Source organism: Thalassospiraceae bacterium LMO-SO8 (assembly GCA_031655335.1).
Classification (GTDB): Bacteria; Pseudomonadota; Alphaproteobacteria; order Rhodospirillales; family Casp-alpha2; genus UBA1479.
In genome coordinates, this window is sequence record CP134226.1 from 513984 (window position 1) to 628425 (window position 114442).

Below are 114442 nucleotides of genomic sequence, written 5' to 3' on the forward strand. Positions count from 1 at the left end.
AAGCATGGAAAAGAAGCCGGGCTTATGCAGATGACGCATAAGTTCGACGGGTTCGACGGAAACCAGGATCGGATCCTTGTGATCCCCGTAGATCACGGCCGGAACGCGGCCGGACCGGCGGGTTGCGCGGGCTGCCCCCTTGCCTGCCCGATCGCGGGGTTCCGCCGTCATGGTGGTGTTACCAGACATGGCATAACTCCGTATCAGTTTGAAAAGCCCCGGCCTCCAGGGGTGCCGGCGGCGAAATTCCCCCTCTCGAGGGCGCGCATACATAGCCCCAAGGGGTGCGGGGGTCAATACCGGCGGTAAACAGGCGGAAACGGGCCGTTCCCGGGGCGGACTCGGCCTAATAGGCGCCGCCCAGGACGAACCGCACGATCCCGGCGGCAACCTCCGCCTCCTGATCGATGAAGCCGTGCGGTGAGCGGCCCTTGCAGGCCTCGAGGCTGTCGCCGCCGCTTGATCCGGGTCCGCCGGTCACCGTCACCACCTGTTCGCGGCTGCCGTTGGTCTTGTCCGTGATGTCGGACGCCAGGTTCGGCGGCGTGCGGATGCAGGTATCGTCGGCGTGAACCACCACCAGAACCGGCATGCGGACATTCTCCAGCGGCACGGAAAACACCGAGTCCGCGACCCATGGCTTGGCCGCGCCGATCTTGCCCGAGGTCACCGGCGAGGTCATGACCACCCCGTCGGGCGCCTCCGGCCCGGTCAGGCGCGACGCCCCGTTGGCCGCCGAGATGCCGCCGCGGCTGGTGCCGACCAGCCATACGGGCAGGCTCGTGCGCCGGCGGACGTCGGCGATCACGCGGCCAATATCCTCGGCATGGGCGGGCGCGATGCGGAACCCGCCGAGCCCTTCGCCGCCGTGGTGGTCGCTGGGCGCATCCAGCAGCGCCGTCACCATGCCGCCGTCGTGAAACAGGGGGCGCGAGCGGATCAGGGAATTGCCCTTCAGTTTGCGTGGGCAGCCGTCGCCGTCGAGCTTGATGAAGCCGCTGCCGCCCGGCAGCAGAACCAGGGCCGCGCGCGCGCCTGTGGCGGGTCCGGCCAAGCTGTAGCGCAGTTCCGCGCCGTCGTGGCCGGCAAGCGAAACAACCTCGCCGCAGGTTTCCGCCCGCGCCGGGCCGGGCGCCGCCAATGAACAGATTGCAATGAAACTCAGAAACCCGAAACCGACACGCCGAAACCGCCGCATGGCCATGAGCCCTCCGATGAACCTGACGCGAATATAGCAAAATCCGCAATCTCTGGCGCGGGCGATTTCCGGCGAACGGGCGTCCTCAGACCCCCGTCATATGGGTATAGAAGATATAGACCCCGATGCTGATCAGAACAGCACCCCCCACGATCTCCGCCCGGCGGCCCAGCATGCGCCCGACGCGGGGACCGATCAGTAGGCCCAGGGTGCTCATGGCGAAGGACACGGCGCCGATCACCGCGACCGTGCGCCAGATGTCGACGGCGATGACCGACAGCGCCACCCCAACGGCGGCGGCGTCGATGCTGGTGCCGATCACCGTGGCGATGTTGCCCAGGATGCCGCGCTTGCCGCGCGGGGCGGGCGCCTCGTCCACGCCGTCTTCGTCGGCGCCGAACAGACCTTCATAAAGCATGTGCCCGCCGACCCCGCCCAGCAGGACCAGGGCGATCCAATGATCGGCCTCGGTCACGTAATCGGCGAAGCGAGCCGCCAGCAGGAATCCCAGCAGGGTCATCGCCGCCTCGCTGGCGCCGAACATCAGGCCCATGCGTGCGGCGGGGATGAAGGTGCGGAAGCGCCCGGACGCCCCCCGGCCCAGGGACACGGCGAAGGCGTCCGCCGACAGCCCGAAGGCGATGGTCATGACGGCAAGGAAAGACATGGTTTTCTCCAGGCTTACTGCGCCGTCCAGCCGCCATCGACGACCAGGGACGCCCCCGTCATCAGGCTGGACGCGTCGGAGGCCAGAAACACGATGGCACCCATCAGGTCCTCGACCTGCCCCAGGCGGCCCAGCGCGATCTTGGATTTCACGAAGGCGACGAAATCGGCGTCGGCCAGAAAGCCTTCGGTCATCGGCGTTTCGGTGAAGGTCGGGCAGATCGTGTTGACCCGGATTCCCTGCCCGCCCAGTTCCCAGGCCATGGCCTTGGTCGCCCCCTCGATGGCATGCTTGGTCGCGCAATAAATCGTGCGCTTGGGCCCGCCGACCAGACCCATCTGCGACGACACGTTGATGATGGAGCCGGGCAGGCCGGCCTCGACCAGCCCCTTCACCACCGCCTGGGCGACGAAGATGGCGGCCCGCACGTTCAGGTTCGTGACCGCGTCGTAATCTTCTTCCGTGACTTCCAGCAACTCCTGCGGGCGGTTGCCGCCGGCGTTGTTGAACAGAATCTGGAACGGCCCGCGGGCCGCGATCTCGGCCTGCATGCGGGCGGTGTCGGTGACGTCCAGGGTCAGGGCCTCGGCATCCTGACCACGGGCGCGGATCGCCTCGGCGGCGGCCTCGACCTCATTACCCGTGCGCGCGCAGAGCGTGACATGGGCCCCCGCCTCGGCCAAAGCGGCGGCGGCGGCCAGGCCGATGCCCCGGCCGGCGCCGGTCACCAGGGCCTTGCGGCCGTCCAAGCGAAACGAGGGAGTCTTCGGCAGATCCATGATCCGGTCGTCCTTACGTATTGAGTCTCTCAGGCGACGGGAACCGGCCTTAGTTGAACAGCGACGACACCGAGCTTTCCTCGGAAATCCGGCGCATGGCCTCGGCGATCAGGGGGGCCACCGTCAGCTGTTCGATGTTATGGGCGACGCGCACGGCCTCGGTCGCCATGATGCTGTCGGTGACGCACAGCCGGTCCATGGGCGACGACGACACCCGCGCCACGGCCCCGCCGGACAGAACCCCATGGGTGACATAGGCGGAAACCGCCTCGGCCCCCTCTTCCATCAGCGCCACGGCGGCGTTGCAGAGCGTGCCCGCGCTGTCGACGATGTCGTCGACCAGGATGCAGCGGCGGCCCTTGACGTCGCCGATGATGTTCATGACTTCGGACACACCCGCGCGTTCGCGGCGCTTGTCGATGATGGCAAGATCGCCGTCCAGGCGCTTGGCCAATGCCCGGGCGCGCACCACGCCGCCCACGTCCGGCGACACGATGACCAGATCGGCGCCGTTCTCGCGGTCTTGGATGTCCTTGGCCAGCACGGGCTCGGCATAGAGATTGTCCGTCGGGATGTCGAAGAAGCCCTGAATCTGGCCGGCGTGCAGGTCCATGGTCAGGACCCGGTCCGCACCCGCTTCGGTAATCAGGTTGGCGACCAGCTTGGCCGAGATCGGCGTGCGCGGGCCGGACTTGCGGTCCTGACGGGCATAACCGAAATAGGGAATGACGGCCGTGACCCGGCGGGCCGAGCCGCGGCGCAGCGCGTCCAGCGTGACCAGCAGTTCCATCAGGTTGTCGTTGGCGGGGAACGAGGTCGACTGGATGACGAAGACGTCCTCGCCGCGCACGTTCTCCTGAATCTCGACGAACACCTCCATATCGGAGAATCGCCGGATCGAGGCCTTGGTCAGCGGCAGATTGAGATAGGCGGAAATCGCCTCTGCAAGCGGCCGGTTGGAATTGCAGGCAATGATTTTCATGGCTGCGCACTTTCGTTTTGCGTCCGAAGGCGGAGCAAAACCACCCCTGGAAATGCCCGGCGCCGAGCGCCGGTAGGGCCTATTCCCCTGTTCGGCGCGCGGACTCTAACAACGCCGGCCCTGCCTGTAAACGATCTTTCATAACCATTTAATTTCAATTAGTTATCGCATTATCGCCGGGGTGGCGGGATGGCTTCGCCGGGGTCCCAGGGAAGAGTCTCTCCGCTTTGCGCGGGCGGGGGCACTGCATCGGCGGGTAATCGCCGGGCGAACGGGCGGGCCTTATCCCCAAGCACCCGTTGAATGCCCACGACCGCCCCCATGGCGACGTTAAGCGCCGTGTCCCCCCAATTGTCGTCGAGTGCGCCCGCCGAAACCGTGTTGTTCTGCTCGGCGCTGCCCAGCGCCTTGCCCTCCGTGGTTTCGACCGACCATACGATGCGGGCGTTCTGCTTGCCGTCCTTGGGCTCAGACATGACGACCAGGCCGCGCACCAGGAACCGTGCCTGGCGCGGGTCGTCGGTGACGTTCTGGTCGCGCGCGCGCAGCACGCGCTTCAAGGCCTCACCCAGCAGGCGGTTGCCGTTGCCGGGTGCGCCCGTGACCTCGGCGATCAGAAAGGAATTGGCGGCGTCCTGGTCATGGCTGCGCAGAGTCGGCGGCGTGAACGTGTCCTCGACGACCTTTTCGCCGGCCGCGTCCTCTGGGCCGAGCACGCTTTTTTCCTCTGCCGGCGGCGGCGGAACGTCCCCGGCGGCCATCCCGGCGCGGGAGGCCTCCAACTCTTCCTGGGCGGTCATCTCGGGGGGGACGCCCTTGGTGACGGGGGCGTCGGGCGGCACCAGATGGTCCTGCAACTTGGCGATCACCCGCTTGGGCCCGCCGGGCGTGGGCAGGTCGGGATTGTCGAGATTGTCCGGCACGCCCAGGCCACGGCCCTCGGCCAATGTGCGTTCGCGCTCTTCCCAACCGCCGATGACCTCGTGGATGCCGTCGACGGCGGCGGCGGCGATCAGCCGCGCGGTCGGCATCCATTGCGTATCGAAGGTGCCCGAGGGCACGGTGTTGTCCTGTTCCGCCTTGCCGACCTCCTTGCCGTCGGGGCGCGTCAGGCGCCAGGTGATGCGCACGCCCTGGCGGCCCTGGACCGACGGCGAAACCTCCATCAGCCCGGTCAGTACGTATTTCGCCTGCTCGCGGTATCGGGTCAGGCGCGTGCCGCGCGCCTTCAGGGCCTCGGCAATCGCGCGGGTCAGGGAAAAATCACCGTCGCCGGGCGCCCCTTCGACCGGCATCACGAAGATGCCCTTGTCGGGGGCCGGCTCCGCCTGGGCCGGGGCGATCCCGGCCAGGATGGCGGCGACCCGATGGGCGACGTCCTCGGCGACGCGGATGATGACCTCGGGCGTGCCGAATTCCCATTCTCCGCTTGTCGCGTCGACGGGTTGTTCCAAATCGGCCAGCAGCAGGCCGTCCTTGTTGGACAACTGCCAATGGATGGTGACGTAGGGAATGGCGTTGGGATTCTTGTCGTGGTGGGCGCGACCGTGAAGAATGTATTCGGAAGCGTCGAAGGGGGCGACCCCGGCGGGCAGGCCGTAGGGTTCGAACGAATCGACCGTGGTCCGCGCCAAAATCTTGGACATGATGGGCGCCGTGCCCTCGATCGGGTTGACCTGGATCCCCTGGGTGAAGGTGCCGTGGACGATGGCGTTGCCGACACTGTCCACCTCGCCCGGGGCGAAGACGCGCGGCACGGGCGCGCAGGCGGCCACGGCCAGCGCCGCCGCCGCAAGAACCCAGATTGCGAGTTGAACCGTTGCCCGCAAGGCCGTCCGTCCTTCGGCTTTCCGCGCCATCAGGCGATGGCGCCCCTAAACTATAACGCAGGTGACGAGAATCACCGCGAGCCCCACGAACGTCAAGACCGCCAGATATGGCATGGCCCCGGCCCTCAGTCCGCCGCCAGCGCGACCACGGCCAGTTCGCGCCCGTAGTCAGGCTCTCCCTGGTGGGTCGCGCGGCGGTAGCTGTAGAACCGGCCGGCGTCGACATAGGTGTCGAGACCCACGTCATGGGTGCTGGCCAGGTTCAGGGCCGCCAGCCGGTCCATGATGAAGCCCGCCAGATCGAACTGGTAATGGCCGGGCCGCCCGCCGCCGGCGAAGTACTTGTCGTGGTCGGCGTGACGGTCCGCGAAGGCGTCCTTCATGTCCTGGCCGACCTCGTACGATTCCTGACGGATGCAGGGACCGAGGGCGGCGTGGATGCCGGTCCGCTTGGCCCCCTCCGCCTCCATCCGGGCGACCGTGTTTTCCAGCACCCCGGACATCGCCCCCCGCCAGCCCGCATGGGCGGCGGCGACCACGCCCGACGTGCCGTCGGCGAACAGCACGGGCGCGCAATCGGCGGTCAGAATGCCGAGCGCCAGGCCCGGCCGGCGGCTGACCAGGGCGTCGGCCTTTTCCATGGCGGCGCGGTCACGGGGGGCATCGGCGGTCCACACATCCGGCGAATGCACCTGATGGACCAGGGCCAGATCATCCACCCCCAGACCCATCGCCGCCATGGCGCGGCATTTGTTTTCCCGCACGTGGCCGGGATCGTCCTTGGACCCCTGCCCGCAGTTCAGCCCGGCGTAAATGCCGCCTGAGACCCCGCCCCGGCGGGTGAAGAAGCCATGCGTAACCCCAGCCTGATCGGCCAGGTTGGGCGCGCGGACGATGTCGAGGGAATCGGTCATGGAGACTTTTACCTTGTTCGCACGGGCCAGTTCAAATCACGGATTCCGACACAGCCTATTCAAATCCGGGCGGCGCGGGCAGGCCCGGATGCTGCACAGCCAGGACCCGGAACAGGCGGCCCATCTGGCCGGCCCCGGTCAGGCGGGCGAGGGCCGCGTCGATCCCGTCCTTCTGGCGGGCATCGGCCTTGGCGGCCAATGCCTGCGCCCGCGCGCCGATGCCGAGTGCGGTCAGGAAATCGCCTTGCCCTTTGGGCCCGAAAGTCACGGCCCCTGCCTGGATGCAGGTCTGGGCCAGTTGCTGAAAATCCACATGGGCGGTCAGGTCCGCCTCGCCCGGATCGATCAATACATCCGCGTATTGATGATCCCTCACCGCCTGAAGGGTGTCGCCGGGGGCACTGCGGTCGTGGCCGTAATCGACGATCAGCGCCGCCCCGCCCTGCTCGGCCAGCCGCGCCGCCAAGGTGTGACCCTTGCGCAGGCCGACGGGGCAGATTTCGATCAGGCTGCCCTCGGGCGCTTGGTCCAGGGGCGGCGGGATCAGCGGGCTCGCCGCCTGGGCCCCCGACAGGACGAAGGCAAGTGCCGCCGCGTCCGCGTCCCAGGCGACCAGACGTTCGCGCCAGCCGTCGGGCCCGCGCAGGAATTGACGGATCGGCAGGGCGTCGAAAAATTCGTTGGCGATGACCAGGGCCGGGCCCGCCGGCACCTGGGAAAGGTCGTTCCACCATTGCGGCGTCACACCGGGATGGGCGGCGGCCAGGGTTTCCCGCTGCTTGTCACGCAACACCGGGCTGGTTTCGACCAAGTGTACCTGCACGGCCGCCCGGAAAGGTGCGACCGTCGCCACCGCGCGCAGCGCATCCGCCATCAAGGTGCCGCGCCCGGGGCCAAGTTCGACCAGATGCACGGTGCCGGGTGCGTCCATGGCCTGCCACTGCACGGCGGCCCACAGGCCGATCAGTTCGCCGAACATCTGGGAGATTTCCGGCGCCGTGGTGAAATCGCCGGCCACGCCTAAGGGGTCGCGGGTCATGTAATAGCCATGGGCCGGGTTGCCCAGGCATTCCTCCATGTAGCGGGCGACGGTCAGCGGCCCTTCCAGGGCGATGCGGCGGCGGAGATGCTCCAGCAGCCCCGTCATGCGCCCGCGTCGGCCGCCCGGTTGGCGCGCCAGATCAGCCACAGGCCGAAGGCGATCATGGGCAGGGACAAAAGCTGACCCATGGTCGCCCCCTGGAACAGGAAACCGAGGTAGGCATCCGGTTCGCGGAAAAATTCAGCAGTGATGCGCGCCGCGCCATAGCCGACGAAGAACACACCGGCGAGGAAGCCCGGCCGCGCCCGCAGGCCCGGCCGCCGCCACAGCACCGCCATCACCACGAACAGCACAAGACCTTCGAGCACCGCTTCGTAGATCTGGCTGGGGTGGCGCGCCATCGGACCGCCATGGGGGAACACCATGGCCCAGGGCACATCGGCCGCGCGGCCGAACAACTCGCCGTTGATGAAATTGGCGATGCGCCCGAAGAACAGGCCGATGGGCGCCGTACAGCCCAGCATGTCGGCGAAGGTGAACAGCGGGATGTCCCGCTTGCGGCAAAACAGGATGGTCGCGACGCAGACCCCCAGCAGGCCGCCATGGAACGACATGCCGCCCTGCCACACGGTCAGGATGTTCAGGGGATGCTCGAAATAGAATCCGGGCTTGTAGAACAGCACGTAGCCGAGCCGCCCGCCCAGGACCACGCCGATGGTCGCCCAGACCAGAAAATCGTCGACGGCGAGGCGGCTGACCACGGGTTCGCGGACCTTCGTGGTCTTGCCGTCCTCATCCAAAACCTGGATATCGCGCAGCGGCAGGTCGCCGGTCATGCGCAGCATGTAACGCCAGCCCAGGATCAGCCCGCAGATATAGGCCAGGGCGTACCAGCGGATGGCGAAGGGACCGATCTCAACGATGACCGGATCGATGGCCGGAAAAGCCAGAACGGGAAGAATAAGTGCGAAGGTCATGGCGTTCCGTCCGTCACAGATAAGGGTCGCCGGCGGCGAGGAAGTCCTGCACATAGCGGCGCACGCCGTCTTCCAGCGACGTTTGCGGATGGTCGTAGCCGGCGGCGCGGATGCGGTCCATGCGGGCCTCGGTGAAATACTGATACTTGTCGCGGATATCCTCGGGCGTTGGCACGAAATTGATCATCGGCTCCTTGCCCAAGGCCCGGTACACGGCGGCGGCCAGATCGGCGAAGCTGCGCGCCTTGCCCGATCCGCAGTTGAACAGGCCCGACGCCTCGGGATGGTCCAGCAGCCACAGCACCATGTCGACGCAGTCCCCGACCCAGACGAAATCGCGCAACTGTCCGCCGTCGGGGTAATCCGGGTTATGGGATTTGAACAGGGTGCAGGCCTCGTCCCGGGCCGCCTTCTCATAGACCTGCCGGGCGACGGACTGCATGCGGCCCTTGTGGTATTCGTTGGGCCCGAACACGTTGAAGAACTTGAGCCCGGCCCAGCCCGGCGGCCTGGGCGCGTCGTCCGCGATCTGTTCCGCGACCCAGATGTCGAACTGGTTCTTCGACCAGCCATACAGGTTGAGCGGCTTCAACGCCTTCAGCGCCTCGATCGCGCCGTCGTCATCGAAGCCTTGGGCGCCGTCGCCGTAGGTCGCCGCCGAGGACGCGTAGATATAAGGTACGCCCTGTGCCGCGCACCAATGCCACAGGCGCCGCGACAGGATGATGTTGTTCTTGATGATGCGGACCAGACGCGTTTCCGTGGTCGCCGAGATGGCGCCCATGTGGATGACACCGCGAATCCGGCCCGCGTTGGCGTCGAGGAATCGGGACAAGTCCTCGGGTGCGATCGTCTCCACCTGCCGACGCTTGGCGATGTTGCGGGCCTTTTCGTCCGAATCGACATGGTCGACCACCGCCACCGGGCCCAGGCCCCTGGCCTCCAGCCCGTGAACGATATTCGATCCGATGAACCCGGCGCCGCCGGTGACCACATACATGGGCTGCTTATAGGCCGGGCCGGACGCGGGAGCAACCGGGCCCGCGCTTGCGAAAGCCCCCCAACAGGGCCATATATCACCTATAAATTACGCGTCATGAGCCAAGGAGTTCCGCCATGCAGACGTCCAACCGAATCCTCGACGACCTGGCCAAGGTGGCCAACGGCGCCGTGGCGACGCTCGCCGGCGTGAAGGACGAGATGGAAGCCATGATCCGCCAGCAGGTCGAACGATTCCTGGCCGACGGCAACCTGGTTCCCCGCGACGAGTTCGACGCCATGGCCGAAGTCGCGAAGAACGCCCGCGCGGCGCAGGAAAAACTGGAAGCCCGAGTCGCCAAACTGGAGGCCCAATTGGCCGGCCAAGAAGCCGCCAAGCCGCGGACGGCCGCGAAAAAAACGGCGGCAAAGCCCACCCCGCGCAAGGCCCCGGCCGGCAAATCCAAGGCCTAAGCCAGCGCCCATATATGGAGTCGTTTCAGGACCTTGCGTCCGGCGGCTTTTGGGCGTGTTTGCGTCTAAGCCGTTCTGATTCCCGATTCTTCCACAAATATTCACAGAACCGCCCCAATCCTCCCTTGCACGGCTATCGCCCTTAAGGCAGGCTAGCTCTTGTATCCAAGGGGGCCACAGATACCATATTTCGGTAATCTCCGAGATGTTGTGGGCGATCCCTTTGGCGACATGCCTGGAGGCGCCCGCCCGGGCGCCGCCGGTCCAGCCACGAAGGAGCAGCGGCCATGCCTGCACTCGAATTCGCCGTAGATACCCAAAAACACAATCCCTTGGACCTGATCGAACAGATCGTGGAAGGGAACGACTGGACCTTCGACCGCCGAAGCGACCAGGAACTGGCCGTGCAAGTGCCGGGAACCTGGTGCGACTACAGCCTCTATTTCGCCTGGAACGACGAGATCGAGGCCATGCACTTCACCTGCGCCTTCGACATGCGCGTGCCCCAGGAGCGGCGCACGCCAGTCTACGAGCTTCTGGCCCGGGTCAACGAAAAGCTCTGGCTCGGCCATTTCGGCATGTGGGACGACGAAGGCCTGCCGATGTTCCGCCACGTCCTGCCCATGCGCGCGGCCAACGGCCCGACCATGAGCCAGATGGAGGACATCGTCGAAACGGCGCTGTACGAATGCGAACGTTTTTACCCCGCCTTCCAATACGTCATCTGGGGTGGCCGCACCGCCGACGACGCCGTGGCCGCCGCCATGGTGGACACGGTCGGCGAAGCCTGATCCCGCCCCGCAGGATCGAAGGAATCGCGCCATGACGGCCGCCCGTCCCTTATTGGTTGTCGGCGGCGGCAAGATGGGCGGCGCCCTGATGGCCGGCTGGATCGGCCGCGGCATCCCGGCGGCGGACATTTTCGTTGTCGAACCCAATCCCGACAACGCTTCGGCCCTGGCCCGCGATCACGGCGTCACCGTCGCCGCCACGGCGGACGACCTGCCCCCGGATTTCCTGCCTGAACTGGTGATGTTCGCCGTCAAGCCGCAGGTCATGGCCGACGTCGTCCCGGCCTACCTTCCGTTCGCCGGGCCGGCGACCGTGTTCCTGTCCATCGCCGCCGGCACGCCCATCGCCCTGTTCGAGGATTGCCTGGGCGAGGTCGCGGCGGTCGTCCGCGCCATGCCCAACACACCAGCCGCCGTGGGCCGGGGGGTCAGCGTCGCCTGCGCCAACGCCCGCGTCACCGATGCCCAACAGATGCTGTGTCATGACCTTCTGACCGCCGCCGGCAAGGTTCATTGGGTCGAGGACGAAGACCTGCTGCATGCGGTGACCGGCCTGTCCGGCAGCGGTCCGGCCTATGTCTTTCACCTGGTCGAATGCCTGGCCCGGGCGGGCCGCGCGGCGGGCCTGCCGGCGGACCTTGCGGATTCGCTGGCCCGGGCGACGGTCGAGGGGGCGGGCGAACTGCTGCACCGCGCCGCCACGGACACCCCGGAAATCCTGCGCCGCAACGTGACCAGCCCCGGCGGCACCACCGCGGCCGGGCTGACCGTTCTGATGGGCGGCGATCCCAACAAGGACGACCCCGCCAATGGCCCCCTGGGTGACCTGGTGACCGACTGCGTCGCCGCCGCCGCCAGGCGGTCCCGCGAACTGGCGGAATAGCCCCGGCGATCCGACTGGCATTTCCGCCGATCCTTCCTACATAATGAAAAGCGCAGGTAAGGAGGCCCCGCCATGGCCAAGCGGCCCCAAGGCACGACCCCAGGCAAGGCAAGCGGCAAAGACAAGGCGAAGACCGCCCCATCGGGCGATCCACGGAATGCCGTGATCGACGCCGCCATGGCCCGAATCGCGCAGGACGGCTGGCGGCGGCTCTCCCTGGCCGACGTGGCCGGCGACGCCGGGGTGCCGCTGGCCGATGTTTTGATCCCCTTTCCCACCAAGTACGACATCGTCAACGCGTTCCAGGACCGCATCGACGCACAGATGCTGGCCGCCGCGGACGACCATGCGGCGGCGGGCGACGCGGGCATCGGCATCCGCGACCGCCTGTTCGACCTGTTGATGGAACGATTCGACGCCCTGGCCCCCCACCGGGCCGCCATGGCCGAGATCGCCAAGGATTCGCTCTGCGATCCGGCGGCGCTGCGGTTCCTGCCGCGCATGGCGCGGACCATGACCCGGGTGCTCGCCGCCGCGGGCGTCGACGCCGCAGGCCCCTGCGGGCTACTGCGCGCCAAAGGTCTGGCCTTGGTCTATGCCGACGCCTTCCGGGTGTGGCTGGGCGACGACGGCGCCGATCAGGCAAAGACCATGGCGGCGCTCGACAAAGGGCTGCGCCGGGCCGAGACGGCGGTGCGATTTCTCGACCGGATCCGCCCGAAGCAGGGCCGCCACGAAGAAACGGCCGAAGCCCCCCAGGCCTAGGCCTTCCTTTTTTATTGCACTGCAATATAAGGCTTGACTTACATCCCCTATCGGTCGCATATATGCATCACTGTTGCAGTGCAGCAAAAATGCTGCATGTGCACGACGCATATTCCCTTTCGCGTTCCAATGGAGGACCGACCAAATGTACACCGATATGTTCAAGCTCGATAAAAATGGCTTCCCCGCCTGGGCTGCCGATTTCACCAAGATCTATGCCGACTTCGATCCCGCCAAAATGTCCGACCAGGTCATGAAGGCGATGAAGGGCGGCTCCATGGAAACCATCGACGTCAATGCCGTGATGGACATCCAGCGCAAGAACCTTGAAGCCCTGAACAAGGCCAGCCAGGCCGCCTTCGAAGGCGTTCAGGCCGCGGCCCAGAAGCAGGCCGAACTGTTCAAGGCCGCGTTCGATCAGGCCAGCACCGCCGCCGAATCCCTGGGTAAGGTTTCTTCCCCCCAGGATCTGGTGACCAAGGAACTGGACCTGTGCAAGGCCGCTTTTGAATCCTCTCTGGCCAACACGAAGAAGGTCACGGACGTCGTCACCAAAGCCAACGACGCCGCCGTTAAGGTGATCAACACCCGCATCGCCGAAGCCTTCGACGAAATGAAGGGTCAGATGAGCAAAGCCAAAGCCAAGTAATCGGCTTTTCCGACTTTCGAAGAAGGCCGCCCCAAGGGGCGGCCTTTTTTTTGTTGCCGCCCTTTTTTATTGCATGACGGGGCGGTCGCGATAAATTCCCGGGCCGAAGGAGACGCTCAATGTCTGAAAGCCCCTCCCCGCAGATCGCCTTCGACGATTTCCTGGCCGTGGATATCCGCGTCGGGACGATCGTCCGCGCCGAACCCTTTCCCGAAGCCCGCCGCCCCGCCATCAAGCTGTGGGTCGATTTCGGCCCGGACATCGGCGAGCGCAAGACCTCGGCCCAGATCACCCGCCACTACACGCCGGACAGCCTGGTCGGACGCCAAGTCGCGGGCGTCGTCAATTTTCCGTCAAAGCAGATCGGCAAGTTCATGTCGGAAGTGCTGGTCCTGGGGTTTCCCGACAAAGACGGCGAGGTCGTGCTGATTCACCCGGACCTCGATGTGCCCAACGGCGGGCGGCTTTTCTGATCTTCCCAGCCGCCCGTCAAATCCGGCGTTCCATCTCGTCCTTTTCCTGCGCGCGGGCGCGCGCCTCGATCGCCGCCACCCGGCGGGCATGGGCGATCGATTCCGCGACCATCAGGCGCAGTTTCTCGGGCTGGATCGGCTTGTGCATGACCTCGAATCCGCTGGCCGCCGCCTCGCGCAGGCGGTCCGGCCCCGTGTCGCCGGTCAGCAGGAACCCCGGCACGTCGCCGCCCCAGACATGGCGAATGGCCAGAATCGCGTCGGCCCCCGTATGGCCGAGCTTGAGCCGGTAATCGGCGACCACCAGTTCCGGTTTCTTGCGTTCCTGTTCCAGCTTGGCGATCGCCTCGACCGCCGATCCGGCGACCACGGCGTCATACCCCCAGCCGGTCAGCAGCAGTCCCAGCGCGTCGCGAATGTCGGCCTCGTCGTCAATGCCGACCACCACGGCCCCCGTCACATCGGGATGCTCATCCGCCGGCAGGGTCATTTCCGCGGGCGCATGTTCACCCGCCAACGGCAGGCTGACGGCAAATCGCGATCCCCGGCCCACCCATGACCGCACGTCCACAGGATGGTCGAGCAGATTGGACAAACGCTGCACGATGGCGAGCCCGAGCCCCAGCCCCTCGCGCCGGTCGCGCGCCGGATTGCCGACCTGGTGGAACTCCTCGAAGATCATGTCCAACTGGTCGTCGGGAATACCGACGCCCGTATCCCAGATTTCAACACGCACACCGTTCCCGGCACGCCGGCAGCCGACCAGAATCTTGCCGGTTTCCGTATGGCGCACGGCGTTGGTCAAGAGATTGCGCAGCAGGCGATCGAGCAGGCCCGGATCGCTGTCGACCAAAAGCGCGCAGGGAACCATGTTGAGCCGCAGGCCCTTTTCCTCGGCCAGCGGGCGGATTTCCGAACACAGGCGTTCCAGCACAGCACCCAGGTTGAAATCGCGCCGCTGCGGCACGAACAGCCCGGCGTCCAGTTTCGAGATGTCGAGCAATGAGCCGAGCAGGCGTTCCAGCGCGTCCGAACAGTCGCTGATGCGGTTGATGAGCTGCTTCGCCTTGTCGTCCAGATCCCGTTCCGACAGCACGTTGACGAACATGGCCAACGCCTGCAAAGGCTGACGCAGGTCATGGCTGGCGGCGGCCAGGAAGCGCGACTTGGCGGCGCTTGCCAGTTCGGCGGCGTCCTTGGCCTCGGCCAACAGTTCCTCGGCCTCTTTGGTCGCGGTGATGTCGCGGCCGACGCCCTGGATTTCCACCATGCGCCCGTCGTCGTCGAACACCGCGCGTTCGGTCCATTGCTGCCAACTGACCTTGCCGTCGCGCCCGACGACCCGGTGAAGATTCTCCTCGATCGGATTGTTCGGTCCGATTCGGCGGATGATGGCCTGGCGCAGGGCGGCTTCCCCGTCGCTCAGTTCCGAGCCGACGGGCCGTCCGATCAGCTGTTCGCGGGACACGCCGTAATATTGGCAATAGGCTTCGTTGACGAAGGTCCGGACACCGTCGGGGGTGCAGCGCCGGATCAATTCCGTCTGGTCCTCGACGATGGCGTGATAGCGCAGTTCGGAATCGCGCAACGCCTGTTCGGCCCGCTTGCGCTCGGTAATGTCCTGGGTCACCCCGAACAGCCGACGGGCGCGGCCGTGTTCGTCGAAATCGGCACTCAGATCCTCAAAGACGTAGCGCACCGTGCCGTCCGGGCGAAGAACCCGGTACTCGTGCCGGCAATTGGGCACGGGATTTTCATAGGCGGCGGCGATGCGAGGCCGGTCGTCGGGATGGATCATGTCCAGGAAGACCTTGCCCGTGGGCCCGGCGCGGCCGGGGCGCAAGCCCCAGATCCGCCACAAGACGGGCGAGCAGACGGTGCGGTTGTCGTCCGGGAAATGTTCCCAATAACCGACGCGGGCGGTGCGCGACGTCGCCTGCAACTTGCTTTCGGAATCGGCCAGCGCCTCTTCCCAGCGCTTGTCCTGGGTGATCTCCTTGGCGGCGCCGACCACGCGCACGACCTCGCCGCTGGTGCCCCGTTCCGGGCGCGAGTAGACGCGCAGCCAGCGCACCCGGCCGTCGGCGGACAGCAGGCGGAATTCGTCGGTCGAGGGAATCCCTAAGCGCAGGCGCTGGTCGCGGGATTCCAGGATCGGCACGTCGTCGGGATGGATCTGGGTCAGCCAGGCGAGGGGCGCGTCGCTTTGCCCGGACTGCCCGGCCAGGCCGTCGATCCCGCCGACCTGCCATTTCGAGGTCACCCGACCGTCGGGAGCGACGTCATAGGCATAGACGACGTCCGAGGTCAGTTCGGAAATGATACGGTAATGGGCGTCCGTTTCGGCATCGCGTTCGGCGGCGCTCATCGCGCGGCGGCGAGGGGGGACCGTCACTTGCGGCTCGGGAACCGCCACACCCGCCGGATCGCGTCGCCGGCGGCCCAACCGCAGCCCGACAAGGAACGCCGCCACCGCAACGGTCAGTCCGACCATGACCGCCGTCGGGCGGGTGATCGCCTCACCGGGGTCCGCCCATGCCGGCGGCGCCGCGATCAATGTCGCGACGGCCGCAGCCAATGCGCCGAACCGGCGGCGGGCGTTCAACGGATGATTTTTGTTTTCCCGGCCTCTGGTGGCATGGCCAGTCCGGGAACAGCGGGACCTCATGACGCCCTCCTTATCGGCGCAGTCAGTCCTGTTCCAGGCCCTGCGTCAATCCCAGCGATGCCGCCTTGATCACCGCCTGGGTCCGGTTGTTCGCATCGAGCACCTTCAAAAGTCCCGTGACATGCAGCTTGATGGTGCCTTCGGCGAGACCCAGGATGCGGGCAATCTCCTTGTTCGACTTGCCGCCGGCCATGAGGTTGAGCACGTCGCGTTGACGCGGCGTCAGGTGCAATCCGCCCAGGCCTTCGGCCTTGGCCCCACCGGGAGCCCAGTCGAGCAGCGTCGGCGGCAGGTAGATTTCCCCGGCGATCACCTTGCGCACGGCATTGACCACCACGGAACTGTCCAGGGTCTTGGGGATGTAGCCATGGGCGCCGCAGTCCATGGCCAGGCTCATTTCCTCGGACGTTTCGGCGGCGGAGACGACGACCACCGGGACACCGCCCAGCGAGCGGATCAACGCGTTAAGCCCCGCGAACCGTTCCATCCCCGGCATGCCCAGATCGACAAGGGCGAGGTCCAGGTCGTCGGTTTCGTTGGCCGTGCGCAGGGCTTCGGGATAGCTCGCGGCCTCGACGACCGTGATGTCGGGATCGATGATTTCCAACAGCGAGCCCAGCCCCTTGCGAAACAGGGCGTGGTCGTCGGCAATCAGAACTTTCGACGGAAGGGAATCAGCCACCTACACCCCCCAGGCACCAAGCCAAACCCTCCCAGGGCCGCGGTGCCTCGATTATCGGACCATTACTTGATCTAATCCCATTATAGATATCATGGACGGAATTGCCATGAAATCCGCCGGGGCCGTCCCGGCCCGGAATCCCTACAGGGGCAGGCGGATACGGCCGCGCAGGCCGCCGGCCGGCGATTCCGACAACAGAATTTCGCCGCCGTGGCTGCGCACCACGTCGCGGGCGATGGTCAGCCCCAATCCCACCCCGCCCGTTTCCGGGTTGCGGGAATCGTCGAGCCGGAAGAACGGCCGGAACACCTCGGCGCGTTTATCCTCGGGAATGCCGGGGCCGTCGTCGTCCACGGTGATCTCGATGGCATCGCCCCGGTGCCCCGCCCGCACCGACACATGCTGGCCATAGCGCGCCGCGTTCTCCACCAGATTGGTGACGCAGCGCTTGAAGGCGTTGGGGCGTAGCGGCAGATTCAACTGATCCTCCAGATGCAGATCGATGGGCCGGCCGCGGCGGCGGACCTGACCGACCACGTCTTCCAACAACATGCCCAGGTCCGTCGGCGACGGTTTTTCCGTGCCCTCGCCGCGGGCGAAGGCAAGATAGCCTTCCAGCATGTGTTCCATTTCCGAGACGTCGGCGGACAGATCGTCCACGCCGTCCACGTTCTTGAACATCGCCAATTGCAGTTTCATCCGCGTCAGCGGCGTGCGCAGGTCGTGTGACACGCCGGACAGCATGTCCGTGCGTTGGGTGATCTGGCGCTGGATGCGTTCGCGCATCGCCATGAAGGCCTGGGCCGCCTGACGGACCTCGGTCGCCCCCTCGGGCTTGAAGTTCGATACGTCCCGGCCCTTGCCGAAGTTGTCGGCCGCGCGGGCCAGCCTTCGGATCGGCTTCACCTGATTGCGCATGAAGATGGTGGCGACGCCGAACAGAATCAGCGACGTACCAATCATCCAGATGACAAAGACATAAACCGTGGTCGAGAACAGCCGCTTGCGCGTGGTGGTGATGCGCAGCACCCCGTCGGCAAGTTGTACGTCGATGCTCACGTTGCGATCCGAACTTTCCGAATCCAGGCGGTAGGGTTTGACCATGAAGCTCTGCATGGAGCGGTCGAGCACGTCTTCCAGGTCGTTGGCCGGCGGCACGGCCTTGTTGGACAGGATCGCGCCCGGCAGAAAGGTCACGAACATGTCCATGTTGCGGCCGGCCAGGGCGGCGGCGCGCTCGCGGCCTTCCTCGCTGGGGTCGTCGGTCACCAGTTGCACGATGGCGGCCACGTCGCCGGCGACACTGCGCGCCAGACGGTAGGACACCTTGTCCCAATGGGTTTCGTAAAAGATCAGGCCCGACACCACCTGCAACAGGATCAGCGGCGTGACGATGATCAGCAGGGCGCGGCCGAGCAGGCTTTTCGGCAGGGCGTTCTTGAGGGTCGTCTGAAGGGGCATGGCCGGATCTTCAATCAGGGCGCAGAACGTAGCCCTTGCCCCGCACGGTCTGCAAATAGCGGGGATCGCGGGGATCGGGCTCGATCTTACGGCGAAGACGGGTGACCTGTACATCGACGGCACGCCCGCCGCCGGCCGCCCCCGTGCGGGCGATCAGGTCATCGCGGGTCAGCACGTCGCCCGGGCGCGCGGCGAGCGCGCTCAGCAACCCGGCCTCCAGGTCGGTCAGGCGCACGGGGCGCCCACCCCGCAGCAACTCGCCCCGGTCCCGGCGGAACAGAAAGTCGCCGAGAAGAAGGTCGTCCCCCGGGGCCTGGGCCTGGGGCGCGCGCTTCATGACGTTGCGGATACGCAAAAGCAGTTCGCGCGGCTCGAACGGCTTGACCACATAATCGTCGGCGCCGCCCTCCAGGCCCGAGATGCGGTCTTCGGTCTCCGCCATGGCGGTCAGCATCAGGATAGGAATGGCCGACCGGGTGCGCAGGTCGCGCGCGAACTCCAGGCCCGTTTCCCCCGGCATCATCAGGTCCAGGATCACCGCGTCGAAATCGAAATGGCTGAGCCGGCTGCGCGCCTGGGCCGCATCGGCCGCCGTGACCACGACGAAGCCGTTCTCGGTCAGAAAGCGGCTCAGCAGGTCGCGCAGACGGCCATCGTCGTCAACGACAAGAAGATGCGGCAGGTCGGCATTCAAGGTATCACTCCCCCATGCCATGCGGTCGAGCGTTCAAGCAGCCACAGGGCCGGTGCAAATCCTATCATGATCGGGCCGGATGCGGCAGCCCGTCAGCCGTGGGCCGCGGCGCCTGGAGGGGGCACACGATGGCGGTCCGCCTCGTTGATCAGGCCGAACAGCACGCGGCGAAACCCTTCGACCGCGTCGGGGCCCGCGTCACGGTAGGCGCGCGCGATATGCGCCGACTGGCGGCGGGTCAGCAGTTGTTCCAGGTCGCGGCCCTTGGGCGTCAGATGCATGAGCCTCCGGCGGCGGTCGCCGTCGTCGGTTTCCTGCACGACGTAGCCTTCGTCGATCAGGGTCGACAGCACGCGGTTGAGGGACTGCTTGGTGATCTTCAGGATCGCCAGCAGCTCCGACACGCTGATGCCCGTGTTGGCGCCGATGAAATAGACCGCCCGGTGATGGGCGCGGCCCATGTCGTAATCGGCCAGGACGGCATCGGCCTCGCCCGTGAAGTCACGGTAGGCGAAGAACAGCAGTTCCATGGCGTGGCGCAGGTCGTCGTCGCGCGGCGCCAGGGGATCAACCTGCTGCTGGACCCAGGGGGCCTGTTCATCCATGACGGTTTCCTTCATCGGGGCCGCCGGAAAATCTGATCGAAGGCCCCGCAAAAATAAGTCAGTGTTATTGACTTATATGCCCGAGAATGATAATAAACGCAACATCGTTCTTGGGAAAAACGGACGGACGAAAGAATATTACAATGGCAGCTGCTACCTTCGACAACCGCGACGGTCTGATCTGGTTCAATGGTGAATGGGTCGATTGGCGGGACGCCCGCGTCCATGTCCTGACCCACGGCCTGCATTACGGCTCCTGCGTGTTCGAAGGCGAACGCATGTATTCGGGGCAAATCTTCAAGCTGCGCGAACATACGGAACGGCTGTTCTATTCGGCGCAGACGCTGGGTTTCAAAATTCCCTATACGGTGGAAGAGATTGATCAGGCCTGCATCGACGCCTGCACGAAAAACGGCATCGTCGACGGCTACATCCGCCCGGTCGCCTGGCGCGGATCGGAAATGATGGGCGTGTCGGCCCAGCAGAACCGCATCAACGTCGCCATCGCCGCCTGGGACTGGCCCAGCTACTTCTCGCCGGAACTACGCAAGAAGGGCATCAAGCTGGAAACCTCGACGTGGCGCCGCCCGGCGCCCGAATGCGCGCCGGTCCATGCCAAGGCCGCGGGCCTGTACATGATCTGCACCCTGTCCAAGCACACCGCGGAATCGCATGGCTGCCAGGACGCCCTGATGCTGGACTACCGCGGTCAGGTCGCCGAGGCCACGGGCGCCAACATCTTCATTTCCTTCGGCGACGGCAAGCTGCACACGCCGACGCCGGATTGCTTCCTTAACGGCATCACCCGCCAGACCGTCATCGCCCTGGCCAAGGCCCGGGGGATCGAGGTCATCGAACGGGCGATCTTCCCGGACGAGCTGAAAAAGGCGACGGAAATTTTCCTCACCGGCTCCGCCGCCGAGGTCACGCCCGTCGGCCAGATCGACGACCTGACCTTCACGCCGGGCCAGATCACTCATTGGCTGATCGAAGATTACGAAAAGGCCGTCGGCAAGAAGACGGAAAGCGCGGCGGCGGAATAGGCGATCGGGATGGCGGAAGACACGGCAAAGATGCCTTCCGATCATCCCCCTCGGCGGCGGCGCGGCATTGCCGTGCGCCGCGCCAAGCCGGGATCGCCCCCAGGGACCCTGATCGCCCATTCCGGCGCGGCGGAAACCCGCATCCGCATCCTGACCTATGGCCCCGACGGCTATCACGAGGACAGTCCGCAATCCGGCGCCGACATTCGCCTCGCCGGCGGGCAGTTTCCCGTTACCTGGATCCAGGTCTCCGGGCTTGCCGATGTCGGTGTGATTGAGCGGATCGGCGCCCACTTCGCCATCCACAGCCTGGCCCTGGAGGACATCGTCAACGTCCACCAGCGCCCGAAGATGGATACGTTCAAGGACCAGGTGTTCATCGTCTGCCGCGCCGTCACGGTGAACGGCAGTGAAGACACCGAACAGGTTTCCCTGATCCTGGGCGACGGTTATCTCATCAGCTTTCACGAGAACCATACGGACTGCCTCGACCCGCTGCGTGACCGCATTCGCGATGGCAAGGGCCGCATCCGCCAATCGGGCGCCGATTACTTGGCCTATGCCGTGGTCGACACGGTGATCGACGCCTACTTTCCCGTGCTGGAAACCGCCGGCGAGACCCTGGATGGACTTGAAGACCTTGTGGTTGCCCGGCCCGCCCCTTGGCAAATCCAAGACATCCACGACCTCAAGCGGCGCCTGCTCCACCTGCGCCGCTGCATCTGGCCCATGCGCGACATGACCAACGCGCTGATCCGCGATGAGGTTCCGTTGATCACCAAGGACACCCGCATCTACCTGCGCGACTGTTACGACCATCTCGTGCAGTTGATGGATATCGTCGAAACCGACCGGGAAACGGTCTCGTCCCTGCTCGAGGTCTATCTATCCAGCCTGAGCGCGCGCATGAACGAGATCATGAAGGTTTTGACGATCATCGCCACGATCTTCATTCCGCTGGGTTTCTTCGCCGGGCTGTGGGGCATGAATTTCGACACCAAGGCCTCCCCGTTCAACATGCCTGAACTGGGGTGGCGCTTCGGCTATCCGGCCGCCCTCGCCTTCATGGCCGCGATCGCCGGCGGCCTGATCTATTATTTCAAGCGCAAGGGATGGATCGGCGGCACGGCGCGGCCGAACCGACGGCCACGGCGTTAACCGGCGGCGGCAAAATCCCGGCGGTGCCACTCGATCTGCTCGCTGTAGTTGGCGCCGTAACGTCCGACGATCTCGTCATGCAGGGCCAGGGCCTCGGGACTGCATTCGCCGCCGGGCGGATCGATCAGATCGAAATTTCCCCAGCGGTCCTCACCGCGTACCAACATCGCCGCCATGCGCACCGACCCGGCCGTCCGGACATGGGCGGGGATATAGTTGAAGCCGAGGCCGATGCGCCGGTAATCCGCACCGTTGGGCGCCGAGGCATGCATGCACAACCCGTGATGGACGGAGAACGACCCCGCCTTCAGTTCCATGGCGACCTTGGCCGTCTCGTCGAAGGGTTCGACCACGGATTGCGTGCCCCGGTTGATGCTGACATCGACCTGGGCCGGGGCATGATGCAGAACGCGCGGCGCTTCCCCCCGCCAGGGAATGACGTTCATACAGCCGGCCTTGGAATCCGCGTCGGTCAGGGCCAGCCAGGCACAGACCTCTACCGACGGGTCCAGGCCGAAATAGGCGTTGTCCTGATGCCAGGCGGCGACATGGGGGGATCGGGGCTCCTTGATCCAGAAGGTCGACGTCCAGACCAAAATATCCGGCCCGATCAGGTCCTCGACCACGTCCAGTACGCGGGGGTCGCGGACCAGTTTGTTGAACCAGGGCAGATGGGCGAAGGGCATGGTCCGCCATTTACGTTCCGTCTCCGGCAGGGGGGCGCCCAGCCAGGCTTCGTAACGCGCCAGATCGTCGAGCGCCGCCGCCGTCTCGTCCGCCGACAACATGGGAACCGGAAACAGATAGCCGTCGCGGTGGAATCCCGCGACCTGGTCTTCACGCAGCGCCTTCAAGGAACGTCTCCCGGTTTTCTTACGGTCTTACGTTTATTAGGGAGATTGTATACAAAACCGGGGCCCGGTGAAAAGCCGCGCCTACAGCCCCGGGCCCTTGGGGGCGTCCAGGCTCTTGGACAGTTCGCCGGTGATATAGGCGAAGGCGTCATCGACCGTATCGACCACATGCAGAAGATCGACATCCTCGGCATTGATCGTGCCGTATTTCACCAGCGCATCCAGGTTCAGCACCTCGTCCCAGAAATTCCGGCCGTAAAGGACGACCGGCATGTACTTCTTGATCTTGCCGGTCTGGATCAGGGTCAGGGTCTCGAACAACTCGTCCATGGACCCGAAACCGCCGGGAAACACGATCAGCGCCTTGGCGAGATACATGAACCACAGCTTGCGCATGAAGAAGTAGTGGAATTCGAAGGACATCTCGCGGGTGATATAGGGGTTGGCATGCTGTTCGTGGGGCAGCGAAATGCCCAGCCCGATGTTGATGCCCCTGGCCTCCGAAGCACCCCGGTTGGCGGCCTCCATGATCCCCGGCCCGCCGCCGGAACACACGATGAAACGCTTGTGCGTGTCCTCCAGCCCCTTCGACCATTCGGTCAGGCGCCGGGCCAGTTCGCGGGCGTCCTCGTAATAACGCGACATCTCCAACGCCGTCTCGGCGCGGACGACGTCGCCGCCATGGTCGCGGGCGGCCCGCAGGCGGTGTTCGGCTTCGTCCCGGGGCAGAATGCGGGCCGAACCGAAAAACACCACCGTATCCGCCACGTCGAAGGCGCGGAACCGGGCCGCCGGTTCGACATATTCCGCCAGGATGCGCACGCCACGCGCGCTGGGCGACGTCAGGAAGCGTTCGTTGCGATAGGCCTTGGGCGGATGGTAGGGCTTTTCAGGGTCGAAATCGTCGCCGGTGCTCATGCTCCCGCCTCCGCCTTGGGCCGGGCCGCGGCCCCACCGGCCAGAGCCAGGGGCCACATGTCCTCCGCGACCTCGGTGCCGTCCGGAAACCGGCTTTCCCGCCAGGCCGGCACGCGGCCGAGAAATCGGGTGCCGACCGCCACGGCACAGTCGTAATCGGTCAGGGAATCGCCGACGAACAGCACACGGTCCGCCGCCACGCCGATACGCGCAAGTTCATCGCCCACGATGTCAGGCTTCACCCGGGGCGAGCCGAACACGGCTTGGAAGTATCCCTCCACGCCACGGCGCTGGGCGATGCGGCGCAATTCATCCTGCGGCGTGCCGGATACCACGTACAGCGGGCAATGCCCCGCCCAGGTATCCAAGGCCTCGACCGCCCCCGGCACGGCGTCGCAGGCGACCACGACATCCTCGACCATGTTGGAATAGGTCTGCGCAAGTTCGGCCAATCCGTCGTCATCCAAGGCGATGCCGAGAAATTCCCGGTGAAAGCGCTCCAGTTTGACCACCCGCGACACCCCTTCGTGGCGGATGTGTTCGGCGATCACCTTCTCGACCACGTCGCTGCCGAAGGGTTCGTACAGGCGGCGGAAGGCGTCAATCTTGACCTCGTTGGATTCGACCAGCACGCCGTCGAAATCGAAAAACACCGCATCGATGTTCCGGGGATCGACATCGGCGGCGGCGGCGGTGCCGGCCGTCACTCGGCCGCCTTCCCGGAGGACTGCGTCCAGCGCCGCGTCGCCGCATCGTCGGAATCGCGGGCGTCGACCCATTGGCCGCCGCCGGGCGTGCCCTCCAGCTTCCAGAACGGGGCCTTGGTCTTCAGGAAGTCGATCAGGAAATGGCAGGCCTCGAACGCCGCCTCGCGGTGGGCAGAGGCGGCGGCGACCAGGACGATCTGGTCGCCCGGCTCCAGCCGCCCGTAGCGGTGAATGATCAGGGTCGCGTCAAGCGGCCAGCGCGCCTGGGCCTCCGCCTCGATGCGCGCCAACTCCTTTTCCGTCATGCCGGGATAGTGTTCGAGGGTCATGGCGCCGATCGCCTCGCCGCCCGCCATGTCGCGCACCAGACCGACAAAGGAACACAGCCCGCCGATGCCGTGATTGCCGGCGGTCAGCGCCGCCAGTTCGGCGCCCAGATCGAAATCCTCTGTCTGCACCCGGATCATGGATGCTCCCTGCCTTGTCAGCCGCCCGTCACGGGCGGAAAGAACGCGACCTCGTCGCCCGCCGTTACGGGATGGTTCAGACTAACATATTCCTGGTTCACGGCGACACGCACGACCTTGCGGTCGGCGAAAGCCTCGGCACGGCCGCCGCCCTGGGCCTCCAGCCAGTCGATGAGCTGGGCCACGGTGGTGACCGTGGCCGGCGGCTGGACGTCTTCCTCGCCGACCCCGGCCTTTTCACGCAGCCAGGCGAAATACAGCAGTTTTACGGGCGCGGTCATTCAGGTCACCTCACGGAACGGCAGGAAATCCACGGTCGCACCCTCTTTCAGTTCGGTCAAATCTTCCGGCAGTTCGACCAGGCCGTCGGCATCGACCATGGAGGTCAGAATGCCCGCCCCGGACGAATGGCGCTTTTCCGCAACCGGCATGCCGCCGCCGTTCCGCACCAGCTTGGCCCGCGCCCATTCCCGGCGCCCGGCCTTTTTCTTGTAGGCGAACCCGGCCTTGACTTGAAAGCGGGGGGCGTCGGTGTCCGCCGCGCCGGACAGCATCATGATCAGGGGCCGGGCGATCAGCATGAAGGTGACCATGGCCGCGACCGGGTTGCCCGGCAGGCCGACGAAGGCCGTGTCGCCGACCTGACCCAATGCCACGGGCCGCCCCGGCTTGATCGCCAGGCGCCAGAAGTGGATCGAGCCCCGGCGTTCCACGGCAGCCTTCACGTGATCTTCCTCGCCGGCCGACACGCCGCCCGAGGTGATCAGCAGGTCATGCCCCGCCTCGGCCCCCGCCAGGGCCTTGGCGATGGCGTCGGGATTGTCGGGCAGGATGCCCAGATCGGTGACGGCGCAGCCGAGCCCGTCCAACAGGCTCATGACCGTGTAGCGGTTGGCGTCGAAGATGCAGCCTTCCGGCGCGCCGTCGGCGGGGTCGCGGACCTCGTCCCCGGTCGAAAACACCGCCGCGCGCAGCTTTTGCCGCACGGTCAGCTTGCCCCGCCCGACGGAGGCGGCCAGGCCGATTTCCTGGGCGCGCAGGATTTGTCCGGCGCGCAGGATCACGTCGCCCTGCTTCACGTCCTCGCCGGCGAACCTGCGGTTCGATCCCTTCTTAAGACCCTTGGGCAGGACCACGACGTCGCCCGCGGCCTCCGCGTCCTCGGCCATGAACACCGTGTCCGGCCCGCCGTCGGCCCCCGCCGGCATGGGGGCGCCGGTGAATATCTGATAGGCCTTGCCGCGTTCCGCCGGTCCGCCCAGGGGATGGCCGGCGGCGATGCGCCCGGCGACGGGCAGGCGCGTTTCAGCGTCCCGGTTCAGATCCGCGTGATAGACCGCATAACCGTCGACGGCGGAATTGTCGTGCGGCGGCACGTTACGGAGGGCGGTCACGTCTTCGGCCAAAATCCGGCCCAAGGCCTGACGCAGCGGAACTTCTTCCGTACCGACGACGCAGGCGACGCGCCCGGCCAGGATCGTGAGCGCATCGTCGACCGGCATCAGGCCGCCGTCGAAGGCGAAGCAATCGTCCTTAAGCTGCGCCATGGCTGACCTTGCCCGGCGACCCCTGGACGGCCGGGACCGTCAGGCCGCAATGGGCGATAATGAAATCGGCGACCGCCGTGACGTCGTTGAGGTCGAGAACCGGGCAGGTCACGCCCGCGACCGCCCCGTCCGAGGCGACCGCCACGATGGTATCGTCATCGGCGGCGATCAGGTCCTTGCCGACCTCGGCGCGGAACACCTCCATCTTGGCATGGCGGTGACGCTTGAAGCCCTCGATCAAAATCAGATCGACCGGCGCCATGCGCCGGATCAGGCTGTCCATGTCGGGCTCGCCCTCGTCGCGCAGTTCCCGTTGCAGGACCCAGCGCTTGCCCGAAGTCAGCATGACCTCGGTCGCGCCGGCGGCCCGGTGCTCGTAGGAATCCTTGCCCTTCTGGTCGATGTCGAAGTTATGGTGGGTGTGCTTCATGGTCGAAACCGCGAGCCCCCGCGACGTCAGTTCCGGGATCAGACGCACCAGCAGGGTCGTTTTACCACTGCCGCTCCATCCGACCAGGCCGAATACCTTCATGCCGCTTTTTCCCCTTGGATGTTTCCTGCCTGCCGGGCCGAACGCCACCGGAAGGCCGTTGATATTGGTTAGGATGGCACAAAATTCAACGGTTTTCAGCGCCTTGCGTGCCACCGGCAGCCGGCGGCGGGGAGCTGTCGGCGCGGCGGATATGGCGCAGACCGGCGATCAGATAGTCGAACCCGGTGACGAGCGTCAGCAGGGCGGCGATCCACAGGCCGTAAAGTCCCACCTGAGTCGTCGTGAGCGGCCCGAAAGCGGGCCCCGCCGGGCCAACGATGAGGAAACCCAGCGCCAGAATCTGCACCGTGGTCTTCCATTTGGCCAGGGTCGAGACGGGCAGGCCGACCCGCGCCGAGGCCAGGAATTCACGCAGGCCCGAGACCAATATCTCCCGGCACAGGATGACGGCGGCCGGCAGGATATGGATGCCGTTGAAACGGTCGACCCCGACCAGCGCCAGCAGCAGCGCCGAGATCAAAAGCTTGTCGGCGATAGGGTCGAGGAACCGGCCGAGCGACGACTGCATGTCCCAGGCGCGGGCCAGATAGCCATCGAAGAAATCGGTGATCGAGGCATAGCAATAGACGGAAAAGGCCAGCCAGTTGCCTAAGGGCGCCTCGATGAACAGCATCAGGCAGACCACCACCGGAATGGCGGCGATGCGCGACAAGGTCAACAGATTGGGCAATTGGGTCAGCAAGAACGTCTCCATCGCGAGGCGCTGAATTCCATGCGGCGCCACCGCCCCCGTGCCGGTCATTCCACCCAGTGCGGGCGGCAACCGGCGGTGCGCATTCAACCACATCAGTCGTCGGGATGAAACCAGTCATAGATTTTGCGCGCCATTGACTTGGAAATCCCGTCGACGGCGGCGATATCCTCGGGCCGTGCTTCCTCGACCGCCTTGGCATGGCCGAAATGGTGCAGCAGGGCGCGTTTGCGCTGGGCGCCAATGCCCGGCACCTCGTCGAGTTTCGAGGTATGGATCGCCTTGGCCCGGCGGCCGCGGTGGGCGCCGATGGCGAAGCGGTGGGCCTCGTCGCGCAGACGCTGCAGGAAATACAGCACCGGGTCCTGGGGTTTCAGCAGCAGTTCGCGCCCATCGGGCATGAAGATGTGTTCGCGCCCGGCGTTGCGGTCGGGCCCCTTGGCGATGGCGGCGAGCGCCACGTCCTCGATGCCCAGGTCCTGGAAAACCTCCATGGCGATGCCGAGCTGGCCCTTGCCCCCGTCGATCAGGATCAGGTCCGGCCATTGGCCCTCGGCGCGCTCGGGATCCTCCTTCAACGCCCGGGAAAACCGCCGGGTCAGGACCTCGCGCATCATCGCGTAATCGTCGCCGGGGGCGAAGCCCTGGCCTGTCTTGCCGTCGGCGTCCGCCACGTTGGCGGCCCCCTTGATGTTGAACTTGCGGTAGGCGCCCTTTTCGAACCCATCCGGGCCGGCGACGATCATGCCGCCCACGGCCTTGGTGCCGCCGACATGGCTGTTGTCGTAGACCTCGATGCGCTCAGGCGCGGCCTCCAGCCCCAGGACATCGGCCAGCCCCTCCAGCAACTTCCGCTGCGTCGCACTTTCCGACTGGCGGCGCGACAACGCCTCTTTCGCGTTGTTCCGCGCATGGTCGACCACCTTGCGCTTGTCACCGCGGGTCGGGACCGTGATCCGGACCCGCCGGTCGGCGCGCACGGAAAGCGCATCCTCGACCAAGGCCCGGTTGGGCAGGGCATGGCTGAGGATCACCGTCTTGGGCGGCTGGGCACGGGCATAGAACTGGCCCAGGAAGGCCTCCAGAACGTCGCCCATGTCGTCGTCGGGGCCATGGCTGGGGAAATAGGCCCGGTTGCCGAAGTTGGCCCCCGTGCGGAAGAAGAACACCTGCACGCAGGTCTGCCCGCTCTGGCGGTGGGCGGCGATCACGTCGGCGTCGCCGACGGTGCGGAGGTTGATGTCCTGATGGGCCTGAATGCGGGTCATGGCCTGGATGCGGTCGCGGTACTGGGCCGCCAACTCGAACTCCAACGCGTCCGACGCCGCCTGCATGCGTTTGGACAGGTTGGCCTGCACGGCCCGGGAGCCGCCGGTCAGGAAATCCCGCGCCTGGCCGACAAGGTCGGCGTAATCGTCCTTGGAAATGCGCCCGACGCAGGGCGCCGAACAGCGCTTGATCTGATACAGCAGGCAGGGCCGGGTGCGGCCGGAAAACACGTTGTCCGAGCACGAGCGCAGCAGAAACGCCCGCTGCAACACGTTAAGCGCGTCGTTGACCGCCCAAACGGAAGCGAACGGCCCGAAGTAATCGCCCGGCCGCGATTTCGCCCCCCGGTATTTCACCACTTGGGGATAATCGTGGTCGCCGGTGACCAGGATGTAGGGGAAGGACTTGTCGTCGCGCAAAAGGATGTTGTAGCGCGGCGCGTAGCGCTTGATCAGGTTCGATTCAAGCAGCAGAGCCTCGGCCTCGGTCGCCGTGGTCACGAACTCCATGTCCGTGGTCAGCGCGATCATGCGGCGGATGCGGGTCGGCTGGCGGTCCGGCGCCGTATAGGCCGCGACCCGCTTTTTCAGATCCTTGGCCTTGCCGACATAGAGAACGGCCCCGTCGCCGGCGATCATGCGGTAAACCCCGGGCGTGTTGGGCAGGGTCTTCAGATGGCGGGCGATGACCCCGGCCCCCCGGACGACCGAAGCCGCCGGCGTGTCCATGTCCGCCGTGCCGTCGTCGTGGTCCTGCTTGCCCGCCGTCACCGATGATCCCCGTTCGAAACGCCCATGAGGTGAGAAATCCGTGATGAATCAATACTATGCCGAAAGATATATCCGGCGGGCTAATTTCGCGACGGGCAACTATCCACGACTCTTGTGGATAAACCTGTTGAAAAACCCGTCCGCGCAGGCCCGGAGCCAGAAAATCCCGGGATTCCTCCGCTTTGCCTAATATTTGGGCATGACGCTAAGTAACTGAAACATAACACAAAATAACACCCGGATGCGGGCGTCTGAGGTGTTGAAAATTTCCGGAAACAGGCTGGACACAAATATGAAACGATGCGAGGGCCTGTGCACAACTCCCATGGGAGTCTGTCACAAAGCCGCGATTTCAAGCACTTAGGCGAAGGCTTTCAAATAGCTGTCAGGCCCGGGAGTTGAAGCGCTCGATTTCGACGCCGACGCTCTCCGCGTTTTCGAAAATGTCCAGCTTCTCGACACGCACCCGGGCCGAACGGACGCGGGGGTCTTCCAGGCACATGGCCGCGATATCCTCGGCCAGGGTCTCCACCAGATTGACGTGACCGCGCCCGACGATGCCCTTGATGCCGTCGGTGACCTCTTCATAGCAGACCACCTGGTTGATCTCGTCGGCGGGCGGCTGTTCCGTCTCGCGCACGGCCAGGTCGACGTTCAGGCGGATGCGCTGGGTCCCCGTTTTCTCGAAGGAATGAATGCCGACATTGGCCATCAGCACCAGATTGCGCACGAAGACATGGCGGATCAGCGACCGCGCGTCGGCGATCTTGGCCGTGTCCGAAACCTTGTATTGGTCGACGGTCATCCGTTCCCCGGTTGGCTTGGCCGGCCCGCCCTATTCGGGCGCGGGCGCATTGTCCCAGGCGGCCCCCATGTGCTGACCGCTGTCCAGGGCGATGATTTGGCCTGTAAAGGCCGGCGCGTCAAGGATGAAGCGCAGGGCGCGGCAAATATCCAGGGGATCGACGGGCCGCCCGAGCGGCGTCGCCCGCCATTGCGCCGCGAACTGATCGTCGGTCTGACGGGGGCTCGGCAGGGTCGGGCCGGGGCCGATGGCGTTGACCCGGACCTGCGGAGAAAGGGCCCGCGCCAGCATCTGGGTCAGGCCCCACAGCCCGTATTTGGACAGCGTATAGGAGGTGAAGTCGCCGCGCAGGTTCATGACCCGCTGGTCGACGATGTTGACCACGTTGCCCCCGGCCCCGTCCGGCAGGTGCCGGACGAAGGCCTGGGTCAGCACGAAGGGGGCGCGCAGGTTGATCTCCATATGGGCGTCCCAGCTTTCCCGGGTCACCGTGTCCGGCATGTCCAGTTCGAACAGGGAGGCATTGTTGACCAGCAGAGTCACGGGACCCAGGGCATCCGCCGCCGCGGGGATCAGGTTTTCCGTGGCGGCCTCGTCCGCGAGGTCGGCCTGAACCGCCGCCGCGCGTCCGCCCTTGGCCACGATCTCGGCGACAAGGGCCTCGGCCGCGGCGCGGGAGCCGTTGTAATGCACGGCGACGCGCCAACCGGCATCGGCCAGGTCCAGCGCCATGGCGCGGCCGATGCGCCGCGCCGCGCCGGTGATCAGGGCGGTTTCGGGGGCTTGGGCGGGATCGTTCCGGGTCATGGCCGCGTCAGAATATCATGCCGGCGACGGTTGTCGGCAGGCCCACGACCTGAGCCGCCAGATAACCGCCGTAAAGCACGAGAAGCGCCACGCCGCCCACCCGGGACACGCCGGTCCAGCCGATCATCGCCGGCACGATCAGGATCGCCGCCCCCAGCATGACCCACAAATCAAAGGCAAGCATCGACGACGGCACCGGCAGGGGGGCCGCCATCGAGACGACGCCCGCGATGCCCAGCATGTTGAACATGTTGGAGCCCACGACGTTGCCGATGGCCACGTCTGCATGGCCGCGCCGGGCGGCGACCACCGATGCCGCCAGTTCCGGCAGGGAGGTTCCGATGGCGATCAGGGTCAGGCCGATGACCTCCTCACCCAGCCCGAAGGAGCGCGCGATCGCCACGCCGCCGCCGACCATCAGATCGGCGCCGACGGCGATCCCGGCCAGACCGCCCAGGGTCGCCGCCCAGGCGATCCAGGATTTCTGGGGAACGGCGCCGATTTCCTCGACCTCGCCGACACGCTCGGCCGATGCCCGCGGATTGTTGATGTCACGCCAATAGGCGCTGCCCATGAATCCCAGGAAGATGATCAGCAGCAGAACCCCATGAGCCACGTCCAGCGTATCGCCCCAGCACAGCATGACGAACAGTGCCGTGCACAGAACCAGCAACGCGCCATCGCGGTAAAGCCGGTCGCCGCGCCGCGCCATGGGGGAAATCACCGCCGCCGCGCCGACGATCAAAAGCACGTTGGCGATGTTGGAGCCGACGATGTTGCCGGTGGCGATGCCTGCGTTGCCGGTCAGCGCCGCATCCAGCGAGACCACCAGTTCCGGCGCCGAGGTGCCCAGCGCCACGACGGTCATGCCGATCAACAGCGGCGACAGACCGAACAGGCGGGCCAGGCCCACGGCCCCTCGGATCATGACCTCGGCCGCACCCATCAGAATGACGAGCCCGCCCAGAAGTTCCATATACATCATCGGTTATTGGATCCAATTTCGCCGTCGAGATGGCCGAAGGCGGCCAGCAAATCATGGTAGAGGCCGCGCTTGAACGGCACCACCAGGGCCGGCAGATCGGCCAGGGGTGCCCAGCGCCATTGGGAAAACTCAGGTTTGTGATGGGTGTTCAAATCAAAATCTCCGTCCTCGCCCAGAAAGCGCAGCGCATACCATTTCTGGCGCTGGCCGCGGAATCGGCCCTTCCAGACCCGGTCACGAACATCGGCGGGCAGGTCGTAGGTCAGCCAGTCCGGCGTTTCCGCGATGATCTCCGCCTTGGCCGTGCCTGTTTCCTCTTCCAATTCGCGGAACACGGCATCGCGCGGGTCCTCGCCCTCGTCCAGACCGCCCTGAGGCAGTTGCCAGGGATAGTCCATCTGCTGGCCGGTGCGGCGGATGCGCTCGCCGAGCCAGACACGGCTGGCGTCGTTCAGCAACAGGACACCGACGCCAAGCCGATACGGGCGTGGATCGTCGTCAGGATCGGTCATGGGATGCGGTCACGGTTGAATATGGGCCCCAGGGCTTTCGGATTATTGGGTGATCTGACGGTCGGCGACGGCGCTGACGGGCACCAGACGTAATTTCGTCGGTGACTGGGCCGCCAACCAGTTCTTCAGCTCGCGGATGGTATGGGGATAGGGGTCGCCCATCCCCACGGCGACGGACTGGCTGCGCGCAAGGGCGCCCAGGCGCAGGAGCTTGGACGCGATCTCGTCCTCGGTCGGCGTGCGGTCGAGGTGGATATCGACCATCGCCTTGGGCAGGGCCATTTCGGTGGCGATCCGCGCCATGGCGCCGCTGCCGCTTTCGCCGGAATCGATGAACATAAGGCCGCGCGACTTGATCTCCTCGAACACGGGCTTGAGCTGCCCCTCGGCGACGCCGAACTTGGACCCGAAGCGCGCCAAAAATCCGACGTAGCCGGGCACCATGCCCATGAGCGTCCTGAGCGTCCGCATGTTTTCCTCGACCTGCTTGTTGGTGTTCAGCGCAAGCGGTCCGGCGTCCTCGAAGGGGAAATTGGCGCTTTCCATGGGCAGGCCCATGAACACCTCGTGCCCCGCCAGGCGCGCCCGGATGACCCAATCGCCGGGGTCGCGGGCATAGGGCGAGACCACCATGCTGACCTCGGGCGGCAGGGACTTGATGGCGGTGATCGACGCGGTCCGCGACAGGCCGATGCCGCGGATCAGAATCGCAATCTGGGGGATGCTGGCGTCCGCATCGGCGACCGGCCGGGCGTAGGCGTCCATGGGCCGAGTGCCGTTGCGCGCGACGATGGGCATGTCGCGGCCATCTGGGCCCTTTTCCACCAGGGCCAGATCCGGCACCCGGGCCAGGGCTTCGACGCCCTCGATCCAGGCGATCCCCTTGTAGGCCTCGGCGGTGGCGAAGGGGATGACGCGCCCGTGATCCGGGTCCTGGCCAACACCGCCAGGCGCCGTGGCGGCGGCCAAACCGCCCGTCCCTTCGTTTTGCAGGGCGACCTGCGACGCCGTAATGCCGCCGACCACCTGGTCCGCCGTCGATGTCGTGCCCGGCGCGGCCGCTCCCGTGGCGCCGGGGGCGGCGGATCCCTCGCCTGCCGGGGGTGCTGCGTTTTCACCCGGAGGCGTCAGGCCGCCTCCCGGTGTCTGGGCCGTCGGAATGGCGATGGAGCCATCGGGCCGCTGCCGCTCGGCGACGGGTTCCGGATCGGACGAGCCCAGCAGGAAATAGGCGGCACCGCCGAAGATGGAAGTCAGAAGAAGGCCGCCGGCCAGGGCCGAGATAATGAGAACCTTGCGCTGAGGGTCCATGCGCTCCCACGCACTTCCCTCTTCCTCATCGTCATCGTCGTCATCGCCATAGGCGTCGTCGTCTTCCTCGTCCTCGCCTTCGTCGAGATCGAATTCCTCTTCGTCGTCCTCATCGTCGTCGCCACGCTTTTTGCGTTTCAGCGACGGCATCTTGATCGACGGCAATTTGATCGACGGCAATTTCAACGGATCACCCGTTCACTCAAGGCCGGCTTGCGCCACGAAATGCTCCCCCGTGGATCAGACCGGCAGACGCGGTCGGCCGCCATGATGGGCATGGCTTGGCCGCCGCTTTTAAGTCCACCCCAATAAATCCAGGGTACTCAATTGGTTGACGAGGTCAACGCACCGGAGAACAGGGCCACGCCACGCAACAGGTCGATCGCCCGCAAAAGCTGGTAATCGACCGGCTCGGCCTTCTTTTCACCCTCTTTTTCCGCCGTTTTCCCGGCTTCCGGCTTGGCGTCCGGTGTTGCCTGGGGGGCGGCCTCCTTGGCGTCCTTTTCATGCTCGCCATTGTCGAGAGCACCCCGCAGGTTCTCCTCGCGGCGGCCGGGGCGGCTTTCGATCTCTTCGATTCGCGACGGCTTGACCTCGATATCCGGGTGGATGCCCTTGGCCTGGATGCTGTCGCCCGACGGCGTATAGTAGCGCGCCGTGGTCAGTCGCATGGCCCGATGTCCCTGCAACGGCACGATGGTCTGCACCGATCCCTTGCCGAACGACCGCGTGCCCATGAGCACGGCGCGGCGGTGATCCTGCAACGCGCCGGCGACGATTTCCGAGGCCGAGGCCGATCCGCCGTTGATCAGCACGACGACCGGCTTGCCTTCGGTCAGGTCGCCCTTGGTCGCGTTGAAGCGCTGCGTATCGTTGGGGTCGCGCGACCGGGTCGAGACGATCTCGCCCTTGTCCAGGAAGGTATCGGACACGGCGATCGCCTGATCCAGCAGGCCGCCCGGGTTGTTGCGCAGATCGAGGACGTATCCTTTGAGCTTGTCGCCGGAATCCTTCTTGATCTTCTCGATCGCCTTGTCCAGGCCCTGCTTGGTCTGTTCGCTGAACGAGGTGATGCGGATGTAGCCGATATCATCGCCTTCCAGGTGCGAGCGCACGGAGGTGATCTTGATGATCGCCCGGGTCAGGGTGACGTCGAAGGGTTCCTGCCCGGCACGGAAGATGGTCAGCTTGATGTCGCTGCCGACCTTGCCGCGCATCTTTTCGACCGCCTGCGACAGGGTCAGGCCCTGGATCGATTCACTGTCGAGATGGGTGATCAGGTCGCCCGGCTTGACCCCGGCGCGGGCCGCCGGCGTGTCGTCGATGGGCGAAATCACCTTCACCACGCCGTTTTCCATGGTCACCTGGATGCCCAGGCCGCCGAACTGGCCGCGTGTGTTGACCTGCATTTCCTTGAAGGTGCGGGCGTTCATGTAGCTGGAATGGGGGTCGAGGGACTGCAACATGCCGGTGATCGCCGCCTCGATCATCTGCTCGTCCGTGGGCTGATCCACGTATTGCGAGCGGATGCGTTCGAACACGTCGCCGAACAGGTTAAGCAGGCGGTAGGTCTCTTCCGAGTTCTTGGCGTCCGCCGCCGGGGCCGCCGCCGGCTCCTGTGCTACCGCCGGATGGCCGAAGAACGCCAATCCGCCCAGCACCGCCGCACCGGCCAAAGCCCGCATGCCCGCAACCTTCATCATTCTATGTGTCATCCGCTTACCTTGTCATTGCGTGACGCCAACCACGGCAAGGGATTGATCGGTTGTCCCTTGCGGCGCAGTTCGACGTAGAGAACGGGCCGATCGCCCCCATCGGCCCCCATCAGGCCCACGGGCTCACCAGTGGAAACATGCTGGCCCACGGTCATGTCGATGCGGGCCATTCCGGCCAGTAGGGTATGATATCCGTCGCCGTGATCGATAATCAATAATTGCCCATAACCTCTGAATTTTCCCGCGAACGCGATCTTTCCGTCATAGGTGGCGATAACCTGGGCACCGCCGCGGGCCGCGATGTCGATGCCTTTGCGCGAAAGCCCTGTCGGCAGGTTCTCGCCGTAACGGCCGATCAGGTCGCCGATAACGGGCAACGGCAACCGGCCACGACGACTTGTGATCGACACAGATGGCGAAACTGTGGCGGCGCGGGCCTGACGCTGGGCCTCGGCGCGCTCGCGGTCGGCCTGTTCCTTGGCGTTCGCGTTCGCCTTCGTCTTGGCCTCCGCCTCGGCGCGGGCAGCCGCCCGTTCATCGGCTTCCCGCTGTTCCTCCAGCCGGGCCATCAGGTCCCTCAGGTTTTCCGCCTTGGCGGCCAGGCGGGCGACACGTTCGGCCGCCCGGCGTTCCTCGGCCAGGGTTTTGTCCAGCAGGCGCCGCCGATCGGCCATCAACTGGCGGATTTCGGCGCGTTGACGGTCCAGATCCTGGGCCGCCGAATTGAGGTTCAGGCGCTCATCCGCGGTCTTTTCCCGGGTATCGGCCAGGGATTGCAGGTCCAGGCGGATGCGCGTCGCCCGGCGGTCGATTTCCGGCACCACGGCGCGCAGCAGGATCGCGCTGCGGACCAGGTCGTCGGGGCTGGACGGCATGGCCAGCAAGGCTTCGGGCGGGAACTGGACCATCTTCTGCAACGCCACCAGGACGCCGGCCAACTGCGAGCGATTGGCGCCCAACTGCGCCAATTTCTCCTTTTCCTGGCGCACCAGGTCGGCGATCTTGGCCTCCAGGGTGATGACGCGAAGTTCCCGGTCCTGCACGACCTTGGCCGCCGATACCAGGCGGTGTTGCAGGTTCTTGAGGTCGGTCTCCAACGCCTGGGCCTCGCCCTTCAGGCGTTCGCTTTCCGCCCGGCCCTTCCTGATTTCCTGCTGGACCTTGTCGAGGGATCCGGCCCCCGGCTTGTCGTCCGCCAGAACAGCGGGAGCCGGCATCAGGGCGGCCAGGGCCACCGTCAGCACTGTTCCAAAGAGTGACCGGCGGCGCCGGGCCAAGGGCCCCGCCTACTCCGCCGCCGCGCGGGCCGCGGCCGCGCTGCCGTCGATCAGCGACCGGCCGGTCATTTCCGCCGGCTGTTCCAGGCCCATCAGCTGCAACAGCGTCGGCGCCACATCGGCCAGCCGCCCGTCATGCAGGCCGTTGACCCAGTTGGGCGCGTTGACCAGCAAGGCCGGCACTAGGTTCAGGGTATGGGCCGTGTGAGGGCCGCGGTTCTTGGGATCGGCCATCTGCTCGCAATTGCCATGATCGGCGGTGACCAGCATGACGCCACCGGCGTCGATCACGGCTTTCTCCAGGCGGGTCAGCGCGGCGTCGATGGTTTCCGCCGCCTTCATGGCGGCCTCGAGAATGCCCGTATGGCCGACCATGTCGCCGTTGGCATAATTGACCACGATCAGGTCGAACCTGCCCTCGCCGATCACGCGGACCAGCTCGTCCGTCACCTTGGGCGCCGACATTTCGGGTTGCAGATCATAGGTCGCGACCTTGGGCGACGGCACCAGGATGCGCTCCTCGCCGTCGAACACGTCCTCGCGTCCGCCGTTCAGGAAGAAGGTCACATGGGCGTATTTTTCCGTCTCGGCGATGCGCAACTGGGACTTCCCGGCCTTGGACACGGCTTCCCCCAGGATGCCCGACAGGGTTTCCGAGGGGAACATGGCCGGCAGGAAGCCATTGAGATCACTGGAATATTCCACCATGCCCAGGCGCGCCGCGAAATCCACTGTCTTGGCCCGCGTGAACCCGTCGAACGCCGGGTCGACCAGGGCCGACAGAATCTCCCGCGCCCGGTCGGCGCGGAAATTGGCGCAGAGCAGACCGTCGCCGTCCGCCATCCCTGCGTAATCGCCGATCACGCAGGGCTCCATGAATTCATCGGTCTTGCCGACGTTGTAGGCCTCCTCGATCGCGCGCACGGGATCGTCGGCCGTATCCACGCCTTCGGCCCGGACCATGACGTCATAAGCCTTGGACACGCGGTCCCAACGCTTGTCCCGGTCCATGGCGAAATAACGCCCGGTCACCGTGCCCACGGTCACGCCGTCGCAAGCCTCCAGGTCGGTGAGGAACCGGCCCATGTAGCCCTTCGCCCCCTTGGGCTGGGTGTCGCGGCCGTCGAGGAAGGCATGGACGACGACGGGCACGTCCGCCTTGGCCACGGCCTTGGCCAGGGCAACCATATGGTCCTGGTGGCTGTGCACGCCGCCGGGGCTGAGCAGGCCGATCAGATGGCAGGCGCCGCCGGAGGATTTGAGCGTGTCGATGAAGGCGGCCAACGCCGGGTTTTCAGCCAGCGAGCCGTCGGCCACCGCCGCGTCGATGCGCGGCAGGTCCTGCATGACGACGCGCCCCGCGCCCAGGTTCATGTGCCCGACCTCGGAATTGCCCATCTGGCCCTGGGGCAGGCCGACTTCCTGGGCCGAGGCGTCGAGCCGCGCACGCGGGCATTCCGCGACAAGCCGGTCCCAGGTCGGCGTCTTCGCCAGGGAAATGGCGTTGTCGGGGGCCGCTTCGCGGTCGCCCCATCCGTCCAGAATGCACAGGACGACGGGTCGGGGGTGTTTGGTCGCTTCGGGCATGGCGCTCTTCTTAACGATAAACAGGCATTGGGGTGCTGAAATGGGGTGTTCTCGGCCTGCCGTCAACGGCGCCGATCCTCAGGCCGTCTTTTACCAGAGGATCGCGCCGGATGGTAGCCTTGGCGCGCGACGCCCCCCGCAACGAAACCGGCGCTCAGACTCGATGATAAGGGTGCCCGGTGAGGATCGCATGCCCCCGGTAAAGCTGTTCGGCGAGCAGCGCCGGGACCAATTGGTGCGGCCAGGTCTGGGCGCCCAGGGACATCACGAAATCGGCGCGTTTGCGCAGGTCGGCGGCCAGGCCGTCGGCGCCGCCGATCAGAAACACTAGGTCGCGCACGCCGCCGTCGCGCCAGGCGCCCAGGCGTTCGGCGAATTTCGGGCTGGTGTCGGACGTCCCGCGTTCGTCGAGGGCGACCAGGGTGGCGCCGTCGGGGCAGGCGGCCAGCAATAGTTCCGCCTCCCGCGCCTTCAGGGCGTCGCCGGAAAGCGGCTTTTTCTCCTCGACCAGCTTAAGGTCCAGCGGCCAGGGCAGACGGGCCTTGTACTGGTCGAACAGATCCTGTTCGGGGCCTTTCTTGCGGCGGCCCACGGCGATGATGGTGATGCGCATGGCGAGAGATTAGCGTGATTTGACGGCAGCGCGAACAAGACCGTCTGAAACAGCCCGGCACGGACTGCCGTCGGATATACGTCGTTCCCTAAGCCCCGCCGACGTTATGCCGGGGAACCGGGTCTTGGCGGCGCGCCTTTATATCAGGCCGGCGCCGCGGCGGCTTCCTGGACCGGCGCGCCGGACCACAGCTTTTCCAGGCCGTAGAACTGCCGCACTTCGGGACGGAACAGGTGCACGATGACATCGCCGGCGTCGATCAGGACCCAGTCGCACTGCGTCAGGCCCTCGACATTGATGCCCTTCAACCCGTTCTGTTTGAGTTTTTCCCGAAGGTGGTCGGCCATGGCGCCCACCTGGCGCTCGGATGTGCCGCTGGCAATGACCATGTGATCCGCGATATCGGTCTTGCCGTGAAGGTCGATGACGGAAAGGTCCAGTGCCTTGTCGTCATCCAGGGATGCGGTCACCAGCTTCAAGACGTCATCGCCGGTGAGTGGCATCGGTTTCGCTTTTGGTATGGCCTTTTTCCTTTTCGTTCGTTGCACGAACCGTCGGCAACCTTGCCGGCGGTCTTGATTAACCGCCTGGACGCCGGAACATGCCCCGCGCCCGGAGCGCCGTGGCCGAGGTCGCGTTCAACGGCGTATGAAGGAAGACCCACGCCGGAGGACGCATGTCGGCCAGCCGACCCGCCCGGGATTCCTTGATGCGTTCCCGGTGGAACCGGCGCGCTGCCCTGCCCGACAACGCCCCTAAAGAATAGGTAGGACGGTCGAAAACCGCAACGGGCACGGTTTGAAAGATTCGTGTCCAGCGGTTCCAGCGGGAAATCTGCGCCAGGTTGTCGGCCCCCATAAGCCAGACAAATCGGTGATTTGGGAATCGCCGGACCAGTCTGGCCAGGGTTTCCGCCGTATAGGTGGTGCCCAGGCCCTTTTCCACGTCCGTGACCCGGATGCGGGGGTGGTCGGCGACTTTTTTGGCACTTTCGATTCGCGCCTCGAACGGCGCCATGCCGGCCTGGGGCTTCAACGGGTTCTGCGGCGACACCAGCCACCACACCTCGTCGAGGCGCAACCGCTTCAGCGCCTGCAGGCTGATGTGCCGGTGGCCCTGGTGGGCGGGATTGAAGGACCCGCCCAGAATGCCGATGCGCCGAAGATGCCGTTTCAAGGGGTGCCCGCCTGGGGGTCAGGGGTGATGAGGGAACTACGGCCGGACCTGGCCGGTGCCGCGAACGATGTACTTGAAACTGGTCAGTTGTTCGACCCCGACCGGCCCGCGGGCGTGCAGCTTGCCGGTGGAAATGCCGATCTCCGCGCCCATGCCGAATTCACCGCCGTCGGCGAACTGGGTCGAGGCGTTGACCAGCACGATGGCGCTGTCGACCTCGTTGATGAACTTCTCAGCCGCCGCCGCGTCGCTGGTGATGATCGCGTCGGTGTGGTCGGAGCCATGGGCGCCGATGAAGCGGATGGCGTCGTCGATGTCGTCGACCAGTTTCACGGCGACGATGCTGTCCAGATATTCCGTGTCCCAGTCTTCATCCGTCGCGGGGATCACGCGGGCGTCCATCTTCTGCACGTCGGCGTCGCCGCGCACCTCGCAGCCGGCCTGAACCAGACCGTCCAGGATGCCGGGCAGAAGCTTGGCGGCCGCGTCGCGGTCGACCAGGATGTTTTCCGTCGCCCCGCAGATGCCCGTGCGGCGCATCTTGGCGTTGACCACCACGTCACGGGCCATGGCCGGGTCGGCGGCCTTGTTGACGTAGGAATGGCACAGCCCTTCAAGGTGCTGGAACAGGGGCACCTTGCTTTCCTGGATGACCCGCTCGATCAGGGACTTGCCGCCGCGCGGCACGATGACGTCGATGTAGTCGGTCATCCGCAGCATCTCGCCGACGGCGGCGCGGTCGCGGGTCGGCACGGTCTGGATCGCGTCTTCGGGCAGGTTTGCCGCCTTCAGGCCTTCGCGCAGGCTGTCCAGGATCGCCGCCGAGGAATGAAAGCTTTCCGAGCCGCCGCGCAGGATCGAGGCATTGCCGGCCTTGAGGCAGAGCCCGCCGGCGTCCGCCGTCACGTTCGGCCGGGATTCGTAAATGACGCCGATGACGCCCAGCGGCACGCGCCGGCGTTCGATATGCAGGCCGTTGGGGCGGTCCCATTCGGCGAGCGTCGTGCCCACGGGATCGTCGAGCTTGGCGATGTCCTCCAGCCCGCGGGCCATGGCCTCGACCCGGTCCTCGTTCAACAGCAGACGGTCGAGCAGGGCCTTGGTCAGCCCCTTGGCCTCGCCCCCCGCCATGTCCTTGGCGTTTTCCGACAGGATGTGGTTCTGGCGCCGGCGCAGGCTGGCGGCGGCTTGCGTTAGGGCCTTGTCCTTGGCGGCGCGCGGCGCCACGGCCAGCTTGGCCTGGGCGGCGCGGGCGCGGCGGCCGATCTCGGCCATCATCCGGGGAATGTCGTCGGTTTCGTTCGTCATCGTCCTCTCCTCACCGGCGGCGATATGGGGGCTGGCGGACATCAATCCAACACCAGATCGTCGCGGTGGATCATCTCGTCGCGGCCACGATAGCCCAGGATGGCCTCGATTTCCTTCGATTTTGCACCCACGATGCGGCGTGCGTCGGCGGCCGAATAGGCGATCAGCCCGCGCCCCAGCTGGTCGCCCGCCTGGGTTTTCACGGTCACCGCGTCGCCGCGCTCGAACCGGCCCTCGACCTTCACCACGCCGGCCGGCAGCAGGCTCTTGCCCTCGCTGAGCGCGCGCGCCGCGCCGTCGTCGACCACGACCGCGCCACCGGGCTTCAAGGAGCCGGAAATCCACTGCTTGCGCGCGGTCAACGGGTTGGCGTCGGGCAGGAACCAGGTCACCCGGCCACCGGCTTCCATATGGGCGAGCGGATGGTCGTCCAGGCCGTTGGCGATCACCATGCGGCAGCCGGCGGCCATCGCCATGCGCGCGGCGACCAGCTTGGTCACCATGCCGCCCGAACCGTCGTCGGTCATCTTGACCCCGGCCATGGCCTCGATCTCGGGCGTGATGCCGCCGGTCACCACGGGCACGTGGACGGCGTCGGGGTCCTGGTTCGGATCGCTTTCATAAAGCCCGTCCGACGACGACAGCAGCACCAGCGTGTCGGCGGAGACCATGGCGGCCACGCGGGCGGCCAGGCGGTCGTTGTCGCCGAAGCGGATTTCGTCCGTCGCCACGGTGTCGTTCTCGTTGATCAGGGGCACGGCGCCGAGGCGGATGATCTGGTCGATGGTGTTGCGGGCGTTGAGGTAACGGCGGCGGTTCTCGCTGTCGTCCAGGGTCAGCAGCACCTGCGCCACCGTCACGTCGTAGACGCCCAGGACTTCCTGATAGGCATGGGCAAGGCGCACCATGCCGGCGGCGGCGGCGGCCTGGCTTTCCTCCAGCTTCAGCTTGCCGCGCACGGGCAGGCCCAAATGGCGGCGGCCGATGGCGATGGCGCCGGAGGACACGATGACGACCTCCTGCCCGCGGTCGCGCAGCGTCATCAGGTCGGCACCGAGCGTTTCCAGCCAGGCGCGCTTGACGGTGCCGCGCTCCTTGTCGACCAGCAGGGCCGAGCCGATCTTGACGATGATCCGCTTGCCGTCCGCCAGGGCGGGAGTCCCGGTCATGGCCGCCAGGCCTCCTCCTCCGCCGGTCCCGCTTCGGCGGCTTTCTCGGCATCCTGCGCGCCGCCGATCTCGGCGACCAGGGCGCGCAGCACCTCAGGCACGCCCTTGCCGGACACGCCGGACACCAGCATCACGTCGGCCATCTTGCACTTGGCCGCCCGGGCCAGCTTCTTGCGCTGCGCCTTGATCTCGTCGTCGGTGAGGGCGTCGCATTTGTTGAGGGCGACGATTTCGGTCTTGTCGGCCAGACCGCCGCCGTAGGCCTTCATCTCATGGCGGACCTGCTTATAAGCCGCCGCCACGTCTTCCTGGGTGCCGTCGACCAGATGCAGCAGCACGCGGCAGCGCTCGACATGGCCGAGAAACCGCGTGCCCAGGCCCGCCCCCTCGCTGGCGCCCTCGATCAGGCCGGGGATATCGGCCAGCACGAAGGACCATTGGTCGACCATGACCACGCCCAGGTTGGGGTGCAGGGTGGTGAAAGGATAATCGGCGATCTTCGGCTTGGCCCGCGACGACGCCGCCAGGAAGGTCGACTTGCCCGCGTTGGGCAGGCCGACGAGGCCGGCGTCGGCGATCAGTTTCAGACGCAGCCAGATCCAGCGTTCCTCGCCGGGAAAGCCGGGAATGGTCTTGCGCGGAGCCTGGTTGGTCGAGGTCTTGAACCGCGCGTTGCCGAGCCCGCCGTCGCCGCCCTTCAGCAGCACGATGCGCTGGCCCACGCGGGTCATGTCGGCCAGAACGGTTTCCTTGTCGTCGTCCAGGATCTGCGTGCCGACGGGCACCTTGAGGGTGATGTCCTTGCCGCCGGCGCCCGTGCGGTTCTTGCCCATGCCGTGGTTGCCGCGCCCGGCCTTGAAATGCTGCTGGTAGCGGAAGTCGATCAGCGTGTTCAGGCCGTCGGCGCATTCGATGATGACGTCGCCGCCGCGCCCGCCGTCGCCGCCGTCGGGACCACCGAACTCAATGTACTTCTCGCGCCGGAACGACATGCAGCCGCTGCCGCCGTCGCCGCTTTTCACGAACACCTTCGCTTCGTCGAGGAATTTCATAGCGAGAATTTACACCTTACCGCGGACATGAAAAACGGGGGAATGGCTGGCCATTCCCCCGCGAATTTCAAGTCGCGAATGGCCGTTCAATCCGTCAGACCGACGGCTCCACCGAAATGTAGGTGCGGCCCTTGGCCTTGGTCGCGAACTTCACCCGGCCTTCGGACGTGGCGAAGATCGTGTGATCCTTGCCGATGCCGACGTTTTCGCCGGGGTGATACTTGGTGCCGCGCTGACGCACGATGATGTTGCCGGCCTCGACAGCCTGACCGCCGGACTTCTTCAAGCCCAGGCGGCGGCCTTCCGAATCGCGGCCGTTGCGCGAACTACCACCGGATTTCTTATGTGCCATCGGTGACTACTCCTTATTCCTCGCCCTTTTTGGGGGCGGCTTTCTTGGCGGGGGCCTTCTTGGCCGCGGGCTTTTTCGCGGCCGGTTTGGCGTCAGCCTTATCGGCGGCCGCCTTGGATTCCTGTTTCGCCGGCTTGGCGTCGGCGGCGGGTTCGGCGTCGGCCTTCTTCGGCGCCGCCTTCTTGGCCGCGGCCGGCTTGGTGCCGGTGGCGCTCACGTCGACGATGCGCAGCACCGTCTCGAACTGCCGATGGCCCTTGAGGCGGCGGTAGTTGTGGCGCCGCTTCTTCTTGAAGATCAGAACCTTGTCGCCCTTCTGCTGTTCCAGCACTTCGGCGAACACGGCGGCCTTCTCGACCACGGGGGTGCCGAACGTGGGGGCCTTGCCCTCTTCGCCCAGCATCATCACCTGGCCAACTTCAATCGTTTCACCCGGCTCGCCAAGCAGCTTTTCCACGATGATGACGTCACCCGACGTCACCCGATACTGCTTACCGCCGGTCTTGATAACCGCGTACATCGTTTCAGAACCCTATTAATTGTTGATCTTGTTTGGTTATTTCCATCTGCCGTCCCTTCTGGCGCGGCAGAAGGGACGGCAATATAGCCACGAAGACCCAGAAGTCAATCGATCATACACTCGCGACATGCAGTCGCGTCAAAAATCGCGGGGATCAAGCAAAAACTCTACATAATAAAAATTATGATAAATGAATAATTTATATCGAACCTCAGAGAGTTTCGTCAAAAAATTTGCAATGATGCGAGCAATCCCCTGTGTATTATAATTTTTTCGTTTATATTAAAATTTACCCTTATTCCATTATACTTAAAAATTTCCCTGTTTGTTTGAGTAGGCAAATTTCCAATTACGCCGTAATGGAAAAGTGCCTTACAGAGGTCAAAAAACTCAAGCTTGACAATTCCGTCGCTAACTACCAACAGATCATACTTAGCCTTGAACTCATGCGGCCTTATAACCTGCTTCCTCATTGAGGAAAAAATATCTAAAATTTCACCAAAATATGGTATCACGGAATACAACTCATCATTGAACTCCCCCCTGAGGTACTCAGAATAAATCTCTGTTGCTTTTTTTATTGATGCATTTGAAATTTTATTTTCACTTCGTTGAATAGATACAGAAGCACATGCACGCATGTAAGCGATCATATCTCGGGGGCGCATAAGCGTGCCACGCAATAGATGCTTAAAAACAGACCTTTTTTGCTTTCCAAAATTGCCATAACGAATTTCCTTACTTTGAAAAATTGCGTCAAATTCTGCGCTAAACCTTATAATCCCGGAGCTCGGTGGTGTGTGCGCCCTTGAAATTCGATGCGCCATTAGGTTTCTTAATGAAGATTCTGTCCAATCTAGAGTCATCGACAAATCAGACCATTTATTTTTATCATTATCTTTAAGCAAATCAAAAATATCTGTTCTAAGAAATGCTATAGGAAGAACCCTTGATTTCGCCACTTTAAAATCTGATCTCAAAGAATGTATCGCCTTAAATAGGCTAATAATTAAAGAAAAATAATTTTCATCTGTATTTGCATCAAGAACGCCCACAAAATCTTCATCTAGAGCATCAAACAAAATATAGTAAGAACATTCTCCTCCATGGTTTTTGATTATATCAATTAAAGAAGACACCCTCCTCTCCCACGGCTGACCATTTGGCACCACAATACTTTCCGTATGCACATCGCCACCGTTCCCCAATATAGAAAAACCTCCAGATTTACTGATCAATTGGGAAATCGAATGGGCTAGAGAATTTTCCATATCTAAATTGAATACTTGAGATAATTCTGTTGATACATGAGGCTGGACGTTTTTATTTTCACCGGCCATCATGGAGCAAACAGCACTTAAAATCACATATTTCCAAAGGGTAATGTACTGACTTGTTCCCCGATACCCCCCGTCCCGCAAGGCATAGAGGTCGTTGAAAGGAAAATGTTGAAAGCTCAATATTCGTGCAAATGTCTTTTCGTCTGTGGAATGCCTTAGGTGCTCAACGATAGCTGTTTTTCCCGTACCCTTTCGGCCCAAGACAAAGCATTTTGATGAATCCACAAGGGTTTGAAGGTCGCTAACCGAATAAAAATACCTGGAAGATTCTTCTTCTTTGGCCTCCAACTTCCAGTCCTTAATCTCATTTAAAACAGGATTTCGATTCACCATCCCACCCAATTCCCCTTTATTGCAACGAAAGCAAACTACCAATGATCAGCATAGCCTCGCGCGGCAGGCTTTTCTAATATATTATAGGTTGATTTTATCAAAATTTTCCCCTTAAGAGGCCAATAGGAAGTCCTTTTTATTGGGATATTGCCGCACGCTTGTTTAATCATATCAACCCAAAAAAAATATCCCCGCGACGAACCAGTGGACAGGGAAAAATTCGCGGCTATAAAGGGGCGTTCCCGGACCACATTTGGTTTCGACATATCGGGCGGCGTCTTGGCGGACGCCGCCGGGCTTCTGAAAAGACGCAACTTTTTAGGGCTTTAGGAGAGGTGCCGGAGTGGTCGAACGGGGCGGTCTCGAAAACCGTTGTGGGCGCAAGCCTACCGAGGGTTCGAATCCCTCCCTCTCCGCCATTTATATGTTCGCCTAAGTCCGCATGAACCCATAAAAATCAAATGAAACAAAATGTTACATAGGCATTGCGTTCGCGAATGTCTGTTGGCATTCGCCTATGTTCATGTTCTATATGTGGGTAGAAATGTAGGTAGAAAGCACCTCACACGATGCCCCGCCAGATCCACCGTCTCGATGCAATGACCGTAAAGCACCTAAAGGCACGCGGTCTGCACGCAGACGGTGGCGGGCTTTATCTCCAAATCAGCCGGTTTGACACAAAATCCTGGATCTTCCGTTTCACGCTGAACGGCAATGCTAGACAGATGGGTTTGGGTCCATTGCACACGGTGCCGCTATCAGAGGCGCGCCAGGCGGCCGAGGAATGCCGAAAACTGCTCCGAACCGGCACCGACCCGATTGATCATCGGAAAACCGAACGCGCCCGCCACGGGCTCGAAGTCGCAAAGGTGATGACCTTTAAAGAGTGCGCGACGGCATATCTGCGTTCTCACGGTGCCGCTTGGTCGAACATCAAACATTCGGCTCAGTGGAAAAGCACCCTTGAGGCGTACGTTTATCCCTCGTTCGGTGTCCTCCCGGTCCAAGACATCGATACCGGGCTCGTGCTGAAGGTCTTGGAGCCGATCTGGACTTCAAAGACAGAAACCGCCAGCCGCATACGCGGCCGAATAGAATCGATCTTGGATTGGGCGAAAGCGCGCGGATATCGCGAGGGCGAGAACCCTGCCCGCTGGCGAGGACACCTGGACAAGCTGCTGCCAGCAAAAAACAAGATCAGCAAAGTCACTCATCATGCCGCATTACCGTACACCGAGATCGGAGCGTTCGTATCCGAGCTCAAAAATCACGATGCCATTTCCGCACGGGGTCTTGAGTTCCTGATTTTGACCGCAGCCCGGACGGGTGAGGTTATCGGGGCAACATGGGACGAGATCGATTTTGCTCACAAAGTTTGGACGATCCCGGAAGAACGCATGAAAGCAGGCAATGAACACCGCGTGCCCATTTCCGAGCGCAGCATCAAAATCCTAATTGAGATGCAGGAGACCAAAGTCTCTGATTTCATTTTTCCGGGTGCCAAGAAGAACAAACCGCTCTCGAACATGGCATTCCTGCAATTAATGAAGCGGATGGGGCGCGGTGACCTCACGGCACATGGATTCCGCTCCACATTCCGGGACTGGACTGCCGAGCGAACCAACTACCCTCGGGAAGTCGCTGAGATGGCCCTCGCCCACACCGTTAGCGACAAGGTTGAGGCGGCTTATCGCCGCGGCGACATGTTCGATAAGCGACGCCGGCTGATGGACGAATGGGCAAGCTTCTGCCGAAATTCGTCTACGGACAGCTATGGGAAAGTCACACCTATTCGGGAGAACCTAAAATGAGGCCGGAAGAACGCCAGATTAGGTTTTGCCGCTATCCCGCGATTGATCAACATCTTCCGTCCATTCTGGCCTGCTTTAATGGCTTAAGTTTTTTTAAATTCGCCAGAAGAGGGTTCTATCAACGCCTCGGATTTATTTACGACGGTCACGTTTATTTTCATGAGCTGGTTTCTGGAAGTGGGCCGGACGGGATGAAATATCCTTCCGTCAAGAAGGCGAAAGCCTTCATTGAGGCAACACGTAACCAGTTATCAAAGAGGATCGCATGGATTGACGATAATCACAGATACGTTGGCGAGGTAACGTTCCCGGAGACCGGAAAAACGATCAGAAGTACGTTTCCTTTGCCGCCGCCAAACCTCGTTGAATTACGCAAGAAACTTGTTGAGGCAAAAGCGGCAGCTGATGCGGCCGAGCCTTCCATCACGGGCAGGATAAAAACCGGCCCTAATCCCGACGTTATTCAACGCCTAGTCGATCAGCTGCAATCACTCTATGAGGATTTCGCAGAGACAAAAGCTACGGCTTTATCGGTTGGATCAGATGGGCATCCATCCCCAACCGAATTCCAACGGTTTGTGAGAAGTTGCTTCGTCGCGTTCGGCGCCTACATTCCGGACACACTAGAAGAGACGGTCCATAAGAAGCTCGATCGCTCCAAATCTAAATTTCTGGAGTGACAGGGCTTAAATAGGCGGCAAATCACACCTATTCCCGCCTCCTGACATTCCGTCAATGTTCGTCAAAATCCGTCGTTGCGCACTGACGCGCCAGCCGGAGAACAATTATGACGAACCAAAATCACCCAACCACAATCTCGCCCCGAGTTAATTGGCGGGTTAGCGATTTTTGCGCCGCCCATGGCATCTGCCGCACCACCTTTTACGAGGCAGTAAAACGCGGCGAGATCAAGACGTTCAAAGTCGGCCGCCGGACATTAATTGCCGACACCGAGGCCCGTGCATGGCAGGCCAATCAGGAAGAAGACGGGGAGTAATCCAAACAATGTGCATTTTGAAGGTGCTGAATGCCTCGCTCGACCCTCTCAACAAGCGTGGCTTTTCCTCTTCGCGACGACATGAAACAGCACAACAATGAGCATCCAGTGGATTAACTATGTGCTCGACCATTCGGAATCGAAGGGTTCAGCGCGTTTGGTGCTTATTATTATTGCTGAACACGCAAACATATTCGGGATCGCATGGCCCTCAATCAACCGTATCGCAGAGAAAGCAAACATCGACCGCACCAACGTGATTCGACATATCAAAAATCTCAAAAAATTAGGCGAACTTACTGTTGTCGGCAGAGACAGGAGCGGCACCAACAAATTCCAATTACTCCTAGGCCAATCTCCCACCCGTCCAGATCATATTTCACCATCACATGGTGACAAAAACACGCCGGTATCGGAATGCGAAATCGCAAACCCACTAGGTGCGATTTCGCATCAACAGAAGTGCGGAACCGCACCCCAAACCTTCAATGAACCCCCATTAGAACCATTAAGCATAGTCGACAATGGGGTGCCGGCTGAAACGCCATCCGAACCGGAAATCGCCTTTATGTCGTGGAACTCCATGGCAAAACGAGCAGGGCTTTCGACCATTAAGTTAGTCGAAAAAACTCGTACTAAAAAAGCTGAGGAGCTTCTGAAGAAGATCGGCGGTTTGGACCAATGGAACCTTGCTCTCAACATGGTTGAAACAAATTCGTTTTTGTGCGGCGCTGGGGAAAAGGGCTGGAAGATCACAATTGATAAAATGCTCGATCAACACTTCTTTGCCTGCTTGATTGAAGGTGGATACGACCGATTTTCCCCCAACAGACCAGACCAGAGCCAATATACGCCCCGACGCGTGTCAATGACCGAAGCGGCGCTTCGAGTTGCAAAACGAGGTTCCGCCTCTAAAAACGTCACACATGGTCGCCCTGAATATGATTTTGCAGAAGCATTTTTCAGGAAACTCGCAGAATGAAAAATGAATACTCTAACCGAATGGACCGGGCATCGTGAAACGATGCGCCGCACAGACGCGCCAAGGCCTCCCCTGCAAGCGAAAGGCGGTCTTTGGCAAGAGTAGATGCTTAAATCACGGAGGCCTCTCCACGGGCCCGAAAACTGATGAGGGTCGCCTTCGTATTTCCGAAGCACAAAAACGGAGGTGGGCGGAGTACAGGAAAGCCCAGAATCTCTAGCCTATGCGCGCACGCATGCGCGCGACGCGCGCATGCGTGTCATGGGGTATTACTCTCGCTTGCCACTTAATGAAGATTAATTTCAGTTTGGGACTTTAAAGCACTAACTGGGTATCCAAGTCTGATCCGACATAGTAGCAACGACAGCGCCCGGCTAACCCACCCGGAATCGCGGCAGGCTTTAGACGAAATTGTTCCCATCATTACGTTTGCTGCGAGCATGTTATTTGAGAATAAAATAACGCGGCATGAGTGTTTCTCCAGTCCTGAGGCGAGAAAAGGCAAACAGGGGGAAAACGGAATGAAAATTTCGAAGCCAGTCAATAATACACAGATAGAATTCAACAAGCTTTGTGATTTGGGTGGGGGGCCTGGTGGGGGGCCGGCACGAACGCGAGTGCAAGAACTTCTGCATGACAGCGGCAAAAAACTGAACGCGCTGGCCAAACGTGACATCGATGAAAGTCTGACCGAGTTCTCTGACCGGAACCCTTGGCACGTCTGTTATGCGGTCGGCATTTGCTGGGGACACCTCGCACACTACGACTTGGCCTTTGTTGAAGCTGCGGTAAACCTCCTGGAGAGCTGGAACGACGATGATTTAAAGATCGCACGCGATTTCCATTTAGAACGGGGGCCCGACCCGATTGAACAATCGCTGGCCGGGGGAAACACGTTGTTCGAGGTGGTCACGATGCCGGGCCAGTTACCCGAAAGCTTGGAGAGATACCGTAGAGCGCAAGACCGTTGGCTCGGCCGCATTATCTCCAAGGATCGGCCCAAGTACATCGGTAGCTGGAATGCTACGGCCATGTTTATGGTTGCTTTGTTCTCTAATCCCAAACTAGCCGACGAGATGATCGAGACGGTAGTCATGCTACCGCCAGGTGGACCGATATACAACGCCCTAAAAATTCTGTACGGCGCTCATTTTCTAAGCAGGGCTCCTGCGGGCAGTGCGTTGGACGATGGAGATTTCGAGTCAGGGGCAATCTACGAAAACAATGCGCTATTTCTTGACGTGCTCAAAGGGCACAGCGGATGGAACCTTCTCGACGTGCACAGCGGATTATACATGCTGGGAACAAGATTCCCGGCTTCAGCCACTTGGTTTTGAAGGCTCGGCCCTAATCGTACTCTTAGTTGTCACTTTCGGGGTGGCTGGCCAAAAGCCTGTGGCGCGGGAACCGGGATTTGCTCGCGCGCAGCGCGCGTCTTGGGGTCTTACTACGCCGTTGCTAAAACGCGGCAGGGGTCTCTAGATACTCAGCCAATGGATTAACACGGATATTTGCCAGTCACAGATTAATTCAGCCAGCAGTTTTCTATCGCAATCCATCAATTTATCAGCTTACCAAATGCCATCACTAACCCGCCCGCGATGTTCGGCAACCTCCCTAAGAGGGTGAAGTTGGGCAATATCTGCACATGCAAGATGGGGTCACAGCGTGACCGGGAGACGCGCAGTGTTTTTTCGACTAGATGCGAATGACTGATATGGGCAAGGAGAGATAGATAACACGAGGACCAAACCGCATCCCGCGGCTCATTTCCACAACCCTTGGATGTTCCTGATTTTTACCGTACCGTCTCAATCAACTAGTCGACATGGCGTGCCCTGACAAATGATTAGTAATTTTGAGTTTCTCGATTATTTGGATGTAGAACTTGCAAACCTTGGCAAGCTCGCAGAAAGCTATTTCCAGGATGATCCAAGCACGAGTTTGATCAAGCTTCGGCAATTTAGCGAGCGGCTCACTAAACGGCACGCGGCCCAGATGGGCATTGAGATTCAGGACATCGATACACAGGCCGATCTGCTTCGCAAAATGAAGTACGAACGTGCTGCACCAGATCGCGTCTTGGATGTTCTGCATCACGTCAGAAAGCTCGGAAATGCTGCCGTACATGAAGGCCGCGGTGATCATCGTGAAGCCTTGGCATGCCTCAAGATGGCGGTTCAGCTCGGCGTTTGGCATGTACGGGCTACGACCGCCCAGCGAAAATTTTCACCCGGTCCTTTCTTGCCACCCAAAGCCCCAGATACTTCTGGAGCCGACCTGCAGGCCGAACTTGAGAGGCTCAGAGCTGAGCGTAACGACGCGCTTACAGCGGTTCAAAAGGCCGAGGAGGAAAGACAAATAGCTCTCCTCGCCGCGGAGACAGCAGAGGAGCGCCATAGGCGGGAAATCGAAGAACGACAAACTTGGGAAGCACTCGCGCAAGATGCGGATCGACAACTCCAAGAGCTTTCCGAACAGGCCAGCCACCAGTCATCGGCGGAGCGCATTGCGTTCGCCCAAGCAGTCGAGGAGGCGGCTGGGGCCGTTGTCCTCGACGAGCAATCCACACGTGCCTTGATCGATCAGCAGCTTCGGGATCGGGGCTGGGAAGCGGACACCAGCAAAATTAAGTCTAGCATGGGAGTTCGGCCCGTGAAGGGGCGTAACTTGGCAATTGCCGAATGGCCGACAAAGTCAGGCCCAGCAGATTACGCACTTTTTGTTGGAGAAAAATGCGTGGGTATCGTGGAGGCCAAAAGGTATCAAAAAAATATTTCTGCCGCCATTGATCAAGCCGAGCGTTATTCCAAGGGATTTGAATGGGAGCAGAATAAGACGGCGTGGGACAATGAATATTTTGTGCCGTTTGTTTTCGCCACAAATGGCAGGCCATATTTAAAACAAGTGGAAACAGAAAGCGGCATTTGGTTCCGTGATGTTCGCTTGGCCAATAATCTCCGCCGCGCACTCATGGGATGGTTCACCCCTGATGAATTGGTTTCCCTATCAGAGGTCGAGAAAGAGAAGGCCCAGACTGCGCTCGAGACCCGAAGCTTCGACTTTGGCTTTCAGCTTCGGCCCTATCAAAAGGAAGCGATCCAAGCAGTCGAGAAAACTCTTGTTACCGAAAAGCGGGAAATGCTCATCGCGATGGCAACCGGCACCGGCAAGACAAAGCTCGCCATCGCGATGCTGTACCGGCTGCTCTCTACTAAACGGTTCCGTCGAATTTGCTTCGTCGTTGATCGCTCGGCACTCGGAACACAGACCAGTGACGAATTCATGAGCACGGCGATTGAGGGGCCAAAGACCTTTGGCCAGATCTTTGGGATCAAGGGCCTTACGGATATCAAACCGGACTCCGAAACCCGTGTCCATATATGCACAATCCAAGGGTTGGTGAAGCGAGTTCTGTATAACTCTGATCCTGCAGACGTCCCGCCCATTGGGCAGTACGACCTAATGGTAATCGATGAGTGTCACAGAGGATACTTGCTGGACCGTGAGATGTCCGATGCGGAGCTAAGCTTTCGGGGCCAGGAGGACTATATTTCCAAGTACCGTAGGGTCCTGGAACACTTCGACGCGGTCAAGATCGGCCTGACCGCGACGCCCGCGCTGCACACAGCACAGATCTTTGGGGATCCAATCTACACCTACTCTTATCGAGAGGCCGTAGTTGACGGTTGGCTAATCGACCACGAACCTCCAATCCGATTTCAAACGGCACTCAGCAAAGCTGGGATCGTCTTTGAAGCCGGCGAGGACGTAGAGGTGATGGACACCAAAACCGGCGAGATCGAGAACGTGATTGCGCCCGATGAACTAGAGTTCCAGGTCGAGTCGTTTAACCGAAAGGTCATCACTCAACCCTTCAACCAAGTTGTAGCCGAAGAGCTAGCCAGACACATCGACCCCAGCCTGGAGGGTAAGACACTAGTTTTTGCTGCCACGGATACTCACGCAGATATTGTCGTTCACGAACTGAAAAAAGCATTCGCCGCGCAGTATGGTTCAATCGAGGATGCCGCTATCCGGAAGATCACTGGCAGCGTCGATAACGTTGGCAAACTAATCCGGTCTTTTCGCAACGATGCCTTTCCACAGATCGCTGTCACGGTGGACTTGCTGACGACTGGCATTGACGTGCCGAAAATCACCAACTTGGTCTTCATTCGGCGCGTAAACAGCCGAATTCTTTACGAGCAAATGCTCGGACGAGCCACCCGCCGCTGCGATGAAATCGGCAAAGAGGTGTTCCGCATTTTCGATGCAGTAGACCTCTATGCTTCTCTTCAAAGCCTCACGCAGATGAAACCTGTTGCCAGCGATCCGAAGCTAACTTTCGAGCAATTATTCGACGAATTTGCGAACGTTACAGAAGCGGATCAGCGCGCGCTTGTGCGCGATCAAATTCTAACCAAATTGCACCGCAGATTACGCAAGTTGCCCAGCAAGGTGGCGGATGCAGTCCAAGACCTCACTGGCGAAACCGTTGAGGAGCTGCGCGATCGCCTTAAGAACCATACCCCCGAGCAAGCTGTAGCCTTTGCCAAGAAATTCGGCGAGCTGGGAAAAATTCTGGATTGGAACCCCGACGGATCTGGCCCAAACCTGATTCCGATTTCTCCCCACCATGACAGCATGCACGCCGTCACAACCGGCTATGGCAACTATGAGAAGCCTGAGGATTTTCTCGACACGTTCACTTCCTTCATAAAGAACAATCAAAATCGGATTGCCGCACTTTCGGTCGTGGTCCAACGCCCACGTGAACTGACGCGAGCGCAGTTGCGGAGCCTGCGGCTAGAACTTGATAAGATGGGCTTCTCTGAGACCAACCTGCGCCGCGCTTGGAACGATGCCTCTAACGAAGACATAGCGGCCTCCATCATTGGCTTCATCCGTCAGGCTGCGTTGGGCGACCCTTTGATCCCCTTTGAGACCCGTGTCGAAACTGCCACCAAATCCATCTTGGCCAAAGCCAAATGGACAGAGCCGCAGAAGACCTGGCTCCGCCGCATCGCCGAGCAGATCACTAAGGAAATCGTGGTAGACCGCAATAGTATCGATCAAGGTACATTCGCGGCTCAGGGGGGTTTTAACCGCCTGAACCGAGTGTTTAATGGTCAACTCGAGACCATTCTCAGTGATTTCAACGAAGAACTCTGGAAAGCGAGCGCATGAACCCGAATACCGCCGATATCGTCGCCAAGCTTTGGCGCGAATGCAAAACGCTCCAATCCGCTGGCGTGTCCTATTCGAACTACGTCAACGAACTAACGTTCCTGCTTTTTTTGAAAATGCTTGAAGAAACCAAGCAGGAAGGTCGCCTGCCCAATGGACATTCGTGGCGGAAGCTGGCCAACACCGAGGGCGGCGACCAGTTACAATATTACAAAGAGATGCTGCTGGAGTTAGGCAACCCTGAGAAAACTAACGACCCAGTGACGTTGGCGATTTTCACCGATGCCATGACGCATCTGCGCCTCCCCAAAGACCTCAAGACGCTGACGACGAACATAGACAAGCTCGACTGGTTTACGGCGCGCGAAGATGGGTTGGGTGATCTTTACGAAGGCTTGTTAGAAAAAACCACTTCGGCCACCAAGTCCAAGGCTGGGCAGTACTTCACACCAAGAGCACTGATTGACTGCATTATCCGCCTCGTTAAACCCCAACCGGGAGAGGTTATTCAAGACCCGGCCGCGGGCACTGGTGGATTTCTGATCGCTGCGGATCGCTACATAAAGGATGCAACCGACGATTTGTTCAAGCTGTCGGAGGCAAAAGCACATTTCCAGCGCCGCCAGGCATTTGTCGGTCACGAATGGGTACCAGATACTCACCGCTTATGTGTGATGAACATGCTACTCCACGGGATCGAAAGCCTCGTTGGATGCGAAGACAGTTGCGCCCCCCAGGGAGAGGCCATTGGCAAGGCCGAGGTAATCCTCACGAACCCGCCTTTTAATAAAATGTCGGGGAATGTGAACCGCCCCGATTTCACAATAACGGCGGGCGAGCGCGTGGGGCCAATGCCCTTCCTCGAACACGCTGTTCGTAACCTGAAGAAGGGCGGGCGCTGCGCCATTGTCATGCCTGACAATATTCTGTTCGGCGAAGGTACGGGAACCGAACTTCGTCGCTTTCTAATGGTGAATTGCAATTTACACACCATCCTGCGCCTACCCACGGGCATCTTCTATGCCCAAGGGGTCAAAACGAATGTGCTGTTCTTCTCTCGAGTGACGAACAAGGTTTACCCTGATGATCATAAGGAACAAGCGACGGAAGCTGTCTGGTTCTACGATCTGCGCACCAACATGCCGTCATTTGGCAAGACTAACGCTCTGAACGTAGAACACTTTTCAGACTTTGAGGCTGCCTTTGGTTCAGATCCCTTGGGCGGTTCTGAGCGAGTGGATACGGGCGAGTCCGGCCGCTGGCGCTGTTTGACGCGCGACCAGATTGCCGCGCGAGGCGATAACCTAGACTGGACATGGCTGCGCGATGAAAGCGGTGACCCTGAAGATGAAATGACCGAGCCCGACGAGCTCGCGGCTGCGATCATGGGCCATCTTCGCGCCGCACTCGATGAGATTGAGGCGTTGAGTGAAGAGCTGGAAGACACTCCTCAACCGGAGGCAATTAGATGAGCGGGCTTCCGAAGGGATGGGTAGAGGCCTCTATTCTAGATACAGTTGCGGATTACGAGACAACTGACCCCCGAAGAACGCCCGACCAGTCGTTCCTCTATGTCGACATCGGGGCGATAGATAATTCAGTTCAGAAAATTACTGCTCCAAAGGAGTTTCTTGGGCGAGAGGCACCGTCTCGAGCACGTCGGGTCATAAAGACCAACGATGTCTTGTTCTCGACAGTCCGCACCTATTTAAAAAACGTCGCTCAAGTTCCAGAAGAACTCGACAATCAGCTAACGTCGACAGGCATAAGCGTTCTACGTGCGAACGATGCGATTGAACCAGGTTATCTCTTCCGGTGGGTCGGCTCACCGGGTTTCATTGACGAAATCTCACAAGCACAAGACGGCACGATGTACCCTGCTGTAAGGGATGATGACGTTTTGAATGGCCCGATTTCTCTTCCTCCACTCCCCGAGCAATTGAGGATCGTTAAGAAGCTCGAAACCCTCAGCGGCTACACTACCAACGCCCGCGCCCACCTGACCGCCATCGCAAGACTGACTGAGCGGTATAAGAACGCGGCTCTAGATGCTCGGCTTCCATCTCCGAACACGACCTTAGACAGCCGCTTGGTCTCGACTTTCTACGGGCCGCGCTTCTCAAAAGAAGCCTACGTGCAAGTAGGTGGCGTACCAACAATTCGTACAACTGATTTTTCAGACGATGGCACGGCGACGACTGATCTAGCCCCCCGAGTCGAAGTCAGCGACAAAGACCTAGAGAAATGGAAACTGCATGGCGGCGACATTCTCGTCACCAGAACAGGCTCAATCGGGAAGTGCGCATTGTTCGAGGATGACGATGCCGTTGCGCTACCAAGCGCTTACCTGATCAGAGTGCGTGTGGACACTTCGGTATTATTACCTCGTTTTGCATTCTTATATTTTGTGTCTCCTAGCGGACAAAAGCATTTAGGCGTCTCTACGCAAGCTGTTGCTCAACCAAACATCAACGCTGCCGCCATTCGTTCGTTACCAATTGCAATTGTACCCATCGACCAGCAACGTGAGATTATCCGCCGGATCGAAACCGACTTCGCCAAAATTGACCGCCTCGTTACAGAGTCCGAGAAGGCCCTGAAACTCACCGACAGACTGGATCAACGAATCCTCGCGAAGGCTTTCTCGGGCGAACTCGTCCCCCAAGACCCCAACGATGAACCAGCAAGCGAGCTTCTTGCACGCATTCGCGAAGCTCGCGCAGACGCGCCTAGAAAGTCGCGTCAGAGACGGACGAAAGTAGATCCCATGAAGACAAATCCCAAAGAGCTCTTGTTGGCTGACAGCGCAGAATGGCCCAAGAACGGCCTGCCTTTCGAAGAGATTGCCAAACGGGTCATTTTGCCCCATGACGATTTACGCGATGCTCTGTTTGATCTTTTGGGCGGAGCAAAGCCAAAGCTGGAGCAAGTATTCAACAAGGACGAGGCTCGCATGCGCCTTCGAAGGGTCACGCAATGAGACTCCGGGCCCTCAAGATCGAGAAGTCTGCGGCTGGGGGCGGTCTATTTGACGGTGCAAAAATCTGGTTCGGCCGGGAAATGGACGGCAAAACGAATGAACCGCTTGCGCCTTTGTGCCTCATTGGCCCGAACGGATCGGGCAAATCTCAGTTTTTGCAGCTGATCGCCGAGATATTTCAAGCAGCCTGGCACGCACACGCGCCAAACGAGGAACGGAAAAGCGCGAACGCAGAAGTCCTTTTCGACCTGACATACATGATTTCTCCCGATGGAAAAGATAACGCAGAGACGGTCCGACTTGTAAGGACACTTAAGGGAAAAAAACCAGGCCCAATTGAGCTCCACCTCGGCGAAGATGAAGTGATCAAGTCCTCCTCTAAAAAATTTGGGCAATACCTACCATCGATCGTGATCGGCTACACCTCCGGCGATAATGAAACGCTTAGTTTACCATTCCTCGCTAGCCGAAGCGGATATGCCGACGATGTCGCTCGCGCAGCTCTGAGTGATAGTGGCGAGAGCGCCGTACCAGACAACCGACTGATGCTGATCGACTACGGAACCAACCTCGAAGTTCTGTTTTCGAACCTAATACTTGGTTCGGAGCATGTTCGAGGCGAGCTACTTCGCCATGCGCGACTGGGAGACCTCGCGTCATGCCGATGCGTTGTGCGCCTGGCGCATTCGGCTGTTCCCAAGGCACCCAAAACGCGCGCGGCCAAGTCGAAACGAAAAGGCATACAACTGACTGAAGAGCTCGAAGCCATCATCGACCGGCTAAAACGCACGGCCACATGTTGGCACATTGACGAAAAGTCGGAGACCTACACGTTTGATTTCTTCATTACCAAAGCAACCCGCGACGCGTTTTCCCATTTTTGGGACGGAGCTTTTTCGCTTTACAGATCGTTGCACAAGCTTGCCCTACTGAACGATCTCGCGATCCCACGCGCGGCACGCCACCGGCTGGAAAAGGCGGTCAAGGAAAGGCGGTTTGCATCGAGACTGCCGGAGCCACAGCAAGAAGACATGGTTTTCGGGTTCGAAGAAGTGCGGTTTTGGCCGGAGGGCAATCGTGCAGAAGCAGTCGACTACGTTTCACTTTCAGACGGAGAGCACCAACAGGCCTTGATCCTCGGCACGTATGCCATGGTCACGGATACAAACGCCATTTTTCTGCTCGATGAGCCGGAGTCACATTTCAATCCAAAATGGCGCGTGAAGTTCGTCCGGCGTTTGATGGATATGACGGGCAATCGTGGCAACCAAGAAGTCTTGCTGACGACGCATGCCCCGTTTGTTCCATCGGACATGCCACGCGAGCAGGTCATGATTTTTTCGCGGAACGAACAGACCGGTAAAGTCGAAGTGGCAGAACCAAAGATAGAGACGTTTGGAACCGCTTTCGATCGCATTCTCGAAATGTGTTTCGACATTCGCCCCCCAAATTCGCAGATCGCAGAGGAAGAGATCGAGCGATTGTTAAAGTCAAAAAATTTGGAGGAGGTAGAAGCAGGCTTCAAAGAGCTGGGCCCATCTACAGGCAAGGCTCTCCTTGCCGACCATCTGCGCAAACTGAAGAACCAGCCTGTCTAATGCTATTTTCATACCCAGCTAATGCGTTGGCATCGAACTGGCTGAACTCAACAGTCATTGATGTATTGATCGCTGGGATGGATGCTATTGATGCTGGAGGCGCGCCCGTAGAATGGCCGACGTGCTTGCCAAATGCACGACGAACAGTTCTCAGGCGGCGAACCGGCCTAAGACGAAAACTTGAAGAGTTCTGGGAGTTATACGCAGAGCTCAATGATCAAGAAAAAGCGACTGTGCGTGAGGCAATTGCGCGCCAGACGGATCTACCAGGCATTTATTCGAACCATACCCCTTGTCCATCCTTGTCAGGCTTGCCATTGAACATCCGCCCGAAGGTTCGAAAACTATTTGATTACTTATACGATCAGTTGGGTGAAATCAAAGAAGGCGAGGAGTGCCTTAGAGACATTCAGTACAGGGCCATATACCTCAGCGGAATTAGAATATGCCCGTTTTGCGGTCTCAATTACTTCAGAGCGCCGAACGCGCCCCGACATGCGCTCGACCATTTGTTGGACAAGCCTCGGTATCCCTTCTCAGCAGCCGACCTTCGCAATCTTCCCCCGACCTGCCATGAATGCAATTCAACCTACAAACACACCACAGACATTATTCACAAAGCCGATGGATCAAGACGACGATGCTCAGACCCATACTCTGGTCCTGTATTCTCGATAAGCTTGGCAGCCAGTGAGTTCTTTTCAGGCAACGAGATTGGCGGCTGGAGACTGCCCCGCTGGGAAGTCGAACTTGTCGGCCCAGGTAACGAACAAGCCGAGACTTGGGATACCGTGTATCAAATAAAAACGCGATACTGCCGTGATATATTGGACGCGGATTTTCTCTCGTGGATCCAACATTTTTCAAATTGGTACAGTCGTAAATTCGGAAAGGGGACATCATCGGCACAGGTTGCTGATCGCCTGCCGCGGTATATTGATTCAGTCATTCAAGACGGTTTCGCAGATCGCGCTTTTTTAAAAGCCGAAGCATTTCGATTTGTGCACGAATCTTGTGATGCCCCAGGCCTAGGTGAAGACGTTCGCGAGTGGCTATGGAACTTCGTAGAGTATGCCACTTAGGCCATAGGCTAATGGAATTATCAGGATCATGCGCAACTCGACGAGCTTCGCCCCACGGATTTGCCTTTTTGACGCCGACACGACTTTCTTTCCAAATCGGGTCAACTACCTAATTTAGAACGTGGGTAGAAACGTAGGTATTATCTCAAATTATAATTATTCCCTTTATTATCAAAGGTAAATGGCGGACTCCCTCTCCGCCATTATGTCTCTGAATTTCGAAAATAGCCGGTCAGACGCCGGGCCTTTGGCGGCCCGGGCGGCGTTGGCCGCTTATGGGTTCGCGGTTTCGTCCACGGGCAGCGGTTGCGGGCCCCGGACGGCGCGCCAGAACGGAATGACGTTGGCGTTGTAGTCCTTGTCGCCCCGCCCCTTCAGTTCCTCATGCAACCGGCGCAGGTTGTGATAGGGCACGCCCGGATAGATGTGATGGGCGGTGTGGAAGCGCAGGCCGAGCGGCTGCAGAAGCGCCGCCAGGGGGGCCTCCACCGTGAAGCTGTCGAGCACATGGTCCCGTTTGTCGGTTTGCGCGACATGCCCGATCATGCGGTGTTCAAAGGGAATCCGCATGGTCCCCGCCATCCAGCCGCCGACCAGGATGGCGTAATAGATCGGCAGCCATTGCAGCGCCGTCAGACAAAACACAGCGAAAATGACAAGCGAGTAGCGGCTCAGCCAGGTGATTTCCTTGCGGTAGCGTTCCTCGACATCGCTGCCCATGGTGAAGCCGTGCCGCCGGAGCACGCGTTCCAACCCTTCTTCCGCGTTCGCCCCCAGGCTGGCCGTCGTCGCCAGGAACAGGTTCAGGAACGGCATCAGGAACGGCGCGATGAACACGACGAAGATCATCAGGGCGTGATTGGTGCGCAGCGGCAGATACTGCGGGTCGTCCTTGGTCCCGAACACGCCCAGGGAATGATGAGTCAGGTGCGGCTTATAAAACCGCGATGCGGGCAGCAGGATGACGGCGCCGACCGTCAGGTTCCACAGCAGGGCAAAGCGTCTCATCTTCCTGTCCCCCTGGCGGTGGGTGATCTCGTGCGCGAAGCAGGCGCCCCGATACAGGGACAAACTGCCGAGAATCATGGGCAGGACACGCATCCAGCCGTCCGTTTCGAGGGCCCAAATGAAACAGGCCGCGAACACCGCGAAGGACGCCAGGAAATCCGCGTAATAGATCGCCATATCGGCATCGTAGTAGGATTTGTCGATCATGCCGGGCCCCGCCTATCCTAGCCCTTCGTTGAATAAATGATGGGGCATCGGAATGCAATCGGCCCCCCGCCGCCCCTCGCGTCCGATTTCGTCCTTCACAACTCCTTGATATCCAACTTTAATGCACGCCACCATTGGGGGCAGGAGGGGGAATTATGAAGAAGACGATCCGCGACATCGCGCATGCCATACAGCGTGCCCAACCCGAGGCAAGTTTCACGGTCCGCTTTTGGGACGGAGAGACGATCGAAATCGGCGACTCCCCGGCATTCGTGCTGTGGTTCAAGGAAAAGCGGGCACTTTCCCGCACGCTTGCCGACGCCTTCATGGGCTTTGGCGAATCCTACATGGCCGGCGACATCGAGGTTGAAGGCGACCTGCAGGAGCTTTTTCGGCTCAGCTGGTCCGTCGACTTCGCCAACAATCCCATATCGCTGGGCCTGAAGGTGCGCATGGCCGTGGCCTATATCCTGAACCAGAACACATTCACCCGCGCACGCAAGAACATTTCCCACCATTACGACATCGGCAACGAGTTCTACGAACTCCTGCTGGGCCCGACCATGGCCTATACCTGCGCCTACTACCACACGCCGGAAGACACCATCGACCAGGCGCAAATCAACAAATTCGACCACATCTGCCGCAAGGTGATGCTCGCCCCCGGCGACCACATCGCCGACCTGGGCTGCGGCTGGGGCGGTCTTTTGATCCACGCCGCCAAGCACTACGGCGTGACCGGAGTCGGCGTTTCCTTGTCACGAGAACAGGTCGATTTCGCCAATCGACGGATCGCCGCAGCGGGCCTGACGGACAAGGTGGAGGTCCAATTCCGCGACTACCGGGAGATCGAAGGGACCTACGACAAGCTGGTCACGGTGGGGATGATGGAGCATGTGGGCTGGCGCTTCATCCCGGGTTGTTTCAAGAAGATCAGCGAGGTCCTCAAGCCCGGCGGCCTGGGCTTGGTCCATACCATCGGCAACGACACGCCCCACCATAACGACCCTTGGACCGAAAAATACCTGTTCCCCGGTTCGCGGGTCCCGACCTTGACCCAGCTTGTCGAGAACGCGGCACAGGCCGGCATGAACGTGATCGACGTGGAGAACCTTCGCCTGCACTATCCGCCGACGATCAACGCCTGGCTCGATTCCTTCAATCGGAACGAGGATCGCATCCGCGAGATGTTCGATGAGACCTTCGTGCGCATGTACCGACTGTATATGGCCGTATCCGCCGTTTCGTTCACGCACGGCGACAATCGACTGTTCCACGTCGTGTTCACGAACGGCCTGGCCAACGACCTGCCCCTGACCCGCGGACACCTCTACCGCGACTGATGACATCTGGATTCCGGGAATGAGCGATGACCGCCGCCATATCGTGGTGATCTACACCGATGCCGGCGGCGGTCACCGGATGACCGCGTTCGCGTCCAAGGAAATTCTGGAGGCGACCGGGCTTTACCGGGTGACGCTGATCAACCCCTACAAGGAACTGATGCCGCATCTGGATCTTTTGTTGCGCCTTTCCGGCCGCCGATCCGAGGACATCTACAACGAAACGATCCTGCGCGACGGGCGCACGGGCCTGTACTGTCTGTTGTACTACGTCATGGTGCTGATCAATTTCCGCCTGTCGGCGCGCGAAGGGCGGCGGACCTTCGCGGACTATTTCGAACGCCAGCGCCCCGACATGGTGATCAGCGTGCTGCCCATGCTGAACCGGGCGATCTTCGACGGGCTTCAGGACTATCGGATGCGGGGCGGCGGGCGGGAAACGGCGCGCGGCGTCGTGCTCATCACCGACTGGGCGGAAATGGGCCGCCACGTCTGGTTTCCCAGGGGCCGGGACTACGACGCCATCTGCGGGACCGAGGAGGCCCACCGCCGCGCGGCGTCCGACGCCGTCCCTGCCGGACGCGTCCACCGAACCCAGGGCTTGCTGTTGAAGCCTGCGTTCCTCGCCGGCCCCGCGGCGGACAAGGCCGCCGCCCGCGCCGCCCTCGGCCTGGCGCCGGACCGGCCGGTCGTCTGCGTGCTCTACGGCGGCGGCGGCAGTTGGCGCATGCGCGACCTGGCGCTGTCGATGAAAGACACGCCGCCGAACGGACAGGTGGTCTTCATGTGCGGGCATAACGACGCGCTGGCGGAGGAACTGCGGGCCGTCGACTGGCCCTTCCCGGCGCGGGTGGTCGGCTTCACCGACGACGTGGCGGGCTATCTCGGCATGGCCGACGTGTTCGTGGGCAAGCCGGGGCCGGGCAGCGTCAGCGAGGCCCTGGCCTGCGGGCTGTCGCTGCTTGTCGACCGAACCATGGCCCTGCCGCAGGAAAAGCCGGTGCTGCGATGGCTCAAGAAATCGGGCGCGGGCCGGGCCTTCACCAGCCTGGCGGAATTTCACCAGGCGCTGGCCGACCTGTTGGGCCGCCACCGCACAGGGGGGCCGCCGGCCCACCCCAACACGGCGGCCGCCGAATTGCCCGCGATCATCGCCGGTATCCTGGACCGCGACAACGGACGCCACGGGGAATAGCCGGCATGCTGACGTTTCTTCTGAACGTCTGGGACCGCTATCTAAGCCCTCATTCCCGGATGAAACGCCTGCCCGCGCGGATCCTCGCGCACCTCGAACCGAACAGCGACATCCTGGACGTCGGGTCCTATGACGGCGCCCTGGCGGAACGGCTTGTTCTGGGCGATCCGACGATTTCCCTGACCGCGGTCGACGTCGTTGTCGCGCCCACCCCCCGCATGCCGGTCCTCCGCTACGACGGGCATCGCCTGCCCTTCGCGGACGATGCGTTCGATATCGTCACCTTGATCGACGTTCTTCACCACGACGACCACCCGGAAGCGGTTCTTGGGGAAGCCGCCCGGGTCGCCCGGCGCAAGGTGGTGATCAAGGATCACTATTGGAACACCCGGTTGGAGCGGTGGATTCTCCGCCTATCGGATTTTCTCGGGAACCGGCACCGCGGGATAAACCTGCCCAACCATTATCTGAAACCCGCGGAATGGGACGCGTTGTTCGACACGGCCGGTCTCCGGGTCATCAAGCAGGAAACCTTCCGCTACGGTTTTCTCGATCGGTGCAATCAGGTGATTTTCGTGGCCGGGCGGCGCTAGCGGCGTCTCAGGACGCCGGCAGCGGGGACAGGCGCCGGCCGCCCAGATAGAGCAACACCACCGCCGGCATCAGCAGGACATGATAGGTGCCGTAAAGCCCCAGGCCGAAGAAGCCCGGGCTGCCCAGCGGGATCAGGGCGGAAGCCCCGAGCGTGCCCAAAACCCCCAGACACATGGCGACGGAGCCCTTGCCGCCGCGCAACCCGAACAGGCTGAGAATCAGCAGCAGAAGCATCACCACCGTATAAAACCCGACGACGGCCAGGAAATTGTCGGAGGTGGCCACCGTCCACAGCGTCGCCGCCAGCCCGGCGGCCCCGGCCGCCAGCACCACCGTCCGCCAGCGGGACGGCAAAAACTGGGCCACCGCCGCCATCAGCATGGTGAAGCTGGCCAGCGCGATGGCCGCGCGCGTGGCGATGGCCATGGCGGGGTGCCCAGGATGGTCCACCGCCTCGAAGAACCCGTGATCGATGGCGCCGAGCATGGTCGCCGTGCCGGTCAGAAACAGCGTGACGGCCCAGTACCAGGCCGGAGAATGAACCGAGATGTCAGGCCGGAACAACAACCCGGCCAGGAGAAACGTCTCGCAGGCGAGAATCACGTCGGTCAGGGCGGTGATGGCAAGGCTGCTGAGCATGGGCGGTGTCTCGATGCTGGTTTGGCGGAACGGACCGGTCGACTGTATAAACAAGACGATGATGTTCTAGTACTTAAACCTGTCGTCGCAAGGGAGAACTGGCATTTGGACGTCCTGCACGGCACGCATCCTGGCCCCGCGACACTGGTGCGGCCGTCACGCCTGCTCGTCATCCTGAACCACTCCCTCGGTCAACGGCGGGAGCGGCGGTTTCGCCATGTGCTGGCGGGATTGCGGCACGCCGGATGCAGGGTCGATGTCCAAACCACCTTCGCCCCTGGCGAAGCCAGCCGGCTCGTCCGGGCCGCCGACAAGTCGGCGTTCGACGCCATCGCCGTGGCCGGCGGCGACGGCACCGTGAACGACGCCGTCAACGGTGTCACGCCCACGTCACCGGCGCTCGGTCTCATCCCGATCGGCACGGCCAACGTCCTGGCCCGGGAACTCGGCCTGGGCACGGGGCCAGAGGCCATCGTCGATTGCCTGACCCGGGGGCGTTTCCTGGCGGTCCGCCCGGGCGTCGCCAACGGCCGGCGGTTCTTGATGATGGCCAGCGCCGGATTCGACGCCCAGGTCGTGGACGGCCTGAACCAGGATCTGAAGCGGCGCATCGGCAAGGCGGCCTATGTGGTGGAGGCCGCCCGCAGGATCGTCCGCTATGCATGTCCGCCGCTGGCCCTTCGGATCGATGGCCGGCCGGTCACGGCGGCAACCATCGTGGCCTGCCGCGGTCGCCACTACGGCGGCGGATTCGTGCTGGCACCTGGCGCGGAGCTGACGACGCCCCGCTTCCAGGTTGCCCTGTTCCGCCGCCCCGGACGCCTGGCGACGGTCGGCTACTCTCTCGCCCTGCCGCTTGGACTGCTGACCCGGCTGAACTTGATCGACCACGTGGCCGCGGACCGTATCGATATCGCGGGCCCATCCGGCAATCCGGTGCAAGGCGATGGCGACATCATTGCCCGTCTGCCGGTCACGTTGACCATCGCCGACGACCCCGTGTTCCTGATCGCGCCGGCGGCCTGACATCCGGTCACAGCATTTCGTCAAGGGTCCGGCAGGCGGTCATCCAGTCGAATTCCCGGCGCGCCTTCTCCGGCGTTTCCGGCAAGACCGCAAGGGCACGGCGCAAAGCCGCCACCGCGCCGTCCGCGTCGGAATAAAAATGGACGTTCGGATAATCCCGAAACGGGTCGTTGGCGGCACATTCCGGTAGGACCACGTGACGGCCCGCGACCAGGGCCTCCATCGTCGTGCTGCACAGAACCTCGCTGAGTGACGGGTTGAAGAACACACGGTAGTTCGCCATGTCGCACCATGGGCTGGTGCTGGAACCAAGAAAGCGGACCGGCGCCCCGCGATCCGCCGCCCGCCGCTCAATGGCCGCCCGGTCGGGCCCCTCGCCCAGCACGTCGATCTCCAGGTTCATGCGTTTGGCGGTTTCGATGATCGCCGCCAGCCCCTTGTTCCAGACCAGGCGGCCCAGAAAGAAAACGCCCCGATTGCCGGCCTCGACCGGCGCGACCCGGGCGTAGTCGGAGACCACGCCGGTTACACGGGCCACCCTCATGGGGTGGCCAAGGCCGTTCAGCGCGACCGCCTGCGACAGCGGAACGATGAAGTCCGTATGGGCGCGCATCAGCCGGGCGTGGCGCCATTCGACGAATCGGGCGGCCAAATCGCAGCCGGGGAAGTCAGCGGCGCGGATATAATGCCCGTAATTGGTCATGACGACGCCGACCACCCGTTCCGCCGCAAGGCGCCGGCGCGGGCGGCTCGTCGGAAACCAATGAAGGTGTTCGGGTTCCTGCAATACGTAGGCACGGGCATCCGGCACGGCGGCGTAGACATCCGCCAACGCCACGATGCTGGCGAGCGGACCCGCGTAGTAGCCGCGGTAGAATCGCACCTCCGGCAACGGCGGCGCGCCCAGGCGTTCCGCTTCCTCAACCAGCCAACGGGCCTGATCGCCCGGCGTGTCGAACAGGACCCGATTCCACAACCGGCGCTGCGAACCCGCCCCCAGCCAGGGCACCACCAGGACCGTTCGTCGGCCCAGGGCCGCCAACCCACAGGCATGCCAAAGCGAAAAGAACGCGGGCCCCGTCCGCCACGGCAACGCCGCCGTGGAAATGACGGCGACGTCGATTTCGGCGGCATCGTCCGGGCGGATTGTTTCGTGTCGCGGCGGCATGGCAGGATGGTCCTTGTTCCGGCGGCCGTTGCCGCCACGAAACTCTAGAAACTTACGGATTCAATGTCCAAAATGAAGCAGAGGGAATAATGGCGGACCAGACTGTCAATCAGACTGCGGAGACATCCGCCCGGCCGCCGGCGAACGCAGCACAGCAGGCGAAGAGCCTGCGGATGTTGGCGCCGGACACCCGCGAGGCCATGTTCTCCATTGCCAAGCGTATCTCCTTCAAGGCGGGTGAGTTGATCTTTCCCGAAGGTGCGCTGACCAATGAATTCTATATCATCGAAGAAGGCCACGTGGTCGGCTTCCGCGCCCAGAGCCATGACGGCGGCGAAGGCGAATGGTCCGTGGTCCGCCTAGGTCCGGGCGAGATCTTGGGCGAAATGTCGTTCCTCGACGGCGGGCCGCGCCAGATCAGCGTCCGCGCGGACAGCGACTGCACGCTTCTCAGCTTCCATCCCTTCGATTTACTGGAATTGGATAACGGCGACCATTTCTACGACAACCTGCGCGCCAGCATCAGCGTCGCCGTCGTCGAGCGCATGCGGATCAGCACGGAAAAGCAGATCGCGACGCTCAAACATCAGATCGAAGCCATCAAGACACAACAGCAGTTCGGCCAGTTCTTCGTCTACACCGTCGCCCTGATGGCGATCGGCATGATCGTCAACAACGTGATCGCCAACCAGATTCTCAAGGTCGACATCTATACGGCGCAATTCGCCTGGCAATACCTCGCCGTCCTTCTGGTGCCCAGCTATGTCGTCGTCCGGTTGATGAAAATTCCGTTCCGGCAATTGGGGCTGACGACGCAGGGGTTGCGCAAGTCGTTGACCGAAGGCGCCGCGATCTCCGCCGTGATCATCGCCCTGACGGTGTCGGTGGTCGTGGCGTCGCGCGTCGTCGATTCCATACCGCCCATCGAGCTCAAGTTCGATCCCGTGGGCTCGGTCGCCTATCTGCTGCATTCGTTCCTACAGGAACTGATCGGCCGCGGCCTGATGCAGTCGTCGTTCCAGCGGTTCCTCATGGATGAGAAGGGGATTCGCTCGGTGCTTTTAAGCGGTACGCTGTTCGGCGTGTTCCATATCCATTTCGGTCTGCCGGCCGTCGGTCTGACCATGCTCAGCTGTTTTGTCTTCGGGTTGTTCTATCTGCGTCATCAGAACCTCGCCGGTGTGACGCTGCTGCATTACGCCATCGGCGCCTGCGCCTTTATCACCGGCATTCTTTAGGCCTGCCGCCGACACGATTGCGAAGACTTCGCCGCGCTGATCCAGGCCCAGGCATGGGCAATCTGCGTCGCCAGGTCGCCGAAGCGGGGTGACCATTCAAGCTCGTGGAGCGCCTGCCGGATGTCGGCGACCAGTTCCGGCGGGTCGCCGGGGCGCGGGGCACGGAAGACGGTGGGGATGGACCGCCCGGTGACCTGTTCGGCGGTCCGGATCACCGTGCGCACGCTGTCGCCACGGCCGCTGCCCAGATTGTAGACCGCGGCCGACGTCGCGCCGGACAGCCGCCCGAGCGCCAGGACATGGGCGTCCGCCAGGTCCGAGACATGAACGTAGTCGCGGATGCAGGTGCCGTCGGGTGTCGGGTGCCGATCCCCGAAGATCTCGACCTCGGACCGGAGACCGAGGGCGGTTTCCAGGCAGACCGGGATCAAATGGGTCTCCGGTTCGTGCCTTTCGCCAAGTTCGCCGTCCGGGTCGGCCCCGGCCGCGTTGAAATACCGCAGGGAGACGGACCCGATGCCATGCGCCGCGTGGTCACGAACAAGTTGCTCGCAGATAGCCTTCGAGTGACCGTAGGGCGAGGTCGGCAGCAGCGGCGCCGTCTCGGCGACCGGCATGGCGGCGGGGCGTCCGTAGGTCGCGCCGCTTGAGGACAGGACCATGCGGCGGACCCCCGTCTCGCGCATGACCGCCAAAAGCGTCAACGTCGCGCCGACGTTGTTGTCATAGTATTTGGCCGGATTCGCGACCGACTCGCTCACGGAAAGATGGGCGGCGAGATGAATGACCGCGACCGGACGCCGCGCCAGCATCACCGCCTTCAGACGCGCCGTATCGGCAAGGTCGCCCACGTCCAAGGGGCCCCAGCGAACACTGTCCCGGTGGCCCTGCGACAGGTTGTCGTAGGCGACGGGCACATAGCCGGCATTGTTCAGCGCTTTGCACACATGCGCGCCGATGAACCCGGCGCCGCCGGTGACGAGAACGCTTTCCCGCATCAAGCCGCCCCCGCCGCTTGCCGAGGTAAAAAATCCATCGTGTTCAACGTCCAGACCCCCGCGGTTATTTTTCTCTCCGTCCCTTGCCCCGAAAACGGTTGAGCAGTGTCGAATGCCTGCAACCTCTTATAGGCGACATCCGCCGACTGGTCAGGCGTTTTCGGGCGGGGTGATTCCGGTCGCCGCCCCGGCGGACAGACGCTCCAGGAACATCAGGCCGTATTCCTCCAGCTTCTTCGGGCCGACGCCGTTGATGTCGGCCATCTGCTCCAGGGTTTGCGGCCGGCTCAGGCACATTTCGCGCAGCGTCGCATCGGAAAACACCACATAGGCCGGCACGCCGCGCGCCTTGGCCAGTTCCTGGCGCAGCTTCTTCAGATTGGCGAGCAGACCGGCGAGTTCCGCCGGCAGGTCGGGCACGGCCCCGCGCCCGCTGCGGGTGCGCGCCGCGGCGGCCTTGCCGGGGACGGGCTCGCGGATCAGGAACTCGCCATCCCCCTTCACCACCGCCTCGGCCCGTTCGGTCAGCTTCAGGCTGCCGTAGCCGTCGATGTCGACCGCGAGATACCCCCCGGCCAGGGCCTGGCGGATGAGGCTCTGCCAATAATCCTTGGCGTGGGCCGCGCCGACGCCGTAGGTCGGCAATTGATCATGGCCGCGGTCCTTGATCTTCTGGGTCGCCGCACCCCGCAGAATATCGATGAGATGCGCCGCCCCGAAGGCCTGGCCCGTGCGCAGCGCCGCCGAAAACAGCATTTGCGCCTGGGTCGTGCCGTCGACCAGTTTCGGCGGGTCGAGGCAGATGTCGCAGTTGCCGCAAGGTTCCGTCGCCTCGTCGAAATAGGACAGCAGGGTCACCCGCCGGCAGGTCGTCGCCTCGCAATAGGCGAGCAGCGCATCCAGGCGCTTGTGTTCGCGCCGCCGGTGGCCGTCGTCCTCGCCGTCCTGGTCGATGAACTGGCGGCGCATGCGGATGTCGTCGAGGCCGTAGATCAGCTTCACGTCCGCCGCCGCCCCGTCGCGCCCGGCGCGGCCGATTTCCTGGTAATAGGCTTCCATGCTGCCCGGCAGGTTGAGGTGAAAGACATAGCGGATGTCAGGCTTGTCGATGCCCATGCCGAAGGCGATGGTGGCGACCATGACCACGCCGTCCTCGGCCATGAAGGCTTCCTGGTTGTCGCGGCGGACCTCCGCCGACAGGCCCGCGTGATAGGGCAGCGCCCGGTGGCCGTTGCCGTTCAGGAACTCGCTGACCTCTTCCGTCAGGCGGCGGGACAGGCAATAAACGATGCCCGATTGCCCCGCCCGCGCGGCGATGAAATCCAAAAGCTGACGCCGCCAATCGGCCTTCGGCTCGACCGCCAGGTGCAGGTTGGGCCGGTCGAAGCCGTGGACGACGATCTCGCCCCGGCCGGCGAACAGCTTGGCCGCGATGTCGCGGCGGGTCGCCTCGTCCGCCGTGGCGGTGAAGGCCGAAAACACGGCATCGGGAAAGGCGTCCTTGAGGTGCGACAGGGCCTCGTATTCCGGGCGGAAGTTCATGCCCCATTTGGAAATGCAATGGGCTTCGTCGACCACGAACATGTCGGGGCCGATCTTTTGCAGGGCCTGGATCATGCGATCCGTCATCAGCCGTTCCGGCGACAGGTAAAGCAGCTTGCAGGCCCCGCCCTGCACCCGTTTCCAATCGGCCACGTTGGCCTCGCGCTCGCGCCCGGAATGGATGCAGGCGGCATCGACGCCGAGTGCTCGAAGGGCCGCGACCTGATCGTCCATGAGGGCGACCAGGGGCGAGACGACGACGGTCAGGCCGCCGAACACCAGGGCCGGAATCTGATAGCACAGCGACTTGCCCGCCCCCGTGGGCATGACCACCAGTGCGTTCCGCCGCGCCAACAGGCCGGCGACGATCTCCGCCTGCCCCGGGCGGAACGCCTGCAATCCGAACACGGCATGCAGCAGGTCTTCGGCCTGGGCCTGGTGAGGGGTGGTGTCCATGGTCATGTGGGTCAGGCTGTTCCGTAAAATGTCCGCACGCGGCCTGTTACCCGGGCCGCCACCCCGGGATAACGCCCCGGGCGGGGGAAGTCAGGTGTTTTTCCCGGGTGGACGCTATTGGTTGCGGATTTTTCGGGAAACCGGCTCGCCGAACCGGCACCAGCCGCAATGGCCGACACTACTTTCCGCTCAAAAATAGGAATAAATACTAGACGTTGATCACAAGCCGCGCCATGGTCGAGGCGCACTTTCGAAAGAAGTATGGCCCGCCATCAGATGCAAAATGAGCGCGGCCATGGAACAGCTTTACTTTCATTGAAGTGGTATAAATAGAATATGGTATAAGTTATTAAGCTATTAGGACACTGCAACATGGCAGCCCGAGGCGTCCACTTCGCGATATCGACCGAGCAGCGCGCGGGTCTGGAGTCCCAGGCTGACGACCAGGAACGGATATATTTCGTGCAGGATAAAATCGAAGGCCCCTGGGACAGGGACCACCTGCAAGAAACCGACAAGGCCTGGGACGCCATTCACCGGTGTTTAAGCGAGTGGCCGGCGGATACACCCTACTTCTATCCCGTGGCGGCCGAACACGGAACCTATGCCCTTCCCGAAGACCATGGCTCGTATCCGTTGAAGCTTGCCGTGCTTGGCGGCAAGCGGCTCCAGGAAAGCGAGTACGACTACTTCATTCGCCTGATCGAGCCTCACGAGGTCTCCGACTTGGTTCCGGCACTCAAAGAGATCGACAAGTCAGCACTCCGAGCACGTTACTTCAAGCACTGTAAGGGTGCCTGGCCAGAATATGGGGAGGATGATTTCGGATACACATGGGAATACTTCGAAATGTTGCGTGACTTTTTTGAACGGATGAGTGGGAACGGCCGTGCCGTGATTTTCACCGCAGATCAATAAGTCCTGCCACGCCTAGGGACAGAACAGACCGCACCCGGATTAGCTGAAGACCAAACGCCCTACACTGGCGAATCAGAAAGAGAGCGTCTCCAACAACTGACAAGCCGCATTGTGCGCGACAGGACATTCCGGCAGATCGTACTGCGCGCCTACGATGCGCGCTGCGCGATCACAGGTTTCAAGTTCATCAACGGTGGGGGACGAGCCGAGGTCGACGCGGCGCACATTCGGCCAGTGCAGTATGACGGCCCCGACATCATCAACAATGGAATCGCCCTGTCAGGCACCGCGCATTGGATGTTTGATCGTGGGTTGATCAGCCTAACGGATGACTTAAAAATCCTTATTTCCCGACAGGTCAACGATATCGACAGTGTGAAGTCCTTCATTAACAAAACAGGTCAAGCCACTCCGCCGCTACGGCCCACAGACAGACCGCATCCTCGCTTTCTTAGCTGGCACCGCGAAAAGTGCTTTAAGGCCTGAGTCATAATTTAAGGTCGCCTAGCCCCCGATCTCATTCCCCGATATATCGTTCACATATTTCTATTTGTCCCATCATCCCCGGCATGATCGACTGGCGTCCCCGCCCACCTCAGATCACGCGAGCCCGCCATGCCCCCCATGCCCACCACCGACAACCCCATCGGCCATGACGTCGACCAGGAAGCGCGCGACGTCATGGACGCGCTCGACGGCGGCGGGATCGCGATCATTCCGCTGAACGTCGCCTATGCCATCCTGGGCCGCACGGAGGGGGCGCTGCGCCGCATTTTCGAGGTCAAGCGGCGCAGTTTCGAGAAGCCCTCGGGCCTGTTCGGCTGCGCGGCCGCGTCGGCTGACCTGCACGTGCTGGACGCCGAGGCCCAGGCCATCCGCACCGCCCTGATCGAAGACGCCGACCTGCCGTTTTCCATCGTCGCGGACTACCGGCGGGATCATCCGCTGCTGGCGGGGGTCGAGCCGTTCGTGCTGGAAACCTCGACCAAGGGGCCGACCATGGACATGCTGCTGAACGCGGGGCCGCTGCACAACGCGCTCGCCGAGTTGAGCCATGTGCGGGGCACGCCCGTGTTCGGGTCCAGCGCCAACCAGTCCCTGTCCGGGTCCAAATACACGGTCGCCGAGATCGAGCCCGAGGTGGTGGCCGCCGCCGACATCGTGATCGACCACGGGCGCTGCCGCGACGCCAACGACCGGGGCCTGTCGTCGACCATCATCGACTTCCGCGACTACACGGTGGTCCGCGCCGGCTGCCGGTTCGACGAGATCGCGGCGTTCCTGGCCGAGCGTTTCGGGCGGCGCATCACCGCCTGACGGCGGCTACCCCTGCCCGCCGCGCCAATCGATGCGGTAGAGGTCGAAGCGCCGGTCCCGCAGGTTCTGCACCGTGCCGGAATGGCGCGCCGTCCTCAGGTTATCCAGGCGCAGGTCGGCGAAGGCGACCATTTCCACGTTCGGCGTCGTGTCGGCGGCGATGCCGTCGCGCGCGAAGGACACGTCGCAGGGGGTCAGGATGCAGCTTTGCGCGTACTGGATGTCCATGTTGTCGACGTTGGGCAGGTTGCCCACGTTGCCGGCCAGGACAACGTACATCTGGTTTTCCACGGCCCGCGCCTGCCCGCAATAGCGCACGCGCATGTAGCTTTGCCGCTCATCCGTGCAGAACGGCACGAACAAAATCTGTGCCCCCTGGTCGACCAGATGGCGGGACAGTTCGGGAAATTCGCAGTCGTAGCAGATGTTGACGCCGATCGGCCCGCAGTCGGTCATGATGGTCGAGACCTCCGTGCCGCCCTGGATATGCCACCAGTAGCGTTCGTTGGGCGTCGGGTGGATCTTGTCCTGACGGTGGATGGCGCCGTCGCGCAGGCAGACGTAACAGGTGTTCCGGATGTCGCCGTTTTCTTCCCGCGAGGGGTGCGAGCCGCCGATGATGTTGATGTTGTAGCTGACGGCGAGGCCGCTCAGAAGTTCCTTCAGCGGCTCCGTATAGCGGGTCAGATGAGCGATCGCCTCCGACGCGGGGATCTGTTCGTTTTCGATGGACAGCAGTTGCAGGGTGAACAGTTCGGGAAACACCACGAAGTCGGATTTGTAGTCGGCGACGACGTCGACGAAATATTCCACCTGGGCGGCGAATTCCTCGAACGACTTGAGCCGCCGCTGCTGATACTGCACCAGACTGACGCGGACGGTGTCGACGGAACGGTTGCTTGGGCGCGACGATATCGGTTCGGGCGCGATGTATTTTGGATCGCGCCATACCAGATGCGCCGCATGGCCGCCCGATTCCGCGTCCGACGGCAGGTAGTCCTCGAGCACGCCGACAATTTCAAAACCGTTGCGCAGCTGGAACCCGAGCACGGAATCGCGCAGGTTCTTGGCCGCCACCGCATCGACATAGGCGCGGGGAGAGCCGATCTTCTTGGACCGCCGGGCGTATCCCGGGATGCGTCCGCCGAACACGATGCCCTTCAGGTGCAGTTCCGTGGCCAGCGCCTTGCGCGCCGCATACAGCCGCTGGCCGATGCGCAGGCCGCGGAAGTCGGGGTCGACGAAGACCTCCATGCCGTACAGCCAGTCGCCGGCCGGATCGTGACGCGAGGCGAAGCCGTTGCCGGTGATCTGCCACCAGGTATGGTGGGCGAAGGCGATCTCCTCGGCGATGCGGAAGGTGGCGCAATAGCCGACGACCTCATCCTCGTAGGTGGCGACGAACTGGCCTTGCGGGAAGTTGTTGATCTGCCCGCGCAGCTGGTCCGCCGAATAGGCGGCCATGGTGGGATAGACCTTTTTGTACAGCTTCAAGATCGCCGGCACGTCGCCTTCTCGTGCATGACGCACGACAAGTTTCGCCTTGGCTTCGTTGCTCGCGGTTTTGGTCGGCATGTTGGTTCCTATGTTTTCATCATTGCGCCCGGGCCGCGGAATGCGGCGGGCGGTCGTCTAGGCGGCGCCGGCCGCCTCGGAAACGCAGGCATCGAAATCGCCCGTCACCCGGCCGCGCCGGAGCGGCAGGCAGGCGTCGGGGAAATCCTGGCGGAACACGCCGCCCAGGTCCCGCACCCGGCCGATGAAACGTTCCAGATGCGCCATGGCGCCTGTCGGCAGGTCGTGAACGACGATCAGCGCGTGGTCGAGGGACGTCAATTGCGCCATCGCCGTCTCGACCCATCCGTCCGGGTCGGCCCAGTCACGGGGAATGGCGTTCCACAGCACGCAGGTATAGCGGCCTTCGATCAGGTAGTCCGCGACGGGTCGGCTGAGGAGGTGCGGGCCGAGCGCCCCGCCGCCGCCGAACGGGCGGAACAGTTTGTCGGCATGGGCAAGATCGCCGATCAGGGCCTGGGTGCGGCCGATCTCGGCCTCGGGCACGTCCCCGCCCGGCAGGTTCCCCAAAGGGGTTTCGTGGCTATAGGTATGGTTGGCGATCCAATGCCCTTCGGCCGCGGCCCGTTGGGCCAGCTTGCGCCGGGCCGGATCGGCGATCTTGTGACCGAGAACGAAGAAACTGGCCGGGACTTCGGCCCGCGCCAGCACGTCGAGCACGCCCGGCGTCACGTCGGGTTCGGGCCCGTTGTCGAAGGTCAGGGTTACGTCGCGCATGGCCCCAGCCTAGCGGAACGCGGGGCCGGAGGGAACGGCGGCGACGGGGGAATCAGGCGGATTTCTTGACGAATTCGGTCAAAATGACGATCTGCTGGCCGTTGACCCGGCCTTCGATCTGCGCCGCGTTGTCGCGCACCAGGGAAATGCCGCGCACGGCGGTACCGCGCTTGGCCGTGAAGTTGGCCCCCTTGACGGTCAGGTCCTTGATCAGGGTCACCGTATCGCCGGCCGCCAGCACCGCGCCGTGACAGTCGCGGTGCACGACTCCGTCGTCTGCCGCCCCGGCATCCGCGCCCGATTGCGCCCAGGCCAGGGTGTCGTCGTCCAGGTAAAGCTGGTCGAGAAGCTCCGCCGCCCAGGCCTCGGCCTTGAACCGGCTCAGGATCCGCCAGGCCATGACCTGCACCGCCGGGACCGGGGTCCACATGCTGTCGGCCAGACACCGCCAATGACCGGCATCCATGGCCGCCGGGTCGCCGACCTGGGCCCGGCATGTCGCGCAGAGCAGCACGCAATCGTCCGCCGCGCCCGTGGACGCGGGCGGCACTTCGTACACCGCCAGATCATCGGTGGCGGCGCAAAGCTCGCAGGCGCCGCCGCTGCGGCCGTGGAGGTCGGTTTCCGTGGTCATGTCGTTTTCCCGCAAAAGCCTGCAAAAGATCGAGCCGCCCCTTTAAAGGACCGCGGCCGAAAAGGAAAGAAAGACGGGACCGGGACGGCCTCTAGCGCAGCGCGGCGCAGGCGCGCTGGATGCGCTCGCAGGCCTGGGTCAGTTCCTCGACCGCCGCCGCATAGGAAATGCGGAAATAGGGCGACACGCCGTAGGCCCCACCGTGGACGGTGGCCACGCCCTCCGTCTCCAGCAGGTACATGACGAAATCGCGGTCGGTCTCGATCACCTGGCCCGACGGCGTCGTCTTGCCGATGACGCCCGCGCAGGAGGGATAGACGTAGAACGCCCCCTTGGGCACGGGGCAGGAAATCCCCGGCGCCTGGTTGAGCATGGAGACCACCAGATCGCGCCGGTCCTCGAACGACTTGGACCGTTCGGCGACATAGTCCTGCGGCCCGTTCAGCGCCTCCACCGCGGCGGCCTGGCTGACCGAGGCCGCGCCCACGGTGACCAGGGATTGCAGCTTGATCATCTGCTTGACCAGGGACGGGTGGGCCCCGGCGTAGCCGATGCGCCAGCCGGTCATCGCAAACGCTTTCGACACGCCGTTGACGGTCACCGTACGGTCGAACAGTTTGGGCTCGACCTGGGCGATGGTCGCGAACTTCAGCCCGTCGAAGGCGATGTGCTCGTAGATGTCGTCGGCGATGATCCCGACGCGGGGATAGTCCAGCAGCACGTCGGCCAGCGCGCGCAAGTCGGCCTCTTCATAGACGGCGCCCGTGGGATTGTTGGGCGAATTAAGCAGAAGCCAGCGCGTCTTCGGCGTGATCGCCTTGCGCAACTGGTCGGCCGTCAGCTTGAAATCGTGGTCCTCGGCACAGGGCACGATGACCGGCACGCCGCCCGCGAACTTGATCATGTCGATATAGGCCACGTAGTAGGGGGCCGGCAGGACGACCTCGTCCCCGTCGTCGGTCCCGGCGGTGAAGGCGTTGAAAATCACCTGCTTGGCGCCGTTGCCGACGATGATGTGGTCGCGCGTGTAGTCCAGGCCGTTCTCGCGCTTGAACTTGGCGATGATGGCGTCCTTCAGCGCGTTGGTCCCGCCGATGGGGGTATAGGTCGTCTGGCCCTCGCGCATGGCGCGGATCGCCGCCTCCATCACGTGGTCCGGCGTCGGAAAGTCCGGCTGGCCCGAGGACAGGGAGATGACGTCGCGCCCCGCTTCCTTCATTTCACGGGCGCGCTGCGTCATCACGGCGGAGGGCGAGGTTTCGATGCGGTCCATGCGGGCCGCGAATTCCAGATCGGTCATGGTGTTTCCTGCGGGCTGGCGTTTCTTGCGGGCTTGATTTTGCCCGGCCCCATCGTCCCCGTTTTCAGAAAGCCGTCAAGAGCCTGCGCACTTCACGCATCGGCAGCCGGCCGGCCGGATGTACTCCTCGAAGTACTCCTTGCCGTAGTCGTAGGTGATTTCCTCGCCTTCCTTGATCGGCCGGATCGCCTCGATGGTGATGCGCTTTTCATCGTGGCTGACGAACGCCTTGGCGTTCGGGCGGCAGGAATGATTGATGTAGCGCGCCAGGTTGGCGCGCGGCGAGCCGTCGATGTAATGCTTGTCGTTCAACTGAAACAGATAACGGTTCGGCTTCACATCGGCTTTCTTGGTGCTGAGACGCGGGCCGGTGTATTCGATCAGCTCCTCGCCCTTCTTGAAATCCCGGAGGGCGCGCAGGCCCAGGCCGGCGGACGAGCGGAAAACTTTGAAGTCTTTGTGCTTGTTGGTCATGCCAAATCCCGATGGTGAAAAGCGCGCGCCCTTGTACCAACAATAATGGCCGTTTTGGTCAAAACCGTGTCAGGCGTTTTCCGCATCTGCCGGAAGAACGGCAAGCCCGCCCAGGCGCTGCACCAGCTCCGCGATCTCGGCCACGCCCGTCCCCGTCTTCATGTTGGTAAAGACGAAGGGGCGCTCGCCCCGCATGCGTTTGGCGTCGCGGTCCATGACGGCGAGGTCGGCGCCGACATGGGGGGCCAGATCCGTCTTGTTGATGACCAGAAGGTCCGAGCGGGTGATGCCCGGCCCGCCCTTGCGGGGGATTTCCTCGCCCGCCGACACGTCGATGACGTAGATGGTGATGTCGGCCAGTTCCGGCGAAAAGGTGGCGGCCAGGTTGTCGCCGCCTGATTCGATCAGGATCAGGTCGAGGGCAGGAAACGTCTTTCGCATCTCGGCCACGGCGGCCAGGTTGATGGACGCGTCCTCGCGGATCGCCGTGTGCGGGCAGCCCCCCGTCTCCACCCCCATGATGCGTTCGGGCGGCAGGGCGCCGCGCCGGGTCAGGGCCTCGGCGTCTTCCTTGGTATAGATGTCGTTGGTGATGGCGCAGATGTCGTGAGTCTCTCTGAAACTCCGGCAGAGCTGTTCCATCAGCGCCGTCTTGCCGGAGCCGACGGGCCCGCCGATGCCGACGCGGAGAGGGCCGTGTGGGGACGTGGTCATGATCTGAATAGCCTCGTGTACTGGGTTTCGTGGCGCATGGCGGCCACGTCGGAAAGAAAGGCGCAGCCGCCGAGGGCGGCAAGGTCGGCGGCCTGGGCGGCCTCGGCCGTATGGGCGACGGCGTCTTCCAACGCCGCCAGGACGCGCTGGCCGTCGGTCTGCCCCAAGGGGATCAGCCGCACGCCCGCGGAAATCAGGTTGGCCGCCACGGCATGGACATAGGCATGCAGGGCCGGGGCCAGCGGCAGGCCATGCCCGGCCGCCGCCCAGGCCACGGCGACGGGATAGGCGCAATCCCCCGGGATCAGCTGCGCATCGTCACCGTCCCAGGGCCAGCTCGCCCGCGTCGCCAGCAGAAAAGCGTTGCCCTGGGCCGTGGTCTCGAGCCGCCGTTCCGACGACGGGCAGAGCGCGACGGCGAGGTCGTTGATCGCCGCCAGCGCGGCCCCGTCCCCCGCCCGCGCCGCGTCATGGGTGCGGGCGAACAACACGGCGTCGGACCAGGCCCCGCCGTGATGCAGCAGATCGCGCAGCCAGCGTTCCAAACCCGCGCGGTCCGCCACCGCCCCCGTTTCCACCGCCCATTCCAGGCCGTGGCTGTAGGCGAAGGCGCCAACGGGATAGCCCGGCGACAGCCAGGCCAGGAGCCGGTAAAGCGATCCGCTATCCATGGGAGTGTCCGTGATGATGGCCGTGGGAATGATCGTCGTCGCCGTGGTCGTGGCCGTGGGTGCGGCCATGGCCGTAGGCGCCGCCCTCCGGATTGAAGGGGGCCGAGACATGGGCGACATGGGCGCCCAGCTTCACCAGCATGTCCTCGATCACATGGTCGCGGCGGATGCGCAAGCGGTCGCCCAGCAATTCCGTCGGCAGATGCCGGTTGCCCAGGTGCCAGGCGACGCGGACCAGATGATCGATGTCGTCGCAGGTGACTTCGGCCAGGGGCTCCGCCGCCGCCGTCACGGCGACCAGCCGGCCGTCCTCGAGCACCAGACCGTCGCCGTCGGCCAGCGCCTCGGCCTCCGCCAGGTCCAAAAGGAAGCCGAGGCCGCCCGTCCCGGTCATGGCGAGCCGCCGCCGGTGACGATGGTCGAAATCGAGCACCACCGTATCGGCGGCCGGCCCCGACCAGTCCCCTTTCCGCTTGAGCGCCGTTGCCCGAAGCATGTGCGTCTCCCCTTCAGATCAAGCCATCCGCCCCCTCACCCTGCCCTCACCCCCTGGAAGGGGGAGAGGGTTACATAGGCTTGGCCCGGCGAAGCCGTGCCTAGCCGACGTTGGGTAAGGGGGCGGTTCATTCTCGCAACATCTTGCCTTAGAACAGAAAATAGCGCTGCGCCATGGGCAGCACGTCCGCCGGCTCGCAGGTCAGAAGTTCGCCGTCGGCCCGCACCTCGTAGGTTTCCGGGTCGACCTCGACCTTGGGCGTGGCGTCGTTCAGAACCATGGATTTCTTGGAAATCCCGCCCCGCGTGTTTTCCACCGCCAGCAGTTCCTTCGCCACCCCCAGGTGATGGGCGATGCCGTCGTCGAGCGCCGCCTTGCTGACGAAGGTCACGCCCGACGCCGCCATGGACCGCCCGAAGGCCCCGAACATGGGCCGGTAGTGGACCGGCTGCGGCGTCGGGATGGAGGCGTTGGGATCGCCCATGGCCGCCGCCGCGATGGTGCCGCCGATCAGGATCATGTCGGGCTTCACCCCGAAGAACGCGGGCGACCACAGGACCAGATCGGCGCGCTTGCCGGCCGCGACCGAGCCCACGTGTTTCGAGAGCCCGTGGGCGATGGCCGGGTTGATGGTGTACTTGGCGATGTAGCGCTTGACGCGCAGGTTGTCGTTGTCCCCCGTTTCGCCCGATAGGCGGCCGCGCTGGCGCTTCATCTTGTCGGCGGTCTGCCAGGTGCGGATCAGCACCTCGCCGACCCGGCCCATGGCCTGACTGTCCGACGCGATGATGGAGAAGGCGCCCAGGTCATGCAGGATGTCCTCGGCCGCGATGGTTTCCTTGCGGATGCGGCTTTCGGCGAAGGCGACGTCTTCCGGGATGTTACTGTCCAGGTGATGGCAGACCATCAGCATGTCCAGATGTTCTTCCAGGGTGTTCACCGTGTAGGGCCGCGTCGGGTTGGTCGAGGACGGGATCACGTTCATCTCGCCGCAGACCTTGATGATGTCCGGCGCATGGCCGCCGCCGGCCCCTTCCGTGTGGAAAGCGTGGATCGTGCGGCCCTTGAAGGCGGCGACGGTGTTCTCGACGAAGCCGGACTCGTTCAGGGTGTCCGTGTGGATCATCACCTGCACGTCCATGTCGTCGGCGACGCCCAGGCAGCAGTCGATGGCCCCGGGGGTGGTGCCCCAGTCCTCGTGCAGTTTCAGGGAACAGGCCCCGGCCCGCACCTGTTCGACCAGCGCCGCCGGCTGCGCCGCGTTGCCCTTGCCCGCGAAGGCCAGGTTCATGGGCAGGCCGTCGGCGGCCTGGATCATGCGCCCGATGTGCCAGGGGCCGGGCGTGCAGGTGGTGGCGTTGGTGCCCGTGGCCGGCCCCGTGCCGCCGCCCAGCATGGTGGTGACGCCCGACATCAGGGCTTCCTCCACCTGCTGCGGGCAGATGTAGTGGATATGCACGTCGAGGCCGCCCGCGGTGAGGATCTTGCCCTCGCCGGCGATGGCTTCCGTGCCCGGGCCGATGACGATGTCGACGTTCGGCTGGGTGTCCGGGTTGCCGGCCTTGCCGATGGCGACGATGCGCCCGTCCTTGAGCCCCACGTCGGCCTTGACGATGCCCCAATGGTCGACGATCAGCGCGTTGGTGATGACCGTGTCGACGGCCCCCTCGGCGCGGGTCGCCTGGGATTGGCCCATGCCGTCGCGGATGACCTTGCCGCCGCCGAACTTGACCTCTTCGCCGTAGGTGGTGAAGTCCTTTTCGACCTCGATGAACAATTCCGTATCAGCCAGGCGCACCTTGTCGCCGGTGGTGGGGCCGAACATGTCCGCATAGGCGGCCCGATTAATTCTTGCCGGCATTAGTTCGCTCCCCCGTCGAGATCGCCCATGACCTTTTGATTGAACCCGTAGACCTTGCGCGCACCCAGAAGCGGCACCAGGGTCACGTCGCGGGACTGGCCCGGTTCGAACCGCACGGCCGTGCCCGACGCGATGTCGAGCCGCATGCCCCGCGCCTGTTCCCGGTCGAAGTCGAGGGCCGGGTTGGTTTCGTAGAAATGATAGTGGCTGCCGACCTGGACCGGACGGTCGCCCGTGTTGGCGACGGTCAGGGTCACGGTGGGCTGGCCCGCGTTCAATTCGATGTCGCCGGGGGCCGCGATGATTTCACCTGGGATCATGGCGTCCTCCCTCAGCGGATCGGGTTGTGGACGGTGACCAGCTTGGTCCCGTCGGGAAAGGTGGCTTCGACCTGCACGTCGTGGATCATCTCGGGAATCCCCTCCATGACCTGATCGCGGGTGATGACATGGGCCCCCGCCTCCATCAGGTCGGCGACGGATCGCCCGTCGCGGGCGCCCTCGACCACGAAGTCGGAAATCAGCGCGATGGCTTCCGGGTGGTTCAGCTTGACCCCCCGTTCCAGCCGCCGGCGCGCCACCATCGCCGCCATGGCGATCAGCAGCTTGTCCTTTTCTCTGGGTGTCAGGTTCATGGAGCCTCCCTTTATCTTCTTTGACGTCTAGAGGTGCCAGACGCGGGGCAGCGCCCGCCCGGCCAACAAGTTCAGCAGCGGCACCAGACGGGCCCGCAGGGCGCGGTCGTCGGGCGCGACCAGACGGCAGATCAGCAATCCGGGCAGCGCACTCGCCCCCGCCGTGGCGAGCGGGTCAAGCACGGCCCGCGCCTCGGCCAGTTTCTCTTCCGCCCTGGCCACGGCCAGAACCACCGTCGCCATCGCCTTGTTGCCGGCCAGAACGGCGGGGCCGACGGCCACATTGTCGATATCGCCCGCGATGCGGGCCGCGTCCGCGAAAATCAGTTTACCGTCGCGCCGCACACGCCAGGAATCGGTGAACGTGCCCCCGGTGACGATCTCGCCCGAGGCAACACGCCCCAGCACCAGGGCCTCGACCGCGAGGAACGCCGCGTCGCCGTCCAGATCGACGTCGAGCGAACGGTCGAGCCGGCCGCCGTCGAACAGAATGGTTTCCTGAGGCAGCCAGTGCAGCGTGGCACCCGGGCCCGCCGCCAACCGGGTCTCGACCCGTGCCGGCTGGTCGCCCGTGGCGCGGTAGACCCGCTCGCAGGCCTGGGTGGTCAGGGTCAGGGCCGCGCCCGGCCCGGCCTCGGCCTCCGTCCCATAGACGTCGCCGCCCGTAAGCCCGCCCGCCGTGTTGAGCAACACCGCCTCCACCGAAGACGGGCCGTAAACCTTGGGCAGGCGCAGCTTGGCGCAACCGTCCTGATACAGTTCCGCCAGGCGGGTAACGCCGCCTTCGGCCCGGACCGCGATCCGGGCCCAACCGCGGGCGCGCTGAAGGGGAATGATCTCGCCGGGCCGGTCAGACGGTGAGGTGCCGTCGTACATCGTCCGCGTCCAACTCGCTCTTGTCACCGGCGACAATGACCTCGCCCCGGTCCATGACGGTGATGGCGTCGGCCAATTCGTGGGCGAAATCAAAATACTGTTCGACCAGCAGGATCGCCATTTCCCCTTTCTCGCGCAAGTAGGAAACCGCGTCCTTCACCGTCTTGTTGGTCTCGCCGTTGGAGTCCCGGGGCGGCGTGTCGTAGACTCGCAGGGACGAGGCCTCGTCCTGCTTGTTCGACCGGTCGCGCAGGAACTTGATGGCCCCGCCGATGTCCTTGATGATCGAGGGCTGGATGCCTTCCGTGGGTTCGTCCAGCACCAGCAGGCGCGGCCGCGTGACCAGCGCCCGGCCGATCGCCAGTTGCTGCTGCTGGCCGCCGGACAGGTCGCCGCCCCGGCGTTTCAGCATGTCCTTCAGCACGGGGAACAGCTCGAACACCTCGTCCGGCACGAAACGCATCTTGGCCGGCAGGCCGGCAAAGCCGGTTTCCAAATTCTCCTGCACGGTCAGCAGGGGGAAGATCTCGCGCCCCTGGGGCACATAGGCGATGCCGCGGCGCGCCCGGTCGAAGGTCGCCAGCGAATTGACCGAGGCCCCGTCCCATAGAATGTCGCCATTAGCGATGGGATGATGGCCGACGATGGCGCGCAGCAGCGACGTCTTGCCGACGCCGTTGCGGCCCAGGACGCAGGTGACCTTGCCGATCTCGGCCTTCATGCTGACGCCGCGAAGGGCCTGGGCGGCGCCGTAGAACAGGTCGACGTTTTGGACTTCAAGCATCTCTCGTCTTCCTCTCCCTAGCGTCCCAGATAGACTTCGATGACGCGCTCGTCGGCGCTGACGTAATCCAGGGTGCCCTCGGCGATGGCCGATCCTTCGTGCAGCACCGTGACCTGCACGTCCAGGTCGCGCACGAAGGCCATGTCGTGTTCGACCACGACCACGGAATGGCGCTGGGCGATGTCACGCAACAGGCGGGCCGTTTCTTCCGTTTCCGCGTCGGTCATGCCGGCGACCGGCTCGTCCACCAACAGCAGCTTGGGGTCCTGGGCCAGCAGCATGCCGATTTCCAGCCACTGTTTCTGGCCGTGGGACAGGTTGGCCGAGACCTCATCCTTCACGCGGGTCAGGCGGATGATCTCAAGGATGTCCTCGATCTCCTTCCTGTCCTTGGCGCCGGTGGCGTGGAACAGGGTGTCCCAGGCCCGCCGCCCGGATTTGAGCGCCAGCACCAGGTTGTCCCACACCGTGTGGTTTTCGAACACGGTCGGTTTCTGGAACTTGCGCCCGATGCCGAGAGAGGCGATCTCCGCCTCGTCCATGCGGGTCAGGTTCACGGTCTCGTCGAACAGGACGCGGCCGTTGTCGGGCTTCGTCTTGCCGGTGATGACGTCCATCATCGTGGTCTTGCCCGCCCCGTTGGGGCCGATGATGGCGCGCATTTCCCCCGGCTTCACGGTCAGCGACAGGTCACGGAGCGCGCGGAAGCCGTCGAACGAGACGTTGACGTTTTCCAGATAGAGGATCGAGCTTTTGGAGGACATGCGCTCAATCTCCTTCTTGCGGCTGGGGTGCGGCGGCGTCCTTGGACGCACGGCGCTTGGCCTTCCAGTCGTCATAGGTGCCGACGATGCCCTTGGGCAGGAACAGGGTCACGGCGATGAACAGCCCGCCCAGCGCGAACAGCCAGAATTCCGGCAGAATGCCCGTGAACAGGGTCTTGCCGAAGTTGACGATGATCGCCCCCACGGTCGCCCCGACCAGGGTGCCCCGGCCGCCGACGGCGACCCAGATCACAACCTCGATCGAGTTGGCGGGGGTGAATTCCGACGGGTTGATGATGCCGACCTGGGGCACGTACAAGGCCCCCGCGACACCCGCCATGCAGGCCGATAGCGTCCAGACCAGCAATTTGTAGTTCTCGGGCCGGTAGCCCAGGAAACGGGTCCGGCTTTCCGCGTCGCGCACGGCGATCAGCACCTTGCCGAACTTGGAATTGACCAGCGCCTTACAGATGATGAAGCCGAGCGCCAGAGCCACCGCCGAGGCCAGCAACAGGCCGACGCGGGTCGAGTCCGCCTGCACGTCGAAGCCCAGGATTTCCTTGAAGTCGGTCAGGCCGTTGTTACCGCCAAAGCCCATGTCGTTGCGGAAGAAGGCGAGCATCAGGGCGAAGGTCAGGGCCTGGGTGATGATCGAGAGATAGACCCCCGTGACCCGCGAGCGGAAGGCGAACCAGCCGAACACGAAGGCAAGCACCCCGGGCACCGCGACGACCATCAGGGCGGCGAACCAGAACTGGTCGAAGCCGTACCAGAACCAGGGCAGTTCCTTCCAGTTCAGGAACACCATGAAGTCGGGCAGGATCGGATCGCCGTAGACGCCGCGCGTGCCGATCTGGCGCATCAGGTACATGCCCATGGCGTAGCCGCCGAGGGCGAAGAACGCCGCATGGCCAAGCGACAGCACGCCGCAGAAACCCCAGACGAGATCGACCGAGAGGGCGAGCAGGGCGTAGCACAGGTATTTGCCGAGTAGCGCCACCGTATAGGACGACACGTGAAGCGGGCTGTCGGCCGCGGTCCCCAGGCTGAGGATCGAGACGGCGAGGACGATCAGGAACAGAAGCCCCAGGAAGATCACCGCGCGGCGGTCGAAGCCGCCCTGAATAAGCTTGAGGGTCATCATTGCTCGATCGCCCGGCCCTTGAGGGCGAACAGCCCCCGTGGACGTTTCTGGATGAACAGGATGATGAACACCAGGACCAGGACCTTGCCCAGCACCGCCCCCGCATAGGGTTCAAGGAACTTATTGGCGACACCGAGCGTCATGGCGCCCACCAGGGTGCCCCACAGGTTGCCGACCCCGCCGAACACCACGACCATGAAGCTGTCGATGATGTAGCTTTGGCCCAGGTTGGGGCTGACGTTGTCGATCTGCGAAAGCGCCACCCCGGCGATCCCGGCGATGCCGGAGCCGAGCCCGAAGGTCACGGCATCGACCCAGTTGGTGCGGATGCCCATGGCACCGGCCATGCGGCGGTTCTGGGTCACGGCGCGCATCTGCAAGCCGAGGGGCGTTTTCTTCAACACCGCCATCAGGGCGAACAGCACGACCAGGGAGAACACGATGATCCACAGCCGGTTGTAGGTGATGGTCAGATGGCCGACCTCGAAGGCGCCCGCCATGTAGTCGGGCGTGCCGACCTCGCGGTTGGACGGCCCGAAGATGGTGCGCACGGCCTGTTGCAGAACCAGGGAGAGCCCCCAGGTCGCGAGCAGAGTTTCCAGCGGGCGGCCGTAGAGGAAGCGGATGATGCAGCGTTCCACCGCCATGCCGATGGCGCCGGCGACCAGGAAAGCCAGCGGCACGGAAATGAGGAGCGAATACGCGAACAATTCCGGCATCGAGGTGCGGATCACTTCCTGCACCATGAAGGTCACGTAGGCGCCGATCATCACCATCTCGCCGTGGGCCATGTTGATGACCCCCATGACGCCGAAGGTGATGGCGAGGCCGATGGCGGCGAGCAGCAGGACCGAGCCCAGCGACAGCCCGTACCATACGTTCTGCGCGGCGCCCCAGAGTTCCAGGGTCTGGCGGATCGATTTGGCCGTCGCCTCGGCGGCGGCCTTCACCGCACCCTCCGATTGCGCGGCGGCGGCCAGGGCGACGGACAGGGCGTCGCGGTCACCGCGTTCCTCGATCAGCTTGAGGGCCGCGATCTTGTCCGCATCGGGTACGTCGGATTTCAGCTGCACGGCGGCGCGGGCGCCCTGCAATGCCCTCCTCACCTTATCCTCGGTTTCCTTGAGGATCGCGGCCTCGAGGGGTGCCAGCATGTCCGGGTCTTGAGACTTGAACACCGCCGCCGCCGCCTTCAGGCGCACGGCCGGGACCTTGGACAGCAGCGTCAGCCCGCCCAGCGCCGCCTTGAGCTCGCGCCGCAGCCGGTTGTTCACGCGGATCTTCTTGACCGAAAAACTGTCGGATGTGCCGGCGTCCTTGCCGGACAGGGGATCGACCAGGGCGAAGCCGCCGTCGGTCTTTTTGGTGATGAAAACCTTTTTGTCGGCGGGCCGGACGTAAAGGTCGCCCGCCAGAAGGGCCTGCAGGGCGGGAACGACGCGGTCGTCGCCCGATGCCGCGAGGGCCTGAATCTGCTTGGCCGTTTCGGAGAACCCGCCCGTGCCCAGCGCATCGATCTGCGCCTGGAGGGCCGTGTCGTCCGCCTGGGCCGGCCCCGTGGGGATCAGCCAGGCGAGGGCCAGGAAAAGCAATAATGAATGAATGGATCGCGCCATGAACCTGCCGCCGTTGCCAGGATGGTGGTTGCGGAATTTGTTAGTGGTGTGGGGGGCGGGGCGCTTGCCCCGCCCGCCCGTGTGGTCTGTACCTGTCACGGCTGTGACCGGGCCCTAACTCAGGACCCCTTGCCGCTGCACTTGCCGGTCTTGACGTTGAAGTTGCCGCAGGCCATGGGCTTGCGCCAATCGGAGATCAGGTCCTTGGAGCCCGGCAGGAAGTCGGACCAGGCATCGCCCGGCACTAGGCCCGGCGTCGAGGACACGGTTTCGAACTGGCCGTTGGCCTGAATCTCGCCGATCAGCACCGGCTTGGTGATGTGGTGGTTCGGCATCATGGCCGAGTAGCCGCCGGTCAGGTTCGGCACGGTGACGCCGACGATGCTGTCGATCACGGCGTCCGGCTTGGTCGTGCCGGCGATCTCGACCGCCTTCACCCACATGTTGAAGCCGATGTAATGGGCTTCCATGGGGTCGTTGGTCACGCGCTTGTCGTTCTTGATGAAGGTCTTCCACTTCTTGATGAACGCGGCGTTTTCCGGCGTGTTGGCCGACATGAAGTAGTTCCAGGCGGCCAGGTGGCCGACCAGGGGTGCCGTGTCGAGACCGGCCAGTTCCTCTTCGCCGACCGAGAACGCGACGACCGGAATGTCTTCGGCCTTGATGCCCTGGTTGGCCAGTTCCTTGTAGAACGGCACGTTGGCGTCGCCGTTGATGGTCGAGACGACGGCGGTCTTCTTGCCGGCGGAACCGAACTTCTTGATGTCGGCGACGATCGTCTGCCAGTCGGAATGACCGAACGGCGTGTAGTTGATCATGATGTCTTCGGCGGGCACGCCCTTGTCCTTGAGATAGGTCTCAAGAATCTTGTTCGTGGTGCGCGGATAGACATAGTCGGTCCCGGCCAGGACCCAGCGCTTCACGCCTTCCTGCTTGGCCAGATAATCGACGGCGGGGATCGCCTGCTGGTTCGGCGCCGCACCCGTGTAGAACACGTTCTTCTGGCTTTCCTCGCCTTCGTACTGGACCGGATAGAACAGGACCGAATTCAGTTCCTCGAACACCGGCAAAACGGATTTGCGCGACACGGAGGTCCAGCAGCCGAACACCACGTCGACCTTCTTGACCTCGATCAGCTCGCGCGCCTTTTCGGCGAACAGCGGCCAGTTGGACGCGGGATCGACGACGACGGCTTCGAGCTTCTTGCCCAAAAGGCCGCCTTTCTTGTTCTGCTCCTCGATCAGCATCAGCATGACGTCCTTCAGCGTGGTTTCGCTGATCGCCATGGTGCCGGACAGAGAATGGAGAATGCCGACTTTGATGGTGTCGGCGGCCTGCGCGACGGTGCCCGTCATCGCGGCCGCGGCCAGGGCGATGCCCGCCACTGCCCCCCGGAAATACGTTTTCATTATATCGCCTCCAAATAAGGAATTGTTGCTGCGTTGCGGCAAGGTAATGGCAAGGGCCGTGCCAATTTGCACAGCCCTGGGACGAATAAAAATATTCGTTATTTTTCAATGCATTAAAAACACATTTAACCAATGCCGTCTTGCGAATGCGCCGCAGCTTCAGGTTAAAAATTATGCAAATTAGCTTATTTGCCCAAAATATAACCATACAAGTGTGCGGTGGCGAAGCCGCCGGTTGCCCCACCGCCGGACGCCCAATCGGCAAATGACAAATTGATCTGGCGCGGGGTATAAGGCGCGTCTATATCGAACCTATCGATACCTGTCATAGATTCACCCTATTGTCTGCGCTATAACCCGCCGACCCCCACCGCCGATCCGGCCCCATCCCATCGGAGACATCATGAACACGCTCAACCGCGACGCCCGCTCCACCCATTCCGAAACCCTGACGAAGGCCGGCAAGCTGCGCCGCATGCTGACCTCGCCCGAGCTGGAATTCATCATGGAGGCCCACAACGGCCTGTCGGCGAAGATCGTCGAGGAAGCCGGGTTCAAGGGCATCTGGGCGTCCGGCCTGTCCATGTCCGCGGCCTTGGGCGTGCGCGACAACAACGAAGCGTCCTGGACCCAGGTCCTGGAAGTCCTGGAATTCATGTCCGACGCCACGTCGATCCCGATCCTGGTCGACGGCGACACGGGCTGGGGCAACTTCAACAACATGCGCCGCGCGGTGACCAAGTTCTGCCAGCGCGGCATTGCCGGCATCTGTATCGAGGACAAGCTATTCCCCAAGACCAATTCCTTCATCGGCGAGGGCCAGCCGCTGGCCGACATGGCCGAGTTCGCGGGCAAGATCAAGGCGGGCAAGGACTCGCAGACCGACCCCGACTTCTCCATCGTCGCGCGGCTGGAAGCGTTCATCGCCGGGCGCGGCCTGAACGAGGCGCTCGACCGCGCCCATGCCTATGCCGAGGCCGGGGCCGACGCCGTGCTGTGCCATTCCAAGCTGGCGACCGCCGACGAGGTCATGGAATTCATGCGCCAATGGGACAACCGCGTGCCCGTCGTGATCGTGCCGACCAAGTATTACGCCACGCCGACCGACGACTTCCGCAAGGCGGGGGTATCGCTGGCGATCTGGGCCAACCACAATCTTCGCGCGTCGATCACCGCCATGCGCGAGACCACGGCCCGCATCCTGCGCGAGGAAAGCCTGGCCGGGATCGAGCCGCACATCACGACCGTGTCGGAAATCTTCCAGCTGCAGGGCAACGACGAATTGCGTCAGGCCGAAGGCCGCTACCTTCCGGCCAAGAAGGCGCCGGGGGCGGTGATCCTCGCCGCGTCGCGCGGCCAGGCCCTGGGCGAACTGACCGCCGACCGGCCGAAATGCATGATCGACGTGCGCGGCCGTCCCCTCTTGGCGCGCCTGACCGACACCCTGAAGCAGTCGGGCGTGCGCGACATCACGGTCGTGCGCGGCTACGCCAAGCAGATGATCAACCTGCCGGGCATCGCCACCGTGGACAACGACTTCTATGAAAAGACCGGCGAGGTCGGCAGCCTGGCCTGCGCCAAGGACGCGATCCAGGGCGACTGCGTCATCGCCTACGGCGACATCCTGTTCCGCCATCATCTCCTCGACAAGCTGATGGAAACGGCGGGCGACATCGTCGTCGTGGTCGACGGCCAGTGGCGCGCGCGCGGCGACGAACACCAGGGCGACGACGCCGAAACGGTCTGGGTGCGCGACTTCGCCGAATGCTCCCTGCCCTTCGGCGCCGACTTCATGGACGAGGACGCGCCGGTGACCCTGACCGCCATGGGCCCGGATATCGCCGAGGACCGCATCTCCGGCGAATGGGTCGGCCTTGCCCGTGTCACGGAAAAGGGCGCCGAGATCGTCCGCGCGGAAATCGACGCCATGCTGGCCGAGGGCCTGACCAAGGCGGGCCTGCCCGCGCTGTTTTCCCGCCTGGTCGCCAAGGGGCACGAGGTTTCCGTCGCCTACGTGGCCGGACAATGGATGGACATCGACCACGCGGCCGACCTGAATCAGGCGAAGCTGTTCCTGTAAAAAATCCACGTCAATCTCCCACCCTCCCTCTCCCCCGCCCCGGGGGAGAGGGCCGGGGTGAGGGGGTGGTTCGGCCGAAAATCCCCCTCACCCACTGCGGCTCAAGCCCTAACGGGCTTGAGCCTCGTTGCCCTCTCCCTTAAGGGAGAGGGAACTGGTTTCTGCCCTTTACCCCGGAGCCCGCCATGATCGACGCCGACGACTTCCTGACCCCGCTGCGCGCGCGGGGCTTCGACTTCTTCACGGGCGTGCCCTGCTCGTTCCTGACGCCGCTGATCAACAAGGTGGTCGGCGGCGCCGGGGCGGGCGGCGGGGCCAACGTGCGGCTCGACTACGTGCCGGCGGCAAGCGAGGGCGAGGCCGTGGCCATCGCGTCGGGCGCCTGGCTGGCCGGGCGCGGCACGGTGGTGATGTTCCAGAACTCAGGATTGGGCAACGCGGTCAATCCGCTGACGTCGCTCAACCATCCGTTCCGCATCCCGTCCCTGGTGGTCACCACCTGGCGGGGGGCCCCGGGGTTGAAGGACGAACCCCAGCACGAGGTCATGGGCGAGATCACGCCGGACCTGCTCGACGTCATCCGCATCCCGCACCTGCCCTTCCCGACCGAGGCGGCGACGGTCGAACCCGCCCTGAAAGTGGCCCTGAGCTACATGGACGCCGAAAACCTGCCCTTCGCCTTCATCATGGAGAAGGGCAGCGTGAGGGACGACGGCCTGGACGCCACGTCCCTGCCCGCCCCCGACCTGGGCCCGGTGACCGACCTGTTCACCGGCGCAGACCTGCCGGGACGCATGCGGTCGATGGAAGCCGTGCTGGAGGTTCTGCCCGAGGACGCCGGCATCATCGCCACCACGGGCAAGTGCGGGCGCGAGCTGTTCACCATCGAGGACCGCAAGCAGCACCTGTACCAGGTCGGCTCCATGGGCGGGGCCGCCGGCATGGGGCTGGGGGCGGCGCTCAACGTCACCTCGCCCATCGTCGTGTTCGACGGCGACGGGGCCGCCCTGATGAAGCTGGGGTCCATGGCGACCATCGGGGCCATGGCGCCCACCAACCTGATCCATATGGTGTTCGACAACGGGACCTACGATTCCACGGGCGGCCAGCCGACCACGGCCCCCGCCGTGCGCTTCGCCCGCGTCGCGCAGGCCTGCGGCTATGCCGCCGGCTGGGAGACCGACAGCCTGGACGGCCTCAAGCAGGCCGTCACGGAAGCCCTCAAGACCCCCGGCCCGCACCTGATCCACATGAAGATCGCGCCCGGTTCCATGAAGGAGCTGGGCCGCCCGACCGTGACCCCGCCCGAGGTCGCGCGCCGGTTCCGCGATTTCCTGACCCCTTACCGCAAGACAGGGGGCTAATTCAGCCCACCGCCGCCGCCCGTTCGCCCGCCAGTTCATGGCGGAGGCCCAGATAGAGGCTCAGGCACATCGCCAGCAGGATCACCGTGAACGGCAGTCCGACGCAGATCGCCGCCGCCTGCAGCGCGCCGAGCGCATCCGCCCCGCCGCCGAACAGCAGAGCCCCCGCGACCACGCCTTCGATCACCGCCCAGAAAATACGCTGAACCACGGGGGCATCAAGCTTGCCGCCGGCGGTGATGCTGTCGATCACCAGCGAGCCGGAATCCGACGAGGTGACAAAGAACACCAGCACCAGACAGATGGCGACGAAGGACGTGACCGAGGCCAACGGCAGGTTTTCGAGCATCTGGAACATGGCCAGCGACACGTCTTCAAGGCCATCTGCCAGCCCGCCCATGTCGGCCTCGACCTGATACAGGGCGGAGCCGCCGAACACGGCCATCCACACCAGCGTCACCAGGGTCGGCACCAGCAGCACGGCGACGATGAACTGACGCACGGTGCGGCCGCGCGACACCCGGGCGATGAACATGCCGACGAAGGGCGACCAGGAAATCCACCAGGCCCAGTAGAACACGGTCCAGCCGTGGAAGAATTTCTCGTCCTCGCGCCCGATCCAGTTACTGAGCGGCACGATGGTGGTGATGTAGCTTTTGCCGGTCTCCAGGACATTGGACACGAGATCGCCCGTCGGCCCGACCACGAACACGAAGGCCAAAAGCAGCGCCGCCATGACCATGTTGATCTGGGACAGAACCTTCACCCCGCCGTCGAGGCCGCGCACCACGGAAAACACGGCGACGGCGGTGACGCCGCAGATGATGGCGATCTGCACGTTGATGGTGTTGGGAATGTCGAACAGGAAATGAAGGCCGCTCGCCGCCTGCTGGGCGCCAAAGCCCAGCGACGTGGCCAGACCGAACAGGGTCGCCAACACGGCGACCGTGTCGATCCCATGGCCGAACCAGCCCCAGGCGCGATCCTGGATCAACGGATAGAAGCCGGAGCGGATCGTCAGCGGCAAACCCTTGTTGTAGGTGAAGAACGCCAACGACAGCCCGACCACCGCATAGATCGCCCACGGATGAAGCCCCCAATGAAACATGGTCGCGCTGAGCGCCGCATCGGCGCCGCCGGGGGTGCGGGGCTCCACCCCCAGGGGCGTGCCGAACCAGTTCGTGTAATAGGCCGTGGGTTCCGCCACGGACCAGAACATCAGCCCGATCCCCATGCCCGCGGCGAACAGCATGGAGAACCAGGACATCACGGAAAATTCCGGCGTCGCGTCGGGCCCGCCCAGGCGGATGTTCCCCACGGGCAGGAAAATCAGCGCCACACAGAACAGGACAAACACATTGGCCCCGGCCATGAACAGCCAGTCGAAATGATCGATGGACCATGATTTGGCGCCGTCGAATAATATTTTCGCCGGGCCCGGCGCCATCAACGTACCAATAACAAATAAAAGAACAAAAATTGCTGAGATCCAGAATACAGGATGGTGAATGTCCATACCAAATTTCTGAATATTATCCTGACCTGTTTCGTATTCAGTGTCGTAAATATCTTCCACAAATACTTTCCCTGTTGTCCATCTCATACTTTCTATCTGATATGCATATTAACGAATTACCCCCGCCGCCGTGAACCCCTGGGCAGGCATTCTTAAAAAAAACGGCGTCCGGCCCCGCCCACGGCGGGATCGCGTGGAACAAAATGACGATTTTATGGAATTGTACGTATTGCTAGGAGCAACTGGCGCCGGGCGGCGTCGCGCCGGCGGGAGTCACGATCACCGCGACCCGCTCGATCTGCTTGTCGCCGACGATGTCGGCGATGGTGGCGTGCAGGGTGCGGTCCAGGTCCGACGGGATGGTCGTTCCGGTGGGGCTGGACGCCCTGACCCTTTCCCTGATCAAACGCGCCGCGGCGGACTGAACCGTTTTCGCCCGCGCACAAACGACCGCCCGTTCGGCGGCGCCGGGCACGGTCAGGCTCAAGGACACCAGCACCACATCGTCGGGCGCCCCCAGTATAAGCGGGATCGGCGACAGGGTGACGATATGGGGCGTCAACCGTGCCTCCTGGCCCGTCGGCCCCGCGCCCTTGAGATCATAACTCAAGCCTGTCATGGCCACGGCCGCGAGGATCGCGCCGGTGGCACCGCATGTCAGCATCAGGCCCTTGGTAAAATTCATCGAAGCCCTTCCCGCACACTCTGGACTGCCTTCGTCGATATCTGGGCGATAGTTAAGGCGCGCGCACCGGATGGCCTCAACGCCTTTGAGGGAGCATAGACCTAAATCTACAACCATTATACGTGAAAGATCGCCCGCGCCCGAACCCCGCCGGGCGCCGGTTTTGGACATTGTGGAAACGCATGCTAGGGTCGCCGCATACGATCAACGGAAAATCAGGACTGGAGACGGCACCCCATGGATGGACGCCTGGTGGAAACGGCTGAGGACGTATCGCAACTTGCCTTCGGATTCATGGCCTCGAAGGCGCTGTTCGCGGCGCTACACGTTGACGTGTTCACGGTGCTGGCGGACGGGGCGAAAACCTCGGCCGAGATTTCCAAGGAAACCGGCATTCCCGCCAACCGCATCACCACCCTGATGACCGCGCTGACCAGCGTCGGCCTGGTCGACCGATCCGACGACGAGATCTATGCCAATTCGCCGGGGGCCGAGGCCTTCCTTGCGCGCGGCGCCAAGTACGATTTCGGCGACTACCTGCGCTATCAGATCGACCGCCAGATGTATCCGTTTTTGCAGCAGCTGAACGAGGTCATGGACGGCTCCCTCGACCCGGACGCGGTCGACAGCTATCAGCATTGGATGGCCGACCCCAAGCAGGCCGCGATCTATTCCGAGGCCCAGCATGCGGGCTCTCTCGGCCCCGGCAAGACGTTGGCGCGGCTGGTCGATCTTTCCGGCGCCAAGACGCTGCTCGACGTGGCCGGCGGCACGGGCGCCATGACCATCCGGCTGCTAGAGGCCAATCCGGAAATGACCTCGACCATCATCGATTTTCCCAACGTGTCCGAACTGGGCTGGCGCTTCATCACCGAGGCGGGGATGGTCGACCGGGTGCGCTACATCCCCGGCAACGCGTTGCAGATCGCCTGGCCGACGGAACAGGACGCGATCCTCATGTCCTATCTGTTTTCCGGCATTCCCGGCGGCGAACTGCCGCGCATGGTGTCCGACGCCTTCGCCAGCCTGGCCCCCGGCGGACGCTTCATGGTCCACGACTTCATGGTCGACAACGACCGCCAGGGACCGCCCATGGCCGCCCTGTGGCAGTTACAGCACATGGCCTTCACGCCCGATGCCCGCTCGGTCACCCCGGGCTGGCTCAAGGCGCAGATGAAGGACGCCGGGTTCCAGGACATCGAGGAACACGAAATGGTCCCCGGCCTGACGCGGCTGGTGGTCGGAACGAAACCCGCCTAACTGGCCGACCGTCCGCCGGCCCCGTCCTTGCCGCGGACGGGCCCCGTGCGCTGCGCGTTCTTGTCTCTGACGCAGACCGCCTGATCGACATGGGCGATCACCAGTTCCCGTTCCTCGAAACAGCCGATCATCGTGCCATGAACCGAATGGATTTTCGCGTCGAGCGCCCCGGCAACGATCGTAAGGGTAATAAGGATCCAACTCATGCATCGGTCTCCTTGCATCGCTCCCAGAGCCTGATTTTACCACGCAGGCCGGGAATGGCCGCACGTCCATTCGTAAAACCTTGTGAAAGCCGATAACCGGCGAAACTGGCCGCAGAGCGCATCCCCGGTTAATCTTTCGCAGGAATTCTTGTCATCCAGCCCGCCGGGAGGAACCGCCATGCGCGTCGTCATCGCCATGATGAAGCACGAAACCAACACCTTTTCGCCGGTGCCGACGCCGATCGAACGGTTCGCCCGCGCCATCCCCCTGCCTTACGAAGGGGATGCCGCCTACAAAGCCTTCAAAGGCACCGGCAGCGGCACGGGCGGCTTCATCGACCTGGCGGAAGAGGCCGGGGCCGAGATCGTCATCCCTATCGCCGCCAACGCCGCACCGTCGGGCCCCGTGGCCGACGCCGCCTTCGACTACATGGCGACGCGCATCGTGGACGCGGTCAGGGCCGGCTGCGACGCCCTGTTCCTCGACCTGCACGGCGCCATGGTGACGGACAGCCGCGAGGACGGCGAGGGCAGCCTGATCCAACAGATCCGCGCCGTCGCCCCCGACCTGCCCATCGCCGTGGCGCTCGACATGCACACCAACCTCTATCCCGACCTGGCGGAAAACGTGACCTGCCTCGCGGGCTATCAGACCTATCCCCACATCGACCACTACGAAACCGCGCGGCGCGCCGGGCGGCCCGTCTACGCCATGTTGCGGGGCGAGGCCCGGCCGACGATCGCCTGGGGCAACCGGCCCATGCTGCCCCATGTCATGCGCCAGGGCTCGGACAATTTCCCCAACAAGGACTTGCAGGAAATGACCCGGCGCATGGAGCGGGAAGGCGCCTTGACCGCCTCCCTGTTCACGGGCTTTCCCCATGCGGATATCTACAATGCCGGTGTCTCCGCCGTGGTGGTGACCGACGGCGACCGGGCGCTCGCCGAGAAATTCCGGGACGAGCTTCTCGATTTCGCCTGGAACGAGCGCAAGGCCTTCGTCTACGAGATCGAACCCCTGGAAAGCTCCATCGCCCGCGCGACGGAAATCAAAAAGGGCGACGGCCCGGTCGTTTTGCTGGACCATTACGACAACGCAGCCTCCGGCGGCACGCAGGACACCATGACCGTTCTGGCGGCGATCCTGGACGCCGGGCTGGACGATGTCGCCGCCTTCGCGATCTGCGATCCCGACGCGGTCCAGAAGATGACCCAGGCCGGCATCGGCGCGGAGATCACCCTGGACCTCGGCGGCAAGGTCGACATGCCCGCCATCGGCGAGACGGGCAAGCCGCTGACCGTCACCGGGCGGGTCAAGGTGTTGACCGACGGCATCTACAAGAACAAGGGCCCCGCCAACCGCGGCGTAACCATGGACATGGGACCAAGCGGCGTGCTCGACACCGGCCGCGTGCAGATCTGCGTGATCTCGCGCCAGCAGGAACCCAACGACACGGCCTGCTTCACGTCCCTGGGCATCGCCCCCGAGGAAAAGACCTTCCTGATGCTGAAAAGCCGCATTCACTACCGCGCCGGGTTCGGCAAGCTCGCGAAACAGGTCATCGAATGCGCCGGCACCGGCGTCTGCGGCTCCGACTATTCGAAGCTGAATTTCAAGAACGTGCGGCGACCGATCTATCCGTTGGATAATTTGAATGATCCGATGTCATAGGGCGGCCCCTACGCGTGCCGATCTATCCGCGCGACAAGCCGTTGTCTGCGATCCTTAAAATCATCTGCTCATAGCTCAAGTCGAGATTGAGCGAACAGGCTCTGTAAAAGTATCCCTTGCGAAGGCCCGGCATGAGGTTTGCCTCGACGAAGTGGGGGACCTGATCATGATTCATCATGATATCGATGCGGCCGAACGATTTCCCGCCTAACGCCCTGAATGCCGCTTTCGCCAGTTCGGAAAGCTGCTCATGAACCCCGGGGTCTGAAACCGCGAGAACCTTCTCCCCGTCGTTCTTCTTGATTTCATAATCAAGAATTCGATTTCCGTTCTCGTTTTCCTCAACAATGATTTCAATGGGCATCGCCGTAAGGATTCCGGTCGCGGCGTCCTCTAGAATTCCAACGCTGTATTCTTTTCCGGACAAATAGCTTTCCGCCAAAGAACGCGCATTTTGGACCCTGTGGATCTCAGATACTTTTTCCGCGAAATCGGTGAAACAACTCACGACGGAATTGGCGTCCACGCCCCGGCTATCGCCGCCTGTAATCGGCTTAACGAACAAGGGGAACGCGATCGGGATTGACTCGGCGGTTGGGTGTTCTCCGGGAAGCGTGGTGAAATGCAGCGCCGTGGCGATGCCCGCTTCCTGCACAATGCATTTGGCGCGGCTTTTATCCGATTCACGATCCAGCGCTTTTCTGCCCGATGCGATATAGGGAATGCCGAACGTATCCAGATAGTCGTTCAGCCATAGCGTTTTACCGAAAAAATCAAAATACTTTACGCCTGAAAAAACCAGGTCCGGGTTTCTTGAAACCAACCGTTCCAAATCATCATGTGAGTTGATTTCCGTTATTCTAACCGATTGATAGTAATCCGATAAAATCCCCTGAATAATTTTTCCATCCAGAACGATGCCAACGTTCTTTTGGTTTTGCGTGACGTCCGCCGGCTTGGGAACTGTAACAATCTCAATCGTCTTTTGGATTTTCCCAGACGAAAAATCCACGTCTCTCAAAGCCTGCGCTTTCAGATAAATGGGCTCACCATAGGTTTGTGTTCCCTCGGGCGCGGTCAAAAGCGGGGCCGTCTCCATATTCAAAACTTCTCCTTATATTTTTCATGCACAAAGCGTTTGGAAACACGCACTGGTTCCAGTTTCTCAAATTGCCGGCTGACAATGGTGGTGAACGCGCCCGCGCAGATTTTTTCTACACTCAGCCAAATAAATTTATCAGAATAATAAATATTTATATACGCAATATTTACTCAATACTTTTTACTTGCATTTATATTTAAAGCGAATAATGCGCTAACCCAACTTCCTGATTTATCGTCCCGGGCGGTGCGATCGGCGGTTGCGCTGCGCATGGCTTTGCGATACGGCCAAGGAAAGACCGAAGGAAACACCAAGATGAATGAAACCAAATGCACCATCGCCGTGATCCGCGGCGACGGCATCGGCGTCGACGTGACGGACGCGGCCCTGGCCGTGATCGAGGCGGCGCGCGGGCGCACGGGCGGCTTCCAACTCGTCTGTAACGACCTTGTGGCCGGCGCCGGCTACTTCAAGGAAACGGGACAGGACATGGCGCCGGGGCACGAAGATGCCTCGGCCGAGGCCGACGCGATCCTGTTGGGCGCCATCGGCCTGCCCGCCGTGCGCCACGCGGACGGCACGGAAATCTCCCCTCATCTGCGGCTTCGCGAACGGTTTCAGTTGTATGCCGGCGTGCGCCCCGTGAAGGCCTATCCCAACGCGCCCCGGCGCCTGGCCGACCCCCGCGCCGACGCCATCGACCTGATCATCCTCAGGGAATCGACGGAAGGCCTGTTCTATTCCGCCGCCGCCAACAAGCGCGAGACCGTGGCCAACGACAGCGAGGTTCAGGACATCCTGCGCATCACCCGGCAGACCTCGGAAAAGCTGTTCGATTTCGCCTTTCGCTTGGCCGAAAAGCGCAAGGCCAAGGGCGGTAAAGGCATGGTCACCTGCGTCGACAAGGCCAACGTGTTCCGCTCCATGGCCTTCTTCCGCAAGATCTTCGACGAACGCAAGGCCGCCTTTCCGGACATCCCCGCGTCCTACAACTACGTCGACGCCCAGGCGCTCGATCTGATCCGCCGGCCCTGGGATTTCGACGTTCTGGTCATGGAAAACATGTTCGGCGACATCCTGTCGGACCTGGCGGGCGGGTTGGTCGGCGGCATGGGCATGGCGTCCTGCGCCGAGGTCGGCGACGAACACGCCCTGTTCCAGCCGGCCCACGGATCGGCCCCCGACATCATGGGCCAGGACAAGGCCAATCCGCTGGCCGCCATCCTGTCGGCGGCGCTGATGCTGGACTACCTGTCGGACAGGCAGGGCGGCCATGCCGGCCTCGCCGACGCGGCCACGGTGATCGAGGACGCCGTGCAACGGGGGTTCGAGGCGAACCGCCTGCGCCCCATGGAATTCGGCGGCGACATGGGCACGCAGGCCGTCACCCGCGAGGTGATCGACCTGATTTCCGGGGACTAACGCGGGGCTCGAACCGGGCTCAGGCGGCGAGCCCGCCCAGGCTTTCGTCGGCGAGGCGGCGGCAATCGGGAATGTCCACGTGACGTCCCTTGAAATGGGCCAGGCCCTCGTCCTCGATGGCGCGGATAATCCGCGACATGGTTTCCGAGCGCACCCCGATCAGGGACGCGATGTCCTGGCGCGACACGGGCAGTTCCAGATGCACCTCGCATCCGGCGTCGCGGTCGGCATCGCCGCCCAGCGCGACCAGAAGACGCAGGAAGCGCACCCGGCAGGACGCCGTGACGGTTTCCAGAACCTTGGTTTCCGCCTCGGCCATGTCCCTGGCCAGATGGTGGAAGAAGGCCATGACCAACGCCGGATTTTCCGCCGTCATGCGGTGCATCGCGGGCGCCGGGACAAAGCAGATGCGGGTTTCCTTCAAGGCTTCCGCGCCGACGCTGTGGGGCATGCCGGTCAAAAGAGAACGGTAGCCGAAGGTTTCGCCGGGGCGGACCAGACGCAGCAGCACCGATTCACCGTCCGCGTCGACCTTGCGGATGCCGATCAGGCCCGACGACACGCAATACACGCCGGTCGCCGCGTCGCCTTCGTGATAGATGGCTTCACCGGCCAGAAAATTCCGCGGGCGGCGGGCGCAATCCATATCGGTGACGCTCGCCCCCTTCAGGACCGACCATTCGGCAGCCTGACGGTGGGCGCAATTGGCGCACGGCTTTTCCATGATAACTCCCCAAGGTTTGGCATCGGGCCGATGCCGACATTCCGTGGTGGAAGTGTCGCTCATATTCTAATCTCAGCAATTGATCTGGATCAACACTCCGTCCCGGGCGGCGAGATAACCTTGCCGGGTCCACCTGTCAGGTGTGGACGCCTGTTCTGGGGGAACCGGAGAGATGCCCAACAGGGCCCGTACCGCAAACTTCGAAGAAACCGTGCGCCGGTTCATCCTGCGCTACGGCGAGGCCGCCCTGACGGAGGCGAACCGCCGCATGCGCGAACTGGACGCGGAGGGCGACAGCGACGGCGCGGAAACCTGGCGTCAGGTCGCCGCCGCCATCGCCGCGCAAAGCGCCCCCGCGCGGGGCGGGCGCCTGCACTAGGCGGTCAGCGCGCCGCCGTCACCATGATCTCGACCTGAGTGCCCATTTCAAGCTGCGCGCCGACGCAGGCGCGGGCCGGACGGTTGAGATCGCCCAACCATTCCTTCCACACCTCATTCATGGCCGGCTTGCGGCGCAGGTCGTCCAGATAAATCACGGCCGTGAGCAGCTTGGATTTGTCCGTGCCGTAATGGGCCAGGCAGGCGTCGATCTTGGCCAGCACGTCGCGGGTCTGGCCGGCCACGTCCTTCGACGTGTCGCCGCCCGTCAGTCCGCACAGATAGACGGTGGTGTCCGTCGCCGTGCCCTGGCTGAGAATTTCGCCCGAGTTCAAATGTTCGATGGTCATGTGGGATGTCTCCTGCGGTGGTTTGTTTTTATCCCCCATTCTTGGAGCGTGAGACGCCCCGGGGCAATGGAAATTGCCATGAACCCCCTTCCCTTACGTCAACCCGCAGCCCTTGTGCCCCGCCCCCGGGACCGGGATAATCGCGCCCAGGTTCTTGGGAGACATCGGAATGTTCACCACCGGGATGACCTTCGCGCTCGGCAACGAGGTCGAGGCCCTGCGCGACACGGTTTTCCGCTTTGCGCAGGACCGCATCGCGCCGCGCGCCGCCGAGATCGACGAAACCAACGAATTCCCCCGCGACCTGTGGCCGGAGATGGGCAAGCTGGGCCTGCTCGGCATTACGGCGGACGCGGATCACGGCGGGGCCGCCATGGGCTATCTCGCCCATTGCGTGGCGATGGAAGAAATCTCCCGCGCCTCGGCCTCGGTGGCGTTGTCCTACGGCGCCCATTCCAACCTCTGCGTCAACCAGATCAACCGCAACGGCACGCCCGAGCAAAAGGCGCGCTATCTGCCCAAGCTGATCACCGGCGAACATCTGGGGGCGCTGGCCATGAGCGAGCCCGGGGCCGGGTCCGACGTGGTCGGCATGAAGCTGAAGGCCGAGCGGCGCAACGACCGCTACATCCTGAACGGCAACAAGATGTGGATCACCAACGGCCCCCAGGCGGACGTGCTGGTGGTCTACGCCAAGACCCAGCCGGACGCAGGCAGCAAGGGCATCACCGCCTTCCTGGTGGAGAAAGGCATGGTCGGGTTTTCGACCGCGCAGAAGCTCGACAAGCTGGGCATGCGCGGCTCCGACACCTGCGAGTTGGTGTTCGAAGATTGCGAGATCCCGGCGGAAAACGTGCTGGGCGAGGTCGATGCGGGCGTGAAGGTGCTGATGTCGGGGCTTGATTACGAGCGCCTGGTGCTGGCCGCCGGGCCCGTCGGCATCATGCAGGCCTGCCTGGATATCGTCGTGCCCTATGTCCACGACCGAAAACAGTTCGGCCAGGCGATCGGCGAGTTCCAGCTGATGCAGGGCAAGCTGGCCGACATGTACACGGACATGAACGCGTCCCGCGCCTATGTCTATGCCGTGGCCCAGGCCGCCGACCGGGGCCGCACCACGCGCAAGGACGCCGCCGGATGCATCCTGTATGCCGCCGAGAAGGCGACCCAGGTGGCGTTGCAGGCCGTGCAGGCCCTGGGCGGCATGGGATACATCAACGAAAGCCCCACGGGGCGGCTGCTGCGCGACGCCAAGCTGTACGAAATCGGCGCCGGCACGTCGGAAATCCGCCGCATGCTGATCGGCCGCGAACTGTTCCAGGAGACGGCGTAATGCCCAAGTTCGAATCCCAGATCGCCACCAACACCCCGGCGTTCAAGAAGAACAAGGACCGCATGGACGGCTTGGTCGGCGCGCTGAAGGACGCCCGCGCGACCGTCGAAAAAGGCGGCAGCGATCAGGCCCGCGACCGCCACCTTTCGCGCGGCAAACTGCTGCCCCGCGACCGGGTGAAGGGACTGCTCGACCCGGGCAGCCCGTTCCTCGAGGTCGGCCAGCTCGCGGCCTGGAACATGTACGACGGCGGCGTGCCGGGGGCCGGCATGATCGCCGGGATCGGCCGCGTGTCGGGCACGGACTGCATGATCGTGTGCAACGACGCCACGGTGAAGGGTGGAACGTACTACCCCATCACCGTGAAGAAGCACCTCCGGGCCCAGGAAATCGCCATGGAGAACGGCCTGCCCTGTGTCTATCTGGTCGATTCCGGCGGCGCCAACCTGCCCAATCAGGATCAGGTGTTCCCCGACCGCGACCATTTCGGGCGCATCTTCTTCAACCAGGCCAACATGTCGGCGGCCAACATCCCGCAGATCGCCGTGGTCATGGGATCCTGCACGGCGGGCGGCGCTTACGTTCCCGCCATGTGCGACGAAAGCGTCATCGTCAAGGGCCAGGGCACGATCTTCCTGGGCGGCCCGCCGTTGGTGAAGGCCGCGACGGGCGAGGAAGTGACGGCGGAAGACCTGGGCGGCGCCGATGTTCATTGCCGCAAGTCGGGCGTCGCCGATCATTACGCCGAAAACGACGGCCATGCGTTGGAGATCGCCCGCGCCGCCGTGTCGCACCTCAACCGCGCCCCCGCCACCCACGGCGTGACCCTGGCCGCGCCGGAAGACCCGGCCTACGACCCCGAAGACATCAACGGCATCATCCCGGCCGATCCGCGCCTGCCCTACAACGTGCGCGAGGTCATCGCGCGGATCGTCGACGGATCGCGGTTCGACGAATTCAAGCGCCTGTACGGCGAAACCGTGGTCTGCGCCTTCGCGCATATCGACGGCGTGCCCGTGGGCATCGTCGCCAACAACGGCATTCTGTTTTCCGCCTCGGCCCTGAAGGCGACCCATTTCATCGAACTGTGCGACCAGCGGGGCATCCCCCTGGTGTTCCTGCAAAATATTTCCGGCTTCATCGTCGGCCGCCAGTTCGAGGCCGAAGGCATCACCAAGGACGGCGCCAAGATGGTCACCGCCGTGGCCACGGCGCGGGTGCCCAAGGTGACGCTGTTCATCGGCGCAAGCTATGGCGGCGGCAACTACGGCATGTGCGGGCGCGCCTATTCGCCCCGCTTCCTGTGGACCTGGCCCAATTCGCGCATCGCCGTGATGGGCGGCGAACAGGCGGCGGGCGTGTTGGCGACAGTCAAGCGCGACGGTATCGAGCGCGACGGCGGCGACTGGTCGGCGGAGGACGAGAAGGCGTTCAAGGCCCCCATCATCGCCCAGTTCAACGAACAGGCCGATCCCCTCTACGCCACCGCGCGGCTATGGGACGATGGTATTATAACTCCGGCGGAAACCCGCCGGGTGCTGGCCCACTCCCTGAAAATCGCCCTCAACCGCCCGACCCCGCCGGGTGGCTTCGGCATCTTCAGGATGTAGGCAGAGGGATGACCGCCATGGCCGACGCCGTCACCATCTACGAAGTCGGGCCCCGCGACGGCCTGCAAAACGAGAAGCGCCTGATCCCGGCCGCCGACAAGGTACGCCTGATCGACCTTCTGGCCGAGGCCGGCTTCACCAAGATCGAGGCGACCAGTTTCGTGTCGCCCAAATGGGTGCCGCAGATGGCCGACGCCGCCGAGGTCATGGCCGCGATCACCCGCAGGCCCGGGGTGACCTACGCCGCCCTGACCCCCAACATGAAGGGATACGAGGGAGCCCGCGCGGCCAAGGTCGACGAGGTCGCCGTGTTCGCCGCCGCCTCGGAAGCCTTCAGCCAAAAGAACATCAACTGCTCGATCGACGAAAGCCTGGCGCGCTTCCGGCCCCTGACCGAAGCCGCCCGGGCCGACGGCATTCCCGTGCGGGGATACGTATCCTGCGTCACCGACTGCCCCTATTCCGGCGCCGTGCCGCCGGAGGCCGCCGCCCGCGTGACCGAGGCGTTGTTCGCCCTCGGCTGTTATGAGGTCTCCCTCGGTGACAGCATCGGCAAGGCGGCGCCCGAGGCCGTCGCCGCCATGCTGGACGCGGTGCTGAATGTCGCCGACGCCGCCGACCTGGCGGGCCATTTCCACGACACGGGCGGCCGCGCGCTCGACAACATCGCGGTCAGCCTGGACAAGGGGCTGCGCACCTTCGATTCCTCCGTCGGCGGCCTGGGCGGCTGCCCCTACGCGCCGGGGGCCAAGGGCAACGTGGCGACGGGCCGCGTGGTCGATTTCCTGGACCGCGCCGGCCATGCCACCGGCATCGACCGGGCCGGCCTGGCCGCCGCCGAGGCCTTCGTCGCCGGTCTGGCGCTGGGCGAGACAAATCGCGGGTGAAATTCCCCGGCAAACGGATATGCTGGACCTTGGCCGCATCCCGGTATATGCGGTTTATGACATGGTCCGAAACGGACCGCCGACCCGCGCAGAAGAACGCGGGCGCTCTTGATGGATGGCGCTGTTGAACAACCGCCAACTGATCGCGTTGTACGGTGCGACCCTGGCCGCCGTGTTCGGGCTCGCGTACCTATGGGAATTCAGGGTTGCAGGCGATGCCGCCGAGACGCTCGCCCAAGGATCACCGCATGTGCAACGGATCGACCGCTGGGAACACGTCCTGACGGCCACCGCCTTCGCCGCCGTCGCCATGCTCGTGCCGGCCGGGATCATCGGCTGGATTCTCAAGAAACAGAAGGCGGCCGAAGACGCCTACCGCCGCAGCGAAGGCACCTTGCGCGCCTTCATCGACCACGCGCCGGCGCTGGTCGCGCTCAAGCACGCCGACGGCCGCTACCTTTTGATGAACAAGGAATACACCAACCAGTTGGGCCTGGACCCCGCCAAGGCCGAAGGCCTGGACGCCAGCAACGTGTTTCCGACCGGCCTTGCCCAGGAATTCCGGGCTCAGGAACGCCGGGCCATCGAAACCCGCCAGGACGTGACCGAGGAACACGTCATCCCCCACACGGACGGCGACCATGTGCATCTGTGCACCAAGTTTCCCGTCATGGGGGAAGACGGCACGGTCGTCGGCATCGGCACCTTTTCCACGGACATTACGGAGCAGAAGGCCGCAGAACGGCATATCAACGACGCCCTGATGGACGCCGAGCGCGCCAACCGCGCGAAGTCCGAGTTTCTCGCCAACATGAGCCACGAACTGCGCACGCCGCTGAATTCGATCATCGGGTTTTCCCAGGTCATGTCCTTGGGCGAGGGCCTGAGGCTGCCCCCCGGCAAACATGTGGAATACGCCCGCGACATCCAGCGGTCGGCCGAACACCTGTTGCAACTCATCAACGACCTGTTGGACCTGTCCAAGATCGAAGCCGGCCAGATCACCCTGAACGAGGACGAAATCTATCTGCCGGAAACCCTTGAACAGGCCTGCCACATGCTCGAGACCGAGGCCGAAGCCAAGGCCTTGACCCTGACCTGCGCCTGCGAAGCCGGGACCCCAAGACTGTTCGCCGACACCCGCTATGTCATGCAGGTGGTCCTGAACCTGTTGTCGAACGCCGTGAAATTCAACCGTCCGGGCGGACGGGTGGATGTCTCCGCACGGGTCGAGGATGACGGCCGTATCGCCATCGACATCGCCGACACGGGCATCGGTATCGCGGCCGAAGACATTCCCCTGGTTCTGGAGCCTTTCGGACAGGTCGGCACATCGTCGGACCGCAGCCATATCGGCACCGGCCTGGGCCTGTCCGTCTCCAAACAGCTGGTCGAACTGCACGGCGGCAGCCTGACCCTGATCAGCACCCCGGACATCGGCACGACCGTCACCGTCCGTTTACCAGCCAGCCGCGCAATCGGCACATGACCGCCATCCGGTCTCAAAAATCCGCGAGTCCGCCGCGAAGGTTGCAACTCAACCGACAAATGTGGAAGTCTTTGTCTAGGGGGAAATCGAGCCGGACCACCTGATGTTGGAGTATTTCGCACCTATATCTTATTGGGTGGTGACCGTTCTGTGGCTGGTCATCCTCATTCTTTATGTGGTCAAGCTGCGTCAATCCAAGCTGGTGGGCGGCGGCATCGCGGTGTTGCTGGTCATCCTGTCGATCGACGCCTTCCGCACGGTGCTGGAAAACGTCTATTTCGGCGCCTTCCACAATTCGCGATTGGGCCTGCTGCCGGCAAGCTGGGCCGAAGTCCTAGGCGATCCATCGTTATTGCTGTTCCCCAAGGGCGTGAACATCGCCGCCGGCGTGTTGGTTCTGGTTCTGCTGATCCGCCACTGGCTGCCTCGGGAACTGCGCGAAGGCGAGGAACTGCGCCGCAAGGACGCGGTGCTGCGCAGCGTGTTCGACAACGCCGCCGTGGGCATGGTCCTGCACGCGGCCGACGGATCGACCCGCGAACGCGTCAACGACGCCTTCTGCAACCTTGTCGGATACTCGCAGGCCGAACTGCTGAACAACCCCTACGAGGCCCTGACCCACCCCGACGACCTGTTGCACAGCCTGGAACTGCGCCGGCGTCTCGCCGACGGCGAGGTCGAGGTCATCACCATGGAGAAACGCTACCTGCACAAGGACGGGCATGCGGTCTGGGGCAGTGTGTCGTCGTCGGTCATCCGCGGCGACGACGGCGAGGTTCTCAACTATGTCTCGTTCATCCAGGACATCTCGGCGCGCAAGGCCGCCGAACAATCACTGCGCGAGGCGACGGAAAGCGCGATCGAGGCCAACCGCGCGAAATCCCAGTTCCTGGCCACCATGAGCCACGAGTTCCGCACGCCGCTGAACGCGATTCTCGGTTTCAGCCAGCTTCTCGGCAACGAGATCTTCGGGCCGCTCGGCGACAAGCGCTACAAGGGATATGCCGACAACATCCGCGATTCCGGCGAACTGATGCTGGCGCTCGTCAACGACGTGCTGGATATCTCGACCATCGAGGCGGGCAAGCGGTTGCTGATCATGGAACCGATCAATCTGCGTGTCGTGATCGAGGACTGCGTGCGCACCTTCGCCACCATGGCCGAGGACAAGGCCATCACCGTCGAGACCGACATCGCACAGGATATCCCGGCGTTGACCGCCGACCGCCGCGCGGTGGTGCAAATCACCCTCAACCTCCTGTCCAACGCCATCAAGTTCACCGATCCCGGCGGCCGCGTCACCGTGAACGTGACACGGATCGGCGACACTCTGTCACTCATGGTCGAGGACACGGGAGTCGGCATTCCGGAAGGCGCGCTTGCGACGGTCACCGAACCCTTCACCCGCAGCCATTCCAACCCGCACCTGTCACAGACGGGCACCGGGCTGGGCCTGTCCATCGTCAAATCCCTGACCGAGGCCCATGACGGCACATTGACCATCGACAGCACGCCGGGCGAAGGGACCCTGGTCACCGCGCGGTTTCCGCTGCATCCGGGCGGCGGCGATCAGCCGCCGTTGCGCGCCGTTTCGGCCTGAACCGCCCGCCGCGCCCCCTGTCCTTGACGTCCGGGCGTTAACCGTTAGGCTGCTGGGCCAACGAGATCAATCATCCGAATTCCAGTCCCTAAGGGGGAGACCATGGCCAAGATCAACATCCAATTCACCCTGTTCTCGGCGTTCTATTCGCCGCTCATTTCCACCATGTCCGGCGGCTTCCTCAAGGCCGAGGGCCTTGAGCCGAACTGGTCCGTGTCGCCGCCGGGCAAGTCGGCGATCGACGCCCTGCTCGACGGCTCCGCCGATGTGGTGCAATCGGCGCTGTCCCAAGGCTTCACGACGCTCGGCAAGGGCGAGACGCCCAAGGTCAAGCATTTCGCCCAGATCAACGAAATGGACGGCTTCTTCGTCACCGGGCGCGCGGCCGATCCCGATTTCACCTGGAAAAAGCTCGAAGGGGCCGACCTCGTCTGTTTCGGCGGCGGACAGCCGCGCGCCATGTTCATGTACGCCTGTCACAAGGCCGGCATCGATTTTTCCAAGATCAATCTGATCACCCCCGGGGGTGCGGCCGACATCGACAAGGCCTTCCGCGACGGCCTCGGCGACTATGTGCAGCAACAAGGCCCGTTCCCGCAGCAGTTGGAAAAGGACGGCGTCGGCCATGTCGTCGCCCAGGTCGGCCCGCAGATCGGCCCCAACGGCTTCTCCAGCCTGTGCGCCACGCCAGAATGGCTGGCGACGGACATGGCCAAGGCCTTCATGCGCGCCTACAAGAAAACCCGCGTCTACATGAACGAGACCCCGGCCATCGAGATCGCCAAGGCGGAAAGCTCTTATTTCCCCGAGATCGACGAAGACGTTCTGGCCGACTGCATCGCGACCTATCAGAAACTCGGATGCTGGACACCCCATGTCGAAATCACCAAGGAAGCCTACGCGGTGACCCAGGACGTGTTCGAACACTTCGGCACCCTGAAGGAACGCTATCCCTACGAGGCGGTGTGCTGCCTGCCGCCCGAGACCGATTGAGGATAGCCGCCGAACCACGCAACCAGGGCCGGGAGACGACGCCATGCCGGAAACATTCCACCTGATCAGCGCCGTCACCTGCCCCTGGGTGCAGCGGGCCGTCATCATGCTGCGCGCCAAGGGCGTGGATTTCGACGTCACCTACGTGAACCTGCGCGACAAGCCGGACTGGTTCCTGGAGCTCTCGCCTCACGGTAAGGTGCCGGTGCTGAAGGTCGACGGCGAGGTTCTGTTCGAATCCAACGCCATCGCCGAATACCTGGACGAGGTGTTCGAACCCCGCCTGCACCCGGCAGACCCCGTCAAGCGGGCCAAGAACCGGGCCTGGACCGACTTCCTGCCGACCTTCGCCTGGGGCCCCGGGCTGAACAACCTGTCCTATTGCGAGTCCAAGGACGCCCTGGCCGGGGCGCTGGAAACAGCGCGCCAGCGGGTCGCCCGCCTGGAAGCCGCCATCGCCAAGGAACGCGGCAACGACGGCCCCTATTTCAACGGTCCCGACATGTGCCTGGTCGACGCCGCCTACGCCCCCTTCTTCCAGCGTTTCATGCTGTGCGAGGAACACCTGAAGACCGGGCTGCTGGACGATTTCCCCCTGGTCGCCGCTTGGGTCGATGCATTGCTCGCGACCGACGCCGTGACCGGGTCGGTTCCGCCGGAGTTTCCCCAAGCCTTCGACGAAAACCTGGAACGCCGGGGGGCGTTGGCCTGGGGGTTGAAGACAGAGGCCCGGGCGGCGGAGTAAGCGGCCGCCTTTTAGGGCCGCAGGCAGGTGTTCATCTGCCGCGTCATCGGCGGATTGCATTCCCAATCGTTGCCGGTACGGTCGAGGTGCGCGTTTTGCGGCACCTGGACTTCGGCGCAGGCGCCGTTCTCAAGGCGGTATCCGCGCTCGCACTTCCAGCCTTCGCCGTAGGACGTATCGACGAAATAGGCGTTGTTCGGAACCTTGACGGCGACACAGACGCCGTCGGACTCGCGGTATCCCCGCTCACACTCCCATCCGGCACCGTGGCTGACGTTGGTCAGGTAGCCGTTCTTGGGCACCTTGATCTCGACACAAGCTTCGCCGTCGCGGCGGTAGGTCCGCGCGCACTCCCAGGTGTCGCCATAGGCGCTGAGGAAGGCATGGGGCGGAATCACGACCGCGACGCAGGTTTCGCCCTTTTCCCTATAACCGCGCAGGCATTCCCAACCCCGGCCGTAGGACACGTTGGTCATGAAGGCGTTGTCCGGCACCGATACGGCAGCGCAGGCGCCGTCGATCTTGCGGAAGCCCTCGTCGCATTCCCAACCCCGGCCCAGGCCGTCGCCGTGGGCGTTGGCCGGAAGAGGGGCGGCAACCGTCTGAGCCGACAATGGCGCAGGGGCGGCAAACCAGGCCGCGAGAACGATCAAGACAAGGGCACAGGACCGCAGGGCGGGCATAACAGGCAACATTTTCGGGTCGCTTTCGTTTTTGGCCGGATCGGGTCCGGCGGGTTTATTTAGACCGGGTTGTCTTTCGGTTCCGTCAGGGGCATCAGGATATCGGCGTACCAGGCGCAGTTGAGGCCCAGGGCTTCGTCCAGCTTAAGATCGCGCGTGCCGATGTCGAGCCGGGCCGAATGAACGCCCAGCAATTTCCAGGGCAGAACGCCCAGGTCGCCGTCGCCGACCCGCATGACCACCGGCGCACCGCTGGTCCCGCGATGGGTGCGGGCGTCGGTCAGGAAATAGCCCTCGCCCTGAAAGCGCAGCCCGTAGGACGACGCAACGACCGCCTGACGAACCACGGGCAGATGGTGCAGCGTATCGTGAAAGCCCAAGGGAAAGCCCACCACCAGCAGGGAACTGCCGATTTCCACGTGCTCGTCCGAGCCGACCAGATGATCCGGGGTAAAGGCCTGAATGACCGCCGTCTTGGGCAGCGCCGCGCGGTCGACCTCGATCACGGCGATGTCGACGACCCCTTTGCCGTCGGCCCCGTCGCGCCAAATGCTTTTGCCGTCCTGGTACAACAGCATCGACAGGCCGGTGGATTCGGCCAGGTTGCCCGCGTTGGTGTGAATTTCGATTTCGATGCGGTTGGGGAAGTGCTCACTCGGCGCGTCGTGCACGACATGACGGCTGGTCACCAGGAACAGCCGGTCGTCGCGGGCGAAGAAAAAACCGCTCGCGTTGGTCAGATGGCGGTCATGCTCGAAGGTGAACAGACGGGGGGACGTGAACAGCAGGGGGTCGATCATCGTCCGGCATCTCCCGCCGCACCTTGCGCTCCCATTCCCGGGAAAATGTTGCACCAACTCAAAACTGCGCCTCCGTCAGGACAAAAATGTCGGACCGTTCGCGGTTTCCTTTATACGCCTTCCGCGCGGCGTCATGAATGCGCTCGATCATGGTGTCAAAAGCCTTAAGAAGGCCGGCCTCGCCATCCCCGCAATCGGGGCAGAGCCTGGCCAGCAGGCCGCTGTCCACGAAAAAGGTGATTTCCAGGGCGCTGTCATAGCCCCAGAACCGCACTCGGTTGCGCTTTGCCTCGAAACTGCGGCTGACGTTGGGAAAATTCAGACTCATCCGTGGCCGTCCCCGCCTAGCCTTCGCGCGCGGCGCGCTGCGCCTGGGCCACGGCACCTTCAAGATTGGTGTAGCGGTATTTGCCGATGCAATAGTACTCGATCGTCATTTTCGTGATCCCGTGCGCCGCCATTTCCTCAACCTCGGAAATGAACTCGGCTTTCTTCGGCTTCTTCCTGTCCACATTCTTCATGATGACTCCTCAAAATTTGACGCGTGATCCACGGCCCGACCGACCGGATGATCCGGGGTCAGCGCTTTGCACCGGCCCGAAAGATGCGATCGCCGCGGATCAGGTTCTTCAGTTCCGAAGACAACTGAAACAAAGACTTTTCCGCCGGCGCCGCCGGTGTTGCCGGCACGGCTGCGGCCGCATCGTCCGGATGGCGCAAATGATCTTCCAGTGAAGCGTCCCGCGCCGTGCGGTCCCGAGTGTCCTGATCGGTGATCATCAGCGGCCCTCCGCAGGCATGGGTCCCGTTTGAGGCGGCCCCTGATCACGGACCAAGGCCGCATCAAGGTCGTTGGGATCAATCGTCAGGGCGCGGGCGTTTCGCGCGGCGTTGATCCCGCGATGCAGGTAGATAACGCTGCGCACCCGGTGAAACACCGGGAACGACAGGGATTGCAGGAGCTCTTCATCCGTTTCGACCCTGTAATCGCCCGCCGGCAACACTTCGTCAAAGCCGTCCAGAACGAACGGGCGCGCGAATGTCACCGTCTTTTCGGTTGTGCGTATTGTCACTGTCGGCCTCCAGGCGGGCATCTCGTTGCCCGCCATCCATCTTTCCGCAATACCGGCGGAAAACGGCCTATTTCTCCTTGCCCTCCGCGGGCAGGGTCACTTGCTGGCCGGTATGTCCGCAGCAGGCTTGGCGGCGGGCTTGGTCGCGGCGTCGGTGGCTTT

The 114442-nt window shown here is 63.1% G+C and carries 115 protein-coding genes, 1 tRNA gene and 1 pseudogene (2 of these 117 only partly in view); 40 read left to right on the top strand and 77 right to left on the bottom strand.

Annotation, left to right across the window (positions count from 1 at the left end; genetic code table 11):
- From RJ527_02445 to rfaD, 10 genes are all read right to left on the bottom strand, one after another.
- Positions 1-189: the 5' end (the start) of a 50S ribosomal protein L25/general stress protein Ctc gene (locus tag RJ527_02445; GenBank protein ID WND76612.1), read on the bottom strand. It extends 465 nt beyond the left edge of the window; 189 of the gene's 654 nt are visible here — the first part of the coding sequence; the start codon lies at positions 187-189; its stop codon lies beyond the left edge, outside the window.
- 157 nt (positions 190-346) lie between these two features.
- Positions 347-1198, bottom strand: coding sequence for a hypothetical protein (locus tag RJ527_02450; protein WND76613.1), 852 nt, complete (start codon positions 1196-1198; stop codon positions 347-349).
- An 85-nt stretch (positions 1199-1283) separates the two neighbouring features.
- Positions 1284-1865 carry a manganese efflux pump MntP family protein gene (locus RJ527_02455; protein WND76614.1) on the bottom strand — a complete coding sequence of 194 codons (582 nt, stop codon included), beginning with the start codon at positions 1863-1865 and terminating at the stop codon, positions 1284-1286.
- A 14-nt stretch (positions 1866-1879) separates the two neighbouring features.
- Entirely contained in the window at positions 1880-2644 is a 765-nt protein-coding gene (locus RJ527_02460; GenBank protein ID WND76615.1) for an SDR family oxidoreductase, read from the bottom strand.
- 49 nt (positions 2645-2693) lie between these two features.
- The gene (locus tag RJ527_02465) at positions 2694-3626 is read right to left on the bottom strand and encodes a ribose-phosphate pyrophosphokinase (GenBank protein ID WND76616.1); all 933 of its coding nucleotides are present in this window, start codon (positions 3624-3626) and stop codon (positions 2694-2696) included.
- A 170-nt stretch (positions 3627-3796) separates the two neighbouring features.
- A complete protein-coding gene (locus RJ527_02470; protein ID WND76617.1) occupies positions 3797-5455 on the bottom strand; it encodes a hypothetical protein in 1659 nt (552 codons plus the stop codon).
- A 125-nt stretch (positions 5456-5580) separates the two neighbouring features.
- Positions 5581-6369: a peptidoglycan editing factor PgeF gene (gene pgeF / locus RJ527_02475; GenBank protein ID WND76618.1), complete on the bottom strand. Its 789-nt coding sequence runs from the start codon at positions 6367-6369 to the stop codon at positions 5581-5583.
- 55 nt (positions 6370-6424) lie between these two features.
- On the bottom strand, positions 6425-7558 hold the full coding sequence (locus RJ527_02480; GenBank protein ID WND76619.1) for an SAM-dependent methyltransferase: 1134 nt from the start codon (positions 7556-7558) through the stop codon (positions 6425-6427).
- A complete protein-coding gene (gene lgt / locus RJ527_02485) occupies positions 7513-8373 on the bottom strand; it encodes a prolipoprotein diacylglyceryl transferase (GenBank protein ID WND78004.1) in 861 nt (286 codons plus the stop codon). The genes RJ527_02480 and lgt overlap by 46 nt, the downstream gene beginning before the upstream one ends.
- 28 nt (positions 8374-8401) lie before the next feature.
- The gene (gene rfaD / locus RJ527_02490; protein ID WND76620.1) at positions 8402-9388 is read right to left on the bottom strand and encodes an ADP-glyceromanno-heptose 6-epimerase; all 987 of its coding nucleotides are present in this window, start codon (positions 9386-9388) and stop codon (positions 8402-8404) included.
- A 116-nt stretch (positions 9389-9504) separates the two neighbouring features.
- Here rfaD and RJ527_02495 point away from each other — a divergent pair, with 116 nt between their 5' ends.
- The 6 genes from RJ527_02495 (at position 9505) to RJ527_02520 (ending at position 13401) form a co-directional block, all read left to right on the top strand.
- Positions 9505-9840, top strand: a complete 336-nt coding sequence (locus RJ527_02495) for an accessory factor UbiK family protein (GenBank protein WND76621.1) — start codon at positions 9505-9507, stop codon at positions 9838-9840.
- 287 nt (positions 9841-10127) lie between these two features.
- Positions 10128-10631, top strand: a complete 504-nt coding sequence (locus tag RJ527_02500; protein WND76622.1) for a YbjN domain-containing protein — start codon at positions 10128-10130, stop codon at positions 10629-10631.
- 31 nt (positions 10632-10662) lie between these two features.
- On the top strand, positions 10663-11514 hold the full coding sequence (proC, locus tag RJ527_02505) for a pyrroline-5-carboxylate reductase (protein WND76623.1): 852 nt from the start codon (positions 10663-10665) through the stop codon (positions 11512-11514).
- Positions 11515-11586: 72 nt separating this feature from the next.
- Positions 11587-12279, top strand: coding sequence for a hypothetical protein (locus tag RJ527_02510; GenBank protein WND76624.1), 693 nt, complete (start codon positions 11587-11589; stop codon positions 12277-12279).
- Positions 12280-12424: 145 nt separating this feature from the next.
- Positions 12425-12928, top strand: coding sequence for a phasin family protein (locus RJ527_02515; protein ID WND76625.1), 504 nt, complete (start codon positions 12425-12427; stop codon positions 12926-12928).
- 119 nt (positions 12929-13047) lie between these two features.
- On the top strand, positions 13048-13401 hold the full coding sequence (locus tag RJ527_02520; protein ID WND76626.1) for a tRNA-binding protein: 354 nt from the start codon (positions 13048-13050) through the stop codon (positions 13399-13401).
- Between the two features lie 16 nt (positions 13402-13417).
- Here the strand turns inward: RJ527_02520 and RJ527_02525 are convergent, their stop codons facing one another.
- From RJ527_02525 to RJ527_02545, 5 genes are all read right to left on the bottom strand, one after another.
- The gene (locus RJ527_02525; protein ID WND76627.1) at positions 13418-16006 is read right to left on the bottom strand and encodes a PAS domain S-box protein; all 2589 of its coding nucleotides are present in this window, start codon (positions 16004-16006) and stop codon (positions 13418-13420) included.
- An 85-nt stretch (positions 16007-16091) separates the two neighbouring features.
- The gene (locus RJ527_02530) at positions 16092-16751 is read right to left on the bottom strand and encodes a response regulator transcription factor (GenBank protein ID WND76628.1); all 660 of its coding nucleotides are present in this window, start codon (positions 16749-16751) and stop codon (positions 16092-16094) included.
- A 141-nt stretch (positions 16752-16892) separates the two neighbouring features.
- Entirely contained in the window at positions 16893-18212 is a 1320-nt protein-coding gene (locus RJ527_02535) for an ATP-binding protein (GenBank protein WND76629.1), read from the bottom strand.
- A 10-nt stretch (positions 18213-18222) separates the two neighbouring features.
- The gene (locus RJ527_02540) at positions 18223-18906 is read right to left on the bottom strand and encodes a response regulator transcription factor (protein WND76630.1); all 684 of its coding nucleotides are present in this window, start codon (positions 18904-18906) and stop codon (positions 18223-18225) included.
- A gap of 92 nt (positions 18907-18998) precedes the next feature.
- Positions 18999-19511 carry a MarR family transcriptional regulator gene (locus tag RJ527_02545; protein WND76631.1) on the bottom strand — a complete coding sequence of 171 codons (513 nt, stop codon included), beginning with the start codon at positions 19509-19511 and terminating at the stop codon, positions 18999-19001.
- 143 nt (positions 19512-19654) lie between these two features.
- Between RJ527_02545 and RJ527_02550 the strand changes: the two genes are divergently transcribed.
- Together RJ527_02550 and corA are read left to right on the top strand one after the other, a co-directional pair.
- Positions 19655-20554: a branched-chain amino acid aminotransferase gene (locus RJ527_02550; protein ID WND76632.1), complete on the top strand. Its 900-nt coding sequence runs from the start codon at positions 19655-19657 to the stop codon at positions 20552-20554.
- A gap of 9 nt (positions 20555-20563) precedes the next feature.
- A complete protein-coding gene (gene corA / locus RJ527_02555; protein ID WND76633.1) occupies positions 20564-21712 on the top strand; it encodes a magnesium/cobalt transporter CorA in 1149 nt (382 codons plus the stop codon).
- On the opposite strand, the gene RJ527_02560 is transcribed toward corA, so the two are convergent.
- The 26 genes and pseudogenes from RJ527_02560 to RJ527_02685 form a co-directional block, all read right to left on the bottom strand.
- The gene (locus RJ527_02560; GenBank protein WND76634.1) at positions 21709-22566 is read right to left on the bottom strand and encodes a phytanoyl-CoA dioxygenase family protein; all 858 of its coding nucleotides are present in this window, start codon (positions 22564-22566) and stop codon (positions 21709-21711) included. The genes corA and RJ527_02560 overlap by 4 nt on opposite strands.
- Before the next feature lie 81 nt (positions 22567-22647).
- The gene (locus tag RJ527_02565; protein ID WND76635.1) at positions 22648-23484 is read right to left on the bottom strand and encodes a TIGR00730 family Rossman fold protein; all 837 of its coding nucleotides are present in this window, start codon (positions 23482-23484) and stop codon (positions 22648-22650) included.
- Entirely contained in the window at positions 23481-24191 is a 711-nt protein-coding gene (locus RJ527_02570) for an HAD hydrolase-like protein (GenBank protein WND76636.1), read from the bottom strand. Before RJ527_02570 ends, RJ527_02565 begins: the two co-directional genes overlap by 4 nt.
- A complete protein-coding gene (locus RJ527_02575; GenBank protein WND76637.1) occupies positions 24188-24658 on the bottom strand; it encodes a molybdenum cofactor biosynthesis protein MoaE in 471 nt (156 codons plus the stop codon). The genes RJ527_02570 and RJ527_02575 overlap by 4 nt, the downstream gene beginning before the upstream one ends.
- A 17-nt stretch (positions 24659-24675) precedes the next feature.
- Entirely contained in the window at positions 24676-24939 is a 264-nt protein-coding gene (gene moaD, locus RJ527_02580) for a molybdopterin converting factor subunit 1 (GenBank protein WND76638.1), read from the bottom strand.
- The gene (locus RJ527_02585) at positions 24940-26205 is read right to left on the bottom strand and encodes a molybdopterin molybdotransferase MoeA (GenBank protein WND76639.1); all 1266 of its coding nucleotides are present in this window, start codon (positions 26203-26205) and stop codon (positions 24940-24942) included.
- On the bottom strand, positions 26192-26737 hold the full coding sequence (gene mobB / locus RJ527_02590) for a molybdopterin-guanine dinucleotide biosynthesis protein B (protein ID WND76640.1): 546 nt from the start codon (positions 26735-26737) through the stop codon (positions 26192-26194). Before mobB ends, RJ527_02585 begins: the two co-directional genes overlap by 14 nt.
- 85 nt (positions 26738-26822) lie before the next feature.
- Positions 26823-27440 carry a CDP-diacylglycerol--glycerol-3-phosphate 3-phosphatidyltransferase gene (pgsA, locus tag RJ527_02595; GenBank protein WND76641.1) on the bottom strand — a complete coding sequence of 206 codons (618 nt, stop codon included), beginning with the start codon at positions 27438-27440 and terminating at the stop codon, positions 26823-26825.
- Positions 27441-27544: 104 nt separating this feature from the next.
- A complete protein-coding gene (gene uvrC, locus RJ527_02600; GenBank protein ID WND78005.1) occupies positions 27545-29446 on the bottom strand; it encodes an excinuclease ABC subunit UvrC in 1902 nt (633 codons plus the stop codon).
- Positions 29447-29873: 427 nt separating this feature from the next.
- Positions 29874-30293 (bottom strand): dihydroneopterin aldolase, encoded by a 420-nt coding sequence (locus tag RJ527_02605; GenBank protein ID WND76642.1) that lies wholly within the window; start codon positions 30291-30293, stop codon positions 29874-29876.
- A gap of 30 nt (positions 30294-30323) precedes the next feature.
- Positions 30324-31100, bottom strand: coding sequence for an SDR family oxidoreductase (locus RJ527_02610; protein ID WND76643.1), 777 nt, complete (start codon positions 31098-31100; stop codon positions 30324-30326).
- A gap of 7 nt (positions 31101-31107) precedes the next feature.
- On the bottom strand, positions 31108-32085 hold the full coding sequence (locus RJ527_02615) for a calcium/sodium antiporter (protein WND76644.1): 978 nt from the start codon (positions 32083-32085) through the stop codon (positions 31108-31110).
- A complete protein-coding gene (locus RJ527_02620; protein WND76645.1) occupies positions 32082-32597 on the bottom strand; it encodes an RNA pyrophosphohydrolase in 516 nt (171 codons plus the stop codon). Before RJ527_02620 ends, RJ527_02615 begins: the two co-directional genes overlap by 4 nt.
- Before the next feature lie 42 nt (positions 32598-32639).
- Positions 32640-34088 carry a divergent polysaccharide deacetylase family protein gene (locus RJ527_02625; GenBank protein WND76646.1) on the bottom strand — a complete coding sequence of 483 codons (1449 nt, stop codon included), beginning with the start codon at positions 34086-34088 and terminating at the stop codon, positions 32640-32642.
- Positions 34089-34231: 143 nt separating this feature from the next.
- Positions 34232-35611: a S41 family peptidase gene (locus tag RJ527_02630; GenBank protein WND76647.1), complete on the bottom strand. Its 1380-nt coding sequence runs from the start codon at positions 35609-35611 to the stop codon at positions 34232-34234.
- Positions 35612-35619: 8 nt separating this feature from the next.
- Positions 35620-36867, bottom strand: coding sequence for a peptidoglycan DD-metalloendopeptidase family protein (locus RJ527_02635; protein WND76648.1), 1248 nt, complete (start codon positions 36865-36867; stop codon positions 35620-35622).
- A gap of 42 nt (positions 36868-36909) precedes the next feature.
- Positions 36910-38487, bottom strand: a complete 1578-nt coding sequence (gene gpmI, locus RJ527_02640) for a 2,3-bisphosphoglycerate-independent phosphoglycerate mutase (protein WND76649.1) — start codon at positions 38485-38487, stop codon at positions 36910-36912.
- 154 nt (positions 38488-38641) lie between these two features.
- Positions 38642-39100: a 23S rRNA (pseudouridine(1915)-N(3))-methyltransferase RlmH gene (rlmH, locus tag RJ527_02645; GenBank protein WND76650.1), complete on the bottom strand. Its 459-nt coding sequence runs from the start codon at positions 39098-39100 to the stop codon at positions 38642-38644.
- Positions 39101-39243: 143 nt separating this feature from the next.
- On the bottom strand, positions 39244-39603 hold the full coding sequence (gene rsfS / locus RJ527_02650) for a ribosome silencing factor (protein WND76651.1): 360 nt from the start codon (positions 39601-39603) through the stop codon (positions 39244-39246).
- Between the two features lie 76 nt (positions 39604-39679).
- The gene (locus tag RJ527_02655) at positions 39680-40276 is read right to left on the bottom strand and encodes a nicotinate-nucleotide adenylyltransferase (protein WND76652.1); all 597 of its coding nucleotides are present in this window, start codon (positions 40274-40276) and stop codon (positions 39680-39682) included.
- Positions 40277-40312: 36 nt separating this feature from the next.
- Positions 40313-41584 (bottom strand): glutamate-5-semialdehyde dehydrogenase, encoded by a 1272-nt coding sequence (locus tag RJ527_02660; GenBank protein ID WND76653.1) that lies wholly within the window; start codon positions 41582-41584, stop codon positions 40313-40315.
- Positions 41585-41625: 41 nt separating this feature from the next.
- Entirely contained in the window at positions 41626-42753 is a 1128-nt protein-coding gene (proB, locus tag RJ527_02665) for a glutamate 5-kinase (GenBank protein ID WND76654.1), read from the bottom strand.
- The gene (gene obgE / locus RJ527_02670; protein WND76655.1) at positions 42750-43805 is read right to left on the bottom strand and encodes a GTPase ObgE; all 1056 of its coding nucleotides are present in this window, start codon (positions 43803-43805) and stop codon (positions 42750-42752) included. The genes proB and obgE overlap by 4 nt, the downstream gene beginning before the upstream one ends.
- A gap of 94 nt (positions 43806-43899) precedes the next feature.
- Positions 43900-44157 carry a 50S ribosomal protein L27 gene (rpmA, locus tag RJ527_02675; GenBank protein ID WND76656.1) on the bottom strand — a complete coding sequence of 86 codons (258 nt, stop codon included), beginning with the start codon at positions 44155-44157 and terminating at the stop codon, positions 43900-43902.
- 208 nt (positions 44158-44365) lie between these two features.
- Positions 44366-44677, bottom strand: a pseudogene (rplU, locus tag RJ527_02680) (50S ribosomal protein L21).
- A gap of 224 nt (positions 44678-44901) precedes the next feature.
- Positions 44902-46350, bottom strand: a complete 1449-nt coding sequence (locus tag RJ527_02685; protein ID WND76657.1) for a hypothetical protein — start codon at positions 46348-46350, stop codon at positions 44902-44904.
- A gap of 329 nt (positions 46351-46679) precedes the next feature.
- Here RJ527_02685 and RJ527_02690 point away from each other — a divergent pair.
- The 11 genes from RJ527_02690 (at position 46680) to RJ527_02740 (ending at position 60990) form a co-directional block, all read left to right on the top strand.
- Positions 46680-46769, top strand: a tRNA-Ser gene (locus RJ527_02690).
- 150 nt (positions 46770-46919) lie between these two features.
- Entirely contained in the window at positions 46920-48161 is a 1242-nt protein-coding gene (locus tag RJ527_02695) for a tyrosine-type recombinase/integrase (protein WND76658.1), read from the top strand.
- Entirely contained in the window at positions 48158-48841 is a 684-nt protein-coding gene (locus RJ527_02700) for a hypothetical protein (protein ID WND76659.1), read from the top strand. The genes RJ527_02695 and RJ527_02700 overlap by 4 nt, the downstream gene beginning before the upstream one ends.
- 107 nt (positions 48842-48948) lie before the next feature.
- On the top strand, positions 48949-49158 hold the full coding sequence (locus RJ527_02705; GenBank protein ID WND76660.1) for a helix-turn-helix domain-containing protein: 210 nt from the start codon (positions 48949-48951) through the stop codon (positions 49156-49158).
- Between the two features lie 97 nt (positions 49159-49255).
- The gene (locus RJ527_02710; protein WND76661.1) at positions 49256-50140 is read left to right on the top strand and encodes a helix-turn-helix domain-containing protein; all 885 of its coding nucleotides are present in this window, start codon (positions 49256-49258) and stop codon (positions 50138-50140) included.
- Positions 50141-50661: 521 nt separating this feature from the next.
- Positions 50662-51477 carry a hypothetical protein gene (locus RJ527_02715; GenBank protein WND76662.1) on the top strand — a complete coding sequence of 272 codons (816 nt, stop codon included), beginning with the start codon at positions 50662-50664 and terminating at the stop codon, positions 51475-51477.
- 508 nt (positions 51478-51985) lie between these two features.
- Positions 51986-55330: a type I restriction-modification system endonuclease gene (gene hsdR, locus RJ527_02720; GenBank protein WND76663.1), complete on the top strand. Its 3345-nt coding sequence runs from the start codon at positions 51986-51988 to the stop codon at positions 55328-55330.
- Positions 55327-56802, top strand: coding sequence for an N-6 DNA methylase (locus RJ527_02725; GenBank protein ID WND76664.1), 1476 nt, complete (start codon positions 55327-55329; stop codon positions 56800-56802). The genes hsdR and RJ527_02725 overlap by 4 nt, the downstream gene beginning before the upstream one ends.
- Complete coding sequence (locus RJ527_02730) at positions 56799-58310, top strand: restriction endonuclease subunit S (protein ID WND76665.1); 1512 nt, start codon at positions 56799-56801, stop codon at positions 58308-58310. Before RJ527_02725 ends, RJ527_02730 begins: the two co-directional genes overlap by 4 nt.
- Positions 58307-59908, top strand: coding sequence for a restriction system-associated AAA family ATPase (locus RJ527_02735; GenBank protein WND76666.1), 1602 nt, complete (start codon positions 58307-58309; stop codon positions 59906-59908). The genes RJ527_02730 and RJ527_02735 overlap by 4 nt, the downstream gene beginning before the upstream one ends.
- Positions 59908-60990: a hypothetical protein gene (locus RJ527_02740; protein WND76667.1), complete on the top strand. Its 1083-nt coding sequence runs from the start codon at positions 59908-59910 to the stop codon at positions 60988-60990. Before RJ527_02735 ends, RJ527_02740 begins: the two co-directional genes overlap by 1 nt.
- 273 nt (positions 60991-61263) lie before the next feature.
- Here the strand turns inward: RJ527_02740 and RJ527_02745 are convergent, their stop codons facing one another.
- Positions 61264-62205 carry a fatty acid desaturase gene (locus tag RJ527_02745; protein WND76668.1) on the bottom strand — a complete coding sequence of 314 codons (942 nt, stop codon included), beginning with the start codon at positions 62203-62205 and terminating at the stop codon, positions 61264-61266.
- A 155-nt stretch (positions 62206-62360) separates the two neighbouring features.
- Here RJ527_02745 and RJ527_02750 point away from each other — a divergent pair, with 155 nt between their 5' ends.
- Genes RJ527_02750 through RJ527_02760 form a run of 3 tightly spaced genes read left to right on the top strand, consistent with a single transcriptional unit; the run spans position 62361 to position 65336 of the window.
- The gene (locus tag RJ527_02750) at positions 62361-63548 is read left to right on the top strand and encodes a cyclopropane-fatty-acyl-phospholipid synthase family protein (protein ID WND76669.1); all 1188 of its coding nucleotides are present in this window, start codon (positions 62361-62363) and stop codon (positions 63546-63548) included.
- Positions 63549-63567: 19 nt separating this feature from the next.
- Positions 63568-64743 carry a hypothetical protein gene (locus RJ527_02755; GenBank protein WND76670.1) on the top strand — a complete coding sequence of 392 codons (1176 nt, stop codon included), beginning with the start codon at positions 63568-63570 and terminating at the stop codon, positions 64741-64743.
- Between the two features lie 5 nt (positions 64744-64748).
- Positions 64749-65336, top strand: a complete 588-nt coding sequence (locus RJ527_02760) for a class I SAM-dependent methyltransferase (GenBank protein WND76671.1) — start codon at positions 64749-64751, stop codon at positions 65334-65336.
- Between the two features lie 7 nt (positions 65337-65343).
- Here the strand turns inward: RJ527_02760 and RJ527_02765 are convergent, their stop codons facing one another.
- Positions 65344-65976 (bottom strand): hypothetical protein, encoded by a 633-nt coding sequence (locus tag RJ527_02765; GenBank protein WND76672.1) that lies wholly within the window; start codon positions 65974-65976, stop codon positions 65344-65346.
- Between the two features lie 147 nt (positions 65977-66123).
- Between RJ527_02765 and RJ527_02770 the strand changes: the two genes are divergently transcribed.
- Positions 66124-67002 carry a diacylglycerol kinase family protein gene (locus tag RJ527_02770; protein ID WND76673.1) on the top strand — a complete coding sequence of 293 codons (879 nt, stop codon included), beginning with the start codon at positions 66124-66126 and terminating at the stop codon, positions 67000-67002.
- Between the two features lie 7 nt (positions 67003-67009).
- Here the strand turns inward: RJ527_02770 and RJ527_02775 are convergent, their stop codons facing one another.
- Positions 67010-68170, bottom strand: coding sequence for a glycosyltransferase (locus tag RJ527_02775; GenBank protein WND76674.1), 1161 nt, complete (start codon positions 68168-68170; stop codon positions 67010-67012).
- An 89-nt stretch (positions 68171-68259) separates the two neighbouring features.
- On the opposite strand from RJ527_02775, the gene RJ527_02780 reads away from it, so the two are divergent.
- The gene (locus RJ527_02780; protein WND76675.1) at positions 68260-69408 is read left to right on the top strand and encodes a cyclic nucleotide-binding domain-containing protein; all 1149 of its coding nucleotides are present in this window, start codon (positions 68260-68262) and stop codon (positions 69406-69408) included.
- Here the strand turns inward: RJ527_02780 and galE are convergent.
- The gene (galE, locus tag RJ527_02785; protein WND76676.1) at positions 69405-70406 is read right to left on the bottom strand and encodes a UDP-glucose 4-epimerase GalE; all 1002 of its coding nucleotides are present in this window, start codon (positions 70404-70406) and stop codon (positions 69405-69407) included. The genes RJ527_02780 and galE overlap by 4 nt on opposite strands.
- A 150-nt stretch (positions 70407-70556) precedes the next feature.
- On the bottom strand, positions 70557-72410 hold the full coding sequence (recQ, locus tag RJ527_02790; protein ID WND76677.1) for a DNA helicase RecQ: 1854 nt from the start codon (positions 72408-72410) through the stop codon (positions 70557-70559).
- 366 nt (positions 72411-72776) lie between these two features.
- Here recQ and RJ527_02795 point away from each other — a divergent pair, with 366 nt between their 5' ends.
- The 3 genes from RJ527_02795 to RJ527_02805 all read left to right on the top strand — a co-directional run bounded on the left by RJ527_02795 (position 72777) and on the right by RJ527_02805 (position 74639).
- Positions 72777-73322, top strand: coding sequence for a YfbM family protein (locus RJ527_02795; protein WND76678.1), 546 nt, complete (start codon positions 72777-72779; stop codon positions 73320-73322).
- 111 nt (positions 73323-73433) lie between these two features.
- Complete coding sequence (locus tag RJ527_02800) at positions 73434-73808, top strand: HNH endonuclease (protein WND76679.1); 375 nt, start codon at positions 73434-73436, stop codon at positions 73806-73808.
- A 129-nt stretch (positions 73809-73937) separates the two neighbouring features.
- Positions 73938-74639 carry a Sua5/YciO/YrdC/YwlC family protein gene (locus tag RJ527_02805; GenBank protein WND76680.1) on the top strand — a complete coding sequence of 234 codons (702 nt, stop codon included), beginning with the start codon at positions 73938-73940 and terminating at the stop codon, positions 74637-74639.
- Between the two features lie 6 nt (positions 74640-74645).
- Here RJ527_02805 and RJ527_02810 read toward each other — a convergent pair whose 3' ends face one another.
- The 18 genes from RJ527_02810 to RJ527_02895 form a co-directional block, all read right to left on the bottom strand.
- The gene (locus RJ527_02810) at positions 74646-76214 is read right to left on the bottom strand and encodes a bifunctional GNAT family N-acetyltransferase/carbon-nitrogen hydrolase family protein (protein ID WND76681.1); all 1569 of its coding nucleotides are present in this window, start codon (positions 76212-76214) and stop codon (positions 74646-74648) included.
- 57 nt (positions 76215-76271) lie between these two features.
- Positions 76272-76931, bottom strand: coding sequence for a polysaccharide deacetylase family protein (locus RJ527_02815; protein WND76682.1), 660 nt, complete (start codon positions 76929-76931; stop codon positions 76272-76274).
- Between the two features lie 52 nt (positions 76932-76983).
- On the bottom strand, positions 76984-77565 hold the full coding sequence (locus RJ527_02820) for a PhnA domain-containing protein (protein ID WND76683.1): 582 nt from the start codon (positions 77563-77565) through the stop codon (positions 76984-76986).
- 91 nt (positions 77566-77656) lie between these two features.
- A complete protein-coding gene (locus RJ527_02825) occupies positions 77657-78865 on the bottom strand; it encodes a pyridoxal phosphate-dependent aminotransferase (protein ID WND76684.1) in 1209 nt (402 codons plus the stop codon).
- A 75-nt stretch (positions 78866-78940) separates the two neighbouring features.
- Positions 78941-79339 carry an SET domain-containing protein gene (locus tag RJ527_02830; protein WND76685.1) on the bottom strand — a complete coding sequence of 133 codons (399 nt, stop codon included), beginning with the start codon at positions 79337-79339 and terminating at the stop codon, positions 78941-78943.
- 69 nt (positions 79340-79408) lie between these two features.
- On the bottom strand, positions 79409-80053 hold the full coding sequence (gene ureG / locus RJ527_02835) for an urease accessory protein UreG (GenBank protein ID WND76686.1): 645 nt from the start codon (positions 80051-80053) through the stop codon (positions 79409-79411).
- Positions 80050-80793: an urease accessory protein UreF gene (locus RJ527_02840; GenBank protein ID WND76687.1), complete on the bottom strand. Its 744-nt coding sequence runs from the start codon at positions 80791-80793 to the stop codon at positions 80050-80052. The genes ureG and RJ527_02840 overlap by 4 nt, the downstream gene beginning before the upstream one ends.
- A complete protein-coding gene (locus tag RJ527_02845; GenBank protein WND76688.1) occupies positions 80717-81220 on the bottom strand; it encodes an urease accessory protein UreE in 504 nt (167 codons plus the stop codon). Before RJ527_02845 ends, RJ527_02840 begins: the two co-directional genes overlap by 77 nt.
- Positions 81221-81368: 148 nt before the next feature.
- Positions 81369-83081, bottom strand: a complete 1713-nt coding sequence (gene ureC / locus RJ527_02850; protein ID WND76689.1) for an urease subunit alpha — start codon at positions 83079-83081, stop codon at positions 81369-81371.
- Positions 83081-83401 carry an urease subunit beta gene (locus tag RJ527_02855; protein ID WND76690.1) on the bottom strand — a complete coding sequence of 107 codons (321 nt, stop codon included), beginning with the start codon at positions 83399-83401 and terminating at the stop codon, positions 83081-83083. The genes ureC and RJ527_02855 overlap by 1 nt, the downstream gene beginning before the upstream one ends.
- Before the next feature lie 11 nt (positions 83402-83412).
- Positions 83413-83715, bottom strand: coding sequence for an urease subunit gamma (locus RJ527_02860; GenBank protein ID WND76691.1), 303 nt, complete (start codon positions 83713-83715; stop codon positions 83413-83415).
- A 27-nt stretch (positions 83716-83742) separates the two neighbouring features.
- Complete coding sequence (locus tag RJ527_02865) at positions 83743-84591, bottom strand: urease accessory protein UreD (GenBank protein WND76692.1); 849 nt, start codon at positions 84589-84591, stop codon at positions 83743-83745.
- Complete coding sequence (locus RJ527_02870) at positions 84566-85375, bottom strand: ABC transporter ATP-binding protein (protein ID WND76693.1); 810 nt, start codon at positions 85373-85375, stop codon at positions 84566-84568. Before RJ527_02870 ends, RJ527_02865 begins: the two co-directional genes overlap by 26 nt.
- A gap of 17 nt (positions 85376-85392) precedes the next feature.
- Positions 85393-86139, bottom strand: coding sequence for an urea ABC transporter ATP-binding protein UrtD (gene urtD / locus RJ527_02875; protein WND76694.1), 747 nt, complete (start codon positions 86137-86139; stop codon positions 85393-85395).
- A gap of 4 nt (positions 86140-86143) precedes the next feature.
- Positions 86144-87280, bottom strand: a complete 1137-nt coding sequence (gene urtC / locus RJ527_02880; protein ID WND78006.1) for an urea ABC transporter permease subunit UrtC — start codon at positions 87278-87280, stop codon at positions 86144-86146.
- Positions 87280-88899: an urea ABC transporter permease subunit UrtB gene (gene urtB / locus RJ527_02885; protein ID WND76695.1), complete on the bottom strand. Its 1620-nt coding sequence runs from the start codon at positions 88897-88899 to the stop codon at positions 87280-87282. Before urtB ends, urtC begins: the two co-directional genes overlap by 1 nt.
- Positions 88900-89018: 119 nt before the next feature.
- Positions 89019-90254, bottom strand: coding sequence for an urea ABC transporter substrate-binding protein (urtA, locus tag RJ527_02890; GenBank protein WND78007.1), 1236 nt, complete (start codon positions 90252-90254; stop codon positions 89019-89021).
- Positions 90255-90493: 239 nt separating this feature from the next.
- Entirely contained in the window at positions 90494-90637 is a 144-nt protein-coding gene (locus RJ527_02895; GenBank protein WND76696.1) for a hypothetical protein, read from the bottom strand.
- Between the two features lie 74 nt (positions 90638-90711).
- Between RJ527_02895 and aepX the strand changes: the two genes are divergently transcribed.
- The gene (gene aepX / locus RJ527_02900) at positions 90712-92388 is read left to right on the top strand and encodes a phosphoenolpyruvate mutase (GenBank protein ID WND76697.1); all 1677 of its coding nucleotides are present in this window, start codon (positions 90712-90714) and stop codon (positions 92386-92388) included.
- A 185-nt stretch (positions 92389-92573) separates the two neighbouring features.
- Complete coding sequence (gene aepY / locus RJ527_02905; protein WND76698.1) at positions 92574-93752, top strand: phosphonopyruvate decarboxylase; 1179 nt, start codon at positions 92574-92576, stop codon at positions 93750-93752.
- A gap of 1 nt (position 93753) precedes the next feature.
- Here the strand turns inward: aepY and RJ527_02910 are convergent, their stop codons facing one another.
- Positions 93754-95199, bottom strand: a complete 1446-nt coding sequence (locus RJ527_02910) for a BCCT family transporter (protein WND76699.1) — start codon at positions 95197-95199, stop codon at positions 93754-93756.
- 301 nt (positions 95200-95500) lie between these two features.
- On the bottom strand, positions 95501-95953 hold the full coding sequence (locus RJ527_02915) for a hypothetical protein (GenBank protein ID WND76700.1): 453 nt from the start codon (positions 95951-95953) through the stop codon (positions 95501-95503).
- Between the two features lie 237 nt (positions 95954-96190).
- On the opposite strand from RJ527_02915, the gene RJ527_02920 reads away from it, so the two are divergent.
- On the top strand, positions 96191-97213 hold the full coding sequence (locus RJ527_02920; GenBank protein ID WND76701.1) for a methyltransferase dimerization domain-containing protein: 1023 nt from the start codon (positions 96191-96193) through the stop codon (positions 97211-97213).
- Here RJ527_02920 and RJ527_02925 read toward each other — a convergent pair.
- Positions 97210-97419 (bottom strand): hypothetical protein, encoded by a 210-nt coding sequence (locus RJ527_02925; protein ID WND76702.1) that lies wholly within the window; start codon positions 97417-97419, stop codon positions 97210-97212. The genes RJ527_02920 and RJ527_02925 overlap by 4 nt on opposite strands.
- Positions 97420-97597: 178 nt before the next feature.
- Between RJ527_02925 and RJ527_02930 the strand changes: the two genes are divergently transcribed.
- Positions 97598-99091 (top strand): M81 family metallopeptidase, encoded by a 1494-nt coding sequence (locus tag RJ527_02930; GenBank protein ID WND76703.1) that lies wholly within the window; start codon positions 97598-97600, stop codon positions 99089-99091.
- 22 nt (positions 99092-99113) lie between these two features.
- Here RJ527_02930 and RJ527_02935 read toward each other — a convergent pair whose 3' ends face one another.
- The gene (locus RJ527_02935; GenBank protein ID WND76704.1) at positions 99114-100190 is read right to left on the bottom strand and encodes an ATP-grasp domain-containing protein; all 1077 of its coding nucleotides are present in this window, start codon (positions 100188-100190) and stop codon (positions 99114-99116) included.
- A 318-nt stretch (positions 100191-100508) separates the two neighbouring features.
- Between RJ527_02935 and RJ527_02940 the strand changes: the two genes are divergently transcribed.
- Positions 100509-101615 carry an isocitrate/isopropylmalate family dehydrogenase gene (locus RJ527_02940; protein ID WND76705.1) on the top strand — a complete coding sequence of 369 codons (1107 nt, stop codon included), beginning with the start codon at positions 100509-100511 and terminating at the stop codon, positions 101613-101615.
- 19 nt (positions 101616-101634) lie between these two features.
- Here RJ527_02940 and RJ527_02945 read toward each other — a convergent pair whose 3' ends face one another.
- Positions 101635-102339 (bottom strand): Crp/Fnr family transcriptional regulator, encoded by a 705-nt coding sequence (locus tag RJ527_02945; GenBank protein WND76706.1) that lies wholly within the window; start codon positions 102337-102339, stop codon positions 101635-101637.
- Positions 102340-102511: 172 nt separating this feature from the next.
- Here RJ527_02945 and RJ527_02950 point away from each other — a divergent pair, with 172 nt between their 5' ends.
- On the top strand, positions 102512-102718 hold the full coding sequence (locus RJ527_02950; GenBank protein ID WND76707.1) for a hypothetical protein: 207 nt from the start codon (positions 102512-102514) through the stop codon (positions 102716-102718).
- Positions 102719-102722: 4 nt separating this feature from the next.
- Here the strand turns inward: RJ527_02950 and RJ527_02955 are convergent, their stop codons facing one another.
- On the bottom strand, positions 102723-103067 hold the full coding sequence (locus tag RJ527_02955) for a RidA family protein (protein ID WND76708.1): 345 nt from the start codon (positions 103065-103067) through the stop codon (positions 102723-102725).
- Positions 103068-103236: 169 nt separating this feature from the next.
- On the opposite strand from RJ527_02955, the gene RJ527_02960 reads away from it, so the two are divergent.
- The 7 genes from RJ527_02960 to RJ527_02990 all read left to right on the top strand — a co-directional run bounded on the left by RJ527_02960 (position 103237) and on the right by RJ527_02990 (position 111724).
- Positions 103237-104400 carry an isovaleryl-CoA dehydrogenase gene (locus RJ527_02960; protein WND76709.1) on the top strand — a complete coding sequence of 388 codons (1164 nt, stop codon included), beginning with the start codon at positions 103237-103239 and terminating at the stop codon, positions 104398-104400.
- Entirely contained in the window at positions 104400-106010 is a 1611-nt protein-coding gene (locus RJ527_02965) for a carboxyl transferase domain-containing protein (GenBank protein ID WND76710.1), read from the top strand. Before RJ527_02960 ends, RJ527_02965 begins: the two co-directional genes overlap by 1 nt.
- Positions 106011-106018: 8 nt before the next feature.
- The gene (locus tag RJ527_02970; protein ID WND76711.1) at positions 106019-106897 is read left to right on the top strand and encodes a hydroxymethylglutaryl-CoA lyase; all 879 of its coding nucleotides are present in this window, start codon (positions 106019-106021) and stop codon (positions 106895-106897) included.
- A gap of 115 nt (positions 106898-107012) precedes the next feature.
- Positions 107013-108386 (top strand): PAS domain-containing sensor histidine kinase, encoded by a 1374-nt coding sequence (locus tag RJ527_02975; protein ID WND76712.1) that lies wholly within the window; start codon positions 107013-107015, stop codon positions 108384-108386.
- A gap of 103 nt (positions 108387-108489) precedes the next feature.
- Positions 108490-109986: a PAS domain S-box protein gene (locus RJ527_02980; GenBank protein WND76713.1), complete on the top strand. Its 1497-nt coding sequence runs from the start codon at positions 108490-108492 to the stop codon at positions 109984-109986.
- A gap of 102 nt (positions 109987-110088) precedes the next feature.
- A complete protein-coding gene (locus RJ527_02985) occupies positions 110089-110979 on the top strand; it encodes an ABC transporter substrate-binding protein (protein WND76714.1) in 891 nt (296 codons plus the stop codon).
- 43 nt (positions 110980-111022) lie between these two features.
- Positions 111023-111724 (top strand): glutathione S-transferase family protein, encoded by a 702-nt coding sequence (locus RJ527_02990; protein ID WND76715.1) that lies wholly within the window; start codon positions 111023-111025, stop codon positions 111722-111724.
- Between the two features lie 11 nt (positions 111725-111735).
- On the opposite strand, the gene RJ527_02995 is transcribed toward RJ527_02990, so the two are convergent.
- The 7 genes in view from RJ527_02995 to RJ527_03025 are tightly spaced (at most 60 nt apart) and all read right to left on the bottom strand, a layout consistent with a single transcriptional unit that may run on beyond the window.
- Positions 111736-112419 (bottom strand): hypothetical protein, encoded by a 684-nt coding sequence (locus tag RJ527_02995; protein ID WND76716.1) that lies wholly within the window; start codon positions 112417-112419, stop codon positions 111736-111738.
- A 47-nt stretch (positions 112420-112466) separates the two neighbouring features.
- Positions 112467-113207: a serine protease gene (locus RJ527_03000; GenBank protein WND76717.1), complete on the bottom strand. Its 741-nt coding sequence runs from the start codon at positions 113205-113207 to the stop codon at positions 112467-112469.
- Positions 113208-113265: 58 nt separating this feature from the next.
- Positions 113266-113535, bottom strand: a complete 270-nt coding sequence (locus RJ527_03005) for a DUF1488 domain-containing protein (GenBank protein ID WND76718.1) — start codon at positions 113533-113535, stop codon at positions 113266-113268.
- A 16-nt stretch (positions 113536-113551) separates the two neighbouring features.
- Entirely contained in the window at positions 113552-113728 is a 177-nt protein-coding gene (locus RJ527_03010; protein ID WND76719.1) for a hypothetical protein, read from the bottom strand.
- Positions 113729-113786: 58 nt separating this feature from the next.
- Entirely contained in the window at positions 113787-113987 is a 201-nt protein-coding gene (locus RJ527_03015; GenBank protein ID WND76720.1) for a hypothetical protein, read from the bottom strand.
- Positions 113987-114316: a hypothetical protein gene (locus RJ527_03020; protein WND76721.1), complete on the bottom strand. Its 330-nt coding sequence runs from the start codon at positions 114314-114316 to the stop codon at positions 113987-113989. The genes RJ527_03015 and RJ527_03020 overlap by 1 nt, the downstream gene beginning before the upstream one ends.
- Before the next feature lie 60 nt (positions 114317-114376).
- On the bottom strand, positions 114377-114442 hold the 3' portion of the coding sequence (locus tag RJ527_03025) for a hypothetical protein (GenBank protein ID WND76722.1). Its footprint extends 60 nt past the window's final position; only the last 66 of its 126 coding nucleotides appear in the window; its start codon lies beyond the right edge, outside the window; the stop codon is at positions 114377-114379.

Coding starts and splice junctions, on each gene's coding strand:
- RJ527_03005 (WND76718.1), bottom strand. CDS start 113,535: ATGAGTCTGAATTTTCCCAACGTCAGCCGCAGTTTCGAGGCAAAGCGC.
- RJ527_02840 (WND76687.1), bottom strand. CDS start 80,793: ATGGCCGCACCCACGGCCACGACCACGGCGACGACGATCATTCCCACG.
- urtB (WND76695.1), bottom strand. CDS start 88,899: ATGGCGCGATCCATTCATTCATTATTGCTTTTCCTGGCCCTCGCCTGG.
- RJ527_02995 (WND76716.1), bottom strand. CDS start 112,419: ATGTTGCCTGTTATGCCCGCCCTGCGGTCCTGTGCCCTTGTCTTGATC.
- proC (WND76623.1), top strand. CDS start 10,663: ATGACGGCCGCCCGTCCCTTATTGGTTGTCGGCGGCGGCAAGATGGGC.
- RJ527_02520 (WND76626.1), top strand. CDS start 13,048: ATGTCTGAAAGCCCCTCCCCGCAGATCGCCTTCGACGATTTCCTGGCC.
- RJ527_02830 (WND76685.1), bottom strand. CDS start 79,339: ATGACCAACAAGCACAAAGACTTCAAAGTTTTCCGCTCGTCCGCCGGC.
- RJ527_02730 (WND76665.1), top strand. CDS start 56,799: ATGAGCGGGCTTCCGAAGGGATGGGTAGAGGCCTCTATTCTAGATACA.
- mobB (WND76640.1), bottom strand. CDS start 26,737: ATGAAGGTATTCGGCCTGGTCGGATGGAGCGGCAGTGGTAAAACGACC.
- RJ527_02605 (WND76642.1), bottom strand. CDS start 30,293: ATGACCGTCGACCAATACAAGGTTTCGGACACGGCCAAGATCGCCGAC.
- RJ527_02860 (WND76691.1), bottom strand. CDS start 83,715: ATGAACCTGACACCCAGAGAAAAGGACAAGCTGCTGATCGCCATGGCG.
- RJ527_02745 (WND76668.1), bottom strand. CDS start 62,205: ATGATCGACAAATCCTACTACGATGCCGATATGGCGATCTATTACGCG.
- ureG (WND76686.1), bottom strand. CDS start 80,053: ATGACCACGTCCCCACACGGCCCTCTCCGCGTCGGCATCGGCGGGCCC.
- RJ527_02925 (WND76702.1), bottom strand. CDS start 97,419: ATGAGTTGGATCCTTATTACCCTTACGATCGTTGCCGGGGCGCTCGAC.
- RJ527_02585 (WND76639.1), bottom strand. CDS start 26,205: ATGGCGCAGCTTAAGGACGATTGCTTCGCCTTCGACGGCGGCCTGATG.
- RJ527_02915 (WND76700.1), bottom strand. CDS start 95,953: ATGAATTTTACCAAGGGCCTGATGCTGACATGCGGTGCCACCGGCGCG.
- RJ527_02610 (WND76643.1), bottom strand. CDS start 31,100: ATGACCCGGAACGATCCCGCCCAAGCCCCCGAAACCGCCCTGATCACC.
- ureC (WND76689.1), bottom strand. CDS start 83,081: ATGCCGGCAAGAATTAATCGGGCCGCCTATGCGGACATGTTCGGCCCC.
- RJ527_02740 (WND76667.1), top strand. CDS start 59,908: ATGCTATTTTCATACCCAGCTAATGCGTTGGCATCGAACTGGCTGAAC.
- RJ527_02975 (WND76712.1), top strand. CDS start 107,013: ATGGCGCTGTTGAACAACCGCCAACTGATCGCGTTGTACGGTGCGACC.
- RJ527_02870 (WND76693.1), bottom strand. CDS start 85,375: ATGCTTGAAGTCCAAAACGTCGACCTGTTCTACGGCGCCGCCCAGGCC.
- hsdR (WND76663.1), top strand. CDS start 51,986: ATGATTAGTAATTTTGAGTTTCTCGATTATTTGGATGTAGAACTTGCA.
- RJ527_02815 (WND76682.1), bottom strand. CDS start 76,931: ATGCGCGACGTAACCCTGACCTTCGACAACGGGCCCGAACCCGACGTG.
- RJ527_02695 (WND76658.1), top strand. CDS start 46,920: ATGCCCCGCCAGATCCACCGTCTCGATGCAATGACCGTAAAGCACCTA.
- RJ527_02460 (WND76615.1), bottom strand. CDS start 2,644: ATGGATCTGCCGAAGACTCCCTCGTTTCGCTTGGACGGCCGCAAGGCC.
- corA (WND76633.1), top strand. CDS start 20,564: ATGGCGGAAGACACGGCAAAGATGCCTTCCGATCATCCCCCTCGGCGG.
- RJ527_02465 (WND76616.1), bottom strand. CDS start 3,626: ATGAAAATCATTGCCTGCAATTCCAACCGGCCGCTTGCAGAGGCGATT.
- urtD (WND76694.1), bottom strand. CDS start 86,139: ATGTCCTCCAAAAGCTCGATCCTCTATCTGGAAAACGTCAACGTCTCG.
- RJ527_02985 (WND76714.1), top strand. CDS start 110,089: ATGGCCAAGATCAACATCCAATTCACCCTGTTCTCGGCGTTCTATTCG.
- RJ527_02705 (WND76660.1), top strand. CDS start 48,949: ATGACGAACCAAAATCACCCAACCACAATCTCGCCCCGAGTTAATTGG.
- rfaD (WND76620.1), bottom strand. CDS start 9,388: ATGTATGTGGTCACCGGCGGCGCCGGGTTCATCGGATCGAATATCGTT.
- RJ527_02710 (WND76661.1), top strand. CDS start 49,256: ATGAGCATCCAGTGGATTAACTATGTGCTCGACCATTCGGAATCGAAG.
- RJ527_02750 (WND76669.1), top strand. CDS start 62,361: ATGAAGAAGACGATCCGCGACATCGCGCATGCCATACAGCGTGCCCAA.
- RJ527_02920 (WND76701.1), top strand. CDS start 96,191: ATGGATGGACGCCTGGTGGAAACGGCTGAGGACGTATCGCAACTTGCC.
- RJ527_02960 (WND76709.1), top strand. CDS start 103,237: ATGTTCACCACCGGGATGACCTTCGCGCTCGGCAACGAGGTCGAGGCC.
- RJ527_02685 (WND76657.1), bottom strand. CDS start 46,350: ATGGTGAATCGAAATCCTGTTTTAAATGAGATTAAGGACTGGAAGTTG.
- RJ527_02500 (WND76622.1), top strand. CDS start 10,128: ATGCCTGCACTCGAATTCGCCGTAGATACCCAAAAACACAATCCCTTG.
- RJ527_02765 (WND76672.1), bottom strand. CDS start 65,976: ATGCTCAGCAGCCTTGCCATCACCGCCCTGACCGACGTGATTCTCGCC.
- aepY (WND76698.1), top strand. CDS start 92,574: ATGATCGACGCCGACGACTTCCTGACCCCGCTGCGCGCGCGGGGCTTC.
- proB (WND76654.1), bottom strand. CDS start 42,753: ATGACCGGGACTCCCGCCCTGGCGGACGGCAAGCGGATCATCGTCAAG.
- RJ527_03010 (WND76719.1), bottom strand. CDS start 113,728: ATGAAGAATGTGGACAGGAAGAAGCCGAAGAAAGCCGAGTTCATTTCC.
- RJ527_02660 (WND76653.1), bottom strand. CDS start 41,584: ATGACGAACGAAACCGACGACATTCCCCGGATGATGGCCGAGATCGGC.
- RJ527_02795 (WND76678.1), top strand. CDS start 72,777: ATGGCAGCCCGAGGCGTCCACTTCGCGATATCGACCGAGCAGCGCGCG.
- urtA (WND78007.1), bottom strand. CDS start 90,254: ATGACGGGCACCGTCGCGCAGGCCGCCGACACCATCAAAGTCGGCATT.
- RJ527_02735 (WND76666.1), top strand. CDS start 58,307: ATGAGACTCCGGGCCCTCAAGATCGAGAAGTCTGCGGCTGGGGGCGGT.
- RJ527_02715 (WND76662.1), top strand. CDS start 50,662: ATGAAAATTTCGAAGCCAGTCAATAATACACAGATAGAATTCAACAAG.
- uvrC (WND78005.1), bottom strand. CDS start 29,446: ATGGACACGCCGGCGGCTTCGGTCGTCCGGGGGGCCGGGGTCATCGCC.
- RJ527_02910 (WND76699.1), bottom strand. CDS start 95,199: ATGGCGCCGGGCCCGGCGAAAATATTATTCGACGGCGCCAAATCATGG.
- recQ (WND76677.1), bottom strand. CDS start 72,410: ATGACCATGGACACCACCCCTCACCAGGCCCAGGCCGAAGACCTGCTG.
- RJ527_02855 (WND76690.1), bottom strand. CDS start 83,401: ATGATCCCAGGTGAAATCATCGCGGCCCCCGGCGACATCGAATTGAAC.
- RJ527_02820 (WND76683.1), bottom strand. CDS start 77,565: ATGACCACGGAAACCGACCTCCACGGCCGCAGCGGCGGCGCCTGCGAG.
- RJ527_02970 (WND76711.1), top strand. CDS start 106,019: ATGACCGCCATGGCCGACGCCGTCACCATCTACGAAGTCGGGCCCCGC.
- rsfS (WND76651.1), bottom strand. CDS start 39,603: ATGCCACTCACCGGCGATGACGTCTTGAAGCTGGTGACCGCATCCCTG.
- RJ527_02545 (WND76631.1), bottom strand. CDS start 19,511: ATGGATGAACAGGCCCCCTGGGTCCAGCAGCAGGTTGATCCCCTGGCG.
- RJ527_02565 (WND76635.1), bottom strand. CDS start 23,484: ATGAGCACCGGCGACGATTTCGACCCTGAAAAGCCCTACCATCCGCCC.
- moaD (WND76638.1), bottom strand. CDS start 24,939: ATGACCGCGCCCGTAAAACTGCTGTATTTCGCCTGGCTGCGTGAAAAG.
- urtC (WND78006.1), bottom strand. CDS start 87,280: ATGACCCTCAAGCTTATTCAGGGCGGCTTCGACCGCCGCGCGGTGATC.
- RJ527_03015 (WND76720.1), bottom strand. CDS start 113,987: ATGATCACCGATCAGGACACTCGGGACCGCACGGCGCGGGACGCTTCA.
- RJ527_02845 (WND76688.1), bottom strand. CDS start 81,220: ATGCTTCGGGCAACGGCGCTCAAGCGGAAAGGGGACTGGTCGGGGCCG.
- RJ527_02865 (WND76692.1), bottom strand. CDS start 84,591: ATGTACGACGGCACCTCACCGTCTGACCGGCCCGGCGAGATCATTCCC.
- RJ527_02895 (WND76696.1), bottom strand. CDS start 90,637: ATGACAGGTATCGATAGGTTCGATATAGACGCGCCTTATACCCCGCGC.
- RJ527_02825 (WND76684.1), bottom strand. CDS start 78,865: ATGACCGATCTGGAATTCGCGGCCCGCATGGACCGCATCGAAACCTCG.
- RJ527_02950 (WND76707.1), top strand. CDS start 102,512: ATGCCCAACAGGGCCCGTACCGCAAACTTCGAAGAAACCGTGCGCCGG.
- RJ527_02620 (WND76645.1), bottom strand. CDS start 32,597: ATGACCGATCCTGACGACGATCCACGCCCGTATCGGCTTGGCGTCGGT.
- RJ527_02535 (WND76629.1), bottom strand. CDS start 18,212: ATGCCCCTTCAGACGACCCTCAAGAACGCCCTGCCGAAAAGCCTGCTC.
- RJ527_02550 (WND76632.1), top strand. CDS start 19,655: ATGGCAGCTGCTACCTTCGACAACCGCGACGGTCTGATCTGGTTCAAT.
- RJ527_02755 (WND76670.1), top strand. CDS start 63,568: ATGAGCGATGACCGCCGCCATATCGTGGTGATCTACACCGATGCCGGC.
- RJ527_02780 (WND76675.1), top strand. CDS start 68,260: ATGGCGGACCAGACTGTCAATCAGACTGCGGAGACATCCGCCCGGCCG.
- RJ527_02945 (WND76706.1), bottom strand. CDS start 102,339: ATGGAAAAGCCGTGCGCCAATTGCGCCCACCGTCAGGCTGCCGAATGG.
- RJ527_02930 (WND76703.1), top strand. CDS start 97,598: ATGCGCGTCGTCATCGCCATGATGAAGCACGAAACCAACACCTTTTCG.
- rpmA (WND76656.1), bottom strand. CDS start 44,157: ATGGCACATAAGAAATCCGGTGGTAGTTCGCGCAACGGCCGCGATTCG.
- RJ527_02495 (WND76621.1), top strand. CDS start 9,505: ATGCAGACGTCCAACCGAATCCTCGACGACCTGGCCAAGGTGGCCAAC.
- obgE (WND76655.1), bottom strand. CDS start 43,805: ATGAAATTCCTCGACGAAGCGAAGGTGTTCGTGAAAAGCGGCGACGGC.
- RJ527_02990 (WND76715.1), top strand. CDS start 111,023: ATGCCGGAAACATTCCACCTGATCAGCGCCGTCACCTGCCCCTGGGTG.
- RJ527_02700 (WND76659.1), top strand. CDS start 48,158: ATGAGGCCGGAAGAACGCCAGATTAGGTTTTGCCGCTATCCCGCGATT.
- RJ527_02455 (WND76614.1), bottom strand. CDS start 1,865: ATGTCTTTCCTTGCCGTCATGACCATCGCCTTCGGGCTGTCGGCGGAC.
- RJ527_02450 (WND76613.1), bottom strand. CDS start 1,198: ATGCGGCGGTTTCGGCGTGTCGGTTTCGGGTTTCTGAGTTTCATTGCA.
- RJ527_02510 (WND76624.1), top strand. CDS start 11,587: ATGGCCAAGCGGCCCCAAGGCACGACCCCAGGCAAGGCAAGCGGCAAA.
- rlmH (WND76650.1), bottom strand. CDS start 39,100: ATGCGCATCACCATCATCGCCGTGGGCCGCCGCAAGAAAGGCCCCGAA.
- RJ527_02515 (WND76625.1), top strand. CDS start 12,425: ATGTACACCGATATGTTCAAGCTCGATAAAAATGGCTTCCCCGCCTGG.
- RJ527_02760 (WND76671.1), top strand. CDS start 64,749: ATGCTGACGTTTCTTCTGAACGTCTGGGACCGCTATCTAAGCCCTCAT.
- RJ527_02725 (WND76664.1), top strand. CDS start 55,327: ATGAACCCGAATACCGCCGATATCGTCGCCAAGCTTTGGCGCGAATGC.
- RJ527_02575 (WND76637.1), bottom strand. CDS start 24,658: ATGATCCGGGTGCAGACAGAGGATTTCGATCTGGGCGCCGAACTGGCG.
- RJ527_02805 (WND76680.1), top strand. CDS start 73,938: ATGCCCCCCATGCCCACCACCGACAACCCCATCGGCCATGACGTCGAC.
- RJ527_02955 (WND76708.1), bottom strand. CDS start 103,067: ATGACCATCGAACATTTGAACTCGGGCGAAATTCTCAGCCAGGGCACG.
- RJ527_02630 (WND76647.1), bottom strand. CDS start 35,611: ATGATGAAGGTTGCGGGCATGCGGGCTTTGGCCGGTGCGGCGGTGCTG.
- RJ527_02965 (WND76710.1), top strand. CDS start 104,400: ATGCCCAAGTTCGAATCCCAGATCGCCACCAACACCCCGGCGTTCAAG.
- RJ527_02775 (WND76674.1), bottom strand. CDS start 68,170: ATGCCGCCGCGACACGAAACAATCCGCCCGGACGATGCCGCCGAAATC.
- RJ527_02615 (WND76644.1), bottom strand. CDS start 32,085: ATGATGTATATGGAACTTCTGGGCGGGCTCGTCATTCTGATGGGTGCG.
- RJ527_02940 (WND76705.1), top strand. CDS start 100,509: ATGAATGAAACCAAATGCACCATCGCCGTGATCCGCGGCGACGGCATC.
- RJ527_02935 (WND76704.1), bottom strand. CDS start 100,190: ATGGAGACGGCCCCGCTTTTGACCGCGCCCGAGGGAACACAAACCTAT.
- galE (WND76676.1), bottom strand. CDS start 70,406: ATGCGGGAAAGCGTTCTCGTCACCGGCGGCGCCGGGTTCATCGGCGCG.
- pgeF (WND76618.1), bottom strand. CDS start 6,369: ATGACCGATTCCCTCGACATCGTCCGCGCGCCCAACCTGGCCGATCAG.
- RJ527_02980 (WND76713.1), top strand. CDS start 108,490: ATGTTGGAGTATTTCGCACCTATATCTTATTGGGTGGTGACCGTTCTG.
- RJ527_03020 (WND76721.1), bottom strand. CDS start 114,316: ATGGCGGGCAACGAGATGCCCGCCTGGAGGCCGACAGTGACAATACGC.
- RJ527_02810 (WND76681.1), bottom strand. CDS start 76,214: ATGCCGACCAAAACCGCGAGCAACGAAGCCAAGGCGAAACTTGTCGTG.
- aepX (WND76697.1), top strand. CDS start 90,712: ATGAACACGCTCAACCGCGACGCCCGCTCCACCCATTCCGAAACCCTG.
- RJ527_03000 (WND76717.1), bottom strand. CDS start 113,207: ATGATCGACCCCCTGCTGTTCACGTCCCCCCGTCTGTTCACCTTCGAG.
- gpmI (WND76649.1), bottom strand. CDS start 38,487: ATGCCCGAAGCGACCAAACACCCCCGACCCGTCGTCCTGTGCATTCTG.